Annotated in this window: 109 protein-coding genes (1 of these 109 only partly in view); 56 read left to right on the top strand and 53 right to left on the bottom strand. The window is 68.9% G+C overall.

The window, feature by feature from the left end; all coding sequences use genetic code 11:
* From CBM2594_RS18780 to CBM2594_RS18750, 7 genes are all read left to right on the top strand, one after another.
* Nucleotides 1–1,331, top strand: partial view of a hypothetical protein gene (locus CBM2594_RS18780; protein ID WP_116358325.1) — the 3' portion only. Its footprint begins 76 nt before the window's first position; only the last 1,331 of its 1,407 coding nucleotides appear in the window; its start codon lies beyond the left edge, outside the window; its stop codon occupies nt 1,329–1,331.
* A gap of 122 nt (nt 1,332–1,453) precedes the next feature.
* On the top strand, nt 1,454–2,434 hold the full coding sequence (locus tag CBM2594_RS18775) for an ABC transporter substrate-binding protein (protein ID WP_116358324.1): 981 nt from the start codon (nt 1,454–1,456) through the stop codon (nt 2,432–2,434).
* A gap of 226 nt (nt 2,435–2,660) precedes the next feature.
* Nucleotides 2,661–3,668: a taurine ABC transporter substrate-binding protein gene (gene tauA / locus CBM2594_RS18770; protein ID WP_116358323.1), complete on the top strand. Its 1,008-nt coding sequence runs from the start codon at nt 2,661–2,663 to the stop codon at nt 3,666–3,668.
* A gap of 86 nt (nt 3,669–3,754) precedes the next feature.
* On the top strand, nt 3,755–4,531 hold the full coding sequence (locus tag CBM2594_RS18765; RefSeq protein ID WP_116358322.1) for a taurine ABC transporter ATP-binding protein: 777 nt from the start codon (nt 3,755–3,757) through the stop codon (nt 4,529–4,531).
* Between the two features lie 10 nt (nt 4,532–4,541).
* Nucleotides 4,542–5,417: an ABC transporter permease subunit gene (locus tag CBM2594_RS18760; RefSeq protein ID WP_116358321.1), complete on the top strand. Its 876-nt coding sequence runs from the start codon at nt 4,542–4,544 to the stop codon at nt 5,415–5,417.
* A 94-nt stretch (nt 5,418–5,511) separates the two neighbouring features.
* Nucleotides 5,512–5,847 carry a hypothetical protein gene (locus CBM2594_RS18755; RefSeq protein ID WP_116359679.1) on the top strand — a complete coding sequence of 112 codons (336 nt, stop codon included), beginning with the start codon at nt 5,512–5,514 and terminating at the stop codon, nt 5,845–5,847.
* A 99-nt stretch (nt 5,848–5,946) separates the two neighbouring features.
* Nucleotides 5,947–6,708, top strand: coding sequence for a ProQ/FinO family protein (locus CBM2594_RS18750; protein ID WP_116358320.1), 762 nt, complete (start codon nt 5,947–5,949; stop codon nt 6,706–6,708).
* A 28-nt stretch (nt 6,709–6,736) separates the two neighbouring features.
* On the opposite strand, the gene CBM2594_RS18745 is transcribed toward CBM2594_RS18750, so the two are convergent.
* Together CBM2594_RS18745 and CBM2594_RS18740 are read right to left on the bottom strand one after the other, a co-directional pair.
* Nucleotides 6,737–7,876: an acyl-CoA dehydrogenase family protein gene (locus CBM2594_RS18745; RefSeq protein ID WP_116358319.1), complete on the bottom strand. Its 1,140-nt coding sequence runs from the start codon at nt 7,874–7,876 to the stop codon at nt 6,737–6,739.
* Complete coding sequence (locus tag CBM2594_RS18740) at nt 7,869–9,047, bottom strand: CaiB/BaiF CoA transferase family protein (protein WP_116358318.1); 1,179 nt, start codon at nt 9,045–9,047, stop codon at nt 7,869–7,871. Before CBM2594_RS18740 ends, CBM2594_RS18745 begins: the two co-directional genes overlap by 8 nt.
* A 100-nt stretch (nt 9,048–9,147) precedes the next feature.
* Here CBM2594_RS18740 and CBM2594_RS18735 point away from each other — a divergent pair, with 100 nt between their 5' ends.
* Together CBM2594_RS18735 and CBM2594_RS18730 are read left to right on the top strand one after the other, a co-directional pair.
* On the top strand, nt 9,148–10,056 hold the full coding sequence (locus CBM2594_RS18735; protein WP_116358317.1) for a LysR family transcriptional regulator: 909 nt from the start codon (nt 9,148–9,150) through the stop codon (nt 10,054–10,056).
* 58 nt (nt 10,057–10,114) lie between these two features.
* Nucleotides 10,115–10,345 carry a DUF3820 family protein gene (locus CBM2594_RS18730; protein ID WP_116358316.1) on the top strand — a complete coding sequence of 77 codons (231 nt, stop codon included), beginning with the start codon at nt 10,115–10,117 and terminating at the stop codon, nt 10,343–10,345.
* A 20-nt stretch (nt 10,346–10,365) separates the two neighbouring features.
* Here the strand turns inward: CBM2594_RS18730 and CBM2594_RS18725 are convergent, their stop codons facing one another.
* From CBM2594_RS18725 to CBM2594_RS18660, 14 genes are all read right to left on the bottom strand, one after another.
* Nucleotides 10,366–11,274, bottom strand: coding sequence for a LysR substrate-binding domain-containing protein (locus tag CBM2594_RS18725; protein ID WP_116359678.1), 909 nt, complete (start codon nt 11,272–11,274; stop codon nt 10,366–10,368).
* A 54-nt stretch (nt 11,275–11,328) separates the two neighbouring features.
* Nucleotides 11,329–12,102 (bottom strand): enoyl-CoA hydratase, encoded by a 774-nt coding sequence (locus CBM2594_RS18720; protein ID WP_116358315.1) that lies wholly within the window; start codon nt 12,100–12,102, stop codon nt 11,329–11,331.
* A 2-nt stretch (nt 12,103–12,104) separates the two neighbouring features.
* Nucleotides 12,105–13,271, bottom strand: a complete 1,167-nt coding sequence (locus CBM2594_RS18715; RefSeq protein WP_116358314.1) for a CaiB/BaiF CoA transferase family protein — start codon at nt 13,269–13,271, stop codon at nt 12,105–12,107.
* Nucleotides 13,268–14,221, bottom strand: coding sequence for a Bug family tripartite tricarboxylate transporter substrate binding protein (locus tag CBM2594_RS18710; protein WP_116358313.1), 954 nt, complete (start codon nt 14,219–14,221; stop codon nt 13,268–13,270). The genes CBM2594_RS18715 and CBM2594_RS18710 overlap by 4 nt, the downstream gene beginning before the upstream one ends.
* 144 nt (nt 14,222–14,365) lie before the next feature.
* Nucleotides 14,366–15,376 (bottom strand): acyl-CoA dehydrogenase family protein, encoded by a 1,011-nt coding sequence (locus CBM2594_RS18705; protein ID WP_232346670.1) that lies wholly within the window; start codon nt 15,374–15,376, stop codon nt 14,366–14,368.
* The gene (locus CBM2594_RS18700) at nt 15,360–16,532 is read right to left on the bottom strand and encodes an acyl-CoA dehydrogenase family protein (protein WP_116358311.1); all 1,173 of its coding nucleotides are present in this window, start codon (nt 16,530–16,532) and stop codon (nt 15,360–15,362) included. The genes CBM2594_RS18705 and CBM2594_RS18700 overlap by 17 nt, the downstream gene beginning before the upstream one ends.
* 16 nt (nt 16,533–16,548) lie before the next feature.
* A complete protein-coding gene (locus CBM2594_RS18695) occupies nt 16,549–17,250 on the bottom strand; it encodes a CoA-transferase (protein ID WP_116358310.1) in 702 nt (233 codons plus the stop codon).
* A complete protein-coding gene (locus tag CBM2594_RS18690) occupies nt 17,238–17,915 on the bottom strand; it encodes a 3-oxoacid CoA-transferase subunit A (RefSeq protein ID WP_116358309.1) in 678 nt (225 codons plus the stop codon). Before CBM2594_RS18690 ends, CBM2594_RS18695 begins: the two co-directional genes overlap by 13 nt.
* A 3-nt stretch (nt 17,916–17,918) precedes the next feature.
* Entirely contained in the window at nt 17,919–18,812 is an 894-nt protein-coding gene (locus CBM2594_RS18685) for a MaoC/PaaZ C-terminal domain-containing protein (RefSeq protein ID WP_116358308.1), read from the bottom strand.
* Nucleotides 18,813–18,819: 7 nt separating this feature from the next.
* Nucleotides 18,820–19,725, bottom strand: a complete 906-nt coding sequence (locus CBM2594_RS18680; RefSeq protein WP_116358307.1) for an SDR family NAD(P)-dependent oxidoreductase — start codon at nt 19,723–19,725, stop codon at nt 18,820–18,822.
* Between the two features lie 4 nt (nt 19,726–19,729).
* Nucleotides 19,730–20,899: a thiolase gene (locus tag CBM2594_RS18675; RefSeq protein ID WP_116358306.1), complete on the bottom strand. Its 1,170-nt coding sequence runs from the start codon at nt 20,897–20,899 to the stop codon at nt 19,730–19,732.
* A complete protein-coding gene (locus tag CBM2594_RS18670; RefSeq protein ID WP_116358305.1) occupies nt 20,896–21,294 on the bottom strand; it encodes a Zn-ribbon domain-containing OB-fold protein in 399 nt (132 codons plus the stop codon). Before CBM2594_RS18670 ends, CBM2594_RS18675 begins: the two co-directional genes overlap by 4 nt.
* Nucleotides 21,287–22,240 carry a Bug family tripartite tricarboxylate transporter substrate binding protein gene (locus CBM2594_RS18665; protein ID WP_232346669.1) on the bottom strand — a complete coding sequence of 318 codons (954 nt, stop codon included), beginning with the start codon at nt 22,238–22,240 and terminating at the stop codon, nt 21,287–21,289. The genes CBM2594_RS18670 and CBM2594_RS18665 overlap by 8 nt, the downstream gene beginning before the upstream one ends.
* A 49-nt stretch (nt 22,241–22,289) precedes the next feature.
* Nucleotides 22,290–23,264: a Bug family tripartite tricarboxylate transporter substrate binding protein gene (locus CBM2594_RS18660; protein WP_198048172.1), complete on the bottom strand. Its 975-nt coding sequence runs from the start codon at nt 23,262–23,264 to the stop codon at nt 22,290–22,292.
* A gap of 120 nt (nt 23,265–23,384) precedes the next feature.
* On the opposite strand from CBM2594_RS18660, the gene CBM2594_RS18655 reads away from it, so the two are divergent.
* Nucleotides 23,385–24,287: a LysR family transcriptional regulator gene (locus CBM2594_RS18655; protein WP_198048171.1), complete on the top strand. Its 903-nt coding sequence runs from the start codon at nt 23,385–23,387 to the stop codon at nt 24,285–24,287.
* 44 nt (nt 24,288–24,331) lie between these two features.
* Here CBM2594_RS18655 and garD read toward each other — a convergent pair whose 3' ends face one another.
* On the bottom strand, nt 24,332–25,897 hold the full coding sequence (garD, locus tag CBM2594_RS18650; RefSeq protein WP_116358302.1) for a galactarate dehydratase: 1,566 nt from the start codon (nt 25,895–25,897) through the stop codon (nt 24,332–24,334).
* Between the two features lie 309 nt (nt 25,898–26,206).
* Between garD and CBM2594_RS18645 the strand changes: the two genes are divergently transcribed.
* Nucleotides 26,207–27,262 (top strand): cyclase family protein, encoded by a 1,056-nt coding sequence (locus CBM2594_RS18645; protein ID WP_116358301.1) that lies wholly within the window; start codon nt 26,207–26,209, stop codon nt 27,260–27,262.
* Between the two features lie 202 nt (nt 27,263–27,464).
* Here CBM2594_RS18645 and CBM2594_RS18640 read toward each other — a convergent pair whose 3' ends face one another.
* From CBM2594_RS18640 to CBM2594_RS18610, 7 genes are all read right to left on the bottom strand, one after another.
* The gene (locus CBM2594_RS18640; protein WP_147310431.1) at nt 27,465–27,758 is read right to left on the bottom strand and encodes a hypothetical protein; all 294 of its coding nucleotides are present in this window, start codon (nt 27,756–27,758) and stop codon (nt 27,465–27,467) included.
* Between the two features lie 1,273 nt (nt 27,759–29,031).
* Nucleotides 29,032–30,534 (bottom strand): tripartite tricarboxylate transporter permease, encoded by a 1,503-nt coding sequence (locus CBM2594_RS18635; RefSeq protein WP_116358299.1) that lies wholly within the window; start codon nt 30,532–30,534, stop codon nt 29,032–29,034.
* A 13-nt stretch (nt 30,535–30,547) separates the two neighbouring features.
* Nucleotides 30,548–31,054, bottom strand: a complete 507-nt coding sequence (locus tag CBM2594_RS18630) for a tripartite tricarboxylate transporter TctB family protein (RefSeq protein ID WP_116358298.1) — start codon at nt 31,052–31,054, stop codon at nt 30,548–30,550.
* A 71-nt stretch (nt 31,055–31,125) separates the two neighbouring features.
* Nucleotides 31,126–32,121: a Bug family tripartite tricarboxylate transporter substrate binding protein gene (locus tag CBM2594_RS18625; RefSeq protein WP_116358297.1), complete on the bottom strand. Its 996-nt coding sequence runs from the start codon at nt 32,119–32,121 to the stop codon at nt 31,126–31,128.
* Between the two features lie 92 nt (nt 32,122–32,213).
* Nucleotides 32,214–33,359 carry an alanine racemase gene (locus CBM2594_RS18620; RefSeq protein WP_116358296.1) on the bottom strand — a complete coding sequence of 382 codons (1,146 nt, stop codon included), beginning with the start codon at nt 33,357–33,359 and terminating at the stop codon, nt 32,214–32,216.
* The gene (locus tag CBM2594_RS18615; RefSeq protein ID WP_116358295.1) at nt 33,352–36,402 is read right to left on the bottom strand and encodes an FAD-binding and (Fe-S)-binding domain-containing protein; all 3,051 of its coding nucleotides are present in this window, start codon (nt 36,400–36,402) and stop codon (nt 33,352–33,354) included. Before CBM2594_RS18615 ends, CBM2594_RS18620 begins: the two co-directional genes overlap by 8 nt.
* 133 nt (nt 36,403–36,535) lie before the next feature.
* On the bottom strand, nt 36,536–37,756 hold the full coding sequence (locus CBM2594_RS18610) for a pyridoxal-phosphate-dependent aminotransferase family protein (RefSeq protein ID WP_116358294.1): 1,221 nt from the start codon (nt 37,754–37,756) through the stop codon (nt 36,536–36,538).
* Nucleotides 37,757–37,926: 170 nt separating this feature from the next.
* Here CBM2594_RS18610 and CBM2594_RS18605 point away from each other — a divergent pair, with 170 nt between their 5' ends.
* The 5 genes from CBM2594_RS18605 (at nt 37,927) to CBM2594_RS18585 (ending at nt 42,161) form a co-directional block, all read left to right on the top strand.
* Nucleotides 37,927–38,664 (top strand): GntR family transcriptional regulator, encoded by a 738-nt coding sequence (locus CBM2594_RS18605; RefSeq protein ID WP_116358293.1) that lies wholly within the window; start codon nt 37,927–37,929, stop codon nt 38,662–38,664.
* 110 nt (nt 38,665–38,774) lie between these two features.
* Nucleotides 38,775–39,059, top strand: a complete 285-nt coding sequence (locus CBM2594_RS18600) for a hypothetical protein (RefSeq protein ID WP_116358292.1) — start codon at nt 38,775–38,777, stop codon at nt 39,057–39,059.
* A 127-nt stretch (nt 39,060–39,186) separates the two neighbouring features.
* The gene (locus CBM2594_RS18595; protein WP_116358291.1) at nt 39,187–40,290 is read left to right on the top strand and encodes a malate/lactate/ureidoglycolate dehydrogenase; all 1,104 of its coding nucleotides are present in this window, start codon (nt 39,187–39,189) and stop codon (nt 40,288–40,290) included.
* A gap of 75 nt (nt 40,291–40,365) precedes the next feature.
* Entirely contained in the window at nt 40,366–41,274 is a 909-nt protein-coding gene (locus CBM2594_RS18590) for a 2-hydroxy-3-oxopropionate reductase (RefSeq protein WP_116358290.1), read from the top strand.
* 17 nt (nt 41,275–41,291) lie between these two features.
* Nucleotides 41,292–42,161, top strand: coding sequence for a DMT family transporter (locus CBM2594_RS18585; protein ID WP_116358289.1), 870 nt, complete (start codon nt 41,292–41,294; stop codon nt 42,159–42,161).
* On the opposite strand, the gene CBM2594_RS18580 is transcribed toward CBM2594_RS18585, so the two are convergent.
* On the bottom strand, nt 42,158–42,742 hold the full coding sequence (locus tag CBM2594_RS18580) for a flavin reductase family protein (RefSeq protein WP_116358288.1): 585 nt from the start codon (nt 42,740–42,742) through the stop codon (nt 42,158–42,160). The genes CBM2594_RS18585 and CBM2594_RS18580 overlap by 4 nt on opposite strands.
* Nucleotides 42,739–43,917, bottom strand: a complete 1,179-nt coding sequence (locus tag CBM2594_RS18575; protein WP_116358287.1) for an acyl-CoA dehydrogenase family protein — start codon at nt 43,915–43,917, stop codon at nt 42,739–42,741. The genes CBM2594_RS18580 and CBM2594_RS18575 overlap by 4 nt, the downstream gene beginning before the upstream one ends.
* A 148-nt stretch (nt 43,918–44,065) precedes the next feature.
* Between CBM2594_RS18575 and CBM2594_RS18570 the strand changes: the two genes are divergently transcribed.
* A complete protein-coding gene (locus tag CBM2594_RS18570; protein WP_116358286.1) occupies nt 44,066–45,052 on the top strand; it encodes an AraC family transcriptional regulator in 987 nt (328 codons plus the stop codon).
* A gap of 62 nt (nt 45,053–45,114) precedes the next feature.
* Here CBM2594_RS18570 and CBM2594_RS18565 read toward each other — a convergent pair whose 3' ends face one another.
* Nucleotides 45,115–45,258 (bottom strand): entericidin A/B family lipoprotein, encoded by a 144-nt coding sequence (locus CBM2594_RS18565; RefSeq protein WP_116359676.1) that lies wholly within the window; start codon nt 45,256–45,258, stop codon nt 45,115–45,117.
* A 321-nt stretch (nt 45,259–45,579) separates the two neighbouring features.
* Here CBM2594_RS18565 and CBM2594_RS18560 point away from each other — a divergent pair, with 321 nt between their 5' ends.
* From CBM2594_RS18560 to CBM2594_RS18545, 4 genes are all read left to right on the top strand, one after another.
* A complete protein-coding gene (locus tag CBM2594_RS18560; RefSeq protein WP_116358285.1) occupies nt 45,580–45,852 on the top strand; it encodes a DUF2188 domain-containing protein in 273 nt (90 codons plus the stop codon).
* A 171-nt stretch (nt 45,853–46,023) separates the two neighbouring features.
* Nucleotides 46,024–46,221, top strand: a complete 198-nt coding sequence (locus CBM2594_RS18555; protein WP_116358284.1) for a hypothetical protein — start codon at nt 46,024–46,026, stop codon at nt 46,219–46,221.
* Nucleotides 46,222–46,377: 156 nt separating this feature from the next.
* On the top strand, nt 46,378–46,716 hold the full coding sequence (locus tag CBM2594_RS18550; RefSeq protein ID WP_232346668.1) for a hypothetical protein: 339 nt from the start codon (nt 46,378–46,380) through the stop codon (nt 46,714–46,716).
* A gap of 173 nt (nt 46,717–46,889) precedes the next feature.
* Nucleotides 46,890–49,163 (top strand): VTT domain-containing protein, encoded by a 2,274-nt coding sequence (locus CBM2594_RS18545; protein WP_116358282.1) that lies wholly within the window; start codon nt 46,890–46,892, stop codon nt 49,161–49,163.
* A gap of 3 nt (nt 49,164–49,166) precedes the next feature.
* Here the strand turns inward: CBM2594_RS18545 and CBM2594_RS18540 are convergent, their stop codons facing one another.
* The 3 genes from CBM2594_RS18540 to CBM2594_RS18530 all read right to left on the bottom strand — a co-directional run bounded on the left by CBM2594_RS18540 (nt 49,167) and on the right by CBM2594_RS18530 (nt 51,015).
* The gene (locus CBM2594_RS18540; RefSeq protein ID WP_116358281.1) at nt 49,167–49,649 is read right to left on the bottom strand and encodes a DUF1579 domain-containing protein; all 483 of its coding nucleotides are present in this window, start codon (nt 49,647–49,649) and stop codon (nt 49,167–49,169) included.
* 152 nt (nt 49,650–49,801) lie between these two features.
* Entirely contained in the window at nt 49,802–50,152 is a 351-nt protein-coding gene (locus CBM2594_RS18535; RefSeq protein ID WP_116358280.1) for a DUF2880 domain-containing protein, read from the bottom strand.
* A gap of 113 nt (nt 50,153–50,265) precedes the next feature.
* A complete protein-coding gene (locus tag CBM2594_RS18530) occupies nt 50,266–51,015 on the bottom strand; it encodes a UTRA domain-containing protein (RefSeq protein WP_198048216.1) in 750 nt (249 codons plus the stop codon).
* A 152-nt stretch (nt 51,016–51,167) separates the two neighbouring features.
* Between CBM2594_RS18530 and CBM2594_RS18525 the strand changes: the two genes are divergently transcribed.
* From CBM2594_RS18525 to CBM2594_RS18505, 5 genes are all read left to right on the top strand, one after another.
* Complete coding sequence (locus tag CBM2594_RS18525; RefSeq protein ID WP_116358279.1) at nt 51,168–53,354, top strand: acetate--CoA ligase family protein; 2,187 nt, start codon at nt 51,168–51,170, stop codon at nt 53,352–53,354.
* Entirely contained in the window at nt 53,351–54,664 is a 1,314-nt protein-coding gene (locus CBM2594_RS18520; RefSeq protein WP_116358278.1) for a DUF1254 domain-containing protein, read from the top strand. Before CBM2594_RS18525 ends, CBM2594_RS18520 begins: the two co-directional genes overlap by 4 nt.
* 12 nt (nt 54,665–54,676) lie before the next feature.
* Nucleotides 54,677–55,990, top strand: coding sequence for a DUF1254 domain-containing protein (locus tag CBM2594_RS18515; protein ID WP_116358277.1), 1,314 nt, complete (start codon nt 54,677–54,679; stop codon nt 55,988–55,990).
* Nucleotides 55,987–56,967 carry a Bug family tripartite tricarboxylate transporter substrate binding protein gene (locus CBM2594_RS18510; protein WP_116358276.1) on the top strand — a complete coding sequence of 327 codons (981 nt, stop codon included), beginning with the start codon at nt 55,987–55,989 and terminating at the stop codon, nt 56,965–56,967. Before CBM2594_RS18515 ends, CBM2594_RS18510 begins: the two co-directional genes overlap by 4 nt.
* 67 nt (nt 56,968–57,034) lie before the next feature.
* Nucleotides 57,035–58,057 carry a Bug family tripartite tricarboxylate transporter substrate binding protein gene (locus tag CBM2594_RS18505; protein WP_116358275.1) on the top strand — a complete coding sequence of 341 codons (1,023 nt, stop codon included), beginning with the start codon at nt 57,035–57,037 and terminating at the stop codon, nt 58,055–58,057.
* Nucleotides 58,058–58,072: 15 nt separating this feature from the next.
* Here the strand turns inward: CBM2594_RS18505 and CBM2594_RS18500 are convergent, their stop codons facing one another.
* The 3 genes from CBM2594_RS18500 to CBM2594_RS18490 all read right to left on the bottom strand — a co-directional run bounded on the left by CBM2594_RS18500 (nt 58,073) and on the right by CBM2594_RS18490 (nt 61,003).
* On the bottom strand, nt 58,073–59,263 hold the full coding sequence (locus CBM2594_RS18500) for a M24 family metallopeptidase (protein ID WP_116358274.1): 1,191 nt from the start codon (nt 59,261–59,263) through the stop codon (nt 58,073–58,075).
* Nucleotides 59,264–59,274: 11 nt separating this feature from the next.
* On the bottom strand, nt 59,275–60,243 hold the full coding sequence (locus tag CBM2594_RS18495; protein WP_116358273.1) for a Bug family tripartite tricarboxylate transporter substrate binding protein: 969 nt from the start codon (nt 60,241–60,243) through the stop codon (nt 59,275–59,277).
* Between the two features lie 157 nt (nt 60,244–60,400).
* The gene (locus CBM2594_RS18490; RefSeq protein WP_116358272.1) at nt 60,401–61,003 is read right to left on the bottom strand and encodes a TetR/AcrR family transcriptional regulator; all 603 of its coding nucleotides are present in this window, start codon (nt 61,001–61,003) and stop codon (nt 60,401–60,403) included.
* Nucleotides 61,004–61,137: 134 nt separating this feature from the next.
* On the opposite strand from CBM2594_RS18490, the gene CBM2594_RS18485 reads away from it, so the two are divergent.
* From CBM2594_RS18485 to CBM2594_RS18475, 3 genes are all read left to right on the top strand, one after another.
* Nucleotides 61,138–61,629: an NAD(P)H-dependent oxidoreductase gene (locus CBM2594_RS18485; RefSeq protein WP_116358271.1), complete on the top strand. Its 492-nt coding sequence runs from the start codon at nt 61,138–61,140 to the stop codon at nt 61,627–61,629.
* A gap of 87 nt (nt 61,630–61,716) precedes the next feature.
* Nucleotides 61,717–61,989, top strand: coding sequence for a hypothetical protein (locus CBM2594_RS18480; RefSeq protein ID WP_116358270.1), 273 nt, complete (start codon nt 61,717–61,719; stop codon nt 61,987–61,989).
* A 59-nt stretch (nt 61,990–62,048) separates the two neighbouring features.
* Nucleotides 62,049–62,864, top strand: a complete 816-nt coding sequence (locus CBM2594_RS18475) for an SDR family NAD(P)-dependent oxidoreductase (RefSeq protein WP_116358269.1) — start codon at nt 62,049–62,051, stop codon at nt 62,862–62,864.
* A gap of 16 nt (nt 62,865–62,880) precedes the next feature.
* Here the strand turns inward: CBM2594_RS18475 and CBM2594_RS18470 are convergent, their stop codons facing one another.
* Together CBM2594_RS18470 and CBM2594_RS18465 are read right to left on the bottom strand one after the other, a co-directional pair.
* Complete coding sequence (locus CBM2594_RS18470) at nt 62,881–63,708, bottom strand: BON domain-containing protein (RefSeq protein WP_116358268.1); 828 nt, start codon at nt 63,706–63,708, stop codon at nt 62,881–62,883.
* 185 nt (nt 63,709–63,893) lie between these two features.
* Nucleotides 63,894–64,097 (bottom strand): hypothetical protein, encoded by a 204-nt coding sequence (locus CBM2594_RS18465; RefSeq protein ID WP_116358267.1) that lies wholly within the window; start codon nt 64,095–64,097, stop codon nt 63,894–63,896.
* A 308-nt stretch (nt 64,098–64,405) separates the two neighbouring features.
* Between CBM2594_RS18465 and flhC the strand changes: the two genes are divergently transcribed.
* The 3 genes from flhC to CBM2594_RS18450 all read left to right on the top strand — a co-directional run bounded on the left by flhC (nt 64,406) and on the right by CBM2594_RS18450 (nt 66,773).
* Complete coding sequence (gene flhC / locus CBM2594_RS18460) at nt 64,406–65,023, top strand: flagellar transcriptional regulator FlhC (RefSeq protein WP_373457596.1); 618 nt, start codon at nt 64,406–64,408, stop codon at nt 65,021–65,023.
* A 110-nt stretch (nt 65,024–65,133) separates the two neighbouring features.
* Nucleotides 65,134–65,511, top strand: coding sequence for a hypothetical protein (locus tag CBM2594_RS18455; protein WP_116358266.1), 378 nt, complete (start codon nt 65,134–65,136; stop codon nt 65,509–65,511).
* A gap of 383 nt (nt 65,512–65,894) precedes the next feature.
* On the top strand, nt 65,895–66,773 hold the full coding sequence (locus CBM2594_RS18450) for a lipid A biosynthesis lauroyl acyltransferase (RefSeq protein ID WP_116358265.1): 879 nt from the start codon (nt 65,895–65,897) through the stop codon (nt 66,771–66,773).
* A gap of 6 nt (nt 66,774–66,779) precedes the next feature.
* Here CBM2594_RS18450 and CBM2594_RS18445 read toward each other — a convergent pair whose 3' ends face one another.
* The gene (locus CBM2594_RS18445) at nt 66,780–67,616 is read right to left on the bottom strand and encodes an IclR family transcriptional regulator (protein ID WP_116358264.1); all 837 of its coding nucleotides are present in this window, start codon (nt 67,614–67,616) and stop codon (nt 66,780–66,782) included.
* A 106-nt stretch (nt 67,617–67,722) separates the two neighbouring features.
* Here CBM2594_RS18445 and CBM2594_RS18440 point away from each other — a divergent pair, with 106 nt between their 5' ends.
* The 4 genes from CBM2594_RS18440 to CBM2594_RS18425 are packed head-to-tail and all read left to right on the top strand — an operon-like array spanning nt 67,723 to nt 71,942.
* Nucleotides 67,723–68,493 carry an enoyl-CoA hydratase/isomerase family protein gene (locus CBM2594_RS18440; RefSeq protein ID WP_116358263.1) on the top strand — a complete coding sequence of 257 codons (771 nt, stop codon included), beginning with the start codon at nt 67,723–67,725 and terminating at the stop codon, nt 68,491–68,493.
* Between the two features lie 11 nt (nt 68,494–68,504).
* Complete coding sequence (locus tag CBM2594_RS18435; RefSeq protein WP_116358262.1) at nt 68,505–69,698, top strand: CaiB/BaiF CoA transferase family protein; 1,194 nt, start codon at nt 68,505–68,507, stop codon at nt 69,696–69,698.
* 18 nt (nt 69,699–69,716) lie between these two features.
* Nucleotides 69,717–70,883, top strand: coding sequence for an acyl-CoA dehydrogenase family protein (locus tag CBM2594_RS18430; protein WP_116358261.1), 1,167 nt, complete (start codon nt 69,717–69,719; stop codon nt 70,881–70,883).
* A 60-nt stretch (nt 70,884–70,943) separates the two neighbouring features.
* Nucleotides 70,944–71,942: a tripartite tricarboxylate transporter substrate binding protein gene (locus CBM2594_RS18425; RefSeq protein ID WP_116358260.1), complete on the top strand. Its 999-nt coding sequence runs from the start codon at nt 70,944–70,946 to the stop codon at nt 71,940–71,942.
* Between the two features lie 10 nt (nt 71,943–71,952).
* On the opposite strand, the gene CBM2594_RS18420 is transcribed toward CBM2594_RS18425, so the two are convergent.
* Nucleotides 71,953–72,861, bottom strand: coding sequence for a LysR family transcriptional regulator (locus CBM2594_RS18420; protein WP_116358259.1), 909 nt, complete (start codon nt 72,859–72,861; stop codon nt 71,953–71,955).
* A 135-nt stretch (nt 72,862–72,996) separates the two neighbouring features.
* Between CBM2594_RS18420 and CBM2594_RS18415 the strand changes: the two genes are divergently transcribed.
* From CBM2594_RS18415 to CBM2594_RS18395, 5 genes are all read left to right on the top strand, one after another.
* The gene (locus tag CBM2594_RS18415; RefSeq protein ID WP_116358258.1) at nt 72,997–74,550 is read left to right on the top strand and encodes an acyl-CoA synthetase; all 1,554 of its coding nucleotides are present in this window, start codon (nt 72,997–72,999) and stop codon (nt 74,548–74,550) included.
* 27 nt (nt 74,551–74,577) lie between these two features.
* Nucleotides 74,578–75,759 carry an acyl-CoA dehydrogenase family protein gene (locus CBM2594_RS18410; protein ID WP_116358257.1) on the top strand — a complete coding sequence of 394 codons (1,182 nt, stop codon included), beginning with the start codon at nt 74,578–74,580 and terminating at the stop codon, nt 75,757–75,759.
* Nucleotides 75,760–75,836: 77 nt separating this feature from the next.
* On the top strand, nt 75,837–76,829 hold the full coding sequence (locus CBM2594_RS18405; RefSeq protein WP_116358256.1) for a tripartite tricarboxylate transporter substrate binding protein: 993 nt from the start codon (nt 75,837–75,839) through the stop codon (nt 76,827–76,829).
* Nucleotides 76,830–76,922: 93 nt separating this feature from the next.
* Nucleotides 76,923–78,017, top strand: coding sequence for a CaiB/BaiF CoA transferase family protein (locus CBM2594_RS18400; protein ID WP_116358255.1), 1,095 nt, complete (start codon nt 76,923–76,925; stop codon nt 78,015–78,017).
* Nucleotides 78,018–78,391: 374 nt separating this feature from the next.
* Nucleotides 78,392–78,577: a DUF1484 family protein gene (locus tag CBM2594_RS18395; protein ID WP_198048170.1), complete on the top strand. Its 186-nt coding sequence runs from the start codon at nt 78,392–78,394 to the stop codon at nt 78,575–78,577.
* Between the two features lie 323 nt (nt 78,578–78,900).
* Here the strand turns inward: CBM2594_RS18395 and CBM2594_RS18390 are convergent, their stop codons facing one another.
* The 3 genes from CBM2594_RS18390 to CBM2594_RS18380 all read right to left on the bottom strand — a co-directional run bounded on the left by CBM2594_RS18390 (nt 78,901) and on the right by CBM2594_RS18380 (nt 80,525).
* Nucleotides 78,901–79,602, bottom strand: coding sequence for a DUF899 family protein (locus CBM2594_RS18390; RefSeq protein ID WP_116358253.1), 702 nt, complete (start codon nt 79,600–79,602; stop codon nt 78,901–78,903).
* Nucleotides 79,603–79,805: 203 nt separating this feature from the next.
* On the bottom strand, nt 79,806–80,246 hold the full coding sequence (locus tag CBM2594_RS18385; protein WP_116358252.1) for a YciI family protein: 441 nt from the start codon (nt 80,244–80,246) through the stop codon (nt 79,806–79,808).
* A 96-nt stretch (nt 80,247–80,342) separates the two neighbouring features.
* Complete coding sequence (locus tag CBM2594_RS18380; protein ID WP_147310430.1) at nt 80,343–80,525, bottom strand: hypothetical protein; 183 nt, start codon at nt 80,523–80,525, stop codon at nt 80,343–80,345.
* 395 nt (nt 80,526–80,920) lie between these two features.
* Here CBM2594_RS18380 and CBM2594_RS18375 point away from each other — a divergent pair, with 395 nt between their 5' ends.
* Entirely contained in the window at nt 80,921–81,316 is a 396-nt protein-coding gene (locus CBM2594_RS18375; protein WP_232346667.1) for a hypothetical protein, read from the top strand.
* 27 nt (nt 81,317–81,343) lie between these two features.
* Here the strand turns inward: CBM2594_RS18375 and CBM2594_RS18370 are convergent, their stop codons facing one another.
* On the bottom strand, nt 81,344–82,315 hold the full coding sequence (locus CBM2594_RS18370; RefSeq protein WP_116358250.1) for a GlxA family transcriptional regulator: 972 nt from the start codon (nt 82,313–82,315) through the stop codon (nt 81,344–81,346).
* 209 nt (nt 82,316–82,524) lie between these two features.
* On the opposite strand from CBM2594_RS18370, the gene CBM2594_RS18365 reads away from it, so the two are divergent.
* Nucleotides 82,525–83,133 carry a cysteine hydrolase family protein gene (locus tag CBM2594_RS18365; protein WP_116358249.1) on the top strand — a complete coding sequence of 203 codons (609 nt, stop codon included), beginning with the start codon at nt 82,525–82,527 and terminating at the stop codon, nt 83,131–83,133.
* A gap of 127 nt (nt 83,134–83,260) precedes the next feature.
* Here CBM2594_RS18365 and CBM2594_RS18360 read toward each other — a convergent pair whose 3' ends face one another.
* From CBM2594_RS18360 to gtdA, 5 genes are all read right to left on the bottom strand, one after another.
* Nucleotides 83,261–84,601, bottom strand: a complete 1,341-nt coding sequence (locus CBM2594_RS18360; RefSeq protein WP_116358248.1) for an MFS transporter — start codon at nt 84,599–84,601, stop codon at nt 83,261–83,263.
* 108 nt (nt 84,602–84,709) lie between these two features.
* Nucleotides 84,710–85,924 (bottom strand): 3-hydroxybenzoate 6-monooxygenase, encoded by a 1,215-nt coding sequence (locus CBM2594_RS18355; protein WP_116358247.1) that lies wholly within the window; start codon nt 85,922–85,924, stop codon nt 84,710–84,712.
* A gap of 28 nt (nt 85,925–85,952) precedes the next feature.
* The gene (gene maiA, locus CBM2594_RS18350) at nt 85,953–86,594 is read right to left on the bottom strand and encodes a maleylacetoacetate isomerase (protein ID WP_116358246.1); all 642 of its coding nucleotides are present in this window, start codon (nt 86,592–86,594) and stop codon (nt 85,953–85,955) included.
* Between the two features lie 28 nt (nt 86,595–86,622).
* Nucleotides 86,623–87,321: a fumarylacetoacetate hydrolase family protein gene (locus CBM2594_RS18345; RefSeq protein WP_116358245.1), complete on the bottom strand. Its 699-nt coding sequence runs from the start codon at nt 87,319–87,321 to the stop codon at nt 86,623–86,625.
* A gap of 91 nt (nt 87,322–87,412) precedes the next feature.
* Nucleotides 87,413–88,459: a gentisate 1,2-dioxygenase gene (gene gtdA / locus CBM2594_RS18340; protein ID WP_116358244.1), complete on the bottom strand. Its 1,047-nt coding sequence runs from the start codon at nt 88,457–88,459 to the stop codon at nt 87,413–87,415.
* 178 nt (nt 88,460–88,637) lie between these two features.
* Between gtdA and CBM2594_RS18335 the strand changes: the two genes are divergently transcribed.
* From CBM2594_RS18335 to CBM2594_RS18305, 7 genes are all read left to right on the top strand, one after another.
* On the top strand, nt 88,638–89,579 hold the full coding sequence (locus CBM2594_RS18335) for a LysR family transcriptional regulator (protein WP_116358243.1): 942 nt from the start codon (nt 88,638–88,640) through the stop codon (nt 89,577–89,579).
* A 43-nt stretch (nt 89,580–89,622) separates the two neighbouring features.
* Nucleotides 89,623–90,645, top strand: coding sequence for an AraC family transcriptional regulator (locus CBM2594_RS18330; RefSeq protein ID WP_116358242.1), 1,023 nt, complete (start codon nt 89,623–89,625; stop codon nt 90,643–90,645).
* 203 nt (nt 90,646–90,848) lie between these two features.
* Nucleotides 90,849–91,679, top strand: a complete 831-nt coding sequence (locus tag CBM2594_RS18325) for an SDR family NAD(P)-dependent oxidoreductase (RefSeq protein WP_116358241.1) — start codon at nt 90,849–90,851, stop codon at nt 91,677–91,679.
* A 55-nt stretch (nt 91,680–91,734) separates the two neighbouring features.
* On the top strand, nt 91,735–92,973 hold the full coding sequence (locus tag CBM2594_RS18320) for a thiolase family protein (RefSeq protein WP_116358240.1): 1,239 nt from the start codon (nt 91,735–91,737) through the stop codon (nt 92,971–92,973).
* A gap of 35 nt (nt 92,974–93,008) precedes the next feature.
* Nucleotides 93,009–94,385 (top strand): spinster family MFS transporter, encoded by a 1,377-nt coding sequence (locus CBM2594_RS18315; RefSeq protein WP_116358239.1) that lies wholly within the window; start codon nt 93,009–93,011, stop codon nt 94,383–94,385.
* A 67-nt stretch (nt 94,386–94,452) separates the two neighbouring features.
* The gene (locus CBM2594_RS18310; protein WP_198048169.1) at nt 94,453–96,009 is read left to right on the top strand and encodes a class I adenylate-forming enzyme family protein; all 1,557 of its coding nucleotides are present in this window, start codon (nt 94,453–94,455) and stop codon (nt 96,007–96,009) included.
* 116 nt (nt 96,010–96,125) lie between these two features.
* Nucleotides 96,126–97,031 (top strand): YihY/virulence factor BrkB family protein, encoded by a 906-nt coding sequence (locus tag CBM2594_RS18305; protein ID WP_116358237.1) that lies wholly within the window; start codon nt 96,126–96,128, stop codon nt 97,029–97,031.
* Between the two features lie 13 nt (nt 97,032–97,044).
* On the opposite strand, the gene CBM2594_RS18300 is transcribed toward CBM2594_RS18305, so the two are convergent.
* Genes CBM2594_RS18300 through CBM2594_RS18285 form a run of 4 tightly spaced genes read right to left on the bottom strand, consistent with a single transcriptional unit; the run spans nt 97,045 to nt 101,273 of the window.
* Nucleotides 97,045–97,998 carry a CobW family GTP-binding protein gene (locus tag CBM2594_RS18300; protein ID WP_116358236.1) on the bottom strand — a complete coding sequence of 318 codons (954 nt, stop codon included), beginning with the start codon at nt 97,996–97,998 and terminating at the stop codon, nt 97,045–97,047.
* Nucleotides 97,995–99,650, bottom strand: a complete 1,656-nt coding sequence (locus CBM2594_RS18295) for an amidohydrolase family protein (RefSeq protein ID WP_116358235.1) — start codon at nt 99,648–99,650, stop codon at nt 97,995–97,997. Before CBM2594_RS18295 ends, CBM2594_RS18300 begins: the two co-directional genes overlap by 4 nt.
* A gap of 20 nt (nt 99,651–99,670) precedes the next feature.
* Nucleotides 99,671–101,053, bottom strand: a complete 1,383-nt coding sequence (locus CBM2594_RS18290) for a sodium:solute symporter family protein (protein WP_116358234.1) — start codon at nt 101,051–101,053, stop codon at nt 99,671–99,673.
* Between the two features lie 13 nt (nt 101,054–101,066).
* The gene (locus CBM2594_RS18285; RefSeq protein ID WP_116358233.1) at nt 101,067–101,273 is read right to left on the bottom strand and encodes a DUF3311 domain-containing protein; all 207 of its coding nucleotides are present in this window, start codon (nt 101,271–101,273) and stop codon (nt 101,067–101,069) included.
* Between the two features lie 154 nt (nt 101,274–101,427).
* Here CBM2594_RS18285 and CBM2594_RS18280 point away from each other — a divergent pair, with 154 nt between their 5' ends.
* Both CBM2594_RS18280 and CBM2594_RS18275 read left to right on the top strand, forming a co-directional pair.
* The gene (locus tag CBM2594_RS18280) at nt 101,428–102,363 is read left to right on the top strand and encodes a LysR substrate-binding domain-containing protein (RefSeq protein ID WP_116359673.1); all 936 of its coding nucleotides are present in this window, start codon (nt 101,428–101,430) and stop codon (nt 102,361–102,363) included.
* A 108-nt stretch (nt 102,364–102,471) separates the two neighbouring features.
* Nucleotides 102,472–103,509 (top strand): LacI family DNA-binding transcriptional regulator, encoded by a 1,038-nt coding sequence (locus CBM2594_RS18275; protein ID WP_116358232.1) that lies wholly within the window; start codon nt 102,472–102,474, stop codon nt 103,507–103,509.
* Between the two features lie 223 nt (nt 103,510–103,732).
* Here the strand turns inward: CBM2594_RS18275 and CBM2594_RS18270 are convergent, their stop codons facing one another.
* The 3 genes from CBM2594_RS18270 to CBM2594_RS18260 are packed head-to-tail and all read right to left on the bottom strand — an operon-like array spanning nt 103,733 to nt 107,260.
* The gene (locus CBM2594_RS18270) at nt 103,733–104,440 is read right to left on the bottom strand and encodes a TSUP family transporter (protein WP_116358231.1); all 708 of its coding nucleotides are present in this window, start codon (nt 104,438–104,440) and stop codon (nt 103,733–103,735) included.
* Nucleotides 104,441–104,442: 2 nt separating this feature from the next.
* Complete coding sequence (locus tag CBM2594_RS18265; protein WP_116358230.1) at nt 104,443–105,891, bottom strand: amidohydrolase family protein; 1,449 nt, start codon at nt 105,889–105,891, stop codon at nt 104,443–104,445.
* A 19-nt stretch (nt 105,892–105,910) separates the two neighbouring features.
* Nucleotides 105,911–107,260, bottom strand: coding sequence for a uracil-xanthine permease family protein (locus CBM2594_RS18260; protein WP_116358229.1), 1,350 nt, complete (start codon nt 107,258–107,260; stop codon nt 105,911–105,913).
* Nucleotides 107,261–107,561: 301 nt separating this feature from the next.
* Between CBM2594_RS18260 and sorA the strand changes: the two genes are divergently transcribed.
* The 4 genes from sorA to CBM2594_RS18240 all read left to right on the top strand — a co-directional run bounded on the left by sorA (nt 107,562) and on the right by CBM2594_RS18240 (nt 110,449).
* Complete coding sequence (gene sorA, locus CBM2594_RS18255) at nt 107,562–108,833, top strand: SorA family sulfite dehydrogenase catalytic subunit (RefSeq protein ID WP_116358228.1); 1,272 nt, start codon at nt 107,562–107,564, stop codon at nt 108,831–108,833.
* Nucleotides 108,834–108,843: 10 nt separating this feature from the next.
* Nucleotides 108,844–109,488: a SorB family sulfite dehydrogenase c-type cytochrome subunit gene (gene sorB / locus CBM2594_RS18250; protein WP_116358227.1), complete on the top strand. Its 645-nt coding sequence runs from the start codon at nt 108,844–108,846 to the stop codon at nt 109,486–109,488.
* A 99-nt stretch (nt 109,489–109,587) separates the two neighbouring features.
* Complete coding sequence (locus tag CBM2594_RS18245; protein ID WP_116358226.1) at nt 109,588–109,974, top strand: ArsR/SmtB family transcription factor; 387 nt, start codon at nt 109,588–109,590, stop codon at nt 109,972–109,974.
* Complete coding sequence (locus tag CBM2594_RS18240; RefSeq protein WP_116358225.1) at nt 109,964–110,449, top strand: SRPBCC family protein; 486 nt, start codon at nt 109,964–109,966, stop codon at nt 110,447–110,449. The genes CBM2594_RS18245 and CBM2594_RS18240 overlap by 11 nt, the downstream gene beginning before the upstream one ends.
* Nucleotides 110,450–110,710: the final 261 nt, after the last annotated feature.

Here is a 110,710-nt window from a genome sequence, read left to right as displayed (position 1 = left end):
TCGAGGCGCTGGAAGCGCTGCCGGGCCACCTGTTCTGGCTGGAGAACGAAGACTTCATCCGCCGGGTCTACGTGCCCGATTTCGTGGAGCAGAGCCGCGCCGCCCTCGAGGCAGGAATGCCGGGCGGGGCGGAGCGGATCGACGCGCTCGCGCCCGAGATCCGCCGCAGCGCCGCCGTGCTGCCGGCCCTGCAGCAACTGTCGGCGGAACAGGCCGCGCTGGCCTGCTCGTACTGCTACTGGAGCTATTGCGCCGATGTGGTCGGACGCGCCCAGGGCATCCCGCGCAGCGCCATCGCACGCCAGTTCGAGCGCGCCGTCGCCCCGCGCGATGGCGCGCACAAGCTGCAATGGCTGTGCCCGTGCTGCGGCGGCCGGGCGCAGTACCAGGTCGATGGCCTGCTGGCATCGCAGCGGCCCGTGCGCCAGGGGGGCTTTTCGCTCGAATGCGCGCATTGCGGCCACCAGGAGCGGTTGTATGCCGGCTTCCTGCACGCCGGCCGGCTCGAATGCCGCTGCGCGCTTTGCACCAGCTTTGTCCAGTCGCTGGCCGGACAGCTGGCCCGGGCCGCGCGCAAGCTTTGCGCCAGCCTGGAAGACTATGCGTGGATGCATGCGGTCGATACCGCCGCCGAAATCCGCGAACTCAAGGACGCCTCGCTGCAACGGCTGGCACACGGCGACAAGCCTGGCGCCAACGCGATGGCGTTTGCCGCGGCGGTCCAGTCCGGCGAGGCGCGCACCGTGCCGGAGCTGCTCGCCCGCATCGACCCCACGCTGGAAGGCCGGCTCGACAAGAACCCCAGGGCCTGGGCGCTGTTGTGCGAGCTGCTGGGCGAAGGCGTGCTCGATAGCGAATGCACCATCTACGACCACGACGGCCGCAAGCACGTGGCGCTTGAAATTGCCTTGCTCGACGACGACCCGGCGCCCGACGGCGGCGCCGCGCAGGAACACCTCGAGACCCTGCTGCGCGGCTACCCGCCGGACCAGCCGGAGGCCTTTGTCGGCTGGCTCAAGGCGCTGAAGCGGCTGCGTCTTTGCAGCGGCAGGTTCAATGCGGCCGTCGACGTGACGTGGAAACCCAACCTCGAGCACTGCCGCATCCTGAGCGCGCGCTGGCTGCAGGGCACGGCGCCGGCGGTGCCACTGGCCGCGCAAGGCAGCGCCGCGTGGCCGCCGGCAACACAGCGCGCGCGCCCGGAGCGCCCGGTGTATCTCGACGCCGAACTGGAAGCGGTGCAGCTGCTCAAGTCGCTGGGCTATATCCTGCTCAGCCCGGAAGACATCCGTTCGCAGCGGGATCCCGCGGAGTCCACCGGACCCGACTGAGCGCACCATGGCGGCCAGGGGCCGCCGCGTGCCACGCATATCGAAGCGCGGATTTATTCGTTGGTGCGCGGCCGCGGCGCGCGTACGTTCAGGGGTTCCGATATCCATCGCCACAGAACCCGATGACCGCTTCCCGACGCCAGTTCCTGCGCCACGGCGCTGCCGCCACGGCCGCGCTTGCCGCCGTCCCCGTCCTGACTTTCAACACCTTCGGCGCCGGCCCGGCGCACGCGCAGGGACGCCCGCTGCTGAAGGCCGGCGACCAGAAAGGCGGCCTGCGCGCGCTGCTCGAATCCGCCAACGCGCTCGAGGGCCTGGACTACGACATCCAGTGGACCGAGTTTCCCGCCGCGGCACCGCTGGCCGAGGCGCTGAACGCGGGCGCGGTCGACAGCGGCCCGATCGGCGATGCGCCGGCCATCTTCGCGCTGGCCGCCGGCACGCGCATCCGGCTGATCGGTGCGAACCGCTCGGACCCCTACGGCACGGCCGTGCTGGTGCGGCCCGACTCGCCACTGCGGCAGGCGGCCGACCTGAAAGGCAAGCGCATCGGCACCAACCGCGGCTCGATCGGGCACCTGATCGCGCTCAAGGCGCTGGAATCCGCCGGACTGAAGCCGGATGACGCCGACCTGCGCTTCCTGCCGCCCGCGGATGCCAAGCTGGCGCTGAGCAGCGGCTCGATCGATGCGTGGGCCACGTGGGAACCCTATACCGCGATGGCGGAAACCAGCCAGCATGCGCGCGTGCTGGTCAGCGGCCGCGGGCTGTGGTCGGGCCTGAGCTACCTGGCCGCGACCGAGGCGGCGCTGGCGGCCAGGCGCCCGGTGCTGCAGGACTTCCTGCACCGCGTGGTGCGCGCGCAGCAGTGGTCCTACCAGCATGTGCCGGAGTTCTCGGCAACGCTCGCGCGCATCATCGGCATCTCGCCGCAGGCGGCGCGGCTGCAGTTCGAGCGGCGCCGCACGCAGTGGCGCAGCATCGACGCGGCGCTGATCGCCGAGCAGCAGCGCACCGCGGACTTCTACCTGAAAGCCGGCCTGCTCAGGCAGCGGCTCGATGTGCGGCAGACCTTCGACTCGGGGTTCTCCCTGAGCGCCTGAGCCCCTGAGCGCCTCTGGCAAGACCCCGGCCCGCGCCGCGGCCGGTACAGGAATTCCATGATTGACGCAGCCCCGCGCCACCGCTCCCCGCGGCCCGGCGCGGCCTGCGCGCGCGCGGCCGGTTCTGGCCCCAGCGAATCCGGGCAACTGGTCCTATAGGCGCGGAATCGGGCTCACCTATAAAGCCGTGACCCCCAAACCCATTTCTCATCCGAGGAGCACAACCATGCGGTGGTTCAAGCAGATCGCGACGTATATCGCCCTGGCGGCGGCGCTGGCGCCGGCCGCGCAGTCCGTACATGCCCAAAGCAAGAATGTAGTGATTGCTTACCAGGACATGGTGGTGCCCTGGCGCTACGCGCAGGACATGAAGGAGCTGGAAAAGCAGACCGGCTATACGGTCTCGTTCCGGCAGTTCGGCGGCGGCGGCGACGTGATCCGCGCCATGGCGTCGGGGCAGATCGCCATCGGCGAGGCCGGCACCTCGCCGATCGCGTCGGCGCTGTCGCAGGGACTGGATGTCGAGCTGTTCTGGATCCTCGACGACATCAACGCGGCCGAGGCGATGGTCGCGCGCAACGGCAGCAAGATCGCCAGCATCGCCGACCTGAAGGGCAAGCGCATCGGCGTGCCGTTCGTATCGACCACGCACTACCACACGCTGGTCGCCCTGGAGCGCGCGAAGATCAATCCGAAGGACGTGCGCATCGTCAACATGCGCCCGCCCGAAGTCGCTGCCGCATGGGAGCGCGGCGACATCGACGCCACCTTTATCTGGGATCCGGTGCTGGCCAAGCTCAAGCAGTCCGGCACGGTGCTGACCACCTCCGGGCAGATCGCCGCCGACACCGGCAAGGCCACCTTCGACGGCATGATCGCCAACAAGAAGTTCGCGCGCGAGAACCCGGAATTCATGGTCAAGCTGGTGCGCGTGCTGGCCGCGGCGGATGACAACTACCGCAAGAACAAGGCGGCGTGGTCCGCGGATTCGCCGATGGTGAAGGCCGTGGCCAAGGTCTCCGGCGCCAAGCCCGAGACCGTGCCGGCCAGCATGGCGCTGTACAGCTTCCCCACGCTGCAGGAGCAGGTATCCGAGCGCTGGCTCGGCGGCGGCGCGGCGCGCGCGCTGCAGTCGGCGGCGCAGTTCCTGAAGGAACAAGGCACCATCCAGACCGTGCTGCCGGACTACGGCCCGGGCGTCAACGCGGAATGGGCCAAACGGGCCTTGCGCTGACCACGCGCCGCGCTACCGAAGCCGGCCGCCGCGCGCTCCCTTGCAGCGCGGCGGCCCCGCACAAGTCCTGTTCCGGGAGCCCCCTCATGTACCAACTCGAAATCGATAATGTCAGCGTCAACTACGGCACCGCGGGCGGCGCAAAAACGCTGGCCCTGTCGCAGGTCAATCTCACCATGGAGCGCGGCGATTTCGTGGTCGCGCTGGGTGCCTCGGGCTGCGGCAAGACCACCCTGCTGTCGTGCATCGCGGGCTTCATGGAGCCGTCGGAGGGCGAAATCCGGCTCAGCGGCAAGCCCGTGCACGGCCCCGGTGCCGAACGCGGCGTGGTGTTCCAGAAGCACGCGCTGATGCCGTGGCTCAGCGTCGAGGACAACGTGGCGCTGGGCCTGCGCCTGCGCGGCGTATCCCGCGCCGAGCGGCTGCGCATTGCCCATGAAAAGCTGGCCGCGGTCGGGCTGGAAAGCGTCGCCGCCAAGCCGGTCTACCAGCTCTCGGGCGGCATGCAGCAGCGCGTGGGCATTGCCCGCGCGCTCGCCTGCGATCCGGCGGTGATGCTGATGGACGAACCGCTGGGCGCGCTCGACGCGCTCACGCGCGAGTCGATCCAGGCGCTGATCCTGAAGCTGTGGGCGCGCGAGCAGAAGATCGTCTTCTTCATCACGCACAGCGTGGAAGAGGCGCTGTTCCTGGCCACGCGGCTGATCGTGATGACGCCTTCGCCCGGACGCATCGCGCACACCTATGAACTGCCGTTCGCGCGCCGCTTCATCGAATGCGGCGACGCGCGCGCGGTCAAGGCCGACCCGGAGTTCATCCGCTACCGCGAAGAGATCGTCGACCTGATCCATGCCACCGCCTGAGGAGAACCAGATGTCCGCTACCGTCCAACGCATCGAGCCGCCGCCGCAAGCCGCCGCGGCGCCCGCGGCCGCGGCCAGCCGCCCCATGAAGACCGTGTCGGGCTACCGCCTGCCGGGCGAAGGGTCGAGCTCGCGCATTTCCACCATCACCGTGGTGCTGCTGCTGGCGCTGTGGTGGCTGGCCAGCCACCTGCGCTGGCTGCCGCCGCTGTTCCTGCCCACGCCCGAGTCGATCTTCACCGCCTTTATCGATGCCTGGCAGGGCAACCTGCAGGGCGGCCAGCCGCTGACCGAGCATTTCGCGGCGAGCATGCTGCGCGTGTTCGGCGCGTTCGCGCTGGCGGTGGCGACCGCGGTGCCGATCGGCGTGATGATGGGCGTATCCCGCATCGCCCGCGGCATCTTCGATCCGCCGATCGAGTTCTACCGGCCGCTGCCGCCGCTGGCCTACCTGCCGCTGATCGTGATCTGGTTCGGCATCGACGAAACCTCGAAGGTGCTGCTGATCTTCCTGGCCTGCTTCGCGCCGCTGGCGATGTCGGCGCAGGCCGGGGTGCGCTCGGTCACGATCGAGCAGATCAACGCGGCGTATTCGATGGGCGCGAGCCCCTGGCAGGTGGTGCGCCATGTGGTGATCCCGGCGGCGCTGCCCGATATCCTGACCGGCATGCGCATTGCCATCGGCTTCGGCTGGACCACGCTGGTCGCCGCGGAGATGGTGGCGGCTACCGCCGGGCTGGGCCAGATGGTGCTCAACGCCTCCAACTTCCTGCGTACCGACGTGGTGATCATGGGCATCGTGCTGATCGGGCTGATCGCCTATGTGTTCGACCTGCTGATGCGCAAGCTGGCCAAGTGGCTGGTGCCCTGGAAGGGACGGATGTGATGCCGGCGGCCCCGGTGCCATGCCCCGGGGCCGGTTGCGCTGTACCATGGCGGGGCTTTCGCCGGAGCGGATCCGGCCCCCCTGCAACCCCGTCATGAACCGCTGTCCTCCCCTCGCCCTCCTTTGCGTGGCCGCCGCCGGCCTGCTCAGCCTGGGCACCGCCCGGGCCACCGATATCGACTGCGACCCGTCCGCCAGGCCGGCCGCCGCCACCCCGGCGCAGCGGCTGATCTGCGAATCCGCGCTGTTTTCCATGGGCTACCAGCGCATTTACGCCGACCAGCAACGGCTGCTCAGCGCGGGCGCCATCACCGACGCGGACATCGCCGCATTCCGGAACAAGCGGGATCGTTGCGACACGGCCGCCTGCCTCGATGCCGTGTTCCGGGAATGGCGGGCCTCGGCGCCGCAGACCCGCTCCAGGCCATAGGCGCCGCATCCTCCGCCCGCGCCCGATGCCGGCCGAGGCCGCCAGACATGCTGGCCGCCCGGCCTTGATACAATCCCGGTTCACACAACGGCAGACATCATGGGCTTCGAACAACTGGCAGCACTCAGGGACCAACTCGCCAAGAAGGCGGCCGCCGAAAAACAGAAGGACGAACGCAAGGGCCCGCGCAAAGGCGCGACCAGCGGCGCGACCAGCGGCGCGGCCGGCGGCGCAACCGGCGACGCGTCCAAGGGCACGTCCAGGGGCAAGCCGCACCGCCCCCGCGACGGCGAGCGTACCGCGGCGGGTGCCGACGCGCCCGCGGGCGCCAGGGGCCGCCGTCCGGCGCCTGCTGCCGCGCCCGGCAAGCCGGTCGATCCGGTGGTGCATGCCATTGCCCGGCTGCAGAAGCACTTCCCCAAGGCCTTCCCCAAGAACCCAGCGCCCAAGGTGCCGCTGAAGGTCGGCACCTTCGAAGACCTGACCCAGCATTCGGCAAAGCTTGGCCTGGACGAGGCCGAGCTGCGCGAGGCGATCCGCACCTGGTGCAGCGGCGCGCGCTACTGGTCGTGCATGGTCGAAGGCGCCAAGCGGCTGGACCTGGACGGCAACGAGGCCGGCGTGGTCACGCAGGCGGACGCCAAGCGCGCGCAGCAACTGAAGGCGCGCCGCGCCGGCGCGGTACGCAAGGCCAAGGCCGCAGCGCCGGCCGCAAATGGCGCAACTGCCGCAGCTGCGGCACCGGCTGCGGAGCCAGCCGAGGCGCCCGCCGAGGCCCAGGCCACCGCCACGCCGGAAACACCGGAAACGCCGGAAACGCCGGCCACGCCGGAAGCGCCGGCCACGCCGCAAACGCCATGATCCCCCGCCGCCGGCCGTCCGGCGGCGCCTACCCCAGCACCGCGCGCGCGATCACCGTCCGCTGGATTTCCGACGAGCCCTCGTAGATGCGCAGGATGCGCGCATCGCGCACCAGCCGCTCCAGCGGCAGGTCGCGCGTAAAGCCGTAGCCGCCGTGGATCTGCAGCGCGGCATCGGTGACGAACCCCACCATCTCCGACGCATACAGCTTGGCCATCGACGCCTGCTCGGTAAAGGGCTCGCCGTCGCGGCGCCGCGCCGCGGCCTGCAGCGTCAGCAGCCAGGCCGCCTCCAGCCGCGTGCGCATGTCCGCGAACATCCATTGCAGGCCCTGCTTGCGCGCCAGCGGCTCGCCGCCCACCTGGCGCTGCCGGGCCCAGTCCACCGCGCACGCCAGCGCCGCCTCGGCAATGCCCAGGCTGGTGGCGGCGACGTCGAGCCGGCTGTTGTCCAGCACCTTCATCGCGGTGCGGAAACCGGTGCCCTCTGGTCCCAGCCGGTTGGCCGCGGGCACGAAGCAGTCGATCGCCACCTCATGCGCCGGCGCGCCGTGGATGCCCATCAGTTTCTCGGGCGGCGCCACCTGCACGCCGTCGCTGTGCCGGTCCACCACGAAGGCGCTGATGCCGCGCGTGCCCGCGGCCGGGTCGGTCTTGGCATAGACCACGATAAAGTCCGCCGCCCCGGCGTTGGAGATAAAGTGCTTGACCCCGCGCAGCCGGTAGCCGTCGCCTTCCGGCGTGGCGCGCGTGGCCATGTCGGCCGGGTTGGAGCCGGCGCGCGGTTCGGTCAGCGCGAACGCGCCCAGCCGCGTGCCGGCCGCCGCGTCGGGCAGGTAGCGCGCACGCTGGTTGTCGTCGCCGCCGATCAGGATGGAATCGGTGGCGAGGTAGTGCGCGCCCAGCATCGATGACGTCGAGGCGCAGGCCTTGGCGATCTCCACAAGAGACAGGATCAGCGCCACCGGCGACGTTTCCGTGCCGCCCCAGCGCTCCGGCAGGTTCATCCCCATCAGGCCGAGTTCGGCCAGTTGCGGCACATAGCGCGTGGTAGCGGTTTCCGCGCGATCCACTTCGGCAGCCTTTGGCGCGAGTTCGCTTTGCGCGAAGCGGCCGATGGCATCGGCAATTTCCAGGTCGGCCGGCTCGACGCCGAGTCGTTTAAGCATGCTGTTGCTCCTTGCTGAATTCATGCGCGGCCAGGATGGCCTCGGTGTGCTGCCCAAGCGCCGGCGCGGGCGTGACGCGGTTGGGGCCATAGCCGGAGAACTTCACCGGCTGCGACGGCAGCCGCACGGTGCCGCCATCCGGCCCGGCCACTTCGGTCAGCAGGCCGCGATGGACGGCATGCTCGCTTTCCAGCGCCTGCTTGACGTTGCGGATCGGCGCCACCGGAATGCCCGCCGCGCCCAGCAGGCGGGTCACCTCGGCCACGGAGCGGCCCGACGACCACGCTTCCAGCCCGGCGCGCAGCGCGGGCTCGAAGCGGCAGCGCGATGCATCATCGGCAAAGCGCGGGTCGTGCGCCATTTCCGGACGGCCGATGGCCTCGGCCAGCGTGTGGAACAGCCTGTTGTTGAGCACGGCCACCACGTAGAAGCCGTCCGCGGCGCGGTACACGCCGAACGGCGCGGACGAGGGATGGCGGTTGCCGACCCGTTGCGGCGCCAGCCCGGTGGCGGCGTAGCGTGCCACCAGCGTGGCGCTCAGGCTCAGCGTGGCGTCGAACATCGAGACATCGACATGCGTGCCGCGCCCGTTTTTCTCGCGCGCCAGCAGCGCGGCCAGCACGCCCCATGACGCAAAGAGGCCGCTGACCGCATCGGACACCGCCTCGCCCAGCATGGTCGGCGCGCCGTCCGGCGCGCCGGTGGCGTCCATCAGCCCGCACATCGCCTGCAGGATGATGTCGTAGGCCGGCCGGTGCGATTCCGGCCCGGTCTGGCCGAAGCCCGACACGCTCGCGTAGACCAGCGCCGGATTCAGCGCGCGCAGCGCCGCGTAGCCGATGCCGAGCTTGTCCGCCACGCCCGGGCGGAAATTCTCCACCACCACGTCGGCGCGCTCGCACAGCGCGCGCGCCAGCTCCAGCCCCGCCGCCGTCTTCAGGTCGATCACGATGCTCTGCTTGTTGCGGTTCATCGCCGCGAACAGCCCGCTGCTGCCGTCGACGAAGGGCCCGACCGCGCGGTAGTCGTCGCCGCCCGGCGGCTCGATCTTGATCACCTCGGCGCCCAGGTCGCCCAGCAGTGCCGTGCAATACGGGCCCGCCAGCACGCGCGAGAAGTCGATGACGCGAATGCCGGCCAGCGGCAGGTCGGAATGGCAGGAAGGGTCCAAGGCGTGCTCCTCGATGGCTTGCGTTTCGGTGGTTCGATTCTGCGCAGCGCAAGCTATCAAGTAAAATATGCAATTCGACTAGCACCTATAGGATTTCCTGATGCGTGTCTCGCTGCGGCTGTTGCGCTACTTCGCCGCGACGGCGGAAACCGGCAGCACCACGGCGGCGGCCCGGCTGCTGAACGTGTCGCAGCCGTCGATCTCCGTCGCCATCCGCGAGTTGGAGACGCTGTTCGAGGAAGCCCTGTTCGCCCGCGACGCGGGCGCGCGCATGACCCTGACCCGCTTCGGCGTGCGCAAGCTGGCCGAAGCGCGCCAGATCCTCGGTGCGGCCACGGCGTTTGAAATCGACAAAAGCGGCGACGGCGCCGCCGGCGAAGTGCAGATCGGCGTGTTCCGCACGCTGGCGCCGGTCTATCTGCCGGTAGTGCTGCGGATCGCGCGCGAGCGCTATCCGAACCTGGCGGTGCGTTTTGTCGAGGGTGACCTGGCCCAGCTGGAAGACTGGCTGCACGGCGGGCAGATCGAACTGGCGCTGAGCTACGACGTCGGCATGCCCGACGACCTCGAGCGCGAACGGCTGGCCGAGCTGCGGCCCTACGGGCTGGTGCCCGCCGGCTCGCGGCTGGCGCGGCGCCGGGGCAGCGTGTCGCTGCACGAACTGGCGCAGGAGCCGCTGATCCTGATCGACCTGCCGCACAGCCGCGAATTCCTGATGGCGCCGTTCTGGCAATACGGGCTGCAGCCCGAGGTACGCTACCGCGCCACCTCGCTGGAGCTGGCGCGCGGCATGGTGGCCAATGGCCTGGGCGTGGCGCTGCTGATCACGCAGGCGCCCGCGTCGTCGCAGGTTACGGCCGTGGTGGAAAAACCGATCCGGGAAGACACCGTGCGCCAGCCGCTGGTGATCGCCCGCGCGGCGCGCGCAACGCGGTCGCGCGCCTCGGAGCTTCTGGCAGAATGCGTGCGCGACGCCGTGGCGCAGGCCACCGCAGCACGCGCCAGCTGAGCCCCGTTATCGCCGCCGCGGCTGTGGTAGCGTGGCGTTTTCCGACTGGCTTTGCCCCATGACCGATTTCGACGCCGACGCCCTCAAACGCCTGGTCACCGTCACCATGCCCTTTGGCAAGCACAAAGGCACGCTGATCGCCGACCTGCCGGGCAACTACCTGAACTGGTTCGCGCGCGAGGGTTTTCCGCCGGGACAGATCGGCGCGCTGCTGGCGCTGATGCATGAACTGGATCACAACGGGCTGTCGCATTTGCTGAAGCCGCTGCGCGGCACAGGCATTGACTGATGCCGGGCCGGGGCGCCGCGCTATGGCCGCGAGCGCAGCCGTTGCTCGAGCGACTGCCTGACGTCATGCAGCAGGCGCGCTGCCGGCGCCGACAACATGGCGTTGTGCCGCGTGATGATGGCGATCGGGTGCTCGACGCCTTCAGCCGGCAGGGCTTTGGCCACCAGGCCGAACTCCCCGACCAGCTCGGTGACATAGCCCGGCAGCACCGCCACGCCGACACCAGCCTTGGCAAAGCTGATCGCCGACAGCACGGTGCCAACCTCGATCGCGCTGGCATACGCCAGGCCACGGCCAGCGAAGACCCGGTCCACGGTGCGCCGCGTGCTGAAGGTCGGGTGCAATGAAATCTGCGGCCAGGCCGCCAGCTGCTCCCAGCTTACCGAGCGCTTGCGCGCCAACGCATGGTCCGCGGCGCAGACGACGAACATCCTTTCGTTGAAGACATGCTCGATGGTCAGCTTCGGATGCGCGCCCTCGATGGAGGCCAGGCCGAAGTCAGCCTTGCCGTTGACGACGTAGTCGATGGTTTCATCGGTTGACAGCTCATGCAGGCCGATGCGAATCGCGGGGTAGGCCTGGTGGAACGCCGTGACGGCCTTGCGCAGCAGCCCCACGCACAGCATCGGCGAAGCGGCGACACTGACCTCGCCCGCTTCCATGTTCAACAGGCTGCGCATGCTGCGCTCGGCGGCGTCCATGGTGCCGAGCACCTCGCAAACATGCCGGTACAGCTGCTCGGCCAGCAGCGTGGGCACGACCTTGCGCGTCGAGCGCTCGAACAGGCGCTGGCCGACCTTCGACTCCATCTCCTGGCAGACCTTGCTGACCGCGGACTGCGTCATGTGCAGCGCCTGCGAAGCGCCGCTGAAACTGCGCAGTTCGTAGACGACGCGAAAAACGCGAAACTCCCGGAGCGTGAAGTTCATGGGCAAGGCAGGCTTGGCAGAGCCGTCGATCATACCTGACGGCCCCCTGCCCTTTCATCGCTGCTGCTTGCGCGCGAAGAAGCGGGTCATGTAGGTGTCCGGTTCGGCGCCGGCATAGCATGCCCCGAAGACTTCGATGCTGTGCTTCAGCCCGCGCTCGATCGCGGGGTCTTCCCAGGCGCGCAGCAGGGCCTTCTGCGCGCGCACCGCTTCGGGAGCGCATTCGAGGATCTCGGCTACGGTATGCGCCACGGCGTGATCCAGGCCGCTGTTCGGCACGACCTCATGCACAAAGCCCCAGGCTTGCGCGCGGGCGGCGTCGATGGAAGCGCCAGTCAGAAGCATCCAGCGCGTGTTCCCCTCGCCGATCAGCCGCGGCAGGATGTTGGCGTGAATCACCGACGGAATCCCGATCCGTACCTCGGGCATGGCAAAGTTCGCGCGGTCATCCGCGATGCGGATGTCGCAGGCCGCGGCGAACTCCATTCCGCCGCCCATGCACCAGCCGGACAGCCGCGCAATCGTCGGCACGGGGAAGTCGCGCACCGCTTCGCAAAGATCGTGCAGGCGCGTAATGAAAGCCACCGCGGTCTCGGGGTTCAGCTTCGCCAGCTCCTTGATGTTGGCGCCGCCAATGAACGCTTTCTCGCCGGTACCGCGCAACACCAGCACGCGCACGTCGGGGCGCCTTGCCAGCCGGCGCAGCGTAGTCGTGAATTCGGTGATGGTGTCGGAGTCCAGGATATTCAGGCTCGTGCCGTTGGCAATCTGCAGCGTTGCCACGCCCTGGTCCGATACCTGCAGCGTCAGGTGTTTCAGGTCTTCCATCGTCATTGTCCAGTGTTCGTTGTCCCGCGGCCCAGCGTCGGGGCGGGTGTCGGAAAGTCATGCGCGGCTGCCGGCGAGCGGAAGCGCGCCGCAATACGGCGTTGCCCGGCATCGCCAAAATCGCGTTCATCGAAGAACCCGACGGCCCTGAGCTGGGCGTCATCCAGCAGGTCCTCGACACGATTGACGCGGGCGTGGGGAATATCCGCGCCTTCCAGCAAGTCCACCCACTCTTGCGTGGTGCGTGTTGCCATGACTTCGGCCAGGTAGCCGTAGATGGCGTCGTAGTTGTCCGCACGGGCGGCGGCCGTCTGGAATCTCGGGTCGGCCTCAAACCTGCGGATTTCGCCGATGGCCTCGAAAAACGCGCGCCAGTGCTTGTCGTTGTAGACCACCGCGGCGATGTAGCCGTCGCTGGTCTGGTAGGGTTTCCGGTGCGGGGTAAGCAGGCGGCTGTAGCCCATCGGGCCGGCTGCCGGTTCGAAGGAAGCGCCGCCCAGGTGGTCGCCCAGAACGAACGCGGCCATGGTCTCGAACATGGAAACGCGGAGGGTATCGCCGCGTCCGCTGCGCTGCCGGCTGTAGAGCGCGGCAATGGTGGCGTGCGCGGCGGTCAGGCCGGTCACGCGGTCGGCGATCAGCGTCGGCACGTATTGCGGCGCGCCGCCGGTCTGCCGGGCGAACAGGTCCGCCAGGCCGGCCTCGGCCTGGATCACGTCGTCATAGGCGGCGCGTCCGCGCATCGGACCGCCGTCGGCATAGCCCGACAATTCGACATACACCATGCCCGGGTTCAGCTTGCGCACCGCTTCGTCGTCCAGGCCAAGGCGCCGCATCGCCTGCGGCCGCACGTTGTGCACCAGCACGTCGAAATCCGGCAGCATCTGCCTGAGCGTGGCGATATCCGCCTCGCGCTTCAGGTCGAGCATGACCGATTGCTTGCCCTGGTTGGCGTGCAGGAACATCGAGCCCAACCCCGGCGCACGCTTGCTGCCGGCATGGCGCATGACGTCGCCCTCCGGCGGTTCGACCTTGACCACGGTGGCGCCGTAGTCGGCGAGGATCTGCGTGCAGACCGGCCCCATGATGACCGAGGTCAGGTCCAGCACCCGCACCCCGGCCAACGGACCCGCGACCTGTGCCGCAACCTGTGCTGCCTGGTTCGTCATTGCTGCTCCACACCGGCCTTCGACGCCCGGGAAGTCCAGATGCCGCGTTGTGCCACCGTGAATGCCGCGAACTCCCGGGTGCTAGCCGGGGCGGCGACCATGCCAAGCTTGCCCAGCTTGTCGACGACGGCGGGGCGGGCGATCGCCTCGTTCACCGCCTGGTTCCAGCGCGCCACGATGGGCGCAGGCGTTCCGGCCGGGGCCGCCAGTCCGACCCACACCACCAGGTCGAACTGCGGGTAGCCGGCTTCGGCCATGGTCGGCACGTTCGGCAACTCGGGCAGGCGCTTCGGGCTGGTAATCGCCAGCCCGTTCAGCTTCCCGCCATGCAGGAAGCCCATCACCACCGACGTGTCCGCGACCATGAAGTCGATCTGGCTGCCGAGCAGGTCGGTCACCGCCGGAGGCTGGCTCTTGTACGGAATCGCATCGGCAGGCACGTTGGCCAGCTGCGAGAACGTTGCCGCGGCGATTTGCGCCGATCCGCTGCCGTAGCCATAGCGCAAGCGGCTCTTCTGCGCATGCGCTGCCATGTCGCGGGCCGACTTGTAGGGCGCGTCTGGGCGCGTCACCAGCACCATCGGAATGGTGGCAATGCGGGAGATGTGGACGAAGTCCTTGATCGGATCGTAGCCGGGGCGCTTGTACAGCGCCTCGATGCCGGAATGGGTCGAGCTGCTGGTCAGCAACAGCGTGTAGCCGTCTGCCGGCGACTTCGCCACATAGCTCGCGCCGATGATGCCGTTGGCACCTGGCCGGTTGTCGACGACGATGGTGCCCAGCGAGGTGCGCACCTCTTCGGCAATGATGCGGGCCGCCGTGTCCGAGGCGCTCCCGGCGGTAAACGGCACCACCAGCTTGACCGGCCGGCTGGGATAAGAATCGCCTTGCGCGAAGGCGGCGGGCGCAATCATCGTTGCGGTCACCAGGGCGGCAATCAGGGCCTTCATCTCTGTCTCCTTGTCTGATAGCCGCCATGTTCGGCCCGAACACTCATGCCAACAAGCGAATTGTGTTCATAGAATTATCGTGCTTTGGAATATATCCGCGCGGCTGCGAGCGGTTCGCAGGGGCCGCAGCGTGGCCGCTTCGCGCTACGCTGCGATCCGGACGGGATGCTGGTACGTATCCAGCAATCTCGCCAGACGCTGCACCTCCAAGCGCTTGTGATAGACGCGCTTCAGGAACAGATGCGCGTCGTGCTCCCAGGCAAAGCCTATGCCGCCGTGGACCTGGATCGCCAGCTTTGTCGCCTGCGTCGCGGCCGCGACCACCAGCCGGGTTGCGATGCCAGCCACGTCAGGCGCCGCGCCCTCCCCCAGCAAGGCCCGGACCGCATAGCGCCCGTTGTCCAGTGCTACCCAGGCATTGGCCAGCGCATGCTTGATGGCCTGGTACTGGCCGATCGGCTTGCCGAACTGGCGGCGCTCGGTGGCGTAGCTGACCGCCATGTCCAGCGCGGCAGCCGCCGCTCCGAGTGTCTGCGCCAGCTCCACCGCCAGGTACCTGCGCAACAACGGCTGCATGCTGGCCCACGGCAGCGAAAAGCCGGCTTGCGCCGCCGCACTGCCGGCAGGCAGGCATCCGAGCGCTCCGCACACGTCCATGCCCGCGACAACGTCGACATCGGTGCCGTCATAACGCTGGATTTGCCAGCTACCGTCGCGCTCCCCGGCGGGCGCAAGCCGGTAATAGCACGCGCGCCGCCCATGGAAATCAATGAAACGCGCGTCGTCCTCCGGCTCCGCTTGCTCCACGCGGCCAACGCCGGGATGCCGCTGCCATGGCAACACGGTGCCCGCGCCCAGCAGTTCGGGAACCTGCTGGCACAGCGGATGCAGGACATAGGCGGAAAACGCCAGCGGCAGGTTGAGCAGCGACCGCCCCATCATTTCGCCCAGCGCAAGCGGGTAATGCGTCCCGGGTTCGGCCTCGACGTCCGCCAGTTCGAGCCAGCCCCCTTGATCGAGGCTTGCCCATTTTGCGTAGTGCCGCGGTTCATCCAGCGTATCGCCGCGGCGCGCATCGGCCAGCGGATGCTGCTCGCGCATCAGTCTGCCGAACGACGCCGGCAGCATGTCTTCCGCTTCAGTTTGCGTTGCCATGTTTGTCCTTCGGAAGCCCCAGGATGCGCTCCGCAATGATGTTTCGCTGGATCTCGGAAGTGCCGGCGACGATTGTCTCGGCGCGAGACCACAAGAATTCCCTGACGACCGCGGCGTCTTCGCAGTACGCGCCGCCCGCTTCAGGTCCGACCATGCCGCGCGCGCCAAGCAGGTCGAGCTGGAGCTCGATCACCTTCTGGCGCGTTTCGCTCCACAGCAGCTTGAGGATCGCGCCATCCGTACCCGGCGTCTTTCCCGCTGCGACCTGGCTGACGACCTGTTCGACACGCCAGCGAATGACCTGGCAGCTGTCGCTGACCTCGAGCAGCCGGTGGCGATAGCCGCTGGCGTCCGCGGCGTTCAGTTGCGCCTGCTCCAGCAGTGTCCTGGCCCGCTCCAGTTCGTGCTCGAGCTGCACCACGCGGGGCAGGAAATAGATGCCGCGCTCGAATTCCGCCGCGGCCATCGCAATGCGCCAGCCTTCGCCCACCTCGCCCACGATGTGGCCGTCCGGGACCCGCACGTCCTCGAACAACACCTCGTTGTAGTCGGCCTCGCCGGTCAGCTGGCGGATCGGCTCGACCCGAACGCCTGGCGCCTGCATGTCCACCAGCATGAAGCTCAGCCCCCGGTGTCCCGCGCTTCCGGCTTCGGTACGAACCAGCGCAAAGCACCATCGCGCCAGGTGCGCCTGCGTGGTCCAGATCTTGTGTCCGTTCACGACCCAGCCGCCATCCATCCTGGCGGCACGGGTGCGGACCGAGGCAAGGTCGGACCCCGAGCCCGGCTCGGAGTAGCCCTGGCACCAGATCTCGGTGCCCGCGCGAATCCCGGGAAGAAACTTTGCCTTCTGTGCGTCCGTGCCGAATTTCAGCAGCGTGGGCGCGAGTATCGAATGCGCAATGCTGTTGATGGGCTGCGGCGCGCCGAACCTTGCGCACAGTTCGTGAAAGGCGATCAGGTCAGACGTCGGCAAGCCGCGCCCGCCCAGTGCCTCGGGCCAGGTCAATGCCACCAGGTCCGCCTCGCATAGCAGCGCATTCCACCGGATGCGACACGGCTGGCCAGGGTTGGCGTGCGCGGGAAACTCCTGCCGCAGCACGGCCAGTGCCTTCTGCAGCCATGCCGTGGCTTCCGCGACGATATCTTGTTTCATTGGATTCCGTTCCATGTCAAAGGCGCGGTGCTGAGCCGCCCTGCCCGTCCGGTGGCAACGCGATGACCGCCGGTCCGCCGGCCGGCCACGCGACCGGTCCGCCCACCCAGCGGGACATGGATTCCAGCCCGATCCCGGCAAGCAGGCGCCGGGGGACGAAGTGGTTGTCTTCCACGTCGAAGACGCCGATCTCTGAATACACCCGGCTGACCACCCCCTGCGCGGTCAGCGGCAGCGAACAGTGGCTGACCAGGCGCGAAGCGCCGGCACGTGTCAGCGTTTCCATCATCACCCACACCGTCGGCGTGCCGACCGCGAGGTCCATCGCGCCGCCCACGGAAGGCAGCGGATCGCCCTCGCCCAGCGCCCAGTTGGCGATGTCGCCGTTGGCCGCGACCTCGAACGCGCCCAGCACCGTGATATCGAGGTGGCCGCCGCGCATCATGGTGAAGGACAAGGCGTGGTCGCAAATCGACGCGCCGGGCTGGAGCGCCACGTGCTCCTTGCTGGCATTGATCAGGTCGGGGTCCGGCGGCACCTGCGGGTCTCGCTGCGCCATGCCGAGAATGCCGTTCTCGCTGTGCAGGTGTATGCCCAGCCCCGGCGCAATATGCCCGGTCACGAGCGTTGGCATGCCAATGCCGAGATTCACCACGGCATGCTGCGGAAAGTCCGCCGCCACCATGCGGGCAATGTCAGGTCGCGTCAGATGGCGCATGGTTCCCTCCTGACGACGCGGCTGACAAAGACACTGGGCGTCACGATGTGGCACGGATCGAGCGAGCCGGTTTCCGCGATGACGTCTGCCTCGACGATCGTGATCGTTGCCGCCGTGCACATGACCGGGCCGAAGTTGCGCTGGGCGTAGCGGTACTCGAGATTGCCCAGCCTGTCGGCTCGCGACGCATTGACGAAGGCGTAGTCGGCATGGAGCGGCTGCTCCAGCACGTACCCCTTGCCGTCGATGACTCGGCATTCCTTGCCCGATGCGAACGGCGTTCCATAGCCGGTCGGCGTAAAGAAGGGCCCCAGCCCGGCCCCGGCGGCGCGGATGCGCTCGACCAGCGTGCCTTGCGGCATCACCTCCACCTGCAGCCTTCCGGCCAGCACGAGGTCGCGAAGGACTTCCGAGCCCGGCATGCGCGGGTAAGAGCAGACGATGCGCCGCACCCGCCCGCCACGCACCAGTGCCAGGAAACTGGCGTCCCCCGCACCGGCGTTGTTGTTGACGAGCGTAAGTTCGGTCGCGCTGCTGCACTCGAGCAATGCAGCAAGCAACTGCGCCGGGATGCCCGATCCACCGAACCCGCCCACGAATATCGACGCTCCGGAGCGTATGTCCGCCACTGCCTCAGCCGCCGATGCGATCAGCTTGTCCTGCATGCCTCATGCCTCCATGGAACCGGCGGATTGCCACGCGGCAACGCCGAACGCCAGCTCTCTGTGACTGTCAGCCTCGACGCAACGGAAGCTGGTCGCTTCCGGCGAGCGCCACAGTTCAACGGCAACGGCGCGCCCCGGATACGCCATCCCGGTAAAGCGGATATCGATCCCGCCAACCCAGGCGTGCGCGGACGGCGGCGTCCGCATCACCGCCCTGGCTGCCAGCCCGGCCATCGATGCGCCATGCAGGATCGGCGCATCCAAGCCGGCCAGCTTCGCGCTCTGCGGATCGATATGCAGCGGATTCCGGTCGCCGGTGAGCCGGTAGATGGCCGCCTGGTTCCTGCTGACGGGAAGCACCAGGATGTCGTCGGGGCTACGTTCCGGGGCGCGCGGAATCGGCGGCAAGGCCTCGTCCGACTGCGCGGCGTCTCCCGCCGAATAGCCGCCGTCGCCGCGGCAGAGATTGACCTGGTCCACGCGCGCGACCGGTTGCCCGGTGGCCGCGTCGACGATGGACCGCTCGGTCACGACCAGCGCGCCGCCACGCGGCCCCTTGTCCGTCACGCGCGCCACGCGGCTGTGACCGATGACGTCGCCGCTAACCGCGAGCTGCCGAAACAGCGTCATGCGCATCTCGCCATTCACGACCCGCCGCCAGTCGATGCCGTGCACCGCGTCGCGCATCCAGAAGCCCGGGTACGCAATCACGGCGGCCATCGACGGCAGCGCCTTCAGTCTTTCCTCATACAGGTACTCGACCTCGTCGCCGATCGCGGGGTCCTCGCTCAGCCCGGCGCCCACGCCCAGCGCGTAAAGAATGCAGTCATCCGGGCCGTAGGCGTGGCGCAGCGGCGCGAACGCGGCTGACCTGAGCCGGTGGTAATCGATCGCCATGGCACGCTTACACCGGGTCCCACGCGAACACTTCTGCGGAGGTATCGAGCGGCATGAAGGACTGGCGCAGCGCCGGCATGCCGTGGCTGGCAATCGCCTGCGGGGTCCAGCCGTCGGAACGGTGGACCGATTTCGCCGGGCGCGACTGGCTCATCAGGAAGATCTCGTTGAGGCGGATCGCAAAGACCTGGCCCGACACGCTGGCCGATTCGTCCGACGCCAGATAGGCAATCAGCGGCGCTATGGTTTCCGGCCCCATGCGGCGGATCTTTTCGATATGGCGCGCCTGCTCGGCCGTCTTCGCCGGAATCGTCTCGGTCATCCGGCTCCAGGCGAGCGGCGCGATGCAGTTCGAACGGACATTGAAGCGCTGCATGTCCAGCGCGATCGCCTTGGAAAGACCGACGATGCCCAGCTTGGCGGCGCAATAATTGGCCTGGCCGCGGTTGCCGATGACCGCGGAATTCGACGTCATGTGGATCAGGCTGCCGCCGGACTGGTCCTTGAAGTGCTGTGCCGCGGCGTGGCTCACGTTGAAGGTGCCGTACAGATGCACCTTCACGACCGCGTCGAAATCCTCCGGCGTCAGCTTGTGGAACATCTTGTCGCGCACGATCCCGGCGTTGTTGACCACCGCGTCGATGCGTCCGAAGTTCCGCACCGCCGCGTCGATCATGCGCTGCGCGCCGGCGTAGTCGGCCACCGAGTCGCCGTTTGCCACCGCTTTGCCGCCGGCCCGCACGATCTCTTCGACCACGGCCGAAGCGGCGTCCGCCCCGGCCTCGTGCCCATCGAGCGAGACACTGAGGTCATTGACCACCACCGCCGCGCCCTGGCGCGCCAGCTCGATGGCCGCGGCACGGCCGATACCGTTACCCGCGCCCGTTACCACGACGACTTTACCGTTCAGCATTCGCTTATCTCTCGGTTGAAAGGATAGTTGTGGCTTGTGCGCTCAGCACACCGCCGTTTCCATGGACCAGGCAGGTCCGCGCGCGCGCGACCTGGCGCTCGCCGCACTCGCTACGCAGCTGGCGCACGGCCTCCACCAGGCCGAACATGCTGTACATGCCGGGGTGCACGCAGGACAGGCCGCCGCCATTGGTGTTGACCGGCAGCGCACCGCCAGGGGCGATGCGGCCATCCTGGACAAAGCGGCCGCCTTCCCCTTTTTCGCAGAAGCCTAGGTCCTCGAGGAACAGGATGGGATTGATCGTGAACGCGTCGTAGAGCTGGACCAGGTCGATCTCGGCGAGACTGGCTTTGGCGCGCTTCAGTGCCAGCGCCCCGCTGATGCGCGCGTCGGTCACGGTAAGGTCGTCCATGGACGAGATCTGGCGATGGTGATGCGAAGTCGCGGTCCCCAGCACGTAGACGGGCTGGCGCCTGAGCGCGCCGGCGCGTTCCGCACTGGTCACCACGACGGCGCCCGCGCCATCCGTCACCAGGCAGCAGTCGCGCACCGTGAACGGCGACGACACCGGCCTGGCATGCAAGACCTCATCGATCGTCAGGGGCTCGCGCCGGAACGCTTCCGGATTCAGCCGGGCCCATTGGCGCGCCGACACCGCAACCTCCGCGAGCTGCTCGCGCGTGGTGCCGTACACGTGCATGTGCCGCATCGCGGCCAGCGCATAGCTGGTCGGCGGATTGAAAGGCTGGAACGGATCCTCGAACGGATACGGGTCCAGCCGCGCGCGGGCGGGCGAGGTCGCCGAAACGCTGTTCCCGCCCCGCGGCGTGGCACCGTACGCGATCACGATGTTGCGACACAGTCCCGCCCGGATCGCGGCGGCCGCCGTCAGCAGATGACCGACGAACGACGCGCCGCCTATCTGCGTGCTGTCCGAGAAGGACGGCCTGAGGTTGAGGTACTCGGCCAGCTTCACCACCCACATCGACGAAGCCAGGCTCGCGCTCATCAGCCCGTCGATCTCCGGCATCGTCAGCCCGGCATCTTCCACGGCGGCGTGCACGGCGCGAGAGGTAATCTCGAGGTCGGTCTGGCCTCCGGCATCGCCAATGCCCGCGGTGGCGCTGCCGGCGATGGCGATGCTGCCCCGCAACGATGGCTCCCAGTCGATCATTTGCCGTCCTCTTCAAAAACAATACGCGGCGGTTCCGTGCCGGCATCGACAAGCGCGGTCAGGCGCATCCCGATGGCCAGCGCGCCGGGGCCTGCGCCGGGAACCGTCGACATCATGCGAAAGCCGTCGGCCATGTCGACCAGCACGACATTCCGGCCGGGATTGCCGCCCTGCGGCGGAATCTCCGAGTAGGAGTAAAGCGTGCCCGCGGTTGTCATCGACACCCACGCGTACTGGCTGCTGCGGCACACCGGACAATGCGTGCGCGGGGCAAAGAAGCGCTTGCCGCATCCCTGGCAACACTGCACCTTCGGCGTACCGGCGCGAAGCGCCGCGAAGAACGCCTGTTCGGGCGACTCGTCGCCGTGCGCACGGGCCTCGTCGCGATTACTCATCCTTGACCCCCGCCTGTTGAATCACAGCCTTCCATTTGTCCATCTCCGACAGAACGAAGGCCTTGTAGGTGGGCAGGTCCATATTGCCGGGCTCCGATCCGGTAGAGCGGATGTACTCGGAGGTCGCCTGGCTGGCGATTGCTTTGCGAAAACCCTGGTTTAGCGTGGCCAGGACCTGCGGCGGCGTGCCGGCGGGCGCGTAGACACCGACCCAGGTCGTCAGGTCAAAGCCCTTGTAGCCGAGCTCGTTGAGCGTCGGCACCGCCGGGTACTGCTCGCTGCGGCGCGCCGACGCCACCGCCAGCGGCACGATCTTTCCGGACTTCAGGTAAGCATTCGCCGTCACCGACTCGGCGACGCCGAACGGCACCTGCCCCGACACCAGGTCACCCATCGCGGGGCCCGCACCCTTGTAGGCCACGTGCACCAGCGGCAGGCCGCTCTGCGCGCGCAACAGCTCTCCCACCACATGCGGTGCGCCGCCGATCCCCGCGGTGCCATACGGAATCGTCGAATGCGTGCTGGCATACGCTTTCAGGTCAGCGAAGGTCTTGATGCTCAGGCCCGCATTCACCAGGACGAAGTTGGGGCTGATGGCCAGCAGCGCGACCGGATCGAATGCCTTCCTGGCATCGTATGGCAGCGCCTTCTTCATCGCCGGATTGATCACGTGGCTGGTCGCGCCCACCAGGATCGTGTACCCGTCCGCAGGCCGGCGCGACACGTATTCCGTCGCGATTTGTCCGGTGGCGCCAGGCTTGTTGTCCACCACGAACGGCTGCCCGGTCTGCGCCTGCAGGTCCGCCGCGACCTTGCGCGCCAGGATGTCGGTCATGCCGCCAGCCGCGTAGGCCACGACCAGCGTGACGGGCTTGGTGGGGTAGGTTTCGGCGGCGTGCGCAACGGTGGCGAACGCGGCGATGGCGAAGGGGATTGCGGATTTCAAGGGTGTCTCCGGGTGTCAGGTGGTGGCCGCGAGGGACTTGCTGTGGGCGCTATTGCGGTTCGATGCCGGTTCGTTTGACGATGTCGTCCCACTTGCGAATCTCCTGGCTGACGAAGCGCTGGAATTCGGGTACCGGCATGCGGCCCGGCGTCGTACCTTGCTGCTGCAGCATTTCCTGGAATGGCGGGTCATTCATCGAGCTTCGCGCCAGATCGTTCAGCCGCGCCTGAATCCCGGACGGCAGCCTTGCGGGGCCGTAGAAGCCGATCCAGATCTCGGTTTCGTAGCCCGGCACGCCCTGCTCCGCCACAGTCGGCACATCTGGCAGGACCGCGGCACGGGTCTTAGTCGTGACGGCAACCGGTGTGAGCTTCCCGGCCTGGATGTACTTGAGTGCGGTCAGCGCGTCGACGAACGACGCTTGAATCTGCCCGCCCAGCAGGTCGTTGACGGCCGCGGCAGTGCCCTTGTAGGGCACATGGAGAAGCGGTGCTCCGGTGCGGCTTGCCAGCAGGGCGCCCGATAGATGCGTGGTGCCTCCGGTACCCGCCGAGCCGTAGCTGACGCTTCCGGACCGGCGCGCGAACGCGAGCAACTGCTGGAGATTCTTGGCGGGAACCGAAGGATTGACCACCAGCACACTGGGCGTGCTGGCGAGCAGCGCGATCGGCGCGAAATCGCGCTCCGTGTCGTACGGCAACCGCTTCGTAATCGCGGGATTCACCACATGTGCCGTGGTGGTAACGAGCAAGGTATAACCATCCGGCTGCGCGCGGGCGACTTTTTCCGCGCCGATGATGCCGCCCGCGCCGGGGCGGTTTTCCACCAGCACGGGCTGACCCGTTGCCTTCTGCATCGTGGCGGCCAACTGCCGGGCCATCACGTCGGTCATGCCTCCGGCTACGAAGGGAACCACCAGCGTCACCGGCTTGTGCGGATAGGCCCCGTCAGCCAGTACGCCTGACGATCCCAGCAGGAAGCAGGCGCCGATCAGGCGACGCCTCCATGACACGGTTCGAAGCATTCTTGTCTCCTCCACTCTGGCGCGCGGTTTGCCCGCGTCGTGTGACTGCACGGCCAGATAGTAGGGACAGCCCATTCATGACACAATCGACTTCTTTTCATGAATACAGTCGGTCAAGGCATGAATATCACTTTGCGCCAGCTCCGCCTCTTCCTCGAAGTCTTCGAGACGCGCAGCATCACGGCTGCGGCAACCCGGCAGAACATCACCCAATCCGCCGCGAGCAAGGTGATTGCGGAACTGGAGACACAGCTCGGCTTTGCGCTGTTTGACCGGACCACGCGCCGGGTAGAGCCGACCGACGCGGCGATCGAATTCCATGCCTTCGCCGTCGACGTGATCGCCACCATGCAGGCCGCGACCCGAAGCGTCGAGGAACTCGCGGCAATGAAGCGGGGGAAAGTGAGCATCGCCGCCTCGCCGCTGATGATCTACGGCCTGCTGGCAGGCCCGATCACCGAGTACAGGAAGCAATTTCCGGGGGTGCGATTCGAGCTGCACGAGCTGTCCACCGACGAGACGGTGGAAAGCGTGCGCGCAGGCATTGTCGACTTCGGCCTTGGCGCGGTCGAAGACGAGCTGCCGGGAGTATCGTCAGAGGTGGTCTATCAGGGGCGCATGCGTGCCGTGGTAAGCATGGACAGCCCGCTGGCCAACCGCGAGCGGATACGGCTGGCCGACCTTTCGCGCTTCGACCACATCAGCTTGCGCCGCTTCTTCAGCGTGCGCCGGACGCTGGACCAGCTGGTTGCCGACAAGGGCGTGGTCATGCCAAGCGGTGTGGAAGTGGGCACCCTGACGTCTGCGCTGGGTCTGGTCAAGCGCGGGGACAGCGTGCTGATCGCGCCATCCTATGCCGCCAAGATTGCCGAAGAATGGGGCATGCGCACGATCGCCATCGTCGACATTCCGCCGGACGCGCATCGGCTCTCGCTGATCCAGCGCCGGCTTGGCCGGCCGACGCTGGCCACGCGCAAGTTCCTGCAGGAACTGATTCCGCGGCTCAAGGCGAGCAGCGGATAACGGAACGACGAGGGAGGGACCGTGCGCCAGTTCCTCGGCCCGCCTCACGTCACCGGCGCCGGATTGAACAGCACCAGTGCATTGCGGATCTTCCAGTGCTCCGCCCATGACTTCTTGCCGCTGGCCACGGCCAGCAGCGTGTGGAACAGCTCCCAGCCCACTTCCTCGATGGTGGCTTCGCCGGTGGCGATGCGGCCGGCGTTGACGTCCATCAGGTCGTGCCAGCGCCGCGCCAGGTCGTTGCGGGTGGAGACCTTGACCACCGGCACTTCCGCCAGCCCGTACGGCGTGCCGCGACCGGTGGTGAAGACGTGCAGGTTCATGCCGGCGGCCAGTTGCAGCGTGCCGCAGACAAAGTCGCCGGCGGGCGTGGCGGCGTAGATCAGGCCCTTCTGCGTGACCTTTTCTCCCGGGCCGCTGACGCCGTGGATCGGGCCGGTGCCGGACTTGACGATCGAGCCCATCGCCTTTTCGACGATATTGGACAGGCCGCCCTTCTTGTTGCCGGGCGTGGTGTTGGCGCTGCGGTCGACCTGGCCGCGCTCCAGGTAGCGGTCATACCAGGCCATCTGGCGCAGCAGCGCCTCGGCCACCTCGGGGGTGGCGGCACGGGCGGTGAGCTGGTCGATGCCGTCGCGCACCTCGGTGACTTCAGAGAACATCACCGTGGCGCCGGCGCGCACCAGCAGGTCGGTGGCAAAGCCCACCGCCGGGTTGGCGGTGACGCCGGAGAACGCATCGCTGCCGCCGCACTGGACCCCCACCACCAGGTCCGACGCCGGACAGGTCTCGCGCCGGCGCGCGTTCAGGCGCGCCAGGTGCTTGTCCGCGGTCGCCATGATCGCTTCGATCATCGAGGCAAAGCCCACGTGCTGTTCGTCCTGCAGGCAGACCACGTCGGGCTCGCCGGCTATCTGGATCGGGATGGTGCCGGCGCCGATCAGCCGCGCGGGCTGCAGCTTCTCGCAGCCCAGGCTGACGATCATCACCTCGCCGCCGAAGTTGGGGTTCAGCGCGATATTGCGGATGGTGCGGATCGGGATGCCGGCATCGGGCGCGTCGATCGCCACGCCGCAGCCGTAGGTGTGCTCGAGGCCGACCACGTCGTCGACGTTGGGATATTTCGGCAGCAGTTCTTCCTTGATGCGCCGCACCGCGAACTCGACCACGCCCTCGACGCACTGCACCGTGGTGGTAATGCCCAGGATGTTGCGCGTGCCGACCGAGCCGTCGGCATTGCGGTAGCCCTCGAAGGTATAGCCCTCCAGCGGCGGCAGCGGCGTCACGCGCGTGCCAACCGGCAAATCGTCCAGTCCCGGCGCGGCCGGCATGCGGATCACGCGCTCGTTGACCCAGCTGCCACGCGGCAGGTCTTGCAGCGCGTAGCCGATCACCACGTTGTAGCGGATCACCGCATCGCCTTCGCGCAGGTCCGCCAGCGCTACCTTGTGGCCCTGCGGCACGGCTTCAGCCAGCACCAGGCCGCACGGGAACGCGGTGCCCGCCGGCAGGCCGCCATCGTTGGCGACGATGGCGACGTTGTCGTGCGGGTGCATCGCGATGTAGAGCGGGCGCGACGCGTGCGTGGCCGCTGTAGGGGTCCCTGCCATGTCCTCTCCAGCCCCGGACCGGTGGTCGGGGTATGTGTTACGTTGTCTGACAACATTCTAGCTTTCACTTATGTTGTATGACAACGATTTAAAGCGGCAGATGTCGTTCCCGGCGCAAAGATCCTCATGCTGCACTGCAGAATGACCGTTCCGCGTGACATGGCCTATAAGGATGCAACCGGTTTCAGGGTTGATGGGGACCGGCCAACCGACACGCCGGCGCGGCGCAACGCACGCCCCGGCCTGCTTTCGATTCCGCACCGCCTGGCCGGTAGCGCCGGCCACGCCACATGATAGGAGGCATGACTCATGCGCTGGAAGCAACGTCCGCAAGGTTCCAACTGGGGAGACTTCGGCCCCGACGACCAGCTCGGCCGCATCAACCTGATCGGCCCCGAACAGGTCATCAAGGGCGCGCGCGAGGTGCAGGCCGGCCGGAGCTTTTGCCTGTCGCTGCCGCTGGACTACCCCGGCGGCAACAAGCTCAACCCGCGCCGGCACCCGCCGGTGCTGCGGCCGACCTTCCGCGACGACACGCCGTTCACCAACTTCCCGCTGGCGAAGGTGGATCCTGCCGCGACCGATGTGATCAGCGACGACCAGGTGCTGATGTGCCTGCAGTACAGCACGCAATGGGACGCGCTGGCGCATGTGGGCGCCCTGTTCGACGCCGACGGCGACGGCCGTGCCGAGCGGGTCTACTACAACGGCTACCGTGCCAACGAGCATATCGTCGGGCCGATGGACTATGCCGAGGACGACAACTTCGCGGCGCACCCGTGCGGCCACGACCACAGCGCGGCGCACGCGCTAGGCATCGAGAATTTCGCGGTCAAGGGCATGCAGGGCCGCGGCGTGCTGGTGGACCTGGCGCATGTGTTCGGCATGGACTTCCGCAATGTTGGCTACGACGACCTGATGCGTGCGATCGAGGCCGGCAAGGTGGAAGTCGAACGCGGCGACATGCTGCTGCTGCGCACCGGCTTTGCCGAAGTGGTGCTGTCGATGCAGCGCGAGCCTGATGAGGCGGTGCTGCATCACAGTTGCTGCGCGCTCGACGGACGGGATGACAGGTTGCTGAACTGGATCACCGATGCGGGAATCGCGGCGCTGATTGCTGACAACTATGCCGTGGAGCGCTACCCGGCCCGCCCTGCGCCAGATGGCGATGCAAGCCATCCGCTGCTGCCGCTGCACCACCATTGCCTGTTCAAGCTGGGGTTGCCGCTGGGGGAGCTATGGTACTTGCGGGAACTGGCGGATTGGCTGCGGGGGAATGGGCGCACGCGGTTTCAGTTGACGGCGCCGCCATTGCGGTTGCCGGGGGCGGTGGGGTCACCGGTTACGCCGGTTGCTACGGTGTGAGTTTTTGTGTCTTCGGCGTTTTGGTTTGGTGGTCATGCTTGGCGGGCGTGGGCTGTTTCGCCGGCGTAGCCGGCAACCTACTTCTTGTCCGAGGGGGAGCGAGCGTGGTGCCGCAGCACCAAAGACAAGGCCCTCGGGGGTGAGCCGAGGGCCTTGTGTCTGGTACGCATCGCAGGATGCATGCCAGGTTTCCGTCCGTTGCTTATAGCCGAGGCATGAATAGGTGGAAGTCTATAACCCAGCCCTCAACGTCCGGGTTCTCGCAGCGCACGCGCTTGGAGTTGTACTTGCTTCCGACCTTGGTTAGATAGCACCTGGTATTGATTGGCAGAACCTGAAAGCGCTCTGTCTGCGCATCGGCATCGGCCTCGGTGGCGTACAGCTTTACGGCAGTCATGGTTACGCCGGGCGTAAAACTAATACGCTCACCCGTAACAAAGAAGTACGCCGCCGCAAGAAAGGCGAGCAATGCCAAAGCAACTAGTGCCTTTCTCATCGTCTACCAGTTCTCGGATGCGCCATGCTCCCAACCTCTCGGGTATAGCCTTCGCTCCACGACACGGTTGGATTTGCTCACCACCGATAGAAGCTCGGCAGGCGTAATGGGCGTCTGTAGGTTGCGTGGGTCATGTGCCCGTCGCCTTGGTGGACGATGCCTTTCATCATGGTCGCGAAGCGAAGAAAGCCGAGAATTTCGCTTATATCGACGAACCTTAGTGCTGTATATAGGATATGTCTGATCGGATCGACGAAATCGCCCCTAGGCCTGTGTCGGCCTACTAACGGCGTTATTGTGGGACGCCTTCGGCTGCGCTGCGCGCTCCACCGTCCCCGATTCCCCGCATGTTTTCTCCCCTCTCCCGCTTGCGGGAGAGGGGCGGGGGAGAGGGCCGGTGCGTCAACGAAGTCAAGACTGCAACCCCAAGCAATCTCACAGCCAAAGCCACCTCTTGCGGAATCGTTTCAGAGAATGGCGATTTGCGAACGAGCGCAGCCAAGGCACGATGCTGCGTCCGCGCAGGAATGCGAAGTGTCTTATCGAGTTTCTGGCTCTAACGCGGGAGACTGACACGGTCATCGCACACAACGGTGACCGGGCGTGGAAGCCCGGACTGCAAGCACCACAGGACGGCGTCTTCGACGCCGCCTGTCTCCGCGTACGCGCTTGTCATCCATGGCGGGCCGGACACGAGGCAGCCGCAAGGCTGGCCGGCTTGGTGTTTGCATCGGTCTTCCACCNTGTTTTCTCCCCTCTCCCGCTTGCGGGAGAGGGGCGGGGGAGAGGGCCGGTGCGTCAACGAAGTCAAGACTGCAACCCCAAGCAATCTCACAGCCAAAGCCACCTCTTGCGGAATCGTTTCAGAGAATGGCGATTTGCGAACGAGCGCAGCCAAGGCACGATGCTGCGTCCGCGCAGGAATGCGAAGTGTCTTATCGAGTTTCTGGCTCTAACGCGGGAGACTGACACGGTCATCGCACACAACGGTGACCGGGCGTGGAAGCCCGGACTGCAAGCACCACAGGACGGCGTCTTCGACGCCGCCTGTCTCCGCGTACGCGCTTGTCATCCATGGCGGGCCGGACACGAGGCAGCCGCAAGGCTGGCCGGCTTGGTGTTTGCATCGGTCTTCCACCCTCGTCGTCAGGCCCGCCGCCCTCCGCTAGCGTCGCGCGGCGGACCGATCGATTTGGACGTCTGACTTCGTGGATGCTCCGGCCCTCACCCCCGCCCCTCTCCCGCAAGCGGGAGAGGGGAGCAAACAAGCGCCTTACGCCATCCGCTTCCTGCTAACCCGCATCCGCAAATCACTCACCACCGGCCACACCAGCACGAAGATCGCCAAGCCCATGATGGTCCCGACCAGCCCGTTCGACCAGAAGATGTCCAGCGCACCGGAAGACACCAGCATCGTCTGCCGGAACGCATCCTCAGCCCGGTCCCCCAGCACCAGCGCCAGCACCATCGGCGCCAACGGATAATCCAGCTTCTTCAGCACATAGCCCACCACGCCGAAGCCCAGCATCAGCCAGACGTCGAACAGCGCGCCGTTCACGGTGTACGCGCCGATCGCGCAGATCACCAGGATCAGCGGCGCGATGATCGAGAACGGGATGCGCAGGATCGCCGCGAACAGCGGCACCGTCGACAGCACCACGATCAGGCCGACGATATTGCCCAGGTACATGCTGGCGATCAGCCCCCACACGAACGGCCCTTGCTCGGCGAACAGCAGCGGCCCCGGCTGCAGGCCCCAGATCATCAGGCCGCCCAGCAACACGGCCGCGGTGGCCGAGCCGGGGATGCCCAGCGCCAGCATCGGCAGCAGCGCGCTGGTGCCGGCCGCGTGCGCGGCGGTCTCCGGCGCGACCACGCCCTCGACATTGCCCTGCCCGAACGAATCGGGATCTTTCGCCATGCGTTTGGCCACGCCATAGCCCATGAACGACGCCGCGGTGGCGCCGCCGGGGGTGATGCCGAGCCAGCAGCCGATCACCGACGAGCGCAGCACCGTGAGCCAGTAGCGCGGCAGCTCGGCCCAGGTCTTCAGCACCACCTTCAGGTCGATGCGTGCCTGCTTGCCGCGGAAGGCGACGCCCTCTTCCATCGTCATCAGGATCTCGCTGATGCCGAACAGGCCGATCACCGCGACCAGGAAGTCGAAGCCGCGCAGCAGCTCGGTCGAGCCAAAGGTCATGCGCAGCGTGCCCGACACCGTGTCCATGCCGACCGCGGCCAGCACGAAGCCCAGGCACATCGCGATCAGGATCTTGGGCTTGGATTCCTTGCCCATGCCGACAAAGCTGCAGAACGTCAGCAGGTACACCGCGAAGAACTCCGGCGGGCCGAAGCGCAGCGCGAACTTTGCCACCATCGGCGCCAGAAAGGTGATCAGCAGCACGCCGGCCAGCGCGCCCAGGCACGAGCCGGTGAAGGCCGAGGTCAGCGCCTTGCCGGCCTCGCCGCGCTGCGCCATCGGGTAGCCGTCGAAGGTGGTGGCCACCGACCAGGCTTCGCCGGGAATATTGAACAGGATCGAGGTGATGGCTCCGCCGAACAATGCGCCCCAGTAGATGCAGGACAGCATGATGATCGCGGACACCGGGTCCATCGAGAACGTCAGCGGCAGCAGGATCGCCACGCCGTTGGGGCCGCCCAGGCCGGGCAGCACGCCGACGACGATGCCAAGCAGGATGCCGACGAACATCAGCCCGACGTTCTGCCACGACAGCGCCACGGCGAAGCCGCCCATCAATGCATTGAGTTCATCCATGATCCGCCCCTCCCTAGTAGCCCAGCGCCGCTTCCAGCGGGCCCTTGGGCAGCGGCACGCGGAACTGGATCTCGAAGATCCAGAACAGCAGGGCATTGATGCCGACCCCGATGAGCACGGCCTTCCACCACGCCGACTTGCCCACCCAGACCATGAAACCGGCGACGAAGGCCGCCGAAGCCACGTAGATGCCGAGCAGCCCGATCAGGCCGACATACACCGTCAGCGGCACCAGGATCACGCCCACCTGCCGCAGCTGCTGCCACGTCGCGAACACGGCGGCGCCGTCCGCGCGCAGCGCCTGCACGCCCACCAGCACGCTGCAGGCCAGGATGATGATGCCGACCCGCATCGGGAAATACCCCGCTTCCGGCCCGTCCGGCGCCCAGCCGGCGCCGATGCTGTAGTTGCTCCAGATCACGACCAGCGCGCCGGCCAGCAGGCACAGCGCCACCGCCAGTTCCACCGCCTTGACCGAGATGCCGGCGCCCGCATGCGCCGCTGCCTGTTGTGAATCCATGTTGTCCCCCGCCTTGCTTCAGGCCATCGGCTGCGCCGCGCGGCGCAGCCCGTTGGTGATCCGTGCCAGCGTCAGCGCGAGGCGACGAAGCCCGCCTCCTTGATGATGTCGCGATGCGCGGCTTCGTCGCGCGCCAGGAAGTCGGTCAGCGCCTTGCCGGTCAGGAAGTCGTTCTTCAGCGCGTTCTTCTGCAGGTATTCCTTCCACTCCGGCGTGGCCACGATCTTCTGCATCAGGTCGACGTAGTACTTCTGCTGCTCCGGGGTCACGCCGCCCGGCATCATGAACACGCGCAGCATCTGGTATTGCACGTCGAGACCCTCTTCCTTGCAGGTCGGCACGTCGTGCCAGCTCTGGGTCTGCGTGACCTTGCTGTCGTAGGCCATGCGCTGCGGCGCGAACACGCACAGCGCGCGATGCTCGCCGGCGCGCCACTGGCCGATCGATTCGGAAGGGTTGTTGAGGTTGGCGTCGATATGCTGGCCCGACAGCTGCGTGGCGGCCTCGCCGCCGCCCTTGTACGGCACGTAGATAAAGCGGGTGCCGGTCTTCTTCTGCACCAGCGCGCTGATGATCTGGTCCTCGCGCTTGGAGCTGGTGCCGCCGACCTTGATCTTGCCGGCGCTGGCCTTGGACGCATCGATGAACTGCGCGACGGTCTTGTACGGTGCCGCGGCATTGGTCCACAGCACGAACTCGTCCTGCGCAACCATCGCCACCGGCGTCAGGTCGCGCCAGCTGAACGGCAGGTGGCTCACCATCGGCACCGTGTAGAGCGCCGACGAGGCCACCAGCAGCTTGTGCGGGTTGCCCTGCGATGCCTTGGTGTCCATCAGCCCTTCGGCGCCGCTGGCGCCGGCCTTGTTCAGCACGATCACGGGCTGGCTCATCAGCTTGTGCTTGGCGATGATGCCCTGGATCGACCGTGCCATCTGGTCCGAGGCGCCGCCGGCGCTGAACGGCACCACGATCTCGACCGGCTTGGCCGGCTCCCATGCCCATGCGCTGAGGCAGGCCGTGGCACCCACCACGGCCGCCAGGGTCTTGCTGACTGTGTTGCGTTGCATCGTTGGTCTCCTTTGGCTTTGACTACCCTGTGCCGCTTGGCGCGGCTCTTCTCTTTTCTTGTTTCTGCGCTGCGACGGTGGCATCAGCGGCATCAGCGGCTCAGGCCGCGTGCCGCGATGTCCCACAGTTCGGCCACGCGCCCGTTGCGGCAGCACACGTACTGCGCGTGCAGGTTCGCGGTGGGATCGCAGTGGCCGGGCACCAGCCAGAGCTTGCTGCCCAGCAGCGCCTGATTGTTTTCGTCCAGCACTTGCAGCACACCATGCTCATCGTTGGCGGCGACATAGCGCAGCCACTCGCTGCCCGGGCCGGACCACAGGCGCGGCAGGCCGGAATCCACCGCGACCGACTTTAGCCCCGCATCGCACACCGCCACGCCGGCGCGCGCCGTGCTCATCACCGTGGCCGACAGGAACAGGGCCTGCCTGGGCTGGAAGCGCCCGGGCCATTCGCTGGCGCCGTAGTGGCCGTCCAGGAACACGTAGCTGCCGGGCTGGATCTCGGTATAGACGCCGCTCTCGCAATCAAACTCCGCGGTGCCGCTGCCGCCGCCGGTGACCACCGGGCAGGCGATGCCGCGGGCATGCAGGAGCCGTACATAGTCGTGCGCCTGTTCGGCGGCGCGCCGGGCCGCGTCGCGGCGCCGGGTCCAGTGCGCCAGGTGCTGCGCGCCGCCGTGATACGCCTGCAGCCCGCCGAAGCGCAGCGACGGCGCATTGCCGATGGCGTCGGCAAGGCGGATCAGCGCTTCGGCACTGTCGACGCCGCAACGCCCCTGCCCGACGTCGACTTCCGCCAGCGCGGTGATGCGTACCCCGCCGGCAGTGGCGGCGGCAGCGACCGCGGCCACCTGCCGCACGTCATCCACGCAGATGCTCAGGTCCACGTAGCGGGCCAGCTCCACCGCCATGGCCAGCTTGTCGGCGCCGACGAACTCATTGCTGATATGGATGCTGGCAATGCCGGTGGCGGCAAACGGATAGGCCTCGCTGAGCTTCTGGCAGCAAATGCCCACCGCGCCGGCAGCAATCTGCCGCTGCGCGATTGCGACCGACTTGTGCGCCTTGGCGTGCGGGCGCAGCGCCACGCCGCCGGCATCGGCAAGCGCCTGCATTTGCGCCAGGTTGTGGTCGAAGGCATCGAGGTCGACCAGCAGCGCCGGCGTGCCGACGTCCTCCACGCGATCGCCGATCCTTGCCAGCACCGGCGGCTTCAGGTTGCGCACCGGCTCATTCATCGCGGCCGCCTTCGAGCGCCATCGCCAGCACCCGCGCCACATGCATCGCCTCGGCATCCGCCCCATCGCGGATCTGGTGGCGGCAACTGGTGCCGTCCGCGACCACGATGGCATCGGGGGCACGTTTGCGCACCGCCGGCAGCAGCGACAGCTCGGCCATCGCCTGCGACGCCGCGAAGTGCTCCGCCTCGTAGCCGAAGCTTCCGGCCATGCCGCAGCACGACGACTCCACCGGTGCCACCTTCAGGCCCGGAATCCATCCCAGCACGGTCTGCACCGGCGTAAAGGCATCGAACGCCTTCTGGTGGCAGTGCCCGTGCACGATGGCCTCGGAGGCCTGCAACGGCTGCAGCGGCAGTTCCAGCCGGCCCGCCTGCCGTTCGCGCACCAGGAACTCTTCGAACAGGAAGGACAGGCTGGCAAGCTGGCGCGCCTCGTCGCCATAGCCATAGCCCAGGAACTCGTCGCGCAGCGACAGCAGGCACGACGGCTCCAGGCCCACCACCGGCACGCCGCGCTCGACGAACGGGCGCAAGGCGTCCAGCAGGCGCCGCGCCTCGGCCTTGGCCTGATCGACCAGGCCCGCGGCGAGGAAGGTGCGGCCGCAGCACAGCGGGCGCCCGCCCGCAACGGTATTGAAATGCACCGTATAGCCCGCGGCTTCCAGCACGGCCTGCGCGGCGCGCGCGTTGTCGGGCTCCATGTAGTTGCTGAAGGTATCGACGAACAGCAGCACTTCGCGGCCTTGGGCCTTGCTGTCTGCGGCAGCGCCGGCGGCGTGGCCCGCCAGGAACGGCGCGGTGAAACGCGGCAGCGAGCGCTGCGGGGCAAGCCCCAGCGCTCGCTTGATCCAGCCCGAGACCCCGGGCACGCTGTCGGTCAGCGCCAGCAGGCCCGACACACGGCTGGCCACCGGCGCATAGCGCGGCAGGAAGGCCACCATGCGCTCGCGCAGGCTGATGCCGTGCCGGCGGGTCCAGGCGTGGCGCGCCTCGATCTTGAACTTCGCCATGTCGACGCCGGTCGGGCAGTCGCGCTTGCAGCCCTTGCACGAGACGCACAGGTCCAGCACGTCCTTGACTTCGGCACTGGCCAGCCCGTCCGTGCCGAGCTGCCCGGACAGCGCCAGCCGCAGCGTGTTGGCGCGGCCGCGCGTGACATGCTGCTCGTCCTTGGTCACGCGGTAGCTGGGGCACATGGTGCCGGCGTCGAACTTGCGGCAATGGCCGTTGTTGTTGCACATCTCCACGGCCGAAGCGAGACCGTGCGTGGCGGTATCGTTGCCGGTGCCGGGCGCGGTCTCCACGCCCGTCAGCGGGTCGCGCCGCACGTTCCACGCCGACCAGTCCAGCGCGGGCGTCAGCGGCAGCGCGGCGTAGCCGGGCGCGAAGCGGAAGTTCTCGCGCGCATCCATCCTGGGCGGGCGCACGATCTTGTCGGGGTTGAAGCGGTTGTCCGGATCGAACAGCGCCTTGATCTCGCTGAACGCGGCGTTGATGCGCGGGCCGTATTGCCAGGCCACCCATTCGCCGCGGCACAGGCCGTCGCCGTGCTCGCCGGAATACGCGCCCTTGTACTCGCGCACCAGCTCGGCCGCTTCTTCCGCGATCTCGCGCATGCGCAGCGCGCCGTCGCGGCGCATGTCCAGGATCGGCCGCACGTGCAGCGTGCCGACGCTGGCATGGGCATACCACGTGCCCTCGGTCTCGTGCCTGTGGAAGACCTCGGTGAGCCGGCGCGTGTATTCGGCCAGGTGTTCGAGCGGCACCGCGCAGTCTTCGATGAACGAGACCGGCTTGCCGTCGCCCTTCATGCTCATCATGATGTTCAGGCCGGCCTTGCGCACGTCCCACAGCGCCTTCTGCGCCTTCTCTTCCGGCATCTTCACCACTGAGCCGGGCAGGCCCAGGTCCGCCATCAGCTCGGCCAGCTGGTCCAGCTGCGCCAGCAGCGCGTGCCGGTCGTCGCCGGCGAATTCCACCAGCAGGATGGCCTGCGGATCGCCGCTCAGCGCGCGCTCGACCACCGGGCGGAAGGCAGGGTTCTCCATCGACAGGTCGATCATGGTGCGGTCGACCAGCTCCACCGCCACCGGGCGCAGCGTGACGATATGCTGGGTCAGGTCCATCGCCTGGTAGAACGTGGGGAAGTTGACCACGCCCAGCACCTTGTGCGCCGGCAGCGGCGCCAGCTTCAGCGTGAGCTGGCGGCTGCAGGCCAGCGTGCCTTCGGAGCCGACCAGGATATGCGCCAGGTTGGCGTGGCCGTCGTCGGTATAGGCGCGCGGGTTCTGGCAGTCGAACAGGTCGATGTTGTAGCCGGCCACGCGGCGCAGCACCTTGGGCATGCGCTCGGCGATCTCGCCGCGCTCGCGCGTGGCGATGCGCTGCAGCCCGCGCAGGATGCCCTCGGCGCGCCCTGCCGCCACCGGCTGCGCCAGCGAGCCGAAGTGGCAGTCGCTGCCGTCGGCCAGCACCGCGTCGATGGCCAGCACGTTATGCACCATGTTGCCGTAGGCGATCGAACGCGAGCCGCACGAGTTGTTGCCGGCCATGCCGCCGATGGTGCATTGCGCGCCGGTGGATACGTCCACCGGGAACCACAGCCCGTGCGGCTTGAGCCAGGCGTTCAAGTGGTCCAGCACGATGCCCGGCTCCACCGTCACCGTGCGCGCGCCGGCATCGAAGGCGACCACGTTGTTGAGCCACTTGCTGGTGTCGATGACCAGCGCCTCGCCCACGGTCTGGCCGCACTGGCTGGTGCCGGCGCCGCGCGCCAGCACCGGCACGCGCTGGTCGCGCGCGATGTCGAGCGCGCGCACCAGGTCGGCCTGGTCGCGCGGCACCACCACGCCGACCGGCATGATCTGGTAGATCGAGGCGTCGGTGGCGTAGCGCCCGCGCGCGGCGCGGTCGAACAGCACGTCGCCGCGCAGTTCCTTGCGCAGCAGCGCCGACAGCGGCGACAGCGGCGAATTGGCCCGATGCTGCGCGGGCACCAGGTGGATCGGCTTGACCAGCAGGGAGGACGAAGTCATGTTCATGGCATGCAAGAAGCAAGGGCTGCGCGCCCGCGGCGATGCATGCGGCCGCCTGCGCGGCGACCGCATGCCCTGGTGAGGTTCCGGTGCGAAGGCCGGCGGGGCGCGGAGCGTGCCGCGCCCGCAGTGCCAAGGCTCAGGCCGCGGCCTTGAGCACCGGCAGCTCGGCGTGCGCTTGCAGCGACGCCATCGCCGCGGCCACGCCGCTGCCCGCCAGCGGCACGCCCGCCAGCTTCAGCCCCATCTCGCAGCCGGCGAGCGTGGCCATCAGGGTCAGGTCATTGCAGTCGCCGAGATGGCCGATGCGGAACATGCGGCCGCGCATCTTGCCCAGCGCCTGCCCCAGCGACATGTCGAAGCGCTCATAGATCAGCTTGCGCACCGCGTCGGCGTCGACGCCGTCGGGCATCATCACGCCGGTCAGCACCGGGCTGTACACCGCCGGATCCGCGCACTGGATCTCCAGCCCCCAGGCGCGCACCGCGCAACGCGTCGCTTGCGCCAGGCGCTGGTGGCGCGCGAACACCTGCTCCAGGCCCTCGCCCAGGATCATGTCGAGCGCTTCGGAGAGGCCGTACAGCAGGTTGGTGTTGGGCGTGTACGGCCAGTAGCCGTTCTTGTTGGCCTCGATGATCTCGGCCCAGCCCCAGAACGCGCGCGGCAGCGTGGCGTGCTCGCTGGCGGCAACCGCCTTGGGCGAGAGCGCATTGAAGCTGATGCCCGGCGGCAGCATCAGGCCCTTCTGCGAGCCGGACACGGTCACGTCCACGCCCCACTCGTCATGGCGATAGTCGGCCGAACCCAGGCCGGAGATGGTGTCGACCAGCAGCAGCGCCGGGTGCCCGGCGGCATCGATGGCCCGGCGCACCGCGGCGATATCCGAGGTCACGCCGGTCGAGGTCTCGTTGTGCACCACGCAGACGGCGCGGATCGCGTGACCGGTGTCCTCGCGCAGGCGCGCTTCGATCATGTCCGCCTGCACGCCGCGGCGCCAGCCCTCGATGCCGGGCAGGCCCAGGAATTCCGGCCGCAGGCCCAGCGCCTCGGCCATCTTCTTCCACAGCGTGGCGAAGTGGCCGGTCTCGAACATCAGCACGTGATCGCCCGGGCTGCACGTATTGGTCAGCGCGGCTTCCCAGGCGCCGGTGCCCGAGGCCGGATAGATGATCACCGGATGCCGGGTCTTGAAGATTTCCTTGATGCCTGCCAGCACCTTGCGGCCGAGCGCGCCGAACTCCGGCCCCCGGTGGTCGATGGTCGGATAGCTCATCGCGCGCAGGATGCGGTCAGGCACCGGGCTCGGGCCGGGGATCTGCAGGAAGTGGCGGCCAGAGGGATGGAAATCGAGATGAACCATGGGAATCGCGCCTCCGTTATGGATTATGAATTTTGAATGCAATCGACTATAGCAGAGCGCCCAAGTCACACCAAGGCGAAATTTGCGCGCTTTTATAATGGTTAACCCGGGGTTTGGCGGCAGAAAACAAGATGCAGTAGAATCCGCGCCACGCGCAAAGGGGATATTGAATGCAAAACTTCGAGAACGATGGTCCGGCAGTGAGCCCTGCCCCGCCCGTGGCGGCGCCGTCGCTGCCGCGCCTGGCACGCCCGCGCCTGCACGACACCGTGGTCGAGCACCTGCGGCAGTTCATCGTCGAAGGCGTGTTCGCCCCCGGCACCAAGCTCAACGAACGCGAGTTGTGCGAGACGCTGGGCATCTCCCGGACGCCGCTACGCGAGGCGCTCAAGGTGCTGGCGGCCGAGGGCCTGGTCGATCTGTTGCCCAACCGCGGCGCCAGCATCTCGCGCATGAGCGAGGCCGAAGTCCGCGAGAGCTTCGAGCTGATGAGCGGGCTGGAGGCGTTTTCCGGCGAACTGGCCTGCGAGCGCATCACCGCGGCCGAACTCGCGCAGATCAAGGCGCTGCACTATGCGATGCTGGCCTGCCGCGCCCGCAACGACTTGCCGGGCTACTACAGCCGCAACCAGGAGATCCACGACCGCATCAACGAGGCCGCGCGCAACACGCCGCTGCGCCAGACCTACCAGTCGATCAACCGCCGGCTGCAGGCCCTGCGCTTTCGCTCCAACCAGCAAAGAGGCAAGTGGGATGATGCGGTCGAGGACCACGAAGAAATGATCCGGGCGCTCGAAGCCCGCGACGGCAAGCGGCTGGCGGTGATACTGAAGCGCCACTTGCTGGAGAAGCGCGATGCGGTGCTGCCGCTGGTGTCGGGCGACCACGCTGCCAGCGGATCTTTCTGAAATCGACGCCGGACGGCGTATCACCCCTGCCAGGGCCGGATTTTTCTTGCCTCCACGCGGATACTGTATATATTTACAGTACCTGTATGGATGAACAGTGGAGTCCCGGCATGGAACACCTGATCCGCGTGCAAAACGACTATGACCGCCAGGTGCTGGCCTGGCTGCGCGGCCGCATCGGCGACGCCGCGCTGCAGAGCGTGGTGCAACGCCTGGCGGGTCCGCGCAAGCCCTATCTGTCAACGATCTGCCGCAGCCTGGGCATCCGTCCGCCCAGCCGGCGTCAGTTCGCCGCCGAGGCGGCGCGCATGCACCGCGCGGTCGGCGACAGCTACCTGGCCCGCATCAGGGAAATCCTGGCTAAAGCCCCCACGCACGAAGCCCCTCACCAGTAGACAGTTGTCGATCACCGGCCACGCCCGGGCCAGCGAGCGCAAGCCCGACGTATCATGGAAAGCCCCGTTCCCGTCACACGGCACGGGGCTTTTTGCTTCGCAGCGTATTCATCTATCCAGGGCCGATATGAGCGAACACCGCATTCCCACCCGCGCGCTGCACCAGTGGGTGACCGATCTCTGGCTTGCCGCCGGCAGCACCGCACGGGAAGCGCAACTGACCGCCGACCACCTGGTCGGCGCCAACCTGAGCGGGCACGACTCGCACGGGGTCGGCATGATCCCGCGCTATGTGCTGGCGTGGCAGGCCGACGAGCTGCAGCTGAACCGGCAGGTCAGCGTGCTGCAGGACGCCGGCAGCCTGCTCAGCCTGGACGGCAACCGCGGCATGGGCCAGGCGGTGACGGCGCAGGCCATGGAGATGGCCATCGCCCGCGCCCGCGAGCACGGCGTCTGCGTGATGGGGCTGCGCCAGTCGCACCACCTTGGCCGCGTCGGCCACTGGGCGGAGCAGGCCACGGCCGCGGGCATGATCTCGATCCACTTCGTCAACGTGCTGTCCAAACCCATCGTCGCGCCCCACGGCGGCTACGACGCGCGCTACGGCACCAACCCGTTCACCATCGGCGTGCCGATGGCGGGCGAGCCGCCGCTGGTGCTGGACTTTGCCACCAGCGCCATCGCGCTGGGCAAGGTGCGCGTGGCCCACAACAAGGGCGTGCCGGTCGCGCCCGGCTGCCTGCTCGATGCGCAGGGCGAGCCCGCCACCGATGCCGCGGTGATGTACCCGCCCGCCGGCGCGCCGCAGGGCGCGTTGCGGCCCTTCGGCGAGCACAAGGGCCATGTGCTGGCGGTGATGTGCGAACTGCTTGGCGCCGCGGTCACGGGCGGCCATACCATCCGCCCGGAAACGCTGCGGCATGAGCACGCGGTCTGGAACAACATGCTGGCGATCGTGTTCGACCCCGCGCGGCTTGGCACCAGCACCACGTTCGGGCATGAAGTCGCGGCCTTCGCCGACTGGATGAAGAGCTCGCGCCTGCAGCCCGGCCAGCCCGGCATCCAGCTGCCGGGCGAACCCGAGCGCGCCTGCCGCGCCGCCCGCGCACAACAGATCCCGGTCGACGCCGGCACGCTGGCGCAGCTGGACGACGCCGCCGCGCGCGTGGCCTCGGCCCGAGCCAGCGCGCATCCGGCGCCCGGTCCGCTGTCTGCGCTGGCGCTTGACTGACTATCATCAGATAGGCGCCCGCCGCCACGGCCGGCGCGCCCCCGGGCAATCGCCCCATCCCTACCGGACACTGACATGAGCAAGATCGGCTTTATCGGGCTTGGCGTGATGGGCAAGCCCATGGTGCGGCACCTGGTCGACGGCGGGCATACCGTGTTTGCCCATAGCCGCAGCGGCGTGCCGCAAGACCTGCAGGATGCCGGCGTGAAGGCCTGCGCCAGCGCCGAAGAAGTGGCGAAGCAGTCGGAGACCATCATCCTGATGCTGCCCGACACGCCCGACGTGGAACGGGTGCTGTTCGGCGAAAAAGGCGTGGCCGATGGCCTCGCCGATACCGCGGGCGGCGTCACGGTGATCGACATGAGCTCGGTCTCGCCGATCGCCACGCGCGAGTTCGCGCGCTGCATCGAGGCCATCGGCGCGGACTATATCGACGCGCCGGTCTCGGGCGGTGAAGTCGGCGCCAAGGCCGGCACCTTGTCGATCATGGCCGGCGGCAAGCAGGAGGTGTTCGAGCACGTGCTGCCGATCCTGCAGCTGATGGGCAAGAACATCACGCGCGTGGGCGCGGCCGGCGACGGGCAGGTGGCCAAGGTGGCCAACCAGGTGATCGTCGCGCTGACCATCGAGGCGGTCAGCGAGGCGCTGGTGCTGGCGGCCCGCGCCGGTGCCGACCCGGCGCGCGTGCGCGAGGCGCTGATGGGCGGCTTTGCCAGTTCGCGCATCCTGGAAGTGCATGGCGAACGGATGATCCGGCGCACCTTCGACCCGGGCTTTCGCATCGCGCTGCACCAGAAGGATCTGGAGCTGGCGCTGTCGACCGCGCGCGAGCTTGGCGTCGGGCTGCCCAGTACCGCGTCGTGCCAGCAGCTGTTCAACGTGTGCAGCGGGCTCGGCGGCGCGGGCTGGGATCATTCCGCGCTGGTGCGGGCGATCGAGCATCTGTCCTCTTACGCCATCGGCGACACGCCGCCCGCCGGCTGAGCGCAAGGCCGGCCCGCATGCCGCACGCCAACACCGCGTTGCTGACCGCGCTGGCGATGCTGGCGTTCGCCGGCAATTCGCTGCTGTGCCGGCTGGCGCTGAAGGGCACCACCATCGACGCCGGCACCTTTACGCTGGCGCGCGTCGCGGCCGCGGCGGCGGTGTTGTGGCTGATCGTGCTGGCGCGGCGCCAGGCCGGGCGCAACGGCGCGGGCGCCATCACCCTGGGCGGCAACTGGGTCTCGGCGCTGGCCCTGTTCTGCTATGCGGCGGCGTTCTCGTTCGCGTATGAGCGCCTGAGCGCCGGCACCGGGGCGTTGCTGCTGTTTGCCGCGGTGCAGGCCACCATGACCGGCTACGGGCTCTACAACGGCGAGCTGCTGCGCGCGCAGCAGTGGGTCGGCCTGGCGCTGGCGCTGACGGGCCTGGTCTGGCTGATGCTGCCGAGCCTGGCGACGCCGCCGCTGGCCTCATCGCTGCTGATGATTGCGGCGGGCATCGCCTGGGGCGTTTATTCGCTGCGTGGCAGGCGGGCCGCCGATCCGGTCGAGACCACCGCCGGCAACTTCGTGCGCGCCGTGCCCATGGCGCTCGCCCTCGGTGCCGCGATCCAGGCGCAGCGCACGCTCGATGCCACGGGGCTCGCCTACGCGGTGGTTTCCGGTGCGCTCACCTCGGGGCTGGGCTATGTGATCTGGTACGCCGCGATGCCGCGCCTGCGCGCGGCTACCGCGGCCACCGTGCAGCTGAGCGTGCCGGTCATCGCCGCGGTGGGCGGCAGCGCGTGGCTCGGCGAAGCGCTGACGTTGCGGCTGGCACTGAGCGCGGCGGCGGTGCTGGGCGGCATCGCGCTGGTCATCCTGGGCAAGCGCGCCGAGCGCGCCTAGCCTGCGCGCTGCCGGCCCCGGGTCCGCGCGCCGGCGAAGCCGCCGCCATGGAACACCAGCGGCGTGCCCGGCGACGCGCCATAGGCCATTACTTCCACGACGAACAGCACATGGTCGCCCACCGTGCGCACCGAACGGTGCCGGCAGATGAACCAGGCCAGCGTGCCGTCGATCAGCACCGTGCCGCACGGGCCGGCGCGATGCGCGATGCCGGCGAAGCGATCGTCGGCACGCGCCGCAAAGCGCCGGCACACCTCAAGCTGGGCGCTGCCCAGCACGTTGATGGCGTGGCAGGGCGCGGCACGCAACACCGGCAGGCTGCCGGAGCTGCGCGCCAGGCACCACAGCAGCAACGGCGGCGCGAGCGACACCGAAGTGAACGCATTGATCGTCACGCCGACCGGTTGGCCGTCGGCACCGGCGGCCGTGACCACGGTGACGCCGGTGGCAAACTGGCCCAGCGCATCGCGCAAGGCGCGGCGCGCCGCGCCATCGTGGCTGATGGCGCAGGCGTCTTCGCCCTGGCCGCTGTCGTTGCAGGCCTCGGTGTCGTAGGGCAGTTGTGCCAGCGCGGACATCATTGCGCGGCCGTCCGCACCTCGCCGGGCGGCGCATCGATATCCAGCCCCAGCGCCATGCGTCCGGCGTACTCTTGCTGCGCCCCCGCCTGCAGCGGATGGAAGCGCGCGCCCTGCGCATCGCGGAAGCGCCGCTCCAGCCCGGCATCGCGATAGAAGCCCGCGCCGCCGGCCAGGTCCATCGCCGCTTCCACCGTCGCCAGCACCGCGCGCGCCGCCAGCGCGCGGGCGCTCATGATGCGGTTGGTGGTTACCGCGCCGGGCGCCGGGCCCGCAGCGGCCGCGAACATCGCATCGAGCGCCAGCTGCGCGGCATCCGCTTCATTGCACAAGCGCCCGGCGGCCTCGACCGCATGCGCGTTCAGGCGCCGCTGCCGCGCCAGCTGCAGCGCGATATCGCGCGCGGCCTCGGCAATGCCGACGTAGACCGCGTAGATCAGCGGCAGCGCGATCATCGCCACCGTATGCATCATCGGATGCCATACGCCTTGCGGGCGGCGCGCGGCAATGGCGGTGTCGGGCACCAGCACGCCTTCAAGCATGACATCGTGCGAACCGGTGCCGCGCATGCCCAGCGTGTGCCAGTTCGACAGCACGCGCACGCCCGGCGATTTCATCGGCAGCGCGAAATGCAGCACCGTGGGCCCCGCCTGCGGATCGTCATAGACCGCGCAGGTCATGAACAGGTCCGCCACCGGCGCGCCGCTGGCGAAGATCTTGCGCGCGTCCACGCGAAAACCGCCGTCGACGCGCGTGGCCTTGCCGCTGCCCTGCAGCCAGTCCGAGCCGCCGCTGCCGAGCAGCACCACCTGCTCGGCCCCGACGCGCTTGAGCAGCCCTTCCACCGGCGCTTGCTGATTGCGCCAGCGCCATGCGGCCGTGGCCACGGGATGCGTATGCATGGCAAAGGCCAGTGCGGTCGAGCCGCAGTACTTGCCCAGTTCGCGCAGCACCGCGCCCAGCTCCTGGTGCGACAGCCCGGCGCCGCCCAGCTCCTGCGGCACCGCCGCGGCAAAGAAGCGGTGCGCGCGCAGGTCTTCATAGTTGGCGCTGACGAACTGCTCGCTCGCGTCGATCTCGGGTGCGCGGCCATCGAAGGTGCGGCCCAGCGTGGCGGCAAGGCCGATCCAGTCGGCCTGTGCGCCGGCGCTGGCATCCGCTGCGGAAAGGGTTTCCATGGTGTTTGTCTCCGTCCAGTCATGGTGCGTGTCCTGCGCCGTTGTACGGCCACGGGCACGGTGCTAGTATCGGAGCCCGGTCCCCTCGCCCGTATGATCGGGCGTCCGGCTTTCTTGCGCGAAACCCCGGATCTGGAGGAATGTGGCCATGGATGCCTTGTCCGACCTCTTGCGCGCCGTGCAGCTGAGCGGCGCCGTGTTCCTGAACGGCGAATTCAAATCCCCGTGGTGCCTGATCAGTGAAGCCGATGCTGAATTGCGCGCCGCGTTCCTGCCGCGCGCCGACCGCGTGGTCTCGTATCACCTGATTACCGAAGGCATCTGCTGGGCGCGGCTGGTCGACGACACCGGCCCCGGTGTGCGCGTGGAGGCCGGCGAACTGCTGGTGGTGCCGCAGGGCGAGCCCCATGTGCTCGGCAGCGACCTGCACCTGCAACCGCTGCCGTCTGCGCCGCTGGTCTATGACCTGCTGCGCAACAGTCCCGGCGAAGTGATGCGCGTCTCGTACGGCGGCGGCGGCGAACCCACGCGCATGGTCTGCGGCTTTCTCGGCTTCGACGACACCATGGGCAATCCGCTGCTGACGTCGTTGCCGCGGCTGTTCAAGGTGGGCCTGGGCAGCGGGCTGGAATCGGCGTGGCTGGCGTCGGCGCTGGCCTTCGCCACCTCGGAAGCGGCGGAGCCGCGCGCCGGCACCGCCACCGTGCTGGCCAAGCTGTCGGAGCTGCTCTTCGTGCAGGCGGTGCGGCGCTGCATCGACACCCTGCCGGCCAATGAAAGCGGCTGGCTCGCGGCGCTGCGCGACCGCTACGTGGGACGTGCGCTGTCGCGCATGCATGCGCGGCCGGGGTATCCGTGGACCGTCGACGAACTGGCGGGAAACGTCGGCCTGTCGCGCTCCGCGCTGGCGCAGCGCTTTACCGACTTGCTGGGGCAGCCGCCGATGCAATACCTCGCGCACTGGCGCCTGCGCACCGCTGCCGCCGAATTGCGCAGCGGCAAGCGCTCCATCAGCGAGGTTGCCGGCGCGGTCGGCTATGACTCCGAGGCCGCCTTCAGCCGCGCGTTCAAGCGCGAATTCGGGCTGCCGCCGGCCAGCTGGCGCCGCAACTGCACCGAAGCAGCGCACGCATGAACGCAAACGGCCCGCGCCTGGGGCACGGGCCGTCGAGTCGCCACGGGGTGGCCGCCAGTGGCTTACATCTTCTGCTTGGTGTTTTCCGCAGCGCCCTGCACCTTCTCGCCGCCGCGCTCGATATCCTTGCCTGCGCCGGCCATGGTGTTGCAACCCGTGACCAGCAGCATGCCAGCGAGGGCAAACAGTGCGGTTAGCTTTCTCATGATGATCTCCTTGCTTCGTGTGGATGCGGCATGCGCCGCCAGGATGGAATAGCTCGGCATGGCTTGACCGGGCAGCCTGTTGCCCAACCGGCAATTGGATCGTAGCAACCCGTGGCGGCACGAAAAGTCGGCTTTCGTCCTACCGCGATGTCAGCAGAACGCGCGACATGCCGAAGCGGCGCGTTGCACTATGGCGGTGCCGGCGCGGCGCCTGCCGCCTGGTCCCGAAAATGCTTGTAGGACAGCCACCGATAGCCCGCGCGCACCGGATCGCTTAAAACCCCTAATGTCTGTCACTGCCAGCCATCCCGGAGGAACACCATGACGTCACGCAGCATCCACGTGCTTCCCGCCACGACCGGCGACACCGAATACGCCAGCGAGGGCGAATGGGCGCTTACGATCGAGGGCCTGGAGAGCGGCTCCGACGACTCGGCACTGCACTTCCCGACACAGGAAGCCGCCATCGCCGCCGGCTGGATGCGCGCCCGCGAAGACGGTCTTCCGCTGTGCATCCATGGCCGCGACGGCCTGGTGCGTGAACGCAAGATCTATTGCCGCGATGCCCGCGGCAATTCCCGCCTCGGCCGCTAGCGCCATCATTGCCTTGCATGCCCGCCAGCACACGGCGGGCTGCAACAGTTCATTGCGCCAGATGCATTGAGTCACATCAAAGTGTTGCGCATCTTCTGCTGAAAACCCCGGGTCCACCGCCAATACTGGAGTCAGGCCGCAGGCCGACGACCAGCACAACCGAGACCCGCCATGCGCTTTCTTCTCCGATACCGTCCGCTCGATATCTATCCCGATCCGCTCGATGCCCGGGTAGCGGAATTGCACGAGCTGGCCGAAGACATCCAGGCGCGCCACGCGCGCAAGTGGCGCCGGCATGGCTCCATGCTGAGCCGGCACGAGGGCACCCAGGCGTGCTTCCCGGCCGGGGACCCGCAAACGCGGCACTGAGGCACGCGGACGGGAAAATTCCCGACATTGCGCACAAATGTGAACAAGTGTCATATCGGGTTGGCAAGGCCATGACCCCTGCGAAAGAATGGTTGCCCGCAGGCCGCGGGCGCGATCCCCGCGCCCAGGGCCGCACCTTCTTTCTGACGCAGCGACATGAATCGAACCACCCGGGAATGCGTGATGGCGTTGATGTCCAGCCTGCGTGCCAACGGGCCCATGCCCCGGCACCGGCTTGCCGCCGCCAGCCGCCTGAGCGCCGCCGAACTGACCCGCGCGCTGAAATCCGCCCGCCAGATGGGCGTCGTGGCCTATGAAGGCGAGCCCGAGTTACCAGCCGAGGCCGATACCCTGCTGATGCTGACCGGCCGGCCCCTGCCACCTCCCCGGCGCGTCGCCGCCCCGCCGCGCGAAAACACCCCGCACTTTGAGCCATTGCTCGATGTCTGGGGCATCGCCCGGCCCGCCACGCTGCGACGGCGCCACGCTTCCTGACACCTCCCCCCGGCCCACGGCACGCGCGTTCCCGCGCGTGCCGTTCTTACAAAGGCAGGTAAAGCGCACACACCCAATCCCTGCCCCGCGCCGGCAGCGGCTGCCCGTTGCGCAGGGTACGGAACTTGCGCCATGCTCCAGGCTATGGCTTTCGCAATTCCTGAGCGTGTGCAATGAGGCAATACAATGCGCCCGGCACCACGGCGTCCCCCGCGCCGCAGGCGTCGCCACCACCGCATGACCCCACCTCCCCGCCCGGCTTCCAGCTCGAACCGGGGCGCAACTGCTGGCGCGTCGAGCCTTGCCGGCGCTTTGCCATGCTGGTCGACGCCGACGCGTATTTCCGCGCGCTGCGCGAGGCCCTGCCGCTGGCCGAACACACCATCTTCATCCTGGGCTGGGACATCGACAGCCGCATGGAACTGGTCCCCGCCGGCGCGCAGGACGGCCTGCCGGCCGGGCTGCGCGACTTCCTGTGCGCGCTGGCCGACCGTCGCCCCAACCTGCGCATCTACATCCTGAGCTGGGACTACGCCATGGTGATGGCGATGGAGCGTGAATGGCTGCCGTCCGCCAGCGCGCACTGGCAGGCGCACCGGCATCTGTCGTTCCGGCTGGACGGCAATCATCCTCCCGGCGCCTCGCACCACCAGAAGGTGGTGGTGATCGACAACAAGGTCGCCTTCGTCGGCGGACTGGACCTGACGCTGCGCCGCTGGGACGACAACCAGCACGCCCCCCACGCGCCGCTGCGCATGGCCGAGGGCCGGCCCTACGCGCCCTTTCATGACGTGCAGTGCGCGCTCGACGGCAACGCGGCCGCGGCGCTCGGCAAGCTGTGCGCGCAGCGCTGGCTGCGCGCCAGCGGCAGCCACCCGCGGCCGGTCGCGCGAACCGCTTCCGATCCGTGGCCGCCCAGCCTGGCGCCCGAGCTGACCGACGTACGCGTGGGCATTGCCCGCACCATGCCCATGTGCGAGGACGAGCCCGGCGTCAGCGAAGTCCGCATGCTGCTGCGCGACGCCATCGCCTCGGCCCGCCACAGCATCTACATGGAGAACCAGTACTTCAGCTCGGGCGAGATCGCCAAGGCGCTGGCCGCGCGGCTGGGGCACGAGGACGGCCCGGATATCGTACTGGTGTCGCGCCGCAACGAAAGCGGCTGGCTCGAGGCACACAGCATGGGCGTGCTGCGCGCACGCCTTTACCGGCAGCTGCGCGCGGCCGACAAGTTCGATCGCTTCCGCCTGTACTGCCCGACCATTCCCAACCTGCTGCCCGATTGCGTCAACGTCCACAGCAAGGTGACGGTGATCGACGACGACTTCCTCACCATCGGTTCCGCCAACCTCAGCAACCGCTCGCTCGGGCTCGACACCGAGTGCAATATCGTGGTGGTCTCCGGCGGCGAGCCGCGCATCCAGGCCGCCATTGCCGCCATGCGCGCGCGCCTGCTGGGCGAACACCTTGAGGTGGCGCCCGAAGCGTTCCAGGCGGAGGTGGCCCGCACGCGCAGCGTGCTCGGCGCGATCCAGAACCTGCAGCGCAGCGACGGGCGCTCGCTGGAAGACTACGTGCCGCCGCTGCCTGACGACGTCGATGCCGCGTCGCCGGCCGCCAACCTGCTGGACCCGATCGAGCCCATCGACAGTGACCAGGTGCTGGCCGAGTTCGTCAGCCACGAGGCGCGCCCGCGCGTGATCGGGCGCGTGGGGGCGATGGTGTTGCTGGCGCTGCTGGTGGCGGGGCTCGCGTTTGCGTGGCGCTATACGCCGCTGCGCGAGTGGGCGGATTTCCGTGCCTTGCTGGGCGTCATCGAACACGTCGACGAGATGCCGCTGGCGCCGCTGGCGATGATGGGCGTCTATCTGGCCGGTGCGGTGACGCTGCTGCCCGTGACGCTGCTGATCCTGGTCACGGTGGTGGTGTTCGGCCCGCTGTACGGCGCCGTGCTGGCCCTGTGCGGGACGGTGCTGAGCACCGGCGCGGGCTACCTCGCCGGCCGGCTGCTGGGACGCAACGCCGTGCGCCGCTTTGGCGGCAGGCGGCTGAACCGCGTCAGCCACCAGCTGGGCAAGCACGGCATAGTCGCCATGGTGGTGCTGCGGCTGGTGCCGATCGCACCGTTCTCGCTGGTCAACCTGGTGGTGGGTGCGTCGCGCATCAGCCTGCGCGATTGCCTGATCGGCACCGCGCTGGGAATGCTGCCAGGCATCGTGGTCAGTGCCTTGCTGGTGAACCGGGTCGCCGCTGCGGCGCGCGACCCGGGGCTGGTCACCTTCGCGCTGCTGGCGCTGGTGCTGCTGGTGCCGGCATCACTGCTGCTGTTGCTGCGCCGCCGGCGCCGGCGCAATGCGGCGCGGCAGCGCGGTGGCCGCCACGACGATCCGCCGGGCCCCGGTTCGCGCTTGTCGCGGCTGGCACGGATGGCCGCGGAGCGCTCCTGAAGCTCAGGGCTGGCGGCGGTAGCTGGCCTTGACGATCTGCGTCCACTCGCCGTTCTCTCCCTGCATGTAGGAAGTCAGTTCGCGGTGGTTGTCGTCGCGGAAGGTGATCACATCGCGGTACTGCACCATGCGGCCATTGCCCGAGCAATCCGGCCCTTCGGCGCGCAGCGTCAGTTGCTGGCCGCCCTCGTCGAGGTCGCCCTCGTAGACCCACAGGTGCGTCATCATCGAGCCGATAAAGGTGCCGACAAAGCGCTTGCGCGCCGGATCGTAGCCCAGCGTCATGACCGTCGAGGCCGGGCCGCAGCCGGGCATGTCGCCCTGGGCCACGCACTGTACCCAGACGTCGCCGATGCTGCTGACCCGTTCCGGGATTTCCCATTTCTGCACCGGCTGGTCCGGTCCCATCACGGCCTCGCCCTGCGCTATCCAGTTGCCAACCAGGCGTTGCAGCCAGCGGTGTTCCTTTTGTGCTTCGAGTTGCATTTTTGGTCTCCGGTAGGTGGTTACTGCGCCAGTACGGCTTATGTTTCGGCGATTGCCGCGAGCATTTGTGGATGCCGTACACATAGACTAGCAAACGAAATGTACAGTGTCCACATTAAATTGCAGCGATCCGCGCCGGCAAGACCATCGGGCTATTGATGCGGCAGCCGCAGCTTGGGCACGGCGAAGCGGTTGCCCTGCGCGCGCTTTACGTCGCACTGGACCTTGGCCTCGCGCACGGCGCCGTCGTGGGCCAGGTATTCGACGTCGGCCACCACGCTGTAGTTGTCCTTGTCGATCTGGCGCGCGGTGGCGCCCACCCACTTGAAGCTGCCCGGATTGGGCAGCGCCGCCTTGACCGCGTGCTTGCAGGCGGCCTCGGGCGCGCCCTCCTTGCCGGGCGGCCGGGATGCGTCCGGCTGGGCCGCGGCCGCCGCGCCGGTCGCGGCAAACGCCACCGCCAGCGCGGTGGACAGCAAACGTGGGGAAAGCGGCGAAAACATCCTGGACTCCTGCGGCTGGGCGGCGCCAGCGCGCATCTCCCTGGCGCCGGCGTCGATGCAGTTCAGGCCGCGGCGCGGGCGCGAAAGTTCCCTTGCCGCCACAGCCAGCGGCCCTAACGCCGCACGCAGGCCTTGTAGGTGAACTTGTCGCCCCGGAACATGAATTCCGAGAACGCCAGCGGCCGCTCGTCGATATCGTGGGGCGTGAAGCGGATGCGCAGCAACGGCTCGCCCGGCTCGACCTTCAGCCGGCGCGCGGTTTCCGCGGTGGCGGGAATCGCCGCGCTTTCGGTATGCAGGTACTTCAGGCGATAGCCCAGCCGCGCCTCCAGGATCATCAGCGCATCGTGGTTTTCCAGGTCGTGCTCGAGGATCGCGCGCATCAGCGCTTCGGGCGCCATGGTCACGCCCACCGCCACCGGCGTGCCGGCCACCGACTTGAGCGTGGTCACGCTCAGCAGCTTGCTGCCGGGCGGCGCGCGCAGCGCGTCGGCGGCGACGGCCGGCGCGGTGACCAGCCGCGTCGACAGCAGCTTGCCGTGCGCTTCGTGGCCGCGGGCGCGCATGTAGTCATAGAAGCCGGTCAGCGGCCCCAGGTCCGCCTGGCCCGTGGGGCGGCTGACGAAGCTGCCCTTGCCGTGGACCGTTTCGATCAGCCCCTCCGCCAGCAGCGACGCCAGCGACTGGCGCACGGTAATGCGGCTGACGCCGAACTCGGCCATCAGCTCGGCCTCAGACGGCAGCTTGATGCCCGGGGTCCATTCGTTGTTGACGATGCGCTGGCGCAGCGCGCCTTCGATCTGCTTGAAGCGGGGCAGTGAGCTGGTTGTCACGAGAGTCGGCGGATCAATGGGATAGCCCATGCGGGGATGGCCCATGCGGGCATCTACTTATCATAACAACGTTGACTCATCATAACATGTCATGACAACATGAGCCGGCACAACCATGACAAGACTCGCGGCGCCGGCTGCAAGGAACACGACGTGACGGCGCACGCATACGGAGACAATCGATGCCAGACCTGAGCGCCTTGCTGCAACCGCGCACCATCGCCGTGATCGGCGCATCCACCCAGCCCGACAAGGTGGGCGGCATGCCGGTGCGGCTGCTGAGCGAACTGGGCTACGCCGGACGCATCGTCCCGGTCCACGCCACGGCAAGCGAGGTACAGGGCCTGGCCGCGATCCCCTCGCTGGACGCGCTGGAAGCGCCGGCCGACCTCGCCATCGTGGCGCTGCCGGTCAGTGCCAGCCTCGATGCCATGCGCCAGCTGGCGCGCAACGGCACGCGCGCCGCGGTGTTCTTCACCTCGGGCTTTGCCGAAACCGGCGGCGATGGCGTCGCGCTGCAGGCCGAACTGGCGGCGCTGGCGCAGGCCCACGGCATCACGCTGCTGGGGCCCAACTGCCTGGGCGCGATGAACCTGCGCGAGCGCGTGTTCGCCACCTTTTCCCCGATGCCGCTCAGCGGGCTGCCGCCGGTCGGCGAGGTGGGGCTGGTCAGCCAGAGCGGCGCCTTCGGTGCCTATGCCTTCGCGCTCGCGCGCGAGGCCGCGCTGGGCCTGAGCCACTGGGTCACCACCGGCAATGAAGCCGGCCTGCATGTGGCCGACGTGATCGAATGGCTGGCGCGCGACGATGCCACGCGCGTGATCCTTGCCTACCTGGAAGGCTGCCGCGACGGCAACCGCCTGCGCCGCGCGCTGGCGGCCGCGCGCGCGGCGGGCAAGCCGGTGGTGGTGACCAAGGTGGGCACCACGCAGGCCGGCGCGCGTTCGGCGCAATCGCATACCGCCAGCCTGGCCGGCGAGGACGCGGTCTACCAGGCGGTGTTCGACGAGTACGGCGTGTTCCGCGCCGATACGCTGGATCAGTTCTTCCGGCTCGGCTACGTGCTGTCGCGCGGGCGCCGGCCCACGCGCTGGCAGCCTTCGGCGCAGGAGCCGGCCAATGCCGTCACGCCTGTGGCGCTGGTCACGGTCTCCGGCGGCGTCGGCATCATGATGGCGGACCAGGCCGAGGCGCTCGACCTGCTGCTGCCGCCGATGCCTGAGGCCGGCGCCGCCGCGCTGCGCCGCGCGATTCCGTTCGCCAGCACCGCCAACCCGATCGACGTCACCGGGCAGGTGGTGGCACAGCCCGAGGTATTGCTGGACGCGCTTGCCGCCGCCGCGCAAAGCCCGGACTACGGCAGCGTGGTGGCTTTCCTGGCCGGCGGCGTGGGCGCGCCGCGGCTGTGGCCCGGGCTGCAGCAGACCGTCGAGACCCTTTACCGCAGCGGCACCGCGGCGCCGCTGCTGTTCAGCGGCCTGGTCGATGACGACAAGCGCCGCTGGCTCGAAGCGCGCGGCGCGCTGGTGTTCCGCGAACCGGCACACGCGGTGCAGGCCGTGGCCGTGCTGGCCCGCGCCGCGGCGCAGGCAGCGGCAGCGCAGGCGCCGGGGGCCGCTCCGGCCGCCGCAGACGTGCTGCCCGTTCCCGAGGTGCCGCCCGGCACCACCGCCTTGTCCGAGTTCGAAGCCATGCAATGGCTGGCCGCTTGCGGCATCCCCACCGCGCCGCACGGCCTGGCGCGCGATGCCGACGAGGCCGTGCGCATGGCAGAAGCCATCGGCTATCCGGTCGCGATCAAGCTGTGCTCGCCCGACATCCTGCACAAGAGCGATGTCGGCGGCGTGGTGCTGAACGTGGCCGACGCGCACGCGGCACGCGCCGCCTTTGCGCAGGTGCGGGCCGCCGCGGCCAAGCACGACACGCCTGCGCGCTTTGACGGCGCGCTGGTCGCCGGCATGGTGCGCGGCTGGGGCGAGCTGATGGTGGGCGTGCGGCGCGACCCGGTGTTCGGCCTGGTGGCGCTGGCCGGCATCGGCGGCACCGCGGTGGAAATCTTCCGCCAGACCGCGTTCGGCCTGGCGCCGCTGAGCCACGCCCGTGCGCGCACCATGCTGCGCGCGAGCCGCGCCGGGGCGCTGCTGTCGGGCCACCGCGGCCATCCCGCCATCGATGCCGACGCGGTGGCCGAAGTGCTGGTGCGCGTCTCGCAGGCCGCCGCCGCGCTGGGTCCGCGGCTGGACACGATCGAGATCAATCCGCTGATCGTCACCGCCCGCGGCGTGGTCGCCGCCGATGCGGTGGTGACCCTGCATGCGGCCGAGCCCGACCGCCACGCAACCAGACAGACCGAGGAGACCACCCGATGAACCACCCCGCTGCGCCCTTCCTTGCCGGCGCCCCCATCGACACCCCGCAGGAAGCCCTGACCGCCGCGGCGGCACTGCCGCTGGTGCTGGCCACCTACCCGCTGTTCGAAAGCCTGCGCACCTGCCGGCTGCAGACTTCGGTGACACAGGCCACCGGCTACGGGCGCGCGCCGGTCAACACGCTGTCGGCCAGCACGCAGCCATGGACCCACCGCGACCGCGACATCGTCACGCCGGCCAACGACCTGCTCTACTTCTGCGCCTGGGTCAACCTGGCCGACGGCCCCGTCACGCTGCACGTGCCCGCGCTGCCGGATGCGCGCCGCTACTACGTGGTGGAACTGCTCGACGCCTGGACCAACAACTTCGAGAACCTGGGCCCGCGCAACGTGCCTGCCGCCGGCGCCGACATCGTGCTGGTTGGCCCCGGCCAGCACGCCGACGGGGCGCACGTGGTGCATTGCCCCACGTCGCTGGTCTGGCTGCTGGGGCGCGTGCTGGTGACCGGCACCGACGACCTGCCCGCCGCCAGCGCCTTCGAGCAGGGTTTCCGCCTGTCCGGCGGCAGCGCGCGGCAACCGGCCTGCGTGCGCGACTGGCAGGACAGCGGCGAACTGGCGCTCGACTTCTTCGCCAACGTCTTCAACGCGCTGCGCGAATATCCGGCCGAGCCTTCCGCCGCGGGGCTGCTGTCGCTGCTGCGCAAGTGCGGTATCCGAGCGGGCGAGCCGGTCGACGTGGGCGCGCTGCGGCCCGCGGTTCAGCAAGGCCTGGTGCGCGCCTGGCGCGAAGGCATGGCGCTGATCGAAGCCAATACCCGCAGCCATGCGCGCAAGAGCTGGACCTACAGCCTGCTGCTGGGCCGCTATGGCGACGACTGGATGCAGCGCGCCGTGACCGCGATGAAGGGCCTGGGCGCGCTGCGCGCCGACGAGGCCATCTACGCCGCCGCCGACTACGACGCCGACGGCGAACTGCTGCACGGCCGCCACGCCTACGCCCTGCACTTCCCGGCCGGAAACCTGCCGCCGGCGCAGGCATTCTGGTCGGTCTCGCTCTACGGCGCCGACCGCTTCTTCACCGACAACGCGATCGGCCGCTATGCGCTGGGCGACCGCAGCCCGGGGCTGCAGTACCACGCCGACGGCGGGCTCACGCTGACCATCTCGCACCAGCGCCCCGAGCACGCGCAGGAAAACTGGCTGCCGGCACCGGACGCGCCGTTCTACCTGATCCTGCGCCTGTACCACCCCACCGACGGCTTCATCGCCGGCGACTACGTGATTCCGCCGCTGCGGCGCATCGCCTGAAGGAGCCCACCCATGGCCATCCACGAGACTTCCCTCGAAGCACTCGCCCGCGACGCGGTGCGCTACACGCTGCCGCTGTACGAGATGGCGCGCATGCGTGCCGCCACCTGCCCGCGTCGCGACAGCGCCGGCACCTTTGCCGGCGACGGCCCCGATTCCCCGCTGCGCTGGATCAACACCGTCACGCATGTGCGCGCGCTGCTCGGCCCGCAGCACCGGCAGGTGGTCACGCCGAACAACGACACGCTCTACACCAACGCCTGGCTCGACCTGTCCCATGGCCCGCTGCTGCTGGACGTGCCCGACTGCCACGGCCGCTACTACGTGCTCGGGCTGCTGGACGCCTATACCAACCCGTTCGGCTACATCGGCACCCGCACCACCGGCACGCAAGGCGGCACCTGGCTGCTGCACGGGCCGGCCTGGCGCGGCGAGGTGCCGGCCGGCGCCACGCCGCTGCCCTGCCCCACCGATGCGGTCTGGATCATCGGCCGCATCCTGGCCGACGGCGAAGCCGACCTGCCGGGCGCGCATGCCTTGCAGGACGGCATCCGCCTGCGCAGGCCCGACGGCACTGCCGCCGCAACGGTGATTGACGCCGGCATGCACGCCGGCGAGCGGCCGGGGAATCCCGACCGCTACGCCGCCGTGGTCCAGCGCATGCTGATCGAAAACCCGCCGCCCGCCGCCGAGGCGGAGCTGGTGCGCAGCTTCGCCGACGCCGGCATCGGCAGCGCGCCGCTGACGCCGGCGCAACGCACCGCGCTGGCGGCGGCCCTGGTGCAGGTCGATGCCGAACTGGCCGCGCCGCGGGCTTCCGCGCTGGGCGGCGGCTGGTCGCTGCCGGTGGAAATCCGCACCTCGTTCGGCACGCACTACGCGCAGCGCGCCGAAGTGGCGCGCAACTACATCGGCGCGCTGGGCGTGGAAGAAGCCATGTACCTGATGGCCGATTGCGATGCCGATGGCTTGCCGCTGGACGGCACCCACCAGTACGAGCTGGTGTTCCCCGAGCAAGGCCTGCCGCAGGTGGGCGCGTTCTGGTCGCTGACCCTGTACCGCAAGGCCGACTGCATGCTGGCGGAGAACCCGCTGCAGCGCTATTCGCTGGGCGACCGCTCGCCGCACCTGCGCGCGGCGCCGGACGGCAGCCTGCGCATCGTGCTGGGCGCGCGTGGGCCGGCGGACGCGGACGATGCCGGCAACTGGCTGCCCGCGCCGCCCGAACCGTTCTACGTGGCGCTGCGCCTGTACGTCCCCGGCCGCGCGCACCTGGAGCGCACCTTCCGCTACCCCGCCATCCGCCGCATCAAGGAATCGTCATGAACCGAACCATCGTCTTCGCCCGGGCCGTGCTGACGGCCGGCGTGGCCCTGCTGTGCCTCGCCGGCCAGGCGCAGGCGCAGGCGTATCCGTCGCGGCCGGTCAAGCTGGTGTCGCCCTACGGCGCCGGCGGCTCCAACGACATCTCGGCGCGCATCCTCGCCGATGCGCTGGGCAGCAGGCTCGGCCAGCAGGTGGTGGTCGAGAACAAGCCCGGCGCCGGCACGCGGCTGGCCACGGAACAGGTGGCGCATGCCACGCCGGACGGCTATACGCTGCTGTGGGCGGCCGCGCCCTTCGCCATCAACACCGCCGCGGGCATTGCGCAGCGCTACGACGTGCACAAGGATTTCGTCGCAGTGGGGCCGCGCGTGCTGGGGCCGATCTTCCTGATCGTCAATGCGAACTCGCCGGCCCGCACCGTGGCGGACTTCGTGCGCATGGCCAGGGACAAGCCCGACGGCGTGACGGTAGCCTCGCCGGGCGCGGGCTCCGGCCCGCACCTGACCGCCGAGCTGTTCGGGCAGGTCGGCAAGTTCAAGCTGCTGAGCGTGCACTACCGCGGCGACGCCACCGCCTACACCGAACTGCTGGCGGGCCGCGCCGATGCCACGCTGACCGCCATCACCTCGGCGCTGCCCTTTATCAAGGCCGGCAAGCTGCGCGTGCTGGCGGTGGCTTCGGAACAGCGCACGCCGGTCTATCCCGATGCCCCCACCTTTGCTGAGCAGGGCTATCCGGGCATGGTCGGCTACGGCTGGTTCGGGCTGGTCGCGCCGGCGGGCACGCCGCCCGCCATCACCGAGCGGCTGAACCGCGAAGCGTCGGCCGTGCTGGCCGATGCGGAAACGCGCAACAAGCTGCTGGGCCTGGGCCTGGAGCCGCATCCCGAGCGCGGCAGCGCGTTCTCTGCCTTTATCGACCAGGAGATCGGCAAATGGGGCAAGCTGATCCAGGCCCGCGGCATCAAGCTGGACTAAGGTGCGGGCGCAAGGCACCCGAGTCAGTCAAACCGTGACATCGCATAGACAGGAGACCCAAGCCATCATGATGACCGTTGTCCGTTTTTCACCGCGGCAGCGCGGCACGCTGCGGCTGGCCGCGCTGCGCTGGCTCGGCGTCGCGGCGCTTGCCGTCGCGCCGCTTGTCGCGCAGGCACAGGGCGCCTACCCGGCCAAGCCCATCCACCTGATCGTCGCCTATCCGCCGGGCGGCCTGACCGACACGCTGGCGCGCGCCGTCGGCGACGGCCTGTCGCGCCAGCTCGGCAAGACCGTGGTGGTCGAGAACAAGGGCGGCGCCGGCGGCATCATCGGCACCGACTATGTCGCCAAGGCCGCGCCGGACGGCTATACGCTGCTGATGACCATTCCCGGCCCGATCACCGCCAACCTGGCGCTGTACAAGAAGCTGCCCTACGACCCGCGCACCGACCTGCGCCCGGTCTCCGACATCGCCACCGCGCGCACCGTGCTGGCCGTCAACAGCAGCGTGCCCGCCAGGACCGTCGCCGAGCTGCTGGCCTATGCCAAGGCCTCGCCCGGCAAGCTGCGCATGGGCTCCTGGGGCGCGGGCACGCAGCCGCACACCATCCAGACCTATTTCGCCAGGCAATACCAGGTGGACATGCTGCACGTGCCCTACCGCGGCGAAGGGCCGATGGTGACCGACCTGCTGGCCGGCCAGGTCAACGTGACGGTCGGCTCGGTGACCGCGCTCAAGCAGCATTTCGCCACCGGCAAGCTGCGACCGCTCGCGGTCACCGGCACGCGGCGCGCGCAGGCGCTGCCGGACGTGCCCACGTTCGCCGAAGCCAGCTACCCCGACGAGCCGTTCCGGCTGACCGGCCCGATCACGCTGATGGCGCCGGCGAAGACCCCGCAGGACATCATCGACCGCCTCGGCCGCGAAACCGCCAGCCTGGTCGCCAGCGCCGACATGCAGCGGCGCATCCTGGACATGGGCGCGGAGCCGCTGGGCACCACCCCGGCGCAGGCAGACGCGGCCTACAAGGCCTACCTGCCGGTGGTGCTGAAGCTGACGGCGGATACGGGGGTGACGCTGGACTGAGGGGCGCGGCCGTGGCTAGGCCACGGTCGCGTACGCCAGCGTCTTCGGCGTCTTGACGATGACTTCGGGTTGTGCGCCGACCACCACGGTGTCGTCGAGACGAAAGCCGCCGAGGCCATAGACGTACAGGCCCGGCTCCGCCGAATACACCTCGCCCGCCAGCAGCGCACGGGTGTTGAACGCCATGTCTTCCGGGTACTCGTGAAGCATCAGCCCGACCGCGTGGCCGGTGCGGTGGAACACGTAGTCGCCGCAGCCGGCCTGCTCGATCACCGCCTGCGCGGCCGCATCCATGTCGCACACCCGCCTGCCGACCACCGCCGCGGCGACGGCGGCGTCGGTGGCGTTTGCGGCGACCTGGTAGAGCCGCGCCTGCTCGTTGCCGGGCCGCCCGCAGAACCACGTGCGCTCGTTCTCGACATAAAGCCCGTTCAGGCGCGGCAACACCAGGTTGACGATGGTATCGCCAGCCTTGATGCGCGCGCCGCACGCGGCGCCGTCGCCGTGAGGCGATGCGGAAGCGGGACCGCTCAGCGTCCAGCACTTGAGGATGTCGAAATCCTCGCCCGGAAAGCGCCGCGCCGCCTCTTCGGACATCAACGCCGCCATGGCGTGGTCGAGTTCCTGCACCAGCCGGCCGGGGCGGATATTCTCGCGGTAGCGGTCCTGCACCCAGTCCGTCAGCGCGCCCAGCTCGCGCATGACCTGCAACTCTTCCGCATGCTTGACCCAGCGCAGGCTGCGCATCTCGGCCATGGCAGGCCGCAGCGTCAGCTCCGGCAGATAGCGCTGCGCCGCCATCAGGATCGGATGCTGGACATCGACCGCAATGCGCGACAGGCCCAGCCCTTTCGCACCCAGCAACGCAGCCACCACCTCGGGCAGTTGCGACGGCAACGGCAGCCGGTTGGACACGCGCGGATGCTCGGCGTAATAGCTCACGTCCGTGAGCCAGACCGTGCCCTGCTCGGTGGCAAAGCGCATGTGGTTGGTCGACAGCTCGTTCATGACCGCGAAGGTGTCGCCGTTGCGCGGCACCACCACGAAAACCGGCCGCTCCCATGGCCAGACGTCGAGCTGGAAGTTGGTGGCGTACTGGAAGAAGTCGGGCGTGCCGAATACCAGCGCGTCGACGCGCAGCCGGTCCATCAGCCGGTGCATGGCCGCGAGGCGATAGTCGTGTACGGCTTTGGTCAGATGTGCCATGGCTGCGGTCCTCAGAGCGAAATGCCAAGCTTGCGGATGATCGGGCCCCAGGTGTCGGCGTCGCGCTTCATGTAGCGCTCGACTTCGGACGGCGGACCCTTGATCGCTTCCAGGAACTGGAAGCCGAGCTTCTCCCTGAACTGCGCATCGTCCAGGATCTGGTTGATGTCGGCATTGACCTTGCTGATCACCGCCGCGGGCGTGCCCGAGCGGGCCACGATGGCGTACCAGCCGGGCACCTGCACGTCGTAGCCGAGTTCCCGGAAGGTCGGCACCGCGGGAAGCGCCTGCAGCCGCTTGTCGCCGGTGACCGCGAGCGGGACCAGCTTCTTGCCGGTAATGAAGGGCTGCACCCCGGCGACGACGTTCATCATCACCGGCGTCTGCCCGTTCATCAGGCTGGCCGAGCCGCCGGTGCCGTTGAACGGCACGTGCTGCAACCGGATTCCGGTGCGCTGGGCCACCAGCTCCATCGCCAGGTGAGTGGAATTGCCGATGCCGCCCGACGCAAAGCTGATTTCGCCCGGCCGGGCCCTGGCCATCTGCACGAAGTCCCTGAACGTGTCGACCTTGAGCGATGGCGCCGCGACAAACACGAACGGAGAATTCGCCAGCATCGCCACGCCAGCCAGGTCGCGGCCCGGATCGTACGGCAGCTTCGGATACAGGAATGGGTTGAAGCTCAGGTTGGATACGCCGGCGAAGAACAGCGTGTAGCCGTCGGCGGGCTGGCCGAGCACATAGCTGACCGCCAGCGTGCCGTTGGCGCCGGGCTTGTTTTCCACTACCACCGGCTGCTGCCAGGCACGGCTGAGCTTTTCCGCCAGTGCGCGCGCCAGCACGTCGTTGCCGGTGCCGCCGGCTTGCGGCACGACCAGCCGCACAGGTTTCGCAGGGAAGGCCTGCGCCTGCCCGATACCAGGCAGCGCCATCGCCACCCCGCTCGCGGCCAGCCAGGCCAGTAGTTGTCGCCGATCCATATTGCACCCCGTTGGTTTTGCCATGCTCCGCCGCGCTTGCGCAGCGTGCGGGACGCAATGTACCACGTGGTACACGGCACGGCAAAATCGGGGTTTACGCCGAGACCGGCGCGAAGATCGGTGTGGGTATCGGTGTGAATACCGGCGGCGTGCGCCGCTACTTACTGCCCTGGGGCGGCGCCGCCATCATGGCGGCGAAGTACTTCAGCGCGGCCGTCGTGCCCTTGCGGTCGCCAGTAGTGACCAGGTCCAGCAACAGCCCGCGCACGGTGGCCAGCTCCACGCGCGCGCGCAGCCGGGCCTCGGCGGCGCTCAGGCCCAGCTGCTGCTGCAGGCGGGCCGCCAGCGTGGTGGTCCAGCTGCCGACGACATCTTCGAGAAAGCCGCTGAAACGCTCACGGTCGCGGATCGCGCGGCCGTAGATCTCGAACATCAGCTGCATGATTGGCAGGTAGCCTGGCGCCGAATAGCGCTCCCACGCCGCCACCATCGCGGCCTGGGGATCCATGCCGGCCAGTTCCATGCGCTGGCGCGCTGACTGCTCGGCATGGCGGATGCGGTGCAACAGCGCCTGCCAGAAGCCATCACCGGAACCGAAGTAATAGATCAGCATGCGGTGGCTGGTGCCCAGCGCTTCCGCCACGCTGCGCAGCGACAGGTCGCCCAGGCCGTGGGCAAGGACGTGCTCCGTGGCGGCATCGAGCAGCTGGATGGCCTGCTCGCTGGCAGAGCGGTCGATGGGAGGATTGGATGTCGGCATGGAGTCATAGCAGGGGCGCCAGCCCCGGATTCTACGGCACCGGCTATCGCCCCCGGCTGGCCCGCGATGCGGCGAAATGGCCGTGATACAGTCGGCAACATGCGTCAGACGGACGCATATGTCCACCCGCAAGCATGAAAACGCTGCTGATCGTCTACCACACCATGACCGGAGGCACGCGCCAGATGGCCGCGGCCGCCGCCGAAGCGGCCCGCCGGCAGCCCGGCGTCACGGTCGTGCTCAAGACCGCCGCCGAGGCCGGCCCCGACGACGTGCTGGCCGCGGACGGCTACCTGTTCGCCACCCCGGAGAACCTGGCCGCGATCGCGGGCATGATGAAGGACTTCTTCGACCGCTGTTATTACCCAGTGCTCGACCGCATCAATGGCCGTCCCTACGCCGCCATGATCTGCGCCGGCAGCGATGGCCAGAACGCGCTGCGCCAGCTCGAGCGCATCGCCACCGGCTGGCGCCTGAACCCGGTCGCACCCGGGCTGATCGTCTGCACGCATGCGCAGACGCCGGAGCGCATCCTTGCCCCCAAGCAGATCGAAGCGGCGGACCTGGCCCGTTGCGCGGAGCTTGGCGAAGGGCTGGCGGCAGGTTTGGGGCTGGGGGTGTTCTGAAGCGCAAGCGCCCATCGGCCGCGCGCGTGAGTGATGAGCGGGAACAGGTCTTGCACGTCCAGCACATTCCCTCTGCCACCCCATGCCATGGAAGACCCCGAAATCACCGCTTCAGAAGCCCGGCGCGATCCCCTTGCCGGCACGGCGCGCGGCCTGATGCGCGTGGTCGATGCGCTGACGCAGACCGCGCTGGTGGTCGCCACCGCAACGCTGGCCTGGGTGCTGTGGCGCCGGTCCGATGCCTATGCGTGGTTCGGCGGCCTTGGCCCTGGCACGGCGGTGACGCTGGCGGTGCTGGTCACGCTGGTGGCGCTGCTGGGCGTCTGGATGGGCGTGCGCACATGGCGGCGGGTGGGATGAAGCGTCGCTAATCCTTACAACGACGCAGTAAAAACGGACCACAACGCACAGGAGATCCGGTGCCTGACACGCCGCTTCGCCGCACCAACCTGCTTGCCGTCGTGACCGGGGCGTCCTCCGGCATCGGCTATGAACTGGCCCGCTGCTGCGCGCAGCGCGGCTATGACCTGGTGATTGCCGCGGACGAGCCGCAGATCGAAATCGCCGCGGCGCAACTGCGCGACGCAGGCACCGAGGTAACGGCGCTGCTGGCGGACCTGTCCACGCCCGACGGCGTCGGGCAGGTCTGCGATGCGCTGGACGGCCGCCGCGTCGACGTGCTGTGCGCCAACGCCGGCCGCGGCCTGGGCCACGCCTTCCTCGACCAGGACTTCGCGGACATCCAGCGCGTGGTCGAGACCAACGTGACCGGCACCCTGCACATGCTGCACCGGGTCGGTCAGATGATGCGCGCGCAGCGCGAGGGGCGCATCCTGATCACCGGATCGATCGCCGGCTTCGTTCCCGGCACCTGCCAGGCCGTGTACAACGCGACCAAGGCGTTCCTGGATTCCTTCTCCTATGCGCTGCGGCACGAGCTGAAGGACAGCGGCGTGTCGGTCACGTGCCTGATGCCGGGCGCCACCGAAACCGATTTCTTCGAACGCGCCGACCTGCTCGATACCCGCCTTGGCCAGCAGAAGAAGGCCGACCCCGCCGAGGTGGCGCGGATCGGCTTCGATGCGATGATGCGCGGCGAAGGCGAGGCGGTACCCGGCTGGCAGAACAAGCTGCGCGCCGCCATTGCCATGGTGACGCCCGCGGACGTGCTGGCCGGGCAGCATCGCCGCATGGCCGAGCCGCAGGCGCCGGAGGACGAGCCACCGGCGCCATAGTGCTGCCTCGGCGCGATCAGCCCATGCGCGTGGTGCCGCCGGTGCTGTCGCGGCCCTGGCCCGGACCGCCGCTGCCGGTTTCCATGCCGCCGCCGTAGCTGCTGGCGCTGGAGCCGGTGGCGCTGCCGGAACTGCTGACGCCGCTGACATGCCCCTGCCCGGGCTGGCCGGATTGCGATCCGGACCGGGATCCGGACTGCGCCCCTTCGGTGATGCCGGACACGCCGAACGCGCCCGGCGCGCCCAGGCGCACCGCGTTATGGATCTCCTGCACGCCGAAGACATCGTCGACGATGTCCTCGATGCAGTACTTCTGGCGCCGGTCGCGCACGTTGCCGGTCAGGCGCACCACGCCGCCCTGCACTTCGACTTCGACGTCGCGCACGTCGACATGGCGCGCATGCGCGAGCCGTTCGCAGATATCTTCACGGATGCGCTCGTCGCTGCGCTGGTAGCCCTTGGGGCCCACGCGGTCGCGCCCGCGCGGCATGTCGGGCGACGCATTGCCGCGGCTGTCGCCCCATTCGTCGCGGACCTCGCTGCCGCGGCGCCAGGCTTCGTCCTCTTCCCATGGCGGACGCCCGGCGGAGGCTTCCCAGGCCCGCTGCGCCGGGCTGGAGCGCCCGCCGTAGTAGCCGGACTCGCGCACGCCGCTGTCGTGCCGCTGGCGGCCCTCATAGCGGCCCTCGCCGTAGTCGTGCGCGGGGCCGCCGCGCTGGCCATAGCGTCCCTCGCCGTAGCCGCGCGGGTCGTCGCGCGGGCCGTCGCCGCGACGGCGAGAATCATCGGCGTCGCGGTCGTCGCGCCACCAGGAGCCGCCGCCTTCATTTCGGAATGGATGCATCGCTGTCTCCAAGGGTTGAGCTTGCGGCGCGGCCTGGCGGGCCGCGCAGCCAGTCAGCGGGGCGCAAGTTCCATACCACTGGCGGGCATGGGGTGCGGCACGCATGCCGCGCGCCCCGCACCAAAGCAAAAGCGGGCGCCACCGTTACAGGGCGCCCGCCGTTGTCACGCAACCGGTTTGCCGCGTCAGGCGGCCAGGGGAGTGAGGCGGTGCGGGGCATCGTCCTCGTCTTCGTCCACGATCAGCACCACACCGCGCCGCTTGGCCGCGGCCATGCCGATGTTGACGGCGACGTCGCGGTCGTCGCAATGGACCAGGCCCTTGCGCGCGCTTTCGACCGTCAGTTCCCAGCCTTGCGCGGTCTGCCTGATCAGGAAGTTTGCAGCCATGGGTTGCTCCCTGTCGTTGGTGTTCTTGCAGCGTAGCCCATGGGCAGAACCGATAAATCGGCGTCTGTCCGATACCGTGTGGGCGCTTCTCCTACAGTGCTGCGGGATGGCGCCGCGGGCACCGACAAAATGCGCCAACAATGGATCCTGACAACCTGATGCCGTCGATCGTGGAAATACGATTATTGACGAGCATCACGGTTATAAGCCGGCCCCGATCCAAGAATCCTTTCGTATTACGAAAAGCCATAACGCGGAGGGTACGCATGCGGACAGCGCCGCACCGTGCCCCCGCGCAGGAGGAGATCATGGACACACACGCCGTCGCCGCCATGGGCGGCCCCGTTGCGGCCACATCGAGCCCGTTGCCCGCGCCCGCCGGCAAGAGCGTGCTGCAAGAGATGGAGCAGACCCGGCTGGCCATCGAGATGATCGGCCTGGGCGCGCGCCTGCAGGTGCTGGAAGCGGAAGTGTCGCTGCCGCGCGTGCGGTTGACGCGCCTGTACAGGGAGCTTTGCGGCGCGTCGCCACCCAAGGGCATGCTGCCGTTCTCGACCGACTGGTTCCTGGCCTGGCGCCCCAACGCCCATGCCTCGATGCTGCTCGGTGCGTACCGCTTCATGGTCCGTGCCGGCCTCCTGGACCGCATCCATGCCACGCTGGCCGCCTTCCGCCTGTATCGCGAGCACCTGTGCGTCACCGGCGAGGCCGCGCAGCTCAGCTTTACCCGCGCCTGGATGCTGGTCCGCTTCCATGAGCGCGGCATGCTGCGGCTGGCGCGCTGCCGCTGCTGCCATGGCGAGTTCGTGGTGCGCGCCGACGATGCGCGCCAGCGCCACATCTGCGGCCTGTGCCAGCCGCCGCCGCGCGCGGGCAAGTGTCGCACACCCCGGCCGCCACGAAACGGCGCGCCTGCCGGCGCATGAGCGCCGGTGCCCCCTTGCCATTGTCTGCTGGCGCACAGTCCGGCCACCCGCGCCCTTCCATGATGGATGCACCCGACCACCCCGCCGCCGGCGCTCCCGGAGCCTCGCCCATGTTCAAGATCCCCAAACTCGGCAAGATGCTGGGCACGCCCGCACCCGAGGCCAGCGGCGCGCCGCAGCCGGCGCCGCCGCGATCCCCCGCCGGCGCTGCCCGCCGCCAGGGCATGCCGGAACAGCTTGCGCAGAACCTCAAGACCCAGGGCGACGCCATGATCCAGTACGGCGCCCGGCTGCTGGTGATGCGCGAAATGCTGTGCGCCATGGCCGTGGCGCTGCCGCCCGATGCCCGCGCGGGCGCGCAGCGCCAGTTCCGCCAGCGCATCGACCAGCTGCTGTCGCTGACCGACGACCACGTGCTGCCGTCCGAATTCCACACGGCGCTGCTGGCCGAGGTCAACTATTACCTCGGCGAGCTGCGCCAGCGCTGACGGCACCGCGGCAGCCCCTGCCGGCCATCGCGTCGCCACCACTGTTGCCGGTTTGATACCGGTAGTAACTGCCATTCCTGGGGCCCTGGCATCGTGCTACAGTGCGCCCTCAGTCAAAGCATGAGCAGCGCCGCTTAGCGCACTCCAAGCCGCCCGGACCCGGGATACCGCCCCGGGATGGCGCGCCAGCGTTCCGCCCGGCTTTGCCGCCCCGACGCGCACACGGTGCGCACCAGGCGCCGGGCATGTGCCGGGAGCCGGCCCTTGCTCTTCGCGCCTTGCCGCGCACCTGACATCCGCCACCCGCGTGGCGCCGAACCATTGCCGCGCAGCCGCCTGCCCCCGGGCCCGCCCGAGCGCCGCTGCCGCACTCCAGGATCTTCATGACCCACCGGCTCCAGGCCGCGCTGACCATCGCAGCCTTCAAGCTCTTTGCCGCCCTGCCGTACGGCGTGACCGCCCGGCTGGGCGACGCCATCGGCAAGCTGCTGTACCGCATCCCCAGCCGCCGCCGGCGCATCGTCCATACCAACCTGGCGCTGTGCTTCCCCGACATGGACCCCGCCAGGCGCGAGCAGCTGGCACGCGACCATTTCGGCCATGTGCTGCGCAGCTACCTGGAGCGCGGCGTGCAGTGGTTCGGCAACGCCGAGCGGCTGGGCAAGCTGGTCGAGCTGGATTCGCGCATCGACCTGGCCTCGTGCGCCGAGCATCCGACCATCTTCATGGGCTTCCATTTCGTCGGCATCGAGGCCGGCTGCATGTTCTATTCGATGCGCCACCCGGTGGCGTCGCTGTACACGCGCATGTCCAGCCCGCTGCTGGAGCAGATCTCGCGCACGCAGCGCGGGCGCTTCGGCGCCGAGATGATCCCGCGCAACGGCAGCGGCAAGCAGGTGGTGCGCACGCTGCGCGCCGGCTGCCCGGTGATGCTGGCGGCGGACATGGACTTCGGCATCAACGATTCGGTGTTCGTGCCGTTCTTCGGCGTGCCGGCGTGCACGCTGACCTCGGCCTCGCGCCTGGCCAGCATGACCGGCGCGCGCGTGGTGCCGTTCACCACCGAAGTGCTGCCCGACTACCGCGGCTACCGGCTGCGCGTGTTCGACCCGCTCGAAGGCTTTCCTTCCGGCAGCGTCGAAGAGGATTCGCGCCGCATGAACGCCTTCCTGGAAACGCAGATCGCCACCATGCCGGAGCAGTATTACTGGATCCACCGGCGCTTCAAGAACCGGCCGGAAGGCATGCCGTCGGTGTACTGACGCGGACTAGCCGGCGGCGCGCCGCCAGGCCTGCTGGATCTCGGCGACCAACCGCTCCAGTTGCGCGGCATAGCGCGCATGGTCGCCGCGCCGCCCGGTTTCGCTGAACGGGTAGCTGATGTTGAGTCCGTACAGCTGCTGGTCCGGGCCCGAGAAGGCCGCGCCCACCGCCAGCAGATGCCCCGGCTGGTAGGCCGCGGTGCAATGGCCGTGCCGCTGTGCCTGCGCGATGCCGCGCAGCACGCGCGCCCGCATCCCGGGCCACGCCTCTCCCTGGCGGGCGGCGATGCCGGCCAGCAAGTCGCTGCGCACCGGCTCGGGCTGCGCCGCCAGCCATGACAGGCCGATCGCCGTCAGCTCCATCGGCACGCGCGAGCCCGGCACCACGCGCCGCGTGCGCGACACGCTGTCGCGGCTGTGTCGGATCGACGCCAGGTACACCATCTCCAGCTTGTCCCCAACCGCCAGTCCCACGTTGACCTTGCCCGCCTCGGCCACCTTGCGCATCAGCGGCAGCGCAATCTCCGGCGCGCGGCTGGACTGGTGGAAGGCATCCGCCAGGCTCAGCACAACGGGCGCGAGCCGGTAGGCGCGCTCATTGACGTCATAACGCAGGAAGCCCGCATCCACCAGCGAGCGCGTCAGCCGGCTCACGGTCGGGCGCGGCAGGCCGGTGCGCGCCGCCAGTTCCGCATTGGTCAGGCTGGTGGTGCCGACGCGGAAGGCGCGCAGCAGCGTCAGCCCCCGCTCCAGCGACTGGCTGCCAGCGGTTTCCCGGATAAAGCGGCCGGTCTGGTGGGTCACGCTGCGGCTGGAGCCGGGTGGCGGGTTGGTGTCAGGCATCGCTATCAATTTCAGTAAGCGAAATTGGAGTATAGCGGCGCGGCGGCACCGCGCGAATACTGTGGGCACGCGGCCCCGAGCCGGCCGAACCCAGAGGAGCCCCCGAATGTCATCCGATGCCGAGATCCACGTCACCCGCGACGGCCACGTAGCCTGCGTGGTGCTGTCGCGTCCGCCGCACAACTTTGTCGATGCCGACGTCATGCGGCGCCTGGCCGATACCCTGCTGGCGCTGGACGACGACCACGGCTGCCGCGCCATCGTGCTGGCCTCGGGCGTCGGCGCCTTCTGCGCCGGTGCCGACTTCAGCGGCGCCGGCCAGGGCGAAGTCGCCAGCGACCCCGCCGCGTTCTACGTCCACGCGATGAAGCTGTACCGCAACCGCAAGCCCATCGTCGCCGCCGTGGCGGGCGCGGCCATCGGCGCGGGGCTTGGGCTGGCGCTGGTGGCGGATTTCCGCGTGACCTGCGCCGAGGCCCGCTTCAGCGCCAACTTCAACCGGCTCGGCTTCCACCCCGGCTTCGGCCTGAGCGTGACGCTGCCGCGCCTGGTGGGCGAGCAGCAGGCCGCGCTGCTGTTCTACACCGGCCGGCGCATCACCGGGGCCGACGCGGTCGATATCGGCCTGGCCGACGAACTGGTGGCAAAGGCCGAGGTCGACGCCCGCGCCATGGCGCTGGCGCAGGAAATCGCCGCCTCGGCCCCGCTGGCGGTGGAAACCACGCGCGCCACGCTGCGCGAAGGGCTGGCCGACCGCATTGCCGCGGCCAACCAGCGCGAACTGGAAATCCAGCGCGGGCAGTTCCGCAGCGAGGATTTCCGCGAGGGCGTGGCGGCCATGGCCGCGCGCCGCGCGCCCGTGTTCCAGCGCCGTTGAAGGAGCGACCGATGAGCGAAGCAGATTCCCGCCCGGCACCGGCCGGCCCGCTCGACGGCATCCGCGTGCTGGACCTGACCGCGGTCGTGCTCGGCCCGCTGGCGACGCAGGTGCTGGCCGACTTCGGCGCCGACGTGATCAAGGTCGAGGGCCCGGAGGGCGACCTGATGCGCGCCAATGGGGTGTCGCAGCACGCCGGCATGAGCTCGATCTACCTGGCGCTGAACCGCAACAAGCGCTCGGTCGTGCTGGACCTGAAGACGCCCGACGGCGCGGCGGCGCTGCGCGCGCTGATCGCCGGCGCCGACGTGCTGGTGCACAACATGCGCGTCGCGGCGATCGAGCGGCTGGGCTTTGGCTATGCCGAGGTGGCGCGCATCAACCCGCGCATCGTCTACTGCATGGCCACCGGCTTTGGCCAGGACGGCCCGCACCGCGACAAGCCGGCCTTCGACGACATCATCCAGGCCGGCTGCGGGCTGGTCGCGCTGGGTTCCGCCAGCGGCGAGCGCCCGGAATACGTGCCCAGCCTGCTGGCCGACAAGACCACCGGGCTGGCGCTGGCCAATGCCGTGCTGGCCGCGCTGCTGTACCGCGAGCGCCACGGCGTGGGCCAGCTGGTGGAGGTGCCGATGCTGGAAACCATGACCGCCTTCGTGATGGCCGAGCACCTGGGCGGCCTGACCTTCGAGCCGCCGCCCGCCGGCGCCGGCTACGCGCGCCTGCTGCAAGGCGGGCGACGCCCCGCGCCGACCCGCGACGGCTGGATCTGCGCGCTGCCCTACACCGAGCGCCACTGGCTCGCCTTCTTCCGCGCGGTGGGCCGCGACGACCTGGCCGAGCGCTACGACGTCGCCGACCGCGCGCAGCGCAACGCCAATATCCGCGCGCTGTACGGCCACCTGGCCGAACTGACGCCGGCGCGCACCACCGGCGAGTGGATGGAACTGTTCGAGTCGCTCGACATTCCCGCCACGCCCATCTACGGCCTCGATGCGCTGGTCGACCACCCGCACCTGCGCGCGGTCGGCCTGTTCCAGCAAACGCAGCACCCCACCGAAGGCCCGCTGCGCGAAGTGCGCCCGGCCGCGCGCTTCTCGGCCACGCCGCTGTCGCTGCGCCGCCATGCGCCGGTGCTGGGCGAGCATACCGCGGAGATCCTGCAGGAACTCGCCATCGCGCCGGATGCGCACCAACACCGATAAACCCCCGAGAACACGGCCATGCACTTTGAACTCGACGAAGAACACCGGATGCTGAAGGACCTGGTCGCGCGTTTCGTGCGCGAGCAGCTGATCCCGCTGGAACCCACCGTGCTGGCGCGCGAGGCCGCCGGCGGCCAGATGGCGCTGCTGCCCGAGGAGCAGGCGCGCCTCGACACCATGTCGCGCGAGCTGGGCCTGTGGGGCCTGGACGCGCCGGTGGAGCTGGGCGGCTCGGACTTGCCGACCGTGGCCATGGTGGGCGTCAACGAAGAACTGGGCAAGACCATCACGCCCTATGACCTGCCGCCGGATTCGCCCAACCTGCGCATGCTGATGCTGACCGCGAGCGAAGCCCAGCGCGAGCGCTACCTGGCGCCGTATGCGCGCGGCGAGACCGTGTCGGCCATTGCCATCTCGGAACCCGGCGCCGGCGGCGATCCCGCCATGATGGCCACGCGCGCCGAGCGCGATGGCGACCACTGGGTGCTGAACGGCCGCAAGATCTGGATCAGCCGCGCGGCGCGCGCCGACTGGACCATCGTCATGGCCGTGACCGACAAGGCCCGCGGCGCGCGCGGCGGCATCTCGGCCTTCATCGTCGAGCGTGGCACGCCGGGCTTGCGGGTCGAGCGGCGCATCCCGATGATCGGCGGCGCCTCGACCTATGAAGTGGTGCTGGAAGACTGCCGCATCCCCGCCACGCAACTGCTCGGCGCCGAGGGACAGGGCTTTGCGCCGATGCAGGCGCGGCTGTCGACGCGCCGCGTGCAGATGGCCGCCTGGTGCATCGGCCGCGCCCAGCGCGCGCTGGACATGATCTGCGAGTACGCGCCGCAGCGCCAGACCTTCGGCGCGCCGCTGGCGCAGCGCCAGGCCATCCAGTGGTGGGTGGCCGATGCCGCCACGCGCATCCACGCCTGCCGCCTGATGACCTACGAAGCCGCCGCCCGCATCGACGCCGGCGAAGAAGCCCGCACCCAGGTCTCGATGATCAAGGTGTTCGCCACCGAAATGGCCTGGGACGTGATCGACCATGCCATGCAGACCTTCGGCGCGATGGGCATGACCAAGGAACTGCCCTTGCAGCAGATGGCCAACGAGACCCGGCTGATGCGCATCTACGAAGGTCCCAGCGAAGTGCATCGCTGGGTCATTGCGCGCGACCTGCTCGGCCTGCGCCGCTAACCTCGCGTTTTTCCTTGCACCGGCGGGCACACGCCGGGCATTCACTGTCAGGAGACCACCATGCAACAGGCTTTCCGTTCCCGCCGCCGCTTCCTCGGACTGGCCCCGGCCGCGCTGGCGCTGCTGGGCGCAGCCACGCCGGCGGCGCGCGCGGCCGATGCCGACGCCTTTCCGGCCCGGCCGATCCGCTTTATCGTGCCCTTCCCCTCGGGCAGCGGCACCGATACCACCGCGCGCATGTTCGCCAAGAAGATCGGCGAGCTGACCGGCCAGGGCGTGGTGGTGGAGAACAAGCCCGGCGGCAACGGCTTTATCGGCGTGCAGACCGCGCTGAACGCGCCGCCCGACGGCTACACCGTCTTTATCGGCAGCAATTCCACGCTGTCGACCAATGCCGCCACCTTCCGCAAGCTGCCGTATGACCCGCTGACCGACTTTGCGCCGATCACGCTGCTGTCGCGCGGCCCGTGCGTGATCATCGTGCCGTCCGGCTCGCCCTACCGCACCCTGTCCGATTTGCTGGACGACGCGCGCAAGCGTCCCGGCGCGCTCAACTACGGCTCGGGTTCGATCTCCTACACGCTCTATTCGGAATGGCTCAACGAGCTGGCCCGCATCAAGACCACGGCGGTGCCGTACAAGGGCGCGGGCGATGCCATCAACGGCGTGATGGCGGCCAATGTCGACTTCGCCGTGGTCGACGCCACCGGCGCGATCGAACTGGCCCGCGGCGGCAAGGTGCGCGCGCTGGCCTACACCGCGCCGCAGCGCTCGCCGCTGCTGCCGGACGTGCCGTCCATCGTCGAAGCCGGCCTGCCGGACTTCCTGGCCTACAACTGGGTGGCGGCAGCGGTGTCGGCCAGAACTCCGCCCGCCGTGGTGAAGCGGCTGCAGGACCTGTTCCTGCAGGCCGGCAACGCCCCGGATGTGCGCGACTACTACACGCGCCAGTCGACCAAGCTGATCCTGTCGTCGCCCGCCGAGATGCGCCAATACCAGAAGGACGAGATCCAGCGCTGGAAGCGGCTGGCCGCGGTGGCGAAGATCCCGCTGCAGTAGCCGCGCGCGCCTAGCGCCGCGCCGGCGCGCCGCTGTGTTCGCGCAGCAGCACCGCCAGGCGCTGCGCCAGCGGCGACAGGTACGCGCCCTCGCGCGTGACCACGCCGATGCGCCGGCGCAGGTCCAGTTCCTCCACGCCCAGCGGCAGCGCGCGCAGGCCGTACTGCATGCTGTCGCCGCCGGCATTGGCGATGCTCAGCATCTGCGTGCCCTGCATCAGCGCGAACAGCGAAGTGCTGCCGAAATCGATCTCGATGCGCGGCGTGGGCGCGGGCAGGCCGCGCTGGCGGAACGCCGCGTCGACCTTCTGGCGCAGCGTGATATGCCCTTCGGGCAGCAGCCATTCCTGCTCCGCCAGGTCGGCCAGCCGCAGCTTGCGCCGCCGCAGCAACAGGTGGCCCTGGTCGGCCACCACCACCAGCCGGTCGTCGAACAGCGGCTGTACCGCAAAGGTATCTGCCAGCGGCCCGGACGGGGTCGGCGCCACCGCCATGTCCAGCTCGCCGGCCGCCAGCAGGTCCAGCAGGTCGCGCGCCAGCCGGCGGCGCAACCGCAGCCGCGCGACCGGGCGCTCGCGCACCAGCTGCTGGCAGGCGCCCAGGATCACGCTGCCCGGGATCGACGGCGAATAGCCCACGCGCAGCATGCCCTGCTCGCCGGTGCGGATGCCCAGCATCTCCTTGATGCCGTCCTGGTACTCCAGCTGGATGCGCCGCGCGCGCTCGAGGAAGCGGGTGCCGGCGTAGGTGGCGGCCATGCCGTTGGCGGTGCGCTCGAACAGCGGCAGCCCCGCCTGCGCCTCGACCCGCTGCACCGCCTTGGTCAGCGCCGGCTGGCTGATCCCCAGCGCATCGGCCGCCCGGCCGATACCGCCGTGCGCCGCCACGGCGAGGATGTACTCGATATCCCGCGTCTCCATTGCCTCACATTCCCGACGGTTATGGCTTTATAGCCAACGCGTCATTGTGGTGATGCCCGCCATCTTACAGACTACAGCCCACCAGCACACCACCGGGCGTGCCAAAGCACCAATTCCAGCCTTTACGGAGACAGCATGGGTTTCGCGTATTTCCTGCGCCGCGCCGCGCGTTACTGGGGCGACCAGCCCGCCATCCTCTACCAGGACCAGGTGGTGACCTATCGCCAGCTCGACGAGCGCTCGACACGGCTGGCCAATGCGCTGCTGGCGCTGGGCCTGCGTCCCGGCGACCGCGTCGCGGTGCAGTCGCGCAACCGGCCGGAACTGGTCGAACTGGAATGCGCGCTGTACAAGACCGGCCTGGTCAAGGCCGCGCTCAACCCGCGCTTTACCGCGGCCGAGGCCAGCGACGTGGTCGAGAACTGCAGCCCGCGCGTGCTGATCGCCGGCCCGGGCTACACCGGCTATGGCCGCACCACGGCCGGCTTCGGCAGCGTCGAGACCTTTATCGCCATCGGCGCGGCGCCGGCGGGCTATGTCGAATACGAGGCGCTGCTGGCCAATGCCGGCACCACGCCGCCCGACATCACCCCGGCGGCCGACGACCTGGCCGTGCTGCATTTCTCGTCGGGCTCCACCGGCAAGATCAAGGCCGCCATGCAGAGCTACGGCAACCGCATGGCGGCACTGCGCAAGATGGTGTCCGGCATGGACCGGCCCGCCCGCCCCGGCGACCGGCTGGCGCTGATCGGCCCGGTCACGCACGCGTCCGGCATGCTGATGCAGCCCTACCTGTATGTGGGCGCAACGCTGGTGCTGTTCGAGAAATTCGAGCCGGCGCACTTCCTGGCCGAAGTCGCGCGGCTGCGCATCACCCATGTGTTCATGGTGCCGGCCATGATCAACATGCTGCTGGCCGAGCCCACGCTGGCGCAGGCCGACCTGTCCAGCCTGAAGACGCTGGCCTACGGCGCCGCGCCGATGGCGCCGGCGCGCATCCGCGAGGCCTGGGAGCGCATCGGCCCGATCCTGTCGCAGGGCTACGGCGCCAGTGAATCGACCTCGGGCGTCACGCGCCTGTCGACCGCCGACCATGCCGAGGCCATCGCCCACCACCCCGAGCGCCTGGCCTCTTGCGGCCGCGCGCTGGGCGAGACCGAAGTGCGCGTGGTCGACGAGCAAGGCAACGAAGTCGCCGTGGGCGAGATCGGCGAACTGGTGATCCGCGGCGAAGACGTGTTCCAGGGCTACTGGAACGAACCCGCGCTGACGCGCGAGGCCCTGGTCGACGGCTGGCTGCATACCGGCGACATGGCGCGCGTGGACGAGGCCGGCTACCTGTACCTGGTCGACCGCAAGAAGGACATGATCATCTCCGGCGGTTTCAACGTCTACCCGACCGAGGTCGAAGCCACGCTGTACCAGCACCCCGACGTGCTGGAGGCCTGCGTCATCAGCGTGCCGGACGACACCTGGGGTGAAAGCGTCAAGGCCGTGGTCACGCTGCGCCCCGGGCGCGAAGCCACCGCGCAGCAGCTGATCGCGCACTGCCGCGAGCGCATTGCCGACTACAAGTCGCCGCGCTCGGTCGACTTCGTCGCCGAGCTGCCCAAGAACGCCAGCGGCAAGCTGGCCCGCAAGATCGTGCGCGAACGCTACTGGCAAGGCGTCGGACGCCGCGTCAACTGAAACCAGAACCGGACCGAGGAAACCGCCATGTTCGACCACCTGACCAACCCCGTGCTGCGGGAAACGCGCGCCGGCATCGCCCGCTTTGTCGATGAAGAGCTGCGCCCGCTCGAACACGAACTCGGCCTGGGTGCCGAAGACCCGTGGCCGCGCGAGACCCTGCGCCAGGTCTGGCGCCGCTCCAGCGAACTGGGCTTCTACGCCGCCTGCCTGCCCACCGCGCTGGGCGGCAAGGGCCTGAACATCCAGGAACAATGCGCGCTCAAGGCCGACCTGGCCGCCAGCGGCTCGACGCTGGCCGCGCATGTGCTGGGCGACCTGGGCGGCCCGCCGCGCGTGGGCAATATGCTGAAGTACGCCACGCCGGAGCAGCTCGAGCGGTATTTCAAGCCGGTGATCCGCGGCGAGAAATCGACCTGCTTCGCGCTCACGGAAACGCATTCCGGCTCCGATGCACAGAGCATCAAGACCTCGGCCGTGGCCGATGGCGATGACCTGGTCATCAACGGCGGCAAGCACTACATCAGCGGCGCGCCCTTCGCCGACTTTGCCATCGTCATGTGCGTGACCGACGCCGCCGCCACGCCGCCGGCCATCACCGCGGTGCTGGTCGACCTGGACCTGCCCGGCGTGACCGTCACCAACGAGTACGTGCCGATGTCCGGCCAGCATATCGACGGCGACATCCGCTTCGACAACGTGCGCGTGCCGCGCGCCAACATCTTCGGCGGCGACGGCAACGGCTTCAAGCTGGGCATGTCGCGCATCAACGTGAACCGCCTGCTGCACTGCCCCAGCATGCTCGGACTGGCCGCGCGGGCCTATCAATCGTCGGTCGAATACGCCGGCCAGCGCCGCCAGTTCGGCGGCCCGATCGCGCGCTTCCAGGCGATCCAGCACATGCTGGCCGACATGGCCGCGGCGCTGTGGGCCTGCGAAAGCATGATCGCGCACACCGCCGCGCTGGCCGATGCCGGCGCCGACCTGCGCATGAAGGCCGCGGCGTGCAAGCTCTTTGTCTCGGAGCGCTGCTTCGAGGTAGCGGACAAGGCCGTGCAGATCCACGGCAATGTCGGCGTCACGCGCGGCCATCCGGTCGAGCAGACCTTCCGCAAGCTGCGCATGTTCCGCATCTTCACCGGCACCAGCGAGATCCAGCGCAACACCATCGCGCGGGCTATCCTGGAACCGCTGCAGCAGAAGGCCTGACCGTGCCGGCGGCACGGTCGCCGCCGGCATCCGGATCGCGCACACAGCACAATACGACAAGACCACGGAGACCAAGCATGAACCGCCGAAACTGGCTTGCCACCGCCGGCGCCGCCGCGCTGGGCAGCCTGCTGCTGCCGGCCCGCGCCGCCCGCGCCGCAGCCCCCTACCCCAGCCGCCCGATCCGGCTGATCGTGCCGTTTATCGCCGGCAGCACGCCGGACAACGTGGCGCGCACGCTGTCGGCCGAGCTGGGCAAGAAACTCGGCCAGCCGCTGGTGGTCGAGAACATGCCCGGCGCCGGCGGCATCATCGGCGCCATCGCGCTGCGCCGCGCCGCGCCCGATGGCTACACGCTGGGCATCCTGGCTAACACCCACGTCATCAACGTGCACATGTATCGCAAGATGCCGTTTGACCCGGCGCACGACTTCACGGCGATCACGGCGCTGTCGGGCGGGCCGTCGGCGCTGGTGGTGCCGCTGTCCTCGCCCTACAAGAGCGCCGCCGAGCTGGTCGCGGCGATGAAGAAGGAGCCGGGCAAGTTCAACTACGGCTCCGGCGGCAAGGGCAGCATCGCCCATCTGGCTGTGGAAACCATGCTGCACCAGACCGGCTGCGACGCCGTGCATATTCCCTACAAGGGCGCGCCGGAAATCATCACCTCGATGCTGACCGGGCAAACCCAGTTCGGCATGCCGGTGCTGGGCACCGCGACGCAGTACGTGCGCAACAACCAGGTCCGGGTGCTGGCCGTCACCGCCGCCGCGCGTTCCCCGTTTTTTCCCGACGTGCCGACCATGGCCGAAGCGCTGCCGCCGGGCTTTGTCATCGACAACTGGAGCGGCCTGTTCGCCCCGGCCAATTTCCCGGCCGAGCTGGCGCAGAAGCTGCACGCCGCGGTGCGCGAGCTGCAGACAGCCGGCGTGTTCGACGCCCAGCTCAAGGCCAACGCTGGCGAACTGCGCCGCAGCGCCTCGCCGGCGCAATTCGGCACCATGGTGGCCAGCGACAACGCGCGCTACGGCGACCTGATGAAGTCGATCGGCATGACCGGCGACCTGGGCTGATCACACTGCGCTGATCACACTGCCCTGACCCACGCCGCACGCCATTGCTGCGCGTGCGGCGCTTGTTTTTACTCCTTCTGCCAGAGGCTCCGCATGAAACCAGCATGGTCCTGCCTGAACGACGTCACCATCATCGACGTCAGCCAGTTGCTGCCCGGCCCGCACGCCTGCAGCCTGTTGCGCCAGCTGGGCGCGGATGTGATCAAGGTCGAGCAGCCCGGCAGCGGCGACACCGCGCGGCAACTGGGCGCGCATGTGTATGCGCAGTTCAATCGCGGCAAGCGCTCGGTGGCGCTGGACCTGAAGACCGACGCCGGCCGCGCGGCCTTCCTGGACCTGGTGCGCGAAGCCGACGCCGTGGTCGAAGGCTTCCGCCCCGGGGTGATGGCACGCCTGGGCCTGGGCTACGACGCGCTGGCGGCCGTCAACCCGGCCATCGTGCTGTGCTCCGTCTCCGGCTTCGGCCAGACCGGCCCGTACGCCAGCCACGCCGGGCATGACCTCAACTACCTGGCGCTGGCCGGCTACTGGGCCACGCCGGTGCAGGTGCACGATGCGGTCTCGCGCCCGCGCGTGCGCGTGTCGGACTACGCCGCCTCCGGCTATGCCGCGTTGTCGCTCGCCGTGGCGATCATGAGCGCGCGCCAGCACGGGCAGGGGCAACATCTCGACGTATCCATCCACGATGCCATGCTGTCGTGGACCGCGCATGGCGCCTGGACCGCGCGCGCGCATGAAGCCTCGCCGCATGCATCGCCCACGGTGATGCCGGAAAACGACTTGTTCGAGACGCGCGACGGCCGCCACCTGGCGATGGGCATCCTGGAGAACAAGTTCTGGGACAACCTGTGCGCGGCGCTGGGCGACGCGTTCCCGGCCCTGCGCGATCCGCGCTTCGCCACGCGTGCCGCGCGCAGCGGGCACAAGGTGGAGGTCAATGACCTGATGGCGGCGGTGTTCCGGACGCGGGATCTGGCTGAGTGGGAAGCGTTCTTCGCGACGCTCGATATTCCGTTCTCGCCGGTGCTGGGGGCCGGCGAGCTGTTCGAGGATGCGCATGTGCGGGCGCGGGGGGTGGTGCGGCACGTGCCTGGCGGGATTGCCGTGGACTTTCCGGTGAAGTTTTCGTTGGGGTTGCCGGAGGGGGAGGATTTTGTGGCGGGGGTCGGGGAGCACAATCAGCGGTAGCGACGAGGGACGCGGCCTTTCAGCACTCGGCGATTTCCCTCACACCCGCATTTGCGGCAAGCTTCGCCCGCCTGTTCGAAATGCGACAACTCTTATCGCTTGCCTGACTCTGGAAGGGAATACTGGGATCGTCATCGGGTTGCCGGTGACCGGGCGTGGAAACCCGCGGGGTAGATCAAGGACAGGCGTTGTGCTTTCACACGGCAACGCCTGTGCTCGCATGGACAGGTTTGCTTCCATGGCGGGCCGAGCGAGGCAGCCGCAAGGCTGACCGGGTTCTTCCTTGATCTCGCCGGGTTTCCACCCTCGCTGTCTGGCCCGCCTCCCCTCGCTTTCAGTTGCGTGGGTGTGGCTTAACCTGAAAGGAGTCAATCATGACGGTCGATGCGATCGAAGCCAACGTGTGTCTCAATGAAGTGCGTGCCGGGATAGAAGGCGTGCTGGTATTGCTGGAGCAGCAGAGCGTGCGCTCGGACGCTTGCTTCAGTGCGCTCTGTCTGCTCGAGCTGGTGAAGGCGAAGCTGGATGCGTTGCTGGCCGAGGGGCCGGTGGCTGTTTAGCTGGCGGCGCTTGGTTGCTTACCTTCCCGGGGACCTTCGCTAAGCCTTTGATCTGGTTGGTGCCACCAAAGAATCAAAGACCACCGTCATTCCCGCGAAAGCGGGAACCCGGCGACTTCAAGAAGCGCTTGCGCTTCAAAGACACTGGGTCCCCGCCTACGCGGGGACGACGTGTCGGTGACTGGAAGCAAGTCGGCATGGCCAGCGTGCGGGCTACGCTCCCGCAAGCGGGAGAGGTGAGAAAACAGGCGGAAGGCGCCGCCATACGGGCTGGCTCGCGATAGCGGCCATGCGACCGCTGCGATGTATCCAGCCACAAATGCCTACTTGCGATACTCCAACTCCGGATACCAGTCCCCCCGCCCCTCCGGCGTCGTATCCAGCAACGTCCACAACGGATCCAGATCCGGCGCCCCGCGCGGATCCTGCCCCGGGTCCACCGTCAGCGCATACATCTCGCTGCTCCAGAAATGCCGCACCTTGCCATCGCGCCGCGTAAAGACCGTATACCCCGGTTCGTCAGCATCCTCGGCGCTGACGTAGTCGCGCGTGAAGTCGCCGTCGACGTCCGCATACACCTTCAGCTTCTTCCACCCGCGCTCCTGCTTCGCCGCCACCAGGCGGTCGATCGGCGAGCGCGCCACCATGGCCAGCGCCACGCGCTGTTCGATGTCGGGAACCTTGTGGTCCCACGACGCCATGATCGACGTGCACATCGGACAAGGCCGCTGCCGCTGCGGTCCGAACATATAGCTGTAGACCACCAGCGTGTCCTTGTCGGCGAACAGGTCTTCGAGCGTGACCGGCCCGTGTTCCCCTTCAAAGGTATATCGTTTGGTCACCTCGCCGCCGGGCGGCAAGGCGCGGCGCTGTGCGGCCACGCGTTCGATGTGCCGCCGCAATTCGATTTCCTCGGCCAGCAACGCGTTGCGCGCTTCGCGGTACGCTGCGCTTTCATTCGGGAAGTGGACGGGATTCTGCCGGGCCAGTTCGGTCGACGGGACCAGCTTTGCCGTGGTGTTCATGTCAGTCCTCCTGGAGATGGCGGGCGATGCGCAGCCCTCGCCATGCGGCCATGACCGCTACATGCGCCTGTCCTGGTTCGTTCGCCCGCGGCGCGAATCGTTCCGGCGCGATGGCTGGATGTACGCCTCGCTTCGCCGCATCCAGCACAAACGGCGGTTCACACTTGCGTGTGAACCGCCGTCTCCCTGGGCGTCAAACCCACTTAGCCTTGCTGAGCTTTGGCTGCGCGCGCGGCCTGCTCGCGCAGCCGCTCTTCCTGCTCCCGGAGTTCCGGCGTCAGTTCCGCGCCAAAATCCTCGAACTCGAACAATGGCCGGATCTCGATGTCGGATTCGCCTTCCATGGGATTGGGACAGCGCTTGACCCATTCCACCGCTTCATCCATCGACTTGACCTGCCACAGCCAGAATCCGGCGACGAGTTCTTCCGGGTGCGCAAAGGGCCCATCGGTCACGGTACGCTGGCTGCCCGCGAAGCGCACGCGCTTGCCCTTGCTGCTCGGGTGCAGGCCTTCGCCCGCCAGCATGATGCCGGCCTTGACCAGTTCTTCATTGAAGTTGCCCATTGCTGCCAGCAATTCGGTGCCGGGCATCTTGCCCGCTTCCGAATCGCTGGTTGCCTTGACGATCACCATAACGCGCATCGATTTGTCTCCTCAGGTGCGTGAGTGGCGACATGCGCGCCGGGCGGCGCGCTCCATGCCCGGGCGGGCGCGTCGCACACCGGTCCAGCATAGACGTTATTGCTGCATCGACCAGGATGAGCGTCGGCGCAGATCTTCCTGTCCCGGCTGGCGCGGCGGCTTGCCGAGATCGTCGTCGTGCCGGGGCGGAAGCTGCTCTTCGCTTTCGCGCGAGGGATCGGCCGGCGGCACCTCGGGTACGTTCGGCCCTTCATCCGGCCGTGGAATTTGATGTGCCATGATGCCCTCCTGCTTGCCAAGTACGACACCCTGACGATGCAACCGCCATGCCAACCCGCGCCGCGCGGTTTTGTGCGCGCGAACGATCGCGTGCGCCGCGCGGCCATGCGCCGGCAGGGGCGCCGCGCAATCTCGGCGCGCAAATCTGCCTGACTTTGTAATGCGGCACGCGGGTGCCGTCTCGACCGGCAGCCCGTGACGCCGCGTCCGGCATGGCGTAGAAGTGGGTTGCGCCAACCGCCGTCCCCCGGCACGAAAGGTGCACCGCCATCCCGTGGCGCGCCGGGCCAGCCCCGTGCGCCCTGGATACTTCAACGCGGAGGCGCACCATGGAACAGACGGAAACGACAAGCACGCCCACCAGCACATCAGGCATGCGGCAGCAGGAGACACGCATGTCTTCGACATCCGGTTCGGATACGCGCGGCGGCGCGACGTGGCGCGACACGTCGGCACGATCGTCGGCATCGCAAGACCTGGCGCGCGAGCTCGACCGGCTGCTCGAGCGCCTGCCCACGTTGTCCGGCGATAACCTCGAACAGGCCAAGACCGAATTCATCGAGCTCGCCGCCAGGTCGGGCAGCGCGGCGACGGAGCTCGCGGCGAAGTCGGCGGACGTGGCCCGGCGCGTGAAAGGACGCGTCCAGAGCGAGTGGGAAACCGGCCTCGAGCGGACCGAATCGTTCGTCCATGCCAACCCCATGCGTGCACTGGCAATGGCGCTGGGGATCGGCGTGGTGCTGGGTGCGCGGTTGTTCGGCGCGTCGCACCGGCATCACCGCGACCTGTGAGCCGGCTGCTGCGGTGAATCTGCCGGCTCAGCCGGCCCGCTGGCGCGGTGCCGCGTTGCCGAACTGCTTGCGGTAGGCCGATGGCGACACCGCGAGCGCCTGGGTGAAGTGCTGGCGCAGCGAAACCGCCGACCCGAACCCGACCAGCTCGGCGACCAGGTCGACGCCCTTATCGGTCGTCTCCAGCAGGCGCCGCGCCGCCGTCAGCCGGTGGTTCAGCAGCCACTGCGTGACCGTGGTGCCGGTCTTCTCCTTGAAGCGCCGCGTGAAATTGCGCCGGCTCATGCCGGCCTTCTCGGCCAGCGTATCCAGCGTCAGCGGCTCGGCCAGGTGCGCGATGGCCCAGTCCAGCGTCAGGCTGAGACGGTCGGCGCCGTCCGCCTGCGGCAACGGGTGCTCGATGTATTGCGCCTGGCCGCCATGCCGGTGCGGCGCCACCACCATGCGGCGCGCCATGCGGTTGGCAACCTCGGCGCCATGGTCGCGCCGCACCAGGTGCAGGCAGCAGTCCAGCGCGGCGGCGGTGCCGGCCGAAGTCAGGATCTCGCCATCGTCGATATAGAGCGAATCGCGGTCGAGCCGCACGCGCGGGTAGCGTTGCGCGAAATCATCGGCCCAGGCCCAGTGGGTCGCTGCGGTGCGGCCGTCCAGCAGCCCCGCCTCGGCCACCACGAAGGTGCCCAGGCACAGGCCGGCAATGCGCGCCCCGCGCGCGCTGGCGCGCCGCAGCGCATCGAGCAGCGCCTGCGGCGCGGGCTCGGCCGGGTCGCGCCACGCCGGCATGATCACGGTGTCGGCCTGCTCCAGCACGGACAGGTCGTGTTCGACCTCGATGCGGAATCCTGACATGGTCGCCATCAGGCCGGGCGTCTCGCCGCAGATCAGCAGCCGGTAGCGCGGCACGCCCAGGCGGTCCAGGTCGTCGCCAAAGACGATGCAGGGCACGGACAGGTGGAAGGGGCTGATGCCTTCGAAGGCAATCACCGCGACGGTGTGCATCGCAATCTCGCTGGGTTGGGATGGTGGGGGCGAAGCAACATGGCCGGGTTGGCCAGCTTTGGCCCGATTCTATCGCATGTTGTCCATCGGGCCACTTCCGGCGATGCCGGCGGCGCCGGAAACTACGCTCCATGCCGCGCCTGCGGCGAACCCGGCAGCCGCCACGCCAGCGGCACCGCCCCCTTTTTTCCCTGTCGACGAGGACCACCATGCCCCACCCGACCCTGCGCAAGATCGCCGGCGCGCCGGCCCGCACCGCCATCGAAGCCGCCAGCACCGCCGTGCTGGTGATCGATTTCCAGAACGAGTATTTCAGCGGCAAGCTGCCGATTCCGGATGGCCCGGGCGCCCTCGGCAACGCGCGGCGCCTGGTCGACCACGCCGACGCCGCCGGCATGCCCGTGTTCCACATCCAGCACGTCACGCCTGCCGGTAGCCCGGTGTTCGCGGAACAAGGCCCCACCGTGGCCTTCCACGGCGACCTGCAGCCGGCCCCGCATCACACCGTGCTGCAAAAGACCTCGGTCAGCGCCTTCCCGACCACCGACCTGGACCAGCGGCTCAAGGCGGCCGGCATCAAGACCCTGATCATCACCGGCCTGATGACCCACGCCTGCGTCACCGGCGCGGCGCGCGACGCGGTGCCGCTGGGCTATGGCGTGATCGTGGCGGCGGATGCCTGCGCCACGCGCGACCTGGATACCGCGGCCGGCACGGTCCCGCACCAGGACCTGCACCGCGCCGCGCTGGCCGCGATCGACGATACCTTCGGCGACATCCTGACGACCGAGCAGGTGCTGAAGCTGCCGCTGGCCTGAGCGACGGCGGGCGGGCCACGCCCAGGGGCTAATGCCGTTCAATTGACCACTGTCGTTCCCGCGCAGGCGGGAATGACGATAGTGTTTGATGCCTGAACTGAACGGCATGACAGCGCGGGGGCAGACTTCAAACCGCCAGCCGCGGTTGCGGCCGTTCCCGCCTGACCACGCCCAGCGAGAACATCGACAGCCCCGCAATCAGCGCCGGCACGCCGATCCACGCGAACAGCGCCGGCATGCCCAGCCCCAGCGACAGCATGGTGGCCCCGCCGACCGATCCCACCACCGAGCCCATCCGGCCCACGCCGTTGGCCCAGCTGACCCCGGTGGCGCGACAGTCGGTCGGATAGAAGCTGGCCGACAGCGCATTGGCGCCCACCTGCGAGCCCGAGATGCAGAAGCCCGCGACAAACACCGCCACGCCCGCGGCCACCGGCTCGGCGGCGACGCTGCCCACCGCGGCAATGCCCAGCGCCGCCAGCGCGTAGCTGGTGGCCAGCACGTGGTGCGGGTTGAACCGGTCCATCAGCCAACCCAGCGCGATCGCGCCGACCGTGCCGCCGACCTGGAACATGGTCGTCACCAGCGCCGCGGTGCGCAGCGAATGGCCGGTGCCGCGCAGCAGCGTCGGCAGCCAGCTGGAAAGCAGGTAGATCACCAGCAGGCTCATGAAGAAGGTCAGCCAGAACAGCAGCGTGCCGCGCAGCAGTTCGGGGCGGAACAGGTGCCGCACCGGCGAGCTGGCGGCGCGCTGCTCGCTGACCGCGAAGGTGGCGCTGCGCAGGTCTTCATGCGGCGCGATCTTCTGCAGCGTGGCGACGATGCGCTCGCGCGACTTGCCGGTCATCACCAGGTAGCGCACCGATTCCGGCAGCAGCCAGACCAGCGCCAGCGCCAGCAGCAGCGGCAGCACGCCGCCTGCCACCAGCACCGAGCGCCAGCCGAAGGCGTCGATCAGCCCGGCCGAGGCCAGACCACCCAGCGCCGACCCCAGCGTGAAGCCGCAGAACATGGTGGTGACCAGGAACGAGCGGCGCTTGTCCGGGCAGAACTCTGAGGTCAGCGTGATCGCATTGGGCATCGCCCCGCCAAGCCCCAGGCCGGTCACGAAGCGCAGCAGCACCAGCGTCCACAGGTCCGGCGACCACGCCGACGCCAGGCTGGCCGCGCCGAAGCACAGCACCGACAGCACCAGCACGCTCTTGCGGCCGTACCGGTCGGCCAGCGGGCCGAACAGGAAGGCACCGGCCATCAGGCCGCCAAGGCCGGCGCCGAACAGCGGCGCCAGCTGCGCCGGCGTCAGCTGCCATTCGGCACGGATGGCGGGCGCGATAAAGCCGATTGCAGCGGTATCGAAGCCGTCGACGGCGACGATCAGGAAGCACAGCACGACGATGGTCACCTGGAACGCCGACAGCGGCTGGCGGTCGATGAACGCGGTGACGTTGAGCGGTTGGCTGGCAGGCATGGTGTCTCCTCCTTGTTGCCAGGATCAGGGGCGCATGGAAGCTGGCGGCTGCATGGGCCGCCTGCTTGGGGTCGGGTTCTTGCAGGCGAAGGCGCCGCGTTCAGCGGCCTACAGCCACGGCGTCGGGCTCAGGCACTTGTCCGCGCGCCAGCCGTGCAGCCACTGCAGCGCGTCGTAGAACTGCGGCTGCGTGCGGCCGGTCCACAGGCTGTTGCGCACCAGGCGGTCGACGCCCTTGGCGTGGTAGACCCGGCCCATGTCGCGCGCGCCGTAGAGCACGCGCGCGGTGCGCGGGATGCGGGCCTGCTCGTACAGCTGGAAGGCCGCGGCGTAGTCGCCCTGCGCGGCTTGCACCGCCGCGCCCAGCGTGACGGCATCTTCCAGCGCCTGGCACGCGCCCTGCGCCACGTACTGCGTCATCGGGTGCGCGGCATCGCCGAGGATGGTGGCGCGGCCGAGGCTCCAGCGCTCTACCGGGTCGCGGTCGGCGGTGGCCCAGCGCTTCCACGAGGTCGGGCGGTCCAGCATCTGGTGCGGCAGCGGGTGGATGCCCGCGAAGTACGACAGCACCTCTTCCTTGCTGCCGTCGCGCACGCCCCAGCTTTCCTGCTCGCGGCTGTGGAAGGTCACCACCAGGTTGTACTGCTGGCCGCCGCGCAGCGGGTAGTGCACCAGGTGGCAGTTGGGGCCCGCCCACACCACCGGGGCATTGACCTGCAGGTCCTGCGGCATGTTGGCCACGTCGACCACGGCGCGGTAGACCACGTGGCCGGTCACGCGCGCCTCGTCGCCGACCAGCGCCTGGCGGATCGCGGACTTGACGCCGTCGCAGCCGACCACCGCGTCGCCGCGATGGTGGTTGCCGTGCTGGTCGACCACCGTCACGCCCGCGCCGTCCTGCAGCAGTTGCTGCACGCGCGTGCTGGTGCGCAGCGTGATCAGCGGATGGTCCTGCACGGCTTCCAGGATCGACAGGTGGATATCGGCGCGATGGATCACGCCATACGGATTGCCGAAGCGCTCGCGATACGGCTGCCCGACATCGACCTGCGCGATCACGCTGGTGTCGATCGCATCGCGCAGGCTGAGGAAGTCGGTAAAGACCGCGCGGCCGCGCGCGGCTTCGCCCACGCCGAGCGCGTCCAGCGCGGCAAAGGCGTTGGCGGCGAGCTGGATGCCGGCGCCGATTTCTCCGATCTGCTCGGCCTGCTCCAGCAGCTCGATGCGGATGCCCTGGCGTGCCAGCGCCAGCGCCGCGGCCAGGCCGCCGATGCCGCCGCCGATAATCAGGACCTTGCCGGTCGCGTTATGGGTACTGCTCATGTCTTGTCTCCTCGGCCTGCGCGATGCGTCAGGCGGTGTAGTCGGGCTGGCGCGCGGGCGCCGCCTGGGCGAAGGCGGGATGGGCGCTGGCATGGGCGTAGACTTCCATCGCGCGCTCGTAGCGGCCCAGGTCGCAGCCCATGCGCAGCGCGTTGGCGACCTGCGGCACCAGCGTGACGTCAGCGAGCGTGGGCGCATCGCCGAAGCACCACCTGCCATGTCCGTGCCGCGCAAGCAGTCGCTCCACGCCGGCCATCCCTTCATCGATCCAGTGCCGGTACCAGGCATCCTTCTGCCCGGGCGTAACCTGCAGCACGTCCTGCAGGTAGCGCAGCACGCGCAGGTTGTTGATTGGGTGGATATCGCAGCCGATCAGCAGCGACAGCTCCAGCACGCGGGCGCGCTGCGCAGGATCCTGCGGCAGCAGGCGCGGCTCGGGATGGCGCGCGTCCAGGTAGTCGATGATCGCCAGCGACTGGCCCAGCATGAATTCGCCATCGACCAGCGCGGGCACGGCAGCCGACGGGTTGATGCCATCGACATACTCCGCCTCGCGGTGCTGGCCGGTGCGGATATTGACCGGCAGGTAGTCGTACGGCAGGCCCTTGAGGGCCAGCGCGATGCGCACGCGGTAGGAAGTCGAGCTGTTGAAGAAACTGTAGAGCTGCATGGTTTCGGCTTGGCTGTGCTTGTCGGGTTCAGACCACGCGCACGGTCAGTTCGCCCAGGCCGTCGACGCCGGTGGCCATGGTGTCGCCGGCCTTGACCGGGCCCACGCCCTCGGGCGTGCCGGTGAAGATGACGTCGCCCGGTTCCAGGCGGAAGAACTGCGACAGGTATGCCACCGTCTCGGCCACCGACCAGATCAGGTGCGACACATCGCTGCGCTGCCTGGTTGCGCCATTGACCGTCAGCCAGATCCCGGCCTGCTGCGGATGGCCGATCTCGCTGGCGCGGTGGATCGGGCCAACCGGCGCCGACGCGTCGAAGGCCTTGCCGATTTCCCACGGGCGGCCCATTTCGCGCATCTTCATTTGCAGGTCGCGGCGGGTCATGTCGAGGCCGACGGCGTAGCCCCACACGTGTTCGAGCGCCTGTTCGACAGCGATATCCGAGCCGCCCTTGCCGATCACCGCCACCAGCTCGGCCTCGTAGTGGTAGTTCTGCGTCTGCGCCGGGTACGGCAGCTCGAGCGTGGTGCCGGCCTGCACCGGGACGATGGCGTCGGCCGGCTTGCAGAAGAAGAACGGCGGTTCGCGCTCGGGATCGAAGCCCATTTCGCGGGCGTGGGAGGCGTAGTTGCGGCCCACGCAGTAGACGCGGCGCACGGCGAACTGGTCATCGCTGCCGGCAACGGGGATGGCAACGGTGGCGGGAGGCGTGAAGACGTAGGACATGGTCGGGGCTTCCGGTGATTGATCGGGTGAGCGCCGGCACGGCGGTGCCGGCTGGCACCGCGCGCGCGGCGGCTTGGGGGGGTGGCCGGGCTCAGGTGCGCGCTTCGCGCAGCAGGTTCAGCGCGGACAGCACCGGCCGGTCGGAATAGCTGAACAGCACGGCGTCTTCCAGCGCGCCGAGCTGCACCGGCGCCCACGACGGCGCCACGAACACATCGCGCGGCTCGAACTGGAACTGCGCATCGCCGATGCGCACGGTGCCGCGCCCTTCCACCACGCTGTACACGGTGGCGTCGGTGCTGCGGTAGGTCTTGCCCTGGAACCCTGCCGGCAGGTATTGCATGAAGGTGGCGATGGTCGGCATCGGCCAGCCGCCGGTGGCGGGGTTGACGTAGCGCAGCTTGACGCCGTCCCACGGATCGAGCTCGCCGTTGCGGTAGAGCTGGTCCAGCGCCTCGCGCGAACGGGCATAGGGGTAGCTGAACACCGGCGAGGTGGGATCGGTCACGCGATGCCGCACCGGCACCATGTTGTGGCCGAAGCGGGCAAAGCTGTCGCCCTCGGCGCGGGTCACCGGCTGCTGCGACTCGGGATAGTTCTCGGCAAAGCCGGCGTCGAACTGCTGCACCATCGGAATGTCCAGCCCGTCGAGCCACACCACCGGCTCGCCGCCGTCTGCGACGCTGGGGTTGCCATGGTCATGCCAGGTCCACGACGGCGTGATGATGAAATCGTCGGGATGCATGATGGCGCGCTCGCCGTTGACGGCGGTCCAGGCACCCTTGCCTTCGACGATAAAGCGCAGCGCGGACTGGGTATGGCGGTGGCTGGGCGCGATCTCGCCCGGCAGGATCAGCTGCAGCCCGGCGTACAGCGTCGAGGTGATGCTGGACTTGCCCGGGATGCCGGGGTTCTCCAGCACCAGCACGCGGCGCACCGCTTCCTCGGCGCTGATGACGCTGCCGGCCTGCATCACCAGCGGGCGGATCTGCGCGTACTTCCAGATCGCGGGAACGATCTGCGGCCGCGGCTGCGGCGGCACCAGCGCGTGCAGCGACTCCCACAGCGGGGTCATGTGGCTGCGGCCGATTTCTTCGTAGTAGGCCAGGCGGGCCGGGTCAGGGGTGTGTTCGGACATGCTGTCTCCGTAACTTTGGTTGCGCGTACGTTGGGGAGCGCCTTTTGCGGGTGCCTGACTGGTTGCGCACCGTCTGTTGTTGTCTGGATGTCGTCTGGTTGTCGTTATACGCCGCGGGCTATAAGATAAGAAATGAAGTTTTCATCTTATCGATACGATTTACCGTATAGGTCGCCCGATGGATTGGACCCACAGACTGCGCCTGCGCAACCTGCAAATGCTGCTGAGCCTGGCCGAGACCGGCAACATGAGCCAGTCCGCCGCCATGCTGAACACCACCCAGCCCGGCCTTTCCAAGTGGCTGAAGGACCTTGAGGACGATATCGGCCTGCCCCTGTTCGAGCGCCAGGCGCGCGGGCTGCGGCCGACGCCGTACGGGGAATCGCTGATCGAGCACGCGCGCCGGATCGAGGCCCAGCTCGATACCGCGCGCGACGACCTGCAGGCCATGCGCGACGGCGGCAGCGGCATCGTGGTGGTGGGCACCTCGGGCGCGTCGGCGGCCGACACCGTGCCGCTGGCCGCGCTGCAGCTGATGCAGCGCATGCCGCGCGCCAGCGTGCGGCTGCTGGAAACCACCATGGACCGGCTCATGACCCAGCTCGCGCGCAGCGAACTCGATATCGTGGTGGGCCGCTCTGCCCCCGAACTGCAGGACGCGCAGATCCGCACCGAATCGCTCTACATGGAGCCGATCCACTTCGTCGCCCGCCCGCGCCATCCGCTGCTGCAGGCCGCGCGCATCGGCTGGGACGACCTGTACCGCTACCGCTGGGTGGTCTGGCCGCGCGGCACGCCGATCCGCAACGCGCTGGAAGGCGCCCTGGCCAGCGCCGAGCGGGCCTTGCCGGCGGACTGCGTCGAGAGCAATTCCACGGTGCTGAACCTGACCCTGTTCAACAACAGCGACATGGTCGGGCTGGCCTCGCACCGCACCGCGCGGCGGCTGGAAGAACTGGGCGCGCTGCGCATCGTGCCGTTGCGGCTGGCCGGCTTCGGTTCGGTGTCGATGTACTGGCGCGACGACGGCAAGTCGCGCACGGCGGTGGCGGCCATGCTGGATTGCCTGCGGCAGGCGGCCGGAGCGCCGCGGGAGGCGGCGCAGGCGACACCAACCTGAAGGCGACGTTGCGCCAGCGCATGTCTTTGATACCGGATCCGCCATGACCACGTTGCGTCCCCTCCGCCCGCCTGTCACCGTCTCGATCGCCTTCGTTCACGGCTTGCTGTCTGGGCTGCGCCAGCGCGGCATCGCACCGGATCAATGGCTGCAGCACGCCGGCATCGACCCCGCCCTGCTGGATCGTCCTGAAGCGCGCGTCGGCGCCGACCAGTACATTGCCCTGGTGGCGGCGCTGACCGAATCCATGGACGACGAGTTCGTCGGGCTGCTGTCGCGGCCGCTGAGCCGCGGCACCCTGAACCTGGCGATGCGGTCGCTGCTTGGCTGCGCCACCATCGAGTCGTCGCTGCGCCGCTTTTGCAAGGCGAGCAGCCTGCTGCAGGACGACGTCGGCCTGTCACTGGTCAGCCGGGCCGAGCAGACCGGGATACGCGTCGACATCCCGCCCGAGTTCTATCCCGGGCGCGCCTTCCTTCACGAGGCCATGCTGCGCGTCCTGCTGCGGCTGGGGCTCTGGCTCAGCAACGGCAGGCTGCGCGCGCGCGAATTCAGCTTTGCCATCCCCAGCCCGGCGCACGCCGCCGAGTACGGCACGGTGTTCCCCGCCAGCGTGTGTTTCGAACAGCCGTTCACCGCCATCTGGTTCGACACGGCCGCGCTGCAGGCGCCGATGTGCCGCGACATCGCCGCGCTGCGCGAGTTCATGGCGCGTTCCACCGCAACCGTGGTCCTGCTGGAAGGCAGCGACCGCGCGATCAGTGCGCGCGTGCGCGCCTGCCTGGAGAGCGCCCGCCCGCGCTGGCTCGACCAGTCCGAAGTCGCCGAGCGCCTGCACATGTCGGCGCGAACGCTGCAACGCCATCTGGTCAGCGAGGGGACATCGTTCCAGCTGGTCAAGGACCAGCTGCGCCGCGACCTGGCGATTGCGCGGCTGATGACCACCCGCCTGCCGCTGGCCCAGCTTGCCGAGGACCTGGGCTTTTCCGACAGCGCGACCTTCCAGCGCGCGTTCAAGGCCTGGACCGGCAAGGCCCCGGCCGCCTACCGACGCATGGCGCCGTAGCCTCGTCACCACCGCACGGCCACCGTTCCATCAAGTCTCGGGGCCGGCTACGGCACGCGGCTCGCGCCGCTCATGCCAGGTTGTCCGAAATTGCCATGCCGGCGACGCAATCCGCGCTGTTGGCGCCGAAAAGGCAGGACTAAGATCGCCAGCACAGGCACTCAAGGCCTGGCCCTGGAACACGATCACAAGGAGTCCCCCGCATGGCAGGCACCCTCGACGGCAAAGTGGCGCTGATCACCGGCTCCGGCCGCGGCATCGGCCGCGCGATCGCGCTGCGCTTCGCGCGGGAAGGCGCCCGCGTGGTCGTCAATGACCTCGACGCCGGCCCGGCCGAGGCGGTCGTCAGCGAAATCCTCGCTGCCGGCGGGCAGGCGGTGGCCTGCGTCGGCAGCGTCACCGCAACCGGCTTCGGCGAACGCTTCATCGGCACCGCCATGGCGTCCTACGGCGGCATCGACATCATCGTCAACAACGCCGGCTACACGTGGGAGAACGTGATCCAGAAGATCACCGACGAACAGTGGTACGCCATCATCGATTGCCACCTGACCGCGCCGTTCCGCATCCTGCGCGCCGCGCAGCCGGTCATCCGAGACCTCGTCAAGGCCGAGACCGCGGCCGGCCGCCGGGTGATGCGCCGCGTGATCAATATCTCGTCCGTGGCAGGCGTGTGGGGCACGGCGGGCAGCGCCAACTATGCCGCGGCCAAGGCCGGCGTGATCGGGCTGACCAAGACCCTGGCCAAGGAGTGGGGCCGGCTGAATACCACCGTCAACGCGGTTGCGTTCGGGCTGATCCAGACACGGCTGACCGTCAGCGCGGCGCAGCAACGCACCGAACAGATCGAAGGCCGCGACATCAAGGTCGGCGTCAATCCGGATCTGCTGGCCGCGGCCGAGCAAGCCATACCGCTGGGGCGCGCCGGCAGCCCCGACGAGGCAGCGGGCGCGGTGTACCTGTTCGCGATTCCCGACGCGGACTACGTCAGCGGGCAACTGCTGCTGTGCACCGGCGGCCTGACCCACGGCTGAGCACCACCGCAACGGCTGCCCCGGCAAGGCAGGACACTGATCCGAAGGAAAGCACATGACAAGCAACACGGTATTCGTCGCCGGCGTCGGCATGACGCCGTTCGGCCGGCATATGGACAAGAGCATCCGGGAACTGACCCGCGACGCAGTACAGGCAGCGCTCGCCGACGCGCAGGCCGCGCCGGCATGGCTGCAGGGCGCCTTTTTCGCCAACTCCACGCAGGGCCACATGGACGGGCAGCACATGATCCGCGGCCAGCTGGCGCTGGGCGACATCGGCGGGGTCCCGGTCGTCAACGTCGAGAACGCGTGCGCGAGCGCCAGCACCGCCTTCCACCTGGCCGTGAACTACGTGCGCGCCGGCGCCGCCGACATCGTGCTGGCGGTCGGGGCCGAGAAGATGTACTCGGCCGACAAGGCGCGCAGCTTCAGCGCGTTCGACGGCGCCTGGGACGTGCACGACACCGAGGCCGGCAAGGCGCGGCTGCTCGCCATGGGGCGCGGCATCGAGCCGCCGCCCGGCAGCATGTCGACCCGGCCCTACAGTGTGTTCATGGATATCTATGCGGCGATGGGCCGGCTGCATATGCGCCGCTACGGCACCACGCAGCGCCAGTTCGCCGCCGTGTCGGCGAAGAACCATGCGCACTCGGTGCACAACCCGCTCGCGCAGTATCGCGACGCCTACACGGTTGAGCAAATCCTCGCCGCGGCGCCGATCACCTATCCGCTGACGCTGCCGATGTGCTCGCCGATCAGCGACGGCGCCGCGGCGGCCATCGTCTGCAGCGAAGCCGGGCTGGCCCGGCTCGGTACCGCACGCCAGCGCGCGGTGCGCGTGCTGGCCTCGGTGCTGCAGACCGGCAGCGACCGGCCGGCCGATGCACTGGAGCGCCACCTGGTGCGGCTTGGGGCGGCCAAAGCCTACGAACAGGCCGGGGTCGGCCCCGAGGACATCAGCGTGGCCGAGGTGCACGACGCCACCGCGATCGGCGAAATCCTCCAGTCCGAGGTGCTCGGGCTGTGCCCGCCCGGCGAGGGCGGGCCGCGGGCCGAACGCGGCGAGACGCGCATTGGCGGACGCATCCCGATCAATCCTTCCGGCGGCCTGGAATCGAAGGGGCACCCGATCGGCGCCACGGGACTCGGCCAGATCTTCGAGCTGGTGGCGCAGTTGCGCGGCGAGGCCGGTGCCAGGCAGGTAGAAGGTGCGCGCATCGCCATCGCGGAGAACGGCGGCGGCCTGCGCGGCGTGGAAGAGGCGGTGGCCTGCATCACGCTGCTCGGACGCTGAGGCCCCTGACATACAGTGAGAGTGAGACAACGACAATGGAAAACAAACAAGCAAGCAATGCCTGGCGCATCCTGATCCTGCTATTCCTGGCCAACCTCTTCAACTTCTTCGACCGCGCCATCCCGGCGGTGGTCGCGGAGCCGATCCGCAAGGAATGGGGCCTGAGCGACGTGCAGCTGGGGCTGGTGTTCTCGGCCTTCACCATCGTCTACGCGGTCGCCGGCCTGCCGCTGGGCCGGCTGGCCGATACCGGATCGAGACGGCACATCATGGGCTGGGGGCTGGCCGCGTGGAGCGCGTTCACCGGCGCGACCGGGGCGGCATGGAACTACGCGTCGTTCTTCGCCATGCGGCTGCTGGTAGGCGTGGGCGAAGCGAGCTATGCGCCAGCCGCGACGTCGATGATCGGCGACCTGTTTCCGGCGAACAAGCGCTCGCGCGCGATGGGCATCTTCATGCTCGGCCTGCCGATCGGGCTGGTGCTTGCGTTCTTCACCATCGGCGCGATGGTCAAGGCGTTCGGCAGCTGGCGCGCTCCGTTCTTTATCGCGATGGTGCCGGGCTTGCTGCTCGCGGTATTCATCTTCTTCGTCAGGGAGCCGGCGCGCGGCGCCGCCGAAAGCACTCGGGTCGCCGGGCACAGGGTTGAGCGCCCCTTGCGCGCGATCCTGCGTATCCCGACCATGTGGCCGCTCATCATTGCCGGGGTCACGCTGAACATGGCGGCCTATGCGGCCAACAGCTTCCTGGTGCCGCTGATCCAGCGCTACTTCCAGTTGCCGCTGCAGACCGCCGCGGTCGCGACCGGGGTGATCGTCGGGGTATCGGGGCTGGTCGGCCTTACCGTCGGCGGCAGCGTTGCCGACAAGATGCACCAGATCAACGAACGGGCCAGGCTGATCTATGGCGCGGCAAGCATGTTCGGCGCGGCGGCGCTGACCTGGTTCGCGCTGAAGGCGGGCGTCGGCGAATTCACCGCCTTCGTCGCACTGTTCGCGCTCGGCTGGCTGCTGCAGTACAACTTCTACACCTCGGTCTACCCGGCGCTGCAGGACGTGATCGAGCCGCGGCTGCGCGCCACCGCGATGGCGGTGTTGTTCGCGGCGCTGTACGTGCTGGGCGGCTCGCTAGGCCCGCTGGTGGTGGGTTCGCTGTCCGACCACGGCGCGCAGGCCGCGATGGCAGCGGCCGGCGCCAGCCAGATGACCGACCACTTCAAGGGCATCGGCTTGCACAATGCGATGGTGCTGGTTCCGGTGGCCTTGCTCATCACCGGCCTTGCCCTGCTGGCCGCGACGCGCACCTTCGCGGCCGATGCGGCCGCGATGCGGCGCGGGCTGCAGGGTGCCGATGCCCCGCCGGAGCCAGTGGCGGCGACGACCATCGCCCCGTCGACGACTGCCCGAACCTGACCGATCCCCAAAGCCTTGCCGCCATCCCTTGGCGGCAAGCCAGTTATCCTCCTGGAAAGTGCAAATCATGCGCCTTGCCGACTACTTCGATTCCGCCGTCTCCCGCCACCCGAACGACATTGCCTTCGTTGACGGACCGGCCAGTGTCTCCTTCGCCGAGGCCCAGCGCTTCGTGCATGCGGCCGCGCACGCACTGGCCGCCGCCCCCGGCCTGCGCCCGGGCTGCCACCTGGCCATCTACGCGCCGAACGACTGGCGCATCCTCGCGCTGCAGATCGCAGCCAATTGCGCCGGCATGGCCTGGGTTGCGGTGCATACGCGCAACGCGGTCGAGACCAACATCGCGGTGCTCGATTACGCCGATTGCGAAGTGGTGCTGTTCCACAGCGCCTACGAGCAGGCCGTGCCGGCGCTGAAGGCCGGCCTGCCGCGCGTGAAGCGCTTTGTCTGCATCGATGCGCCGTCCGAACACGGCGAACACCTGGACACGTGGATCGCCCCGTACAGGGACCGGAAATTCATCCGGGGCGCCGAGGATCCCGACCAGACCGCGCTGGTGCAGCCAACCGGCGGCACCACCGGCCCCTCCAAGGGCGCGGTGCACACCAACCGCTCCCTCGAGATGGGCCTGATCGCCGTCTTCGACACATTGCAGATGGGCCCCGATACCCGCGTGCTGGCGGCCGCGCCGCTGACCCACGCCGCATGCCTGGTTTCGCTCGCCGCCGCGATCCGCGGCGGCTGCTCGGTGGTGATGCCGTCGTTCGATGCCAGGACCACGCTGGCGGCCATCGAGCGCGAGCGCATCACGCACCTGATCCTGCCGCCGACCGTGGTCTACGCGCTGCTCGCCGAGCCGTCGATCGCATCGACCGACCTGTCATCGCTGCGCTGCCTCACGGTCAGCTCGGCACCCATCGCGCCTGAAAAGCTCAAGGAGGCGGTGCGCCGCTTCGGCCCGGTCGTCCATGAGGTGTACGGGCAGAGCGAATGCCTGTTCCCGGTCATCGCCAAGCGTCCGCAGGACTATGTGATGGCCGACGGCAGCTTTGACGAGACCGCGCTGCGGTCGGCGGGCAAGAGCAGCACGTACGCCTGCGTCGAGATCATGGATGACGACGGCAACCTGGTCGCGCCTGGCGTGCGCGGCGAGATCGTGCTGCGTTCTACGATGGTGATGCAGGGTTATTACAAGCGCCCCGAAGACACCGCCCAGGCCTGTGAATTCGGCTGGCACCACACCACGGACATCGGCGTCAAGGACGAACGCGGTTTCATCACGATCGTCGATCGCAAGAAAGACATGATCGTCAGCGGCGGGTTCAATATCTTCCCGGCCGAGATCGAAGCCGTGATCTGCTCGCACCCCGCGGTGCAGGATTGTGCCGTGATCGGCGTGCCTGACGAGAAATGGGGCGAGGCGGTCAAGGCGGTGGTGCAGTTCAAGCCGGGCCGGCAAGCCACCGGCGAAGAGCTGATCGAACTGTGCAAGCGCGAGCTGGGCAGCATGAAGGCGCCGAAGTCGGTCGAGGCCTGGGTCGAGTTGCCGCGCAGCGCCGTGGGCAAGATCCTGAAGCGCGATATCCGGGACAAGTTCTGGCAAGGCCAGTGGCGCTCGGTCTGAAGCGGCAACGATGTCTTCCGCGTTTCCGGGAAAGTGGCCAGTGTCTTCCACGAACGCTGACATCGGGAGGCCCGCCGACGCATAATGTCGGCTCCTGCCTTCTCCGGTGCCCGCCCATGCAGCTTCCCGACGCCCGCGTCCGCGACCTGCTCCGCCACCCGGGCCGCTTCCTGTGGCATACGCTGGTCCAGTTCCGCGCCAACCAGGGCCTGCTGCTGGCCGGCGCGGTGGCGTACTACGCGCTGCTGTCGATCGTGCCGCTGCTGATCCTGATGGTGATCGGCTTGTCGCACGTGATCGACCCGCAGTTGCTGCTGTCGACGCTGGCGCGCTATCTGGAGTGGGTGGTGCCGGGACAGTCGCGCGCGCTGGTGCCGGAGCTGGCGTCGTTCCTGCAGAGCCGCGCCACGGTCGGCTGGGTGCTGCTGGGCACCATGCTGTTCTTCAGCTCGCTGGCGTTCACGGTATTGGAGAACGCCATGTCGGTGATCTTCGTCCATCGCGTGGAGATCCGGCGCCGGCATTTCCTGATCTCGGCGGTGCTGCCCTACTGCTATATCGCGGTGCTGAGCATCGGGCTGCTGCTGGTGACGGTGGTCTCCGGCAGGCTGATCGCCATCGGCGAGCATCACCTGGAAGTGCTGGGGCATGACTGGTCGCTCGACCGGCTTTCCACCACCCTGCTCTACCTGCTGGGCTTCCTGGGCGAGGTGCTGATGCTGACCTCGATCTACATGGTGATGCCGGTGGGCCGGCTGTCGCTGCGCCATGCCTTGTGCGGCGCGGTGCTGGCCGCGGTGCTGTGGGAGATCTCGCGCCATCTGCTGGTGTGGTACTTCACCACGTTGTCGCAGGTGGGGCGGGTCTATGGCTCGCTGACCACGGCGATCGTGGTGCTGCTCAGCCTGGAGATTGCCGCGACCTTGCTGCTGCTGGGCGCGCAGGTGATTGCGGAGTTCGAGCGCGGCACCTGGCACAAGGCGCGCGAACGCGGGGGCCAGGCCGAGGAATTTCATACCTGATGAGCTGGCACGGTCACGCCAGCGCCGCATCCATGCAGGCGCGGATGCGCGCTTGCGCGGCATCGTCGAAGGCGCCGATGAACACCAGCGCCGAACCGTCGAAGCCGGCGCCCTGCGCCGGGCGCAGCCGCATCCGGCCGCCGACGAGGTGGATCTCATGCAGCCGCGGGTCGGCGGCGAGCCGGACCAGTCCTTTGGCGCGCAGCAGGCGCACCGGCATGGTTGCCAGCGCCGCGCGCAGGCGCGTCTTGTCGAAGGTGCGCGACGTTTCATAGGCGATGCTGCGGACGCCGGCATGCACGGCAATGGCGCCGCCGCGCTGCCAGCCCGAGCCTCCCAGCAGCGCCGTGCTGCCCCGCTCCTGCGGCAAGCCTGTATCGAGGAACACCGACAGCGGCAGATCGCCGCACCGCGCCGTCAGCACGGTGGCGTGCGGCGCCAGCCCGGCCGCGGTGGCGGCGGCCAGCGCCATGGCGTCGGCCCGGGCCAGGTCGGCCTTGGTCAGCGCCACCACCGACGCCCCCGCGACCTGCCGCCGCACCATGTCGCCAACCAGCGGGTCGCACAGGCTGTCGCGCAGGCCGGTCGCGTCCACCGCCACCAGCACCGCGTTGAGCCGGAAGTCCGGGTCCAGCAGGCCCACCTGCGCGATGCGCTGCGGGTCGGACACGCCGCTGGCCTCGATCACCAGCAGGTCCGGGCGCTGCGGCCGTGCGGCGATGGCCACCAGCGCCTCGGCCAGCCGGTCGCCGATCGAGCAGCAGATGCAGCCGTTCTCCAGCTGGATCACGTCGTCGCTGCGCGCGCGCACCAGCGCGGCATCGATATTGATCGCGCCGAAATCATTGACCAGCACCGCGATGCGGCCCCCCTGCGCATTGGCGAGCAGGCGGTTGAGCAAGGTGGTCTTGCCGGCGCCGAGGTAGCCGCCCACCACCACCAGCGGAACCGGCGCGCGCGCGCTCATCGCGACGGCGCGGCGAACACGCGCCCGCCCAGCACCGTGCCCCACACGCGCACGTCCTTCAGCGCCGCGGGCGCCACGGCGGTGGGATCGTCCTCCAGCACGGCAAAGTCGGCGAGCTTGCCGGGCGCGATGCTGCCGATGCGGTGCTCCAGCTTCAGCGTATAGGCCGCGCCCATGGTGATGGCATGGAGCGCATCGTCCAGACCCAGCCGCTCGGCTTCGCCCAGCACGCGCCCGGAAGCGCTCTGGCGCTGCATTGCGCACCATGCCGTGAACAGCGGGTTCAGCGGCGTGATCGGCGCATCGGAATGGATCGCGAACGGAATCCCCAGCCGCCGCGCGCTGCCGGCCGGGTTCATGCGCGCGGCCCGCGCCGGCCCCACGGTCTGGCCGGCATGCGCATCGCCCCAGTAATACAGGTGGTTCGAGAAGAAGTTGATGCACAGCCCCAGCCGCGCCGCGCGCGCCAGTTGCGCGGCGTCCGCCAGCTGGCAATGCTGCAGCGTATGGCGATGGTCCGCGCGCGGATGGCGCGACAGCATGGCTTCGAGCACGTCCAGCACCACTTCGGCGGCCTCGTCGCCATTGGTGTGGATATGCAGCGGCAGGCCGGCCAGGTGGAACGGCGTGAAGGCATCGAGCAACTGCTCCGGCGGGATCAGCCACAGGCCGTTGGGCTGGCCGCCGGCATAGCCCGGTGCGCGCAGGCGCGCGGTGAAGCCCTGGATCGAGCCGTCGACGATGAACTTGACCGGGCCGAAGTGCAGCTTGTCGGTGCCCGCGGCGGCGGCTGCGCGCACGCGCGCCGGTCCGCCCTGCGCATTGCGCTGCGGTGAGAACGCCGGCACGATGCGCAGCGGAAAGTCCGGTTCCGCGGTGACCGCGCGCAGCGTCTGCAGCCCCTTGGGCGAAAGGTCGTTGACCAGGTCCGTCGCCGTGGTCACGCCCGCCAGTTGCGCCACGCGGCCGAAGCGGCGCACCGCGTCGGCATTCTCCGCGGCGGCCAGCGACAGGCCGCTGCCGATTACGCGCTGCACCGGGAACATCGCCGCGAATTCCTGCAGCTCGCCGGTGGGCTGGCCGCGCGCGTCCTTGTGCACGCCGTCGATATCGGTGTCGGCATCGATGCCGGCCAGCGCCAGCATCGCCGAATTCACGTTCATCAGGTGTACGCTGGCGTGCATCACCACGATCGGCCGCGTCGCCGACACGTGGTCCAGCTCGCGCACCGACAACCGGCTGGCGCCGAAATAGATCGGGTCGAAGCCCCACGCCAGCAGCGGCGCATCGGCGTCGCGCATCTGGCCGGCTGCGCCGGCGAGCCGATCGATCACCTGCTCCAGCGTGCGCAGGCCGCGCCACAGCTTGCCGTCCGGATCGCGGCGGTCGAAGTAGCCGACGTAGACCGCGTCCCACATCGCGCCTTCCATCAGGTGGCAGTGGCCTTCCACCAGCCCCGGCATCAGCACCTTGTCGCGGAACGTGTCGACCTGCAGCGCATCGGGCCACGCCGCCATCTGCGCGGGGCCGCCGACGGCAAGGATCTGGCCGTCGCGCACCGCGACATGGGTTGCTTCGGGCTGCCCCGCTTCCATCGTCAGGATCTTGCGCGCGACGAAGATCTGCGTGCGCGCCGTGTCGTGTTGCGTCATCGATTGCACCGATAAGGTTGTCAGGCGGCCTGCACGCGGGACAGGCGGGGGGTGTAGTGCACCAGCGCGGTCACCAGCAGGTTCACGCCCAGGCTGACCAGGCCGAGGTTGATGCCGCCGAAATCCGCCTGCTGCACATACAGCGCGATCGCCAGCAGCTGGCCGGTGGCGATGCCCAGCGCAATCGCCAGCGGGCGCACCTTGAGCGAGAACAGGATCACCATCACGCCGGGGAAGAACTGCGTCACGCCGTAGTAGGTGGTGTTGATCAGCGTCAGCATCAGGTTGGGCGTGGCCAGCGTCATGACGATGGACAGCACCAGGTAGATCACGATCACCACCTTGGCGCCCTGCTTCTGGCGCGGCTCCGGCAGGCCCGGCAACAGGTTGCGCGTGACGATGGGCCCGATCGCCAGGCAGATGCCGGCAAGAACGAGCAGGCCCGACAGCGCGGCGCCGGCGGTCACCAGTCCGAGCAGCCAGTCCGGCAACAAGCGCACCGCCGCCGCGAAGAAAGCCTCGTTGGGCGACGCGAGCTGCAGGTCCTGGCTGATGGCGTAGTAGGATGCCAGCACCAGGAACGGATACATCAGCATGTACAGCGGCATCGCCACCTGCGTGCGCCGGATGGTATTGGCGCTCCTGGCCGTGAAGAAGTTCTGCACCGCGAACGGCATCACGTAGAAGCCCAGCGCCTGGAACAGCATGGTGCTCATCGAGAAGCGCAGCTGGGTGTCATTCATCTGGTTGCTGACCTGCAGGCTGGCGGCATGGAACACGTCGCCGACACCCGCCTTCCAGCCCACCGCAACGCCGGTGACGACGATCGCCACCACCATCAGGATGTCCTTCAGGATCGCGATATAGGCCGACGCCCGCACGCCGGAAATGGCGATGTAGGTAAACGCCAGCGCCGCGGAAATCATCACCAGGTGCATCGGATCGAAGTTCCAGCCCAGGCCCTTGAGCGCCGCCACCAGCCCGGTGAACTGCAGCTGGCCCCATGGCAGCAGGAACAGGATCGACGAGCCCGCCACGATCAGCTCCAGCGCGCGGCTGCCGTAGTGGCCCTTGAACAGGTCCGGCAGCGTGATGGCGTTGTAGCGCGCCCCCGCCTTCCAGATCCTGGGCCCGAGGAAGTAACCGAGCGGATAGGCCAGCAGGATATAGCCGAGGAACCACACGCCATAGGTCGGCCCCTTGGCGTAGATGCCGCCGGGGAAGCCCACCATGGTGCCGATGCTGTAGATCTCGCCCGCCGCCAGGAAGAACACCAGGAACGCGCCGAACTGCCGCGACGCAACGAAGAAGTCATGCATGCTCTGCGCGCCGTGGCCCTTCTTCGAGCGGATGGCGAGATAGAGCGAGAACACGATAAAGCCGAGGAATACCGCTGTGGTCATGGTGGTCTCCCGTTCAGGCTTCGGGCGCCGCGTCGGTGGCGTGGCGGTCGAACAGCAGCCAGCACGCCAGCATGCAGCCCGAGGTCAGCACGAACCACGCAAAGATCCACGCATAGATGAAGGGAATGCCGAGCACGAAGCGCTCGACCGTCGCCACCCAGGGCAGCATCCCGATGACGCCGATAAACGGCAGGCCTAGGCCGATAAACAGCTTGAGCATGATGTCTCTCCTACTCCGATGGACGGTGGATGGCGGGCGCCGTGTGTGCTGTCACCGGGCCTACTCTTGTGTCCGCTCATCATAGGAAGCACCAGGGTATGATTCAAATGCAAATGTTGAACCGATTCCATAACCAACGCGCATGGTTTTCCGCATGGACACGCAGAAACTTCTCCATCTGCTCGCGGTGGTCGAGCACGGCACCTTCTCCGAAGCGGCCCGGGTCGTGCACCTGACCCAGCCGGCGCTGAGCCGCAGCATCCGCGCGCTCGAAGACGAGCTCAAGGCGCCGCTGTTCGACCGCGGCGCGCGGCGCGCGACGCTGACCGTGTTCGGCGAGCTGGTGGCCGATCGCGCGCGCCGCATGCGGCTGGAAGAGCGCCAGCTGCGGCGCGACCTGGAACTGCTGCGCGGCGGCGAGGAAGGGTCGCTCGCGATCGGCGTGGCGCCGGCGCCGGCGGCGCTGTTGCTGACGCCGTTCCTGGTCCACATGGCGCAGGCGCATCCGCGCATCCGGGTGCGCACCGAGACCGGCGCCACCAGCGCGCTGCTGGAGGCGCTGCGCAGCGAGAACATCGACGCCATCGTCGGCGACGCCTACGTGCTGCGCGCGGCCGACGACGTCGAGATGGAAGCGCTGGGCGAACTGCGCGCGGGCCTGGTCTGCCGCGCCGGCCATCCGATCCTGCGCAAGCGCCGCATCGACCTGGAGACCATCCGCGCCTACCCGGTCGCCACCACCACGCTCAGCACCGTGATCGGCAGGCAGCTGGCCGAGCTGTGGGGACCCGGCGCCGCGCCCGACAAGCTCTTCACCCTGCATTGCGACAACCTCGACATGCTGCGCAGCGTGACGCTGGCGAGCGATACGCTGCTGTTCGGCGTGCTGTCGATCACGCGGCAGGAGCGTGCCGCCGGGCTGATGGCCGAAGTGCCGATGCCGCCCGACGCGCGCCGCTGCGGGCGCTACGGCATGGCGCGCATGGCGGCGCGCTCGCTGTCGCCGGCGCTTGAGGTGCTGTACCGGTTCACGCGCGAACACTGGAAGGCGCTGTCGTCGGAAGCCGGCGGCGGCAGCGGGCGCCGCTGAAGCGGTCCCTGAAGCGGTCCCTGAAGCGGTCCCTGAAGCGGTCCCCTGATCGGCTGCGACCCGGCGCGCTGTTGTATGCTGCGCCCTGAACCCTGTCCCGTGCCCCGCATGACCGCATCCACGCCCGACCGCCCCCGCCGCATCACCATCCACGACGTTGCCCGCGCCGCCGGCGTGTCGCTGACCACGGTGTCGCACGCGCTCAACGACCGCGGCGTGCTGGATCCGGCCACGCGCGCGCGCGTCAAGCGCGTCGCCGCCGAGCTGGGCTACCGGCCCAGCGTGCGCGCGCAGCGGCTGCAGTCGGGCCGCGCCAACTGCATCGCGCTGCTGTCGTCGATGCCGTTCGCGGTGGCGGGCGGGACTTCGCGGCTGGGCTTCATGATGGAGGTGGCGGCGATCGCGGCCGAGGCGGCCATGGGGCGCGGCCTGGGCGTGGTGCTGGTGCCGCCGCTGGAAGGCGCCGGCGGCCTGCTCGATACGCTCGATATCGACGGCGCCATCGTGATCGAGCCGATCGCCGGCGACCCGCATATCGCGCGGCTGCGCGAGCGCGGCGTCAGCATCGTGTCGATCGGGCGCGAGCCGCTGACCGAGACGCCGGTGCCTTGCGTCGACCTGCAATCGGCCGAGACCGCGCGCCTGCTGCTGGAACACCTGCACGGCCACGGGCGCCGCCAGATCGGCCTGATGATCGGCGCCGCGCCGCGGCAGTCGTATGTGGAAACGGAACGCGCCTACCGCGAGTTCACGCAGGCGCTGAGGCTGCCCTGCCATATCGTCAAGGCGGCCGAGGAACATGGCGAGGCGGCGGGCGCCGAGGCCTGCGCGCAATTGCTGGCGCAGATGCCGGGGCTGGATGCGCTGTGCGCGCCGGTGGATGCCTTCGCGGTCGGCGCCATGGCCCACCTGCAAGAGGCGGGCAAGCGCGTGCCCGACGATGTGCTGGTGGTGACGCGCTACGACGGCATCCGCGCGCGCAGCGCGCAGCCGCCCATTACCGCGGTCAACCTGCACCTGGAGCGGGTGGCGTCGCTGGCGGTGGAACTGCTGTTCGCGCACCTGTCGGGCGAGCGCGGCCGTGCGGTCATCACCGGGCCCAGGCCGGAACTGGTGGTGCGGGCGTCGTCGATGCCGGGAGGATGAGGGTGATGCCGTTCAGTTAAGGCATCAAAGGCCACCGTCATTCCCGCGAAAGCGGGAACCCAGCGACTTTAAGAAGCGCTTGCGCTTCAAAGACACTGGGTCCCCGCCTACGCGGGGACGACGTGTCGGTGACTGGGAGCAAGTCGGCATGGCCAGCGTGCGGGACGAGCAGGCTTTGGGGTTCGCTCGCGACTGCGTTGTGCGAACGCAGCGATCGCGGCTTTCAACCTCTGACCAGCACCACCGCGCCCGAAACCAGCGCGAATACCAGCACGCCGATGCGCAGCATGCGCTGGTTGATGCGCTTGTGCACCAGGTGGCTGGCCACCATGCCGACGCCCAGCACCGGCAACAGCCCCGCGGCATAGAACACCTGCTCCATGCCAAGCTTGCCGCTCAGCGCCAGCACCACCAGCGAGATCACCTCGCCCACCAGGAAGCACAGCGCCACGGTGGCGCGCAGCGTGGCCACCGGCGCGTGCTGGTAGGCCAGCGCCAGCGGCGGGCCGCCGACGCCGGTGGCGGTCTCGGTGACGCCGGTGATCAGCCCGGTCGAGGCAAAGGTCAGCCGCCCCGGCGTAAAGGCCGGCGCCAGCAACGACACCACCGCCGCGGCGATGGTGCTGCCGCCGACCAGCGCGTTGAGCCACGCCATCGGCATCGCCACCAGCACCCACAGGCCGCCGAAGGTGCCGGCCACGCGTCCGGCGCTGATCCAGCCGGCCCCGCGCATATCGATGGCATGGCGCTCGCGCCAGGCCACGTAGGCGTTGAGCGGCAGCATCGCCAGCAGCAGCGCGCCGGGCAGCATCGCCGGCGCGGCCAGCGCCAGCACCGGCACCACGATCAGCGCAAAGCCCATGCCGGTGGCGCCCTGGATCAGCGCGCCGGTAAACACCGCAATGCCGACGCTGAACAAGGTCATGTCCATGCTCATGCCGCCTCCGTGCCGGCATGGCGCGCGCGGTGCACGTCCGCGGCATCATGCAGCTTGCGGATCGGCGCGCCGGCAACGGTGTGCTCGGCCATGGCGTGGATGTCGCGCATCAGCGCGCGCGCGTCCCAGTCGGTGGGCCAGCCCTGCCACAGGCGCAGGCTGCCGTCGACAAAGACCGCGCGGATCTGGTCGCGGTTGGCCAGGCGCACCAGCTCCCAGGTCAGGTCCCACGACGGCGTCAGTTCCGGCACGTCCAGGTCGACCAGCAGGAAGTCGGCGCGCTTGCCGGCGGCGATCTCGCCGGTGAGCGCACCCAGCCCGGCGACGTCGGCGGCGTCGTGCGTGGCCATGTCGACCCAGCGCCAGCCCGCGCCGCACGACGAATCGCCCACGCCGATGCCGAAGGCAAAGCGCTGCGCGGCCTCGGCGTAGTCCAGCAGGCGGAAGCCGTCGCTGCGGGTGCCGTCGGTGCCCAGGCCCAGGCGCACGCCGAAGGTAGCCATGGTCTCGGCCGGCGCCACGGCGTTGCCCTTCCAGGCGCTGGCGACGGGGTTGTAAGCCACGGCGGCGCCGCTGTCGGCCAGCAGCCGGATTTCCTGCGGCGTCACCAGCGTGGCATGCGCCAGCAGGGCTGCCGGGCCCAGCGCGCCGATCGCCGCGAGATGCTCGATCGGCCGGCGCCCGCAGGCGTTGAGCGAGCGCTCCACCGCCACCAGGTGCTCGTTGGCGTGGGTCTGGAAGATGCGGCCGGACTCGGCGCACAGCTGGTAGACGTGATGCAGCATCGCGTCCGACGCGACCTCGGGAATCGAGATCGCCAGCGACGGCGCCACCAGCGCATCGCTGGCGTAGCGCTCCAGGTGCGCGGCGGCGCGGCGCAGGATGGGCGCGGCGTCGAGCGTTTCCGTGCCCGGCTTGTCGTTGCAGATCAGGCCCAGCACGCAGCGCACGCCGGCATCGGTGACCGCGCGCGCCACCGCATCCAGCCCGGCGTCGCTGCGCGTGCCGGCATCGACCACGGTGGTAAAGCCGCCGCGCAGCGCTTCCAGCGCCGCCAGCTTGGACGACAGGTACAGGTGCTCCGCCTTCAGGCTGCCCTCCAGCGGCACCCACACGCGCCGGAAGATCTCCGAGGGCTCGCCGAACACCAGCGACTTGCCGAACGACTGCGTCAGGTGGTGGTGCGTGTCGATCATGCCCGGCATCAGCAGCATGCGCGGCAGCGGCAGCGCTTCCAGTTCGGGGAAGCGCGCGGCGACGTCTTCGGCGGTGCCGACCGCCGTGAAGCGGCCGCCCTCCACCACCACCGCGTGGCCGCGCACCGCGCCCTGGCGCAACAAGGTCCATTCCGGCAGCAGGATGCGCGGGCGCTGGAAGGCCTCCGGCGCCAGCGCCGGGTTCAGCTCGCCGGGCCATGCCGGCGTCGATGCGTAAGGTTCAGTCATTGCAATGCAGATAGCAGGGTCAGTGCGTGGCGGCGGCATCGTCGCGCGCGATCGCGCCCGTGGCCGCGGCCCGCAGACCCGTATGGAAAAACAGGAAGTTGAGCAGCGCCGCGGTGATGGCGCCCATCGCCACGCCATTGCCCACCAGGATGCGCAGGTTGGCCGGCAGGCCGCCATAGATGCCCGGCACCAGGATCGGCAGCAGGCCGACGGCCAGCGCCACCGCCACCACGTACATGTTGGCGTGGTCGCGCAGGTCTACCTTGCGCAGCATGTCGATGCCCATGGTGCCGACGATGCAGAACACCACCAGGCCGGTGCCGCCGACCACGGCCTCGGGGATCGCGCTGATCAGCGACGACACCGGCACCAGCAGCCCGAACGCCACCAGGATCGCGCCCGACATCGCCGTGACAAAGCGCGAACGCACGCCGGTGGCCCGCACGATGCCGATGTTCTCGCCGCTGGTGATGATCAGCGAGGTGCCGAACATCCCGCCCAGCAGCGAGGTCAGCGCATCGCCGCGAATGGTGCGCGGCACGTCGCGCTGCTGGTCGACCGGACGGCCCACCGCATCGCTGATCGCCAGCGTCTGGCCGGTGGCCTCGACCATCGAGATCACGGCAAACACCATCAGCGGGATCGCGGCGACCACGTCGAAGGTGGGCCAGCCGAACGGGAACGGCGTCGGCAGCGCCAGCACCGGCGACATCGACACCTGCCCGAAGTGGAACGCGCCGGCCAGCCCCGCCACCAGCGCACCGCCCAGCAGCCCGAGCAGGATCGCCAGCTGCGCCAGCATGCCGGTGAGCCAGCGCGATGCCGCCACGGTGCAGGCGATGGTGGCGAAGGCCAGCAGCAGGTTGAGCGGATCCACCGCGCTGCCCGCGGCCGGGTGCCCGGCCACGAGCTTGCCCGAGACCTGCGCGAGGTTGATCGCCACCAGCAGCAGCATGGTGCCCACCACCACCGGCGGGAAGTAGCGCAGGCAGCGCCGGAACACCGGCAGCACCAGGAAGTAGAACACCCCGGTCAGGATCACCGCGCCGGCCGCGGTCTGCACGTCGGTCTGCTGCGCGATCAGGATAAACAGCACGATCGGCGCGCCGCCGGGCAGCATCACGAACGGCAGCCGCGCGCCGATACCGCGCTTGCCCAGCGACTGCAGCAGCGTGCCCAGGCCGCAGATGACAAAGGTGGCGCTCAGCAGCTGCACCGCCAGCGCGGGCGGGAAGTTCAGCGCCTTGCTCATCAGGAAGACCGACGCGATCGGCGACGCGGCCATGACCAGTACATGTTGCAGCCCGAAGACGAACAGGCGCCGCCATGGCAGCCGTTCATCCACCGGCGCGGGGGCGGGGTGGGACATGTTGTGCTCCTCGTTTGGTGTGTCGGGCGTTGTGCCGGGGGCGTAGCGCCCCGGGCTGCGTCTGTGCGCGATTCGCCGCAAATATTACCGATTTCCGCTAACAAAAACGTTTTGGTAAGTGTAGGGAAACCGGATTTCCGATGCAAGCGGTTTTGCAGGCCGCGCCGCCGTGGTCTTCCCCTATATCGAATAAATCGATAACGCCTAGCGGCAAAACCCGTTTCACAAGTTGATCAGCGCGCATCAAAGTACCCGCCACAGCGCCTTGCGCACCACAACACGCCCCCGAAGGAGACGCCTCATGCGAGACAAGAACCGTCCGCCGCAATCTGCCGACAACGACCGGCCGCTACCGACCCGGCGCCGCCTGGTGCGGGGCGCGGGCCTGCTGGCGCTGGGAGCGTCGCCGCTCGGCGCGCTGGCCGCGCAGGCCGCACGAGTGGCCGACGGCGTCACGCTGGCCGACGGCCCGCGCCCGCTGGTGCGCTATCCGGGCAAGCGCCCGCTGGTGCGCGTCAGCACCCGGCCGCCGCACCTGGAGACGCCCTTCTCCGCCTTCAACGAGGGGCCGATCACCGCCAACGATGCCTTCTTCGTGCGCTACCACCTGGCCAATATTCCGCTGTCGGTGGACCTGGCCACCTACCGCCTGCGCGTCGGCGGCCATGTCGGCAAGCCGCTGCAGCTGTCGCTCGATGAACTGAAGCGGCTGGCCGAGCCGGTGCACGTCGTCGCCGTGAACCAGTGCTCGGGCAACAGCCGCGGCTTCTCCGAGCCGCGCGTGTTCGGCGCGCAGCTGGCCAACGGCGCGATGGGCAATGCGCGCTGGACCGGCGTGCCGCTGCGCAAGGTGCTGGAGCATGCGGGCGTCAAGGCCGGCGCCAGGGTGGTCACGTTCAACGGCATGGACACGCCGGTGTTGCCGGGCACGCCGGACTTCCGCAAGTCGCTCGACATCGCCCATGCGATGAACGGCGAGCCGCTGCTGGCGTGGGCCATGAATGGCGAAGACCTACCGCTGCTCAACGGCTACCCGCTCAAGCTCGTGGTGCCGGGCTACTTCGGCACCTACTGGATCAAGCACCTGTCCGAGATCGAAGTGCTGGAGCACCCGTTCGAAGGCCACGACGCGTTTTTCATGACCAAGGGCTACCGCGTGCCGGACAACGATTGCCAGTGCGTGGCCCCCGGCACGCCGGCGGCGAAGACGCGGCCGATCTCGACGCTGGCCGTGCGCAGCTTTATCACCAGCGTCGACAGCGGCGGCAGGCTGCCGGCCGGCCGCACCGTCGAACTGAAGGGCATCGCCTTCGACGGCGGCTCCGGCATCCGCACGGTCGAGGTTTCCGTCGATGGCGGGCAGCACTGGCAGGCCGCGCAGCTCGGCGAAGACCTGGGGCGCTTCTCGTTCCGCGCGTGGCACTTGCCGGTGAAGTTCGCACGCAAGGGTCCGGCGGTGCTGATGGTCCGCGCCACCAGCAACCACGGCGAGACCCAGCCCGCCAAGGCCAGCTGGAACCCCGCCGGCTATCGCCGCAATGTCATCGAAGCCACGCCGGTCACCATCGCCTGAGGAACGCGCCATGAAAGCAACCATCGCCCCCGCGCTGCTGGCGCTCGCCCTGCTCGGCTCCGGCCCCGCCGGCGCCGCGCCGCAGGACATCAAACTGCCCGCCGAGAACGTCAGGCTCAAGCCCGCCAAACTGCCCGGCTACGGCATCGCCATGCAGAAATGCGCGATCTGCCATTCGGCCGACTACGTCTCCTACCAGCCGCCCGGCCTGACGCTGGCGCAGTGGACCGCCGAGATGAAGAAGATGCAGCAGGCCTACGGCGCGCCGATCGACGACGCCGAGGTCGAGCAGCTCGGCGCCTACCTTGCCGTGGCCTATGGCTCGGCGAAGCCGAAGGATCCGGAGATCGTGGCGATCGCGCAGAAGGCCGGCAAGCCTGCAGCGCCAGCAGCCGTTGCCACGGCTGTGGACGTGCAGGGCCTGCTGGCGAAGAATGCCTGCCTGAGCTGCCACGGCACGACGCAGAAGATCGTCGGCCCTGCCTATCACGAGGTCGCGGTCCGCTACAAGGGTGACCCGCAGGCCCAGGCGAAACTCGAAGCCAGCATCCACGGCGGCAGCAGCGGCAAGTGGGGCGCGGTGCCGATGCCGCCGTTTGCCGGCCTGAAGCCGGAGGAAGTGAAGGCGCTGGCGGCCTACGTCCGCCAGCAATAGCCCGGCCCGCGCTGCCCTGGCGGCAGGACGCCCCGGCTGGTCCGGGGCGTCCTGCATTCTGGCCTTGCAAGTTCCGGCCGGCTTCTTATACTTAGCCGCATGGCTAACCATTGTGCCGAGTTTGCAGGCGTGTCCCAGGCTGTCGATCTTCCCGCGCTGTCCGGCGTGTTCTACGCGCTGGCGGACCCGACCCGCCGGGCCATCGTCAGCACGCTCGGGCGCGGGCCCGCAACGGTGTCGGCGCTGTCGGCACCGTTTGCGATGGCGCTGCCCTCGTTCATGAAGCACCTGCAGGTGCTGGAGCGCAGCGGCCTGATCCGCTCGCGCAAGAGCGGGCGCGTGCGCACCTGCGAACTGGTGCCGCAACCGCTGTCCGACGCGCAGCAATGGCTGGCCGACCAGCGCGCCCTGTGGGAGGCCCGTACCGACCGCCTGGCGGCTTTTGTCGAAACACTTCACCAGGAGGAACAGCCAGATGCCGAATGAAAACGCCGCCAGCCCGGAAAGCCACGACCTGGTCATCTCGCGCCTGCTCAAGGCCCCGCGCGCCAAGGTCTGGCGCGCCTGGAGCGATCCGCAGCTGCTCAAGGAATGGTGGTGCCCCAAACCCTGGACCACCGAGGTCCGCACCTTCGACATGCGCCCCGGCGGGGGCTTCCATACCTTCATGCAAGGCCCCGACGGCGGCACCAGCGATAACCCCGGCTGCTTCCTCGAGATCGTGCCGATGGAGAAGATCGTCGCCACCTGGGCGCTGGTCGCCGGGTATCGGCCGGGCACGCCGTGGATGTCGATGACCGCGGTGATCACCATGGCCGACGAGGGCGACGGCACCCGCTACACCGCGCTCGTGATGCATCCGGACGAGGCCACCTGCAGGCAGCATGAGGAGATGGGGTTCTATGAGGGCTGGGGGACGGCTATTGCGCAGTTGGATGAGTTTGCGCAGCGGTTGAAGTAACAGGATTGCTTCAGCCTCATACATGCTGCCGGTGTGCTCCCCTCTCCCGCTTGCGGGAGAGGGGCCGGGGGTGAGGGCAGGCACTGGCATACCGACGGCCTTCACTTCGTCGACGCTCCGGCCCTCACCCCAACCCTCTCCCGCAAGCGGGAGAGGGAGTACCCAAGCGGGCATTGGAGAACTCGAGGCAACGTTGTCGCTGCGGGTTTTCTTTCCTTTCCCGGTTGCGTTCGTACCTGCCGTTCAAAACCGATGCCGCAA

The organism is Cupriavidus taiwanensis, assembly GCF_900249755.1.
Lineage (GTDB): Bacteria > Pseudomonadota > Gammaproteobacteria > Burkholderiales > Burkholderiaceae > Cupriavidus > Cupriavidus taiwanensis_D.
Note: the sequence above shows the minus strand (reverse complement) of the source record. Positions and strands in the feature narration are given on the sequence as shown.

Coding starts and splice junctions, on each gene's coding strand:
- CBM2594_RS18660 (WP_198048172.1), bottom strand. CDS start 23,264: ATGCTTCGAACCGTGTCATGGAGGCGTCGCCTGATCGGCGCCTGCTTC.
- CBM2594_RS18560 (WP_116358285.1), top strand. CDS start 45,580: ATGACGTCACGCAGCATCCACGTGCTTCCCGCCACGACCGGCGACACC.
- CBM2594_RS18425 (WP_116358260.1), top strand. CDS start 70,944: ATGCAACAGGCTTTCCGTTCCCGCCGCCGCTTCCTCGGACTGGCCCCG.
- CBM2594_RS18375 (WP_232346667.1), top strand. CDS start 80,921: ATGTCTTCGACATCCGGTTCGGATACGCGCGGCGGCGCGACGTGGCGC.
- CBM2594_RS18380 (WP_147310430.1), bottom strand. CDS start 80,525: ATGGCACATCAAATTCCACGGCCGGATGAAGGGCCGAACGTACCCGAG.
- CBM2594_RS18630 (WP_116358298.1), bottom strand. CDS start 31,054: ATGGATTCACAACAGGCAGCGGCGCATGCGGGCGCCGGCATCTCGGTC.
- CBM2594_RS18275 (WP_116358232.1), top strand. CDS start 102,472: ATGACCGCATCCACGCCCGACCGCCCCCGCCGCATCACCATCCACGAC.
- CBM2594_RS18620 (WP_116358296.1), bottom strand. CDS start 33,359: ATGAATGAGCCGGTGCGCAACCTGAAGCCGCCGGTGCTGGCAAGGATC.
- CBM2594_RS18260 (WP_116358229.1), bottom strand. CDS start 107,260: ATGTCCCACCCCGCCCCCGCGCCGGTGGATGAACGGCTGCCATGGCGG.
- CBM2594_RS18745 (WP_116358319.1), bottom strand. CDS start 7,876: ATGCTTAAACGACTCGGCGTCGAGCCGGCCGACCTGGAAATTGCCGAT.
- CBM2594_RS18490 (WP_116358272.1), bottom strand. CDS start 61,003: ATGCCGACATCCAATCCTCCCATCGACCGCTCTGCCAGCGAGCAGGCC.
- CBM2594_RS18500 (WP_116358274.1), bottom strand. CDS start 59,263: ATGGCACATCTGACCAAAGCCGTACACGACTATCGCCTCGCGGCCATG.
- CBM2594_RS18450 (WP_116358265.1), top strand. CDS start 65,895: ATGACCCACCGGCTCCAGGCCGCGCTGACCATCGCAGCCTTCAAGCTC.
- CBM2594_RS18345 (WP_116358245.1), bottom strand. CDS start 87,321: ATGTCCTACGTCTTCACGCCTCCCGCCACCGTTGCCATCCCCGTTGCC.
- flhC (WP_373457596.1), top strand. CDS start 64,406: ATGGACACACACGCCGTCGCCGCCATGGGCGGCCCCGTTGCGGCCACA.
- CBM2594_RS18410 (WP_116358257.1), top strand. CDS start 74,578: ATGTTCGACCACCTGACCAACCCCGTGCTGCGGGAAACGCGCGCCGGC.
- CBM2594_RS18595 (WP_116358291.1), top strand. CDS start 39,187: ATGAGCGAACACCGCATTCCCACCCGCGCGCTGCACCAGTGGGTGACC.
- CBM2594_RS18570 (WP_116358286.1), top strand. CDS start 44,066: ATGGATGCCTTGTCCGACCTCTTGCGCGCCGTGCAGCTGAGCGGCGCC.
- CBM2594_RS18290 (WP_116358234.1), bottom strand. CDS start 101,053: ATGACCACAGCGGTATTCCTCGGCTTTATCGTGTTCTCGCTCTATCTC.
- CBM2594_RS18455 (WP_116358266.1), top strand. CDS start 65,134: ATGTTCAAGATCCCCAAACTCGGCAAGATGCTGGGCACGCCCGCACCC.
- sorA (WP_116358228.1), top strand. CDS start 107,562: ATGCGAGACAAGAACCGTCCGCCGCAATCTGCCGACAACGACCGGCCG.
- CBM2594_RS18270 (WP_116358231.1), bottom strand. CDS start 104,440: ATGGACATGACCTTGTTCAGCGTCGGCATTGCGGTGTTTACCGGCGCG.
- CBM2594_RS18245 (WP_116358226.1), top strand. CDS start 109,588: ATGGCTAACCATTGTGCCGAGTTTGCAGGCGTGTCCCAGGCTGTCGAT.
- CBM2594_RS18310 (WP_198048169.1), top strand. CDS start 94,453: ATGCGCCTTGCCGACTACTTCGATTCCGCCGTCTCCCGCCACCCGAAC.
- CBM2594_RS18540 (WP_116358281.1), bottom strand. CDS start 49,649: ATGCAACTCGAAGCACAAAAGGAACACCGCTGGCTGCAACGCCTGGTT.
- CBM2594_RS18565 (WP_116359676.1), bottom strand. CDS start 45,258: ATGAGAAAGCTAACCGCACTGTTTGCCCTCGCTGGCATGCTGCTGGTC.
- CBM2594_RS18575 (WP_116358287.1), bottom strand. CDS start 43,917: ATGGAAACCCTTTCCGCAGCGGATGCCAGCGCCGGCGCACAGGCCGAC.
- sorB (WP_116358227.1), top strand. CDS start 108,844: ATGAAAGCAACCATCGCCCCCGCGCTGCTGGCGCTCGCCCTGCTCGGC.
- CBM2594_RS18585 (WP_116358289.1), top strand. CDS start 41,292: ATGCCGCACGCCAACACCGCGTTGCTGACCGCGCTGGCGATGCTGGCG.
- CBM2594_RS18685 (WP_116358308.1), bottom strand. CDS start 18,812: ATGGCGATCGATTACCACCGGCTCAGGTCAGCCGCGTTCGCGCCGCTG.
- CBM2594_RS18545 (WP_116358282.1), top strand. CDS start 46,890: ATGAGGCAATACAATGCGCCCGGCACCACGGCGTCCCCCGCGCCGCAG.
- CBM2594_RS18755 (WP_116359679.1), top strand. CDS start 5,512: ATGAACCGCTGTCCTCCCCTCGCCCTCCTTTGCGTGGCCGCCGCCGGC.
- CBM2594_RS18735 (WP_116358317.1), top strand. CDS start 9,148: ATGCGTGTCTCGCTGCGGCTGTTGCGCTACTTCGCCGCGACGGCGGAA.
- CBM2594_RS18530 (WP_198048216.1), bottom strand. CDS start 51,015: ATGGGCTATCCCATTGATCCGCCGACTCTCGTGACAACCAGCTCACTG.
- CBM2594_RS18420 (WP_116358259.1), bottom strand. CDS start 72,861: ATGGAGACGCGGGATATCGAGTACATCCTCGCCGTGGCGGCGCACGGC.
- CBM2594_RS18470 (WP_116358268.1), bottom strand. CDS start 63,708: ATGCATCCATTCCGAAATGAAGGCGGCGGCTCCTGGTGGCGCGACGAC.
- CBM2594_RS18750 (WP_116358320.1), top strand. CDS start 5,947: ATGGGCTTCGAACAACTGGCAGCACTCAGGGACCAACTCGCCAAGAAG.
- CBM2594_RS18510 (WP_116358276.1), top strand. CDS start 55,987: ATGAACCGAACCATCGTCTTCGCCCGGGCCGTGCTGACGGCCGGCGTG.
- CBM2594_RS18240 (WP_116358225.1), top strand. CDS start 109,964: ATGCCGAATGAAAACGCCGCCAGCCCGGAAAGCCACGACCTGGTCATC.
- CBM2594_RS18505 (WP_116358275.1), top strand. CDS start 57,035: ATGATGACCGTTGTCCGTTTTTCACCGCGGCAGCGCGGCACGCTGCGG.
- CBM2594_RS18610 (WP_116358294.1), bottom strand. CDS start 37,756: ATGGTTCATCTCGATTTCCATCCCTCTGGCCGCCACTTCCTGCAGATC.
- CBM2594_RS18690 (WP_116358309.1), bottom strand. CDS start 17,915: ATGCAGGACAAGCTGATCGCATCGGCGGCTGAGGCAGTGGCGGACATA.
- CBM2594_RS18555 (WP_116358284.1), top strand. CDS start 46,024: ATGCGCTTTCTTCTCCGATACCGTCCGCTCGATATCTATCCCGATCCG.
- CBM2594_RS18385 (WP_116358252.1), bottom strand. CDS start 80,246: ATGCGCGTTATGGTGATCGTCAAGGCAACCAGCGATTCGGAAGCGGGC.
- CBM2594_RS18265 (WP_116358230.1), bottom strand. CDS start 105,891: ATGACTGAACCTTACGCATCGACGCCGGCATGGCCCGGCGAGCTGAAC.
- CBM2594_RS18705 (WP_232346670.1), bottom strand. CDS start 15,376: ATGGCAACGCAAACTGAAGCGGAAGACATGCTGCCGGCGTCGTTCGGC.
- CBM2594_RS18730 (WP_116358316.1), top strand. CDS start 10,115: ATGACCGATTTCGACGCCGACGCCCTCAAACGCCTGGTCACCGTCACC.
- CBM2594_RS18670 (WP_116358305.1), bottom strand. CDS start 21,294: ATGAGTAATCGCGACGAGGCCCGTGCGCACGGCGACGAGTCGCCCGAA.
- CBM2594_RS18370 (WP_116358250.1), bottom strand. CDS start 82,315: ATGCACACCGTCGCGGTGATTGCCTTCGAAGGCATCAGCCCCTTCCAC.
- CBM2594_RS18700 (WP_116358311.1), bottom strand. CDS start 16,532: ATGAAACAAGATATCGTCGCGGAAGCCACGGCATGGCTGCAGAAGGCA.
- CBM2594_RS18640 (WP_147310431.1), bottom strand. CDS start 27,758: ATGAGAAAGGCACTAGTTGCTTTGGCATTGCTCGCCTTTCTTGCGGCG.
- CBM2594_RS18330 (WP_116358242.1), top strand. CDS start 89,623: ATGACCACGTTGCGTCCCCTCCGCCCGCCTGTCACCGTCTCGATCGCC.
- CBM2594_RS18550 (WP_232346668.1), top strand. CDS start 46,378: ATGAATCGAACCACCCGGGAATGCGTGATGGCGTTGATGTCCAGCCTG.
- CBM2594_RS18635 (WP_116358299.1), bottom strand. CDS start 30,534: ATGGATGAACTCAATGCATTGATGGGCGGCTTCGCCGTGGCGCTGTCG.
- CBM2594_RS18590 (WP_116358290.1), top strand. CDS start 40,366: ATGAGCAAGATCGGCTTTATCGGGCTTGGCGTGATGGGCAAGCCCATG.
- CBM2594_RS18395 (WP_198048170.1), top strand. CDS start 78,392: ATGACGGTCGATGCGATCGAAGCCAACGTGTGTCTCAATGAAGTGCGT.
- CBM2594_RS18305 (WP_116358237.1), top strand. CDS start 96,126: ATGCAGCTTCCCGACGCCCGCGTCCGCGACCTGCTCCGCCACCCGGGC.
- CBM2594_RS18495 (WP_116358273.1), bottom strand. CDS start 60,243: ATGGATCGGCGACAACTACTGGCCTGGCTGGCCGCGAGCGGGGTGGCG.
- CBM2594_RS18405 (WP_116358256.1), top strand. CDS start 75,837: ATGAACCGCCGAAACTGGCTTGCCACCGCCGGCGCCGCCGCGCTGGGC.
- CBM2594_RS18295 (WP_116358235.1), bottom strand. CDS start 99,650: ATGACGCAACACGACACGGCGCGCACGCAGATCTTCGTCGCGCGCAAG.
- CBM2594_RS18325 (WP_116358241.1), top strand. CDS start 90,849: ATGGCAGGCACCCTCGACGGCAAAGTGGCGCTGATCACCGGCTCCGGC.
- CBM2594_RS18725 (WP_116359678.1), bottom strand. CDS start 11,274: ATGAACTTCACGCTCCGGGAGTTTCGCGTTTTTCGCGTCGTCTACGAA.
- CBM2594_RS18355 (WP_116358247.1), bottom strand. CDS start 85,924: ATGAGCAGTACCCATAACGCGACCGGCAAGGTCCTGATTATCGGCGGC.
- CBM2594_RS18655 (WP_198048171.1), top strand. CDS start 23,385: ATGAATATCACTTTGCGCCAGCTCCGCCTCTTCCTCGAAGTCTTCGAG.
- CBM2594_RS18520 (WP_116358278.1), top strand. CDS start 53,351: ATGAACCACCCCGCTGCGCCCTTCCTTGCCGGCGCCCCCATCGACACC.
- CBM2594_RS18515 (WP_116358277.1), top strand. CDS start 54,677: ATGGCCATCCACGAGACTTCCCTCGAAGCACTCGCCCGCGACGCGGTG.
- CBM2594_RS18365 (WP_116358249.1), top strand. CDS start 82,525: ATGCCCCACCCGACCCTGCGCAAGATCGCCGGCGCGCCGGCCCGCACC.
- CBM2594_RS18600 (WP_116358292.1), top strand. CDS start 38,775: ATGGAACACCTGATCCGCGTGCAAAACGACTATGACCGCCAGGTGCTG.
- CBM2594_RS18435 (WP_116358262.1), top strand. CDS start 68,505: ATGAGCGAAGCAGATTCCCGCCCGGCACCGGCCGGCCCGCTCGACGGC.
- CBM2594_RS18400 (WP_116358255.1), top strand. CDS start 76,923: ATGAAACCAGCATGGTCCTGCCTGAACGACGTCACCATCATCGACGTC.
- CBM2594_RS18315 (WP_116358239.1), top strand. CDS start 93,009: ATGGAAAACAAACAAGCAAGCAATGCCTGGCGCATCCTGATCCTGCTA.
- CBM2594_RS18615 (WP_116358295.1), bottom strand. CDS start 36,402: ATGAACATGACTTCGTCCTCCCTGCTGGTCAAGCCGATCCACCTGGTG.
- CBM2594_RS18765 (WP_116358322.1), top strand. CDS start 3,755: ATGTACCAACTCGAAATCGATAATGTCAGCGTCAACTACGGCACCGCG.
- CBM2594_RS18300 (WP_116358236.1), bottom strand. CDS start 97,998: ATGAGCGCGCGCGCGCCGGTTCCGCTGGTGGTGGTGGGCGGCTACCTC.
- CBM2594_RS18680 (WP_116358307.1), bottom strand. CDS start 19,725: ATGCTGAACGGTAAAGTCGTCGTGGTAACGGGCGCGGGTAACGGTATC.
- CBM2594_RS18525 (WP_116358279.1), top strand. CDS start 51,168: ATGCCAGACCTGAGCGCCTTGCTGCAACCGCGCACCATCGCCGTGATC.
- CBM2594_RS18535 (WP_116358280.1), bottom strand. CDS start 50,152: ATGTTTTCGCCGCTTTCCCCACGTTTGCTGTCCACCGCGCTGGCGGTG.
- CBM2594_RS18445 (WP_116358264.1), bottom strand. CDS start 67,616: ATGCCTGACACCAACCCGCCACCCGGCTCCAGCCGCAGCGTGACCCAC.
- CBM2594_RS18695 (WP_116358310.1), bottom strand. CDS start 17,250: ATGCGCCATCTGACGCGACCTGACATTGCCCGCATGGTGGCGGCGGAC.
- CBM2594_RS18580 (WP_116358288.1), bottom strand. CDS start 42,742: ATGATGTCCGCGCTGGCACAACTGCCCTACGACACCGAGGCCTGCAAC.
- CBM2594_RS18320 (WP_116358240.1), top strand. CDS start 91,735: ATGACAAGCAACACGGTATTCGTCGCCGGCGTCGGCATGACGCCGTTC.
- CBM2594_RS18390 (WP_116358253.1), bottom strand. CDS start 79,602: ATGAACACCACGGCAAAGCTGGTCCCGTCGACCGAACTGGCCCGGCAG.
- CBM2594_RS18645 (WP_116358301.1), top strand. CDS start 26,207: ATGCGCTGGAAGCAACGTCCGCAAGGTTCCAACTGGGGAGACTTCGGC.
- CBM2594_RS18480 (WP_116358270.1), top strand. CDS start 61,717: ATGGAAGACCCCGAAATCACCGCTTCAGAAGCCCGGCGCGATCCCCTT.
- CBM2594_RS18285 (WP_116358233.1), bottom strand. CDS start 101,273: ATGCTCAAGCTGTTTATCGGCCTAGGCCTGCCGTTTATCGGCGTCATC.
- CBM2594_RS18465 (WP_116358267.1), bottom strand. CDS start 64,097: ATGGCTGCAAACTTCCTGATCAGGCAGACCGCGCAAGGCTGGGAACTG.
- tauA (WP_116358323.1), top strand. CDS start 2,661: ATGCGGTGGTTCAAGCAGATCGCGACGTATATCGCCCTGGCGGCGGCG.
- CBM2594_RS18360 (WP_116358248.1), bottom strand. CDS start 84,601: ATGCCTGCCAGCCAACCGCTCAACGTCACCGCGTTCATCGACCGCCAG.
- CBM2594_RS18675 (WP_116358306.1), bottom strand. CDS start 20,899: ATGATCGACTGGGAGCCATCGTTGCGGGGCAGCATCGCCATCGCCGGC.
- CBM2594_RS18715 (WP_116358314.1), bottom strand. CDS start 13,271: ATGACGAACCAGGCAGCACAGGTTGCGGCACAGGTCGCGGGTCCGTTG.
- maiA (WP_116358246.1), bottom strand. CDS start 86,594: ATGCAGCTCTACAGTTTCTTCAACAGCTCGACTTCCTACCGCGTGCGC.
- CBM2594_RS18720 (WP_116358315.1), bottom strand. CDS start 12,102: ATGGAAGACCTGAAACACCTGACGCTGCAGGTATCGGACCAGGGCGTG.
- CBM2594_RS18280 (WP_116359673.1), top strand. CDS start 101,428: ATGGACACGCAGAAACTTCTCCATCTGCTCGCGGTGGTCGAGCACGGC.
- CBM2594_RS18775 (WP_116358324.1), top strand. CDS start 1,454: ATGACCGCTTCCCGACGCCAGTTCCTGCGCCACGGCGCTGCCGCCACG.
- CBM2594_RS18710 (WP_116358313.1), bottom strand. CDS start 14,221: ATGAAGGCCCTGATTGCCGCCCTGGTGACCGCAACGATGATTGCGCCC.
- CBM2594_RS18440 (WP_116358263.1), top strand. CDS start 67,723: ATGTCATCCGATGCCGAGATCCACGTCACCCGCGACGGCCACGTAGCC.
- CBM2594_RS18625 (WP_116358297.1), bottom strand. CDS start 32,121: ATGCAACGCAACACAGTCAGCAAGACCCTGGCGGCCGTGGTGGGTGCC.
- CBM2594_RS18335 (WP_116358243.1), top strand. CDS start 88,638: ATGGATTGGACCCACAGACTGCGCCTGCGCAACCTGCAAATGCTGCTG.
- CBM2594_RS18485 (WP_116358271.1), top strand. CDS start 61,138: ATGAAAACGCTGCTGATCGTCTACCACACCATGACCGGAGGCACGCGC.
- garD (WP_116358302.1), bottom strand. CDS start 25,897: ATGGCAGGGACCCCTACAGCGGCCACGCACGCGTCGCGCCCGCTCTAC.
- CBM2594_RS18605 (WP_116358293.1), top strand. CDS start 37,927: ATGCAAAACTTCGAGAACGATGGTCCGGCAGTGAGCCCTGCCCCGCCC.
- CBM2594_RS18415 (WP_116358258.1), top strand. CDS start 72,997: ATGGGTTTCGCGTATTTCCTGCGCCGCGCCGCGCGTTACTGGGGCGAC.
- CBM2594_RS18430 (WP_116358261.1), top strand. CDS start 69,717: ATGCACTTTGAACTCGACGAAGAACACCGGATGCTGAAGGACCTGGTC.
- gtdA (WP_116358244.1), bottom strand. CDS start 88,459: ATGTCCGAACACACCCCTGACCCGGCCCGCCTGGCCTACTACGAAGAA.
- CBM2594_RS18760 (WP_116358321.1), top strand. CDS start 4,542: ATGTCCGCTACCGTCCAACGCATCGAGCCGCCGCCGCAAGCCGCCGCG.